The sequence below is a fragment of the Bacillus sp. PK3-067 genome (genome assembly GCF_056738645.1).
The window spans coordinates 4653240-4768582 of sequence record NZ_CP096490.1; the positions used below are offsets into that span (position 1 = coordinate 4653240).

The window sequence follows — 115343 nt, forward strand, 5'->3', positions numbered from 1 at the left end:
AAAAAATCGATGGCAGCTTCCACTTCACTCCTGGACAAGCTTACGACGATGCATGGAACGGTAACAACTCGAACATCCATTGGGACTTAGTATGTATCCAACGCCCTGAATACGGCGGCGGCGAAATTTACTTTGACGACGTACTAATCCGTAAAGACGGGCGCTTCGTTGTACCTGAATTAGAAGCTTTAAACCCAGAGAACTTAAAATAATAAAAAAAACGCTCGGGATTTTTCCGAGCGTTTTTTTTATTAATACTTTAATAACTCTTTCGCCACATCTTCTGGCACTTTAAAACTCATTTTCTTATTTTTCATTTCAACTTCGACATAAGGGACATCTTTATATACTGTCATCGTACCAATTTCATGTAACTCTTTTTTATCTTTACTCGAATCCAATAATTTCGGTGTATCCTCTTGATACATTGTAAATGTTTTCCCTTGCGGAGTATCTAAAGGAGCCGATTGCATTTTCCACTTATCCATTTTCATGACTTCAAACAGCTTTTCAATTTTTTTCTTATCGGTAATTACTTTTTTCTCACTTGAATCAGTAAGTGATTCAATTTCAACTTTTTGTGCCTTTTCTAAGTTCATATCAGCCTTTTCCTTCTTCGCACTACACCCTATTAAAAGAAAGGATGCAGTTAACAGAAGTAAAAATAACATAAGGGCTTTTTTCATTTCTAATCCCCCTAACTACATAGTGCTACTTTTCTCACTTTTTGTTTGCTGAAAATGAAAATAATATAAAAGTGCCACTGCAATAGTACTTATTAATATTGGTATATATAAGGGCAAATCCCATTTCATATATACTCTAGTGCAAATAGCAAGCACCAGTAATATTTCTAAGCAAAACAAAGCTTTTACATATTTCATTTCTTACCCACCATTTCTATTTTCACATGTGGATTTTCTTTTTCGATAAGCGCCAAAAATTCATTCATATCTTGCGGCATCGCAACCATATGTACTTTATATGCATTCGTCGTAATTTCAAGAGACTTTCCGACCTGACGTATAATTCTCACATCTTTTAATACAATATCATCATTTAAAATACCGTACTTTAATACGCCATTTTCTACTTTATGTTTTTTAATAAATACTTCCCAAACGAGTGGTACATTTACAATGAAGCATAAACCCATCCCAATCAACGCTGACATCCAATGCGCTTTATTAGTGAAAAGCATGACAATTGGATATATAAACATAAAAACTAACGTAAGGCAAACGAAAATGACTACTGACTTACTTCTTTGAATTGGAAAGTTCATACCTACACCCCCTAATCCAAATTATACCACTATTTCCATTTTAGTTCATAGAAAAAGGCCATTTCTAAATGACCTTTTACACAATGTACCTATAAAATTTCTTATCTACCTGTAGCACCGGAAAGTTTTTCGGCAACTCGTCTATACTCACACTTTGAAAACCATTCTTTTCATAAAAGCGATGCGCCGCTAAAAATTTCACTGTCGTTCCTAAGTAAATATCTTTCAGCTTTTTATTCTCAGCCCATGAAATTGCTGTTTGGAGCAACTTATGTGATGCACCCCACTCTTTTCCGCGAAATTCTTTTTTTACGAACATTTTTCTTAACGCTACTTGATGATTCCCAATATCTAATAAAGCTACTGTTCCAACTACTTTACCATCATAATTTGCTACCCAAAAGTTTCCATGATTCCTTTGATAAAATGTTTCTATTTCAAGCAGGTCTGGCTGCTCTTCTTTCGTAATGGGGACATTGTACTCTTTTTGCTGAATATGAACGATAAGATTTACTACTTCGTCTTGAAATTTACTTTCATACGGAACAATATGAATCTTCTCGTTCATCGAATCTCCTTCCACTCTGAAGCTAATAAACTATATACAGCGATATCGTGGAAGTGATCGTATAGCCATTCTTCATCTCTTAAAACACCGTCTAACTTAAATCCTAAACGTTCTGGGATCGCGCGGCTTTTCACATTTTCAACACCGCATCTAATTTCCATTTTATTTAATTTTAAATTCTCAAATGCATAGTGAAGTACAGCCTTTACGCTACGCGTCATAATGCCTTTCCCGCCAGCATCTTCTGCCAGATAATATCCAAGGCTCGCCACTTTCTTCCCCCAGCTCACTGGATGAATGCCTACCATCCCAACAAGCTTCCCTTTATAACGTATGCCACTTTCAAAACCGTCTCCCTCTGCAAACTTCTTTAACCACATCGGACAAATCTCATCATAAGCATCAGCAGATTTCGTCCCATCTACCCAAGGAAGCCATCTTCTTAAATGGTTACGGTTTTGATTTATTAATTGATATAGTTCCTCTTTATGATGTTTTTCTAGTAATTGTAGTTCGATTTCGTCATCTACTCGGAGTGTGAACATATTTTTTAGTCCCCTTTTTAGTTTTCTTATTATTCTAACATTTATATTTCAAAACGCGTACCAATATATCAACGATTTTTGAAACATATCGAACACAACTCCATATATATCGACGTTTCAACATTAATGCACAACCACGACAACATAAAAAAGACGCACAGCCAAGCTATGCGTCTTTTCTATTATTTCTCTGCAACTTGAACTTCTTTTACGTAAGCCGCTTCGAATTTTTGGATGTCACCTGCGCCCATGAAAATTAGAACGCCGTTTTTATGTTTCTTTAATACATCCGTTGTTGTATCTGTAATTAATTCTGCACCGTCAATACGCTTTTGCAGATCTTCGATTGTTAATTCACCTTTGTTTTCACGTGCTGATCCGAAAATATCACATAAGTATACTTGGTCAGCTTTGCTTAGGCTTTCTGCGAACTCATCTAAGAACTTTTCTGTACGTGAGAATGTATGTGGCTGGAATACAGCGACAATTTCACGCTCTGGATGTTTTTGACGAGCAGCTTCAATCGTTGCATTAATCTCTGTCGGATGGTGTGCGTAGTCATCGATGATTACTTGCTCTCCCATCGGCTTTTCATTAAAGCGACGTTTTACGCCTTCAAAAGTTGTTAATTGATGTTTTACTGCTTCTACATCAACATTTTCATAATGGCAAAGCGCGATTACTGCTAACGCATTTAATACGCTGTGATTGCCGTATCCTGTAATTTTGAACGTATCATAGTACGTGTTACGAACGAATACATCAAATATCGTACCATCTGTTCTCTTTTGAATGTTGCGTGCTTGGAAATCATTATCTTCTCCAAATCCATAGAAAATAACAGGTACTTTCGCTTGAATTTTTTGAAGTTCTTCATCATCTCCACATGCAATAATGCCTTTTTTCACTTGCAATGCCATCTCTTGGAATGCACTGAATACATCATTGATGTCTGCAAAATAATCTGGATGATCAAAATCAATATTCGTCATAATTGCATAGTCTGGATTATAAGACAAGAAATGACGACGATACTCACAAGCTTCAAATACAAAATACTTACTATTTTCTACCCCATGCCCTGTTCCATCTCCAATAAGGTAAGATGTTGGGTGTGCACCTTGCATTACATGGGCTAACAAACCTGTTGTTGATGTTTTTCCGTGTGCACCAGTTACAGCAACACTTGTGTATTGGCTCATCAGGTCACCTAAGAAATGATGGTAACGATGGACTGGGATGTTTAATTCTTTTGCTGCTACGATTTCTTCATGCGTATCAGGAAATGCATTTCCTGCAATAATCACTTGTCCTTCTTCTACATTATTCTTATCAAAAGGAAGGATCGAGATACTACGCTTTTCCAACGCTGTTTGTGTAAAGAAACGCTTTTCATAATCAGACCCTTGAACAGTATGCTTCATATCATGAAGAATTTGCGCTAATGAACTCATTCCTGTTCCTTTAATTCCTACAAAATGGTAAACTGTCATCTTAAAGAACCTCCAACATTTCGAACTAATACAACGGCCTATCTATAAGACAGTATATGAATCTTTTCTTATTTTGGTAATCATCATACATTTTTGATGTAGTGAAGTTATTCTTTCCCTTCACTTATCAGGATAAACTCGTACGTACTTCTTTATATGTCCATAATAAGTCCATTATAGCAAAAAAGAAGCCGCTATACTATGATAACAGAAAAACTGATAGGGTCAATCACCTATCAGTTTTTCTCTCTTTTACATCTCTTCTCTTTTTTCTAATTGAACACGCTCTAAACGTGGGTTTGGACGATATTTACGACCAGCTTTTGCTTCTGGTTTCCCATTTAGTTCTACATTATCACCAGTAAAGCCAATATTCATTTTTAATAAGCTACTTCCTACCCCGTATATGTCAACAGGTACGTTTTGAGCTTCAAATTCACGAATACGCTTCTCATCAAATCCACCAGTTACAACGATGTCTACATGCTGGAATCCTTCTTCATCAAGTGCTTTACGAAGTGCGAATACAAGCGATGGGTTTACACCACGTGGATCGAATGTTCCAAGTACTTCTGGGTGGCGAATAAAGTATTGATCAATCATCGTGCGGGACGTATCTACACGTACACCTTTTAATGTTGATCCAAATTCACGCGCTACGCGAAGTGCATCTGTAATGACATCATTGTTGTAATCAATTAATACAACTAATTCATCTTCTGGGAATTTCTTATGATATGCTTTTGCCGCTTCCACAACATCACCATTAAACATTTGAATTAATGCGTGAGGCATCGTCCCCATACCACTTTTGCCCCACCATTCATTCATCGCATGCGTCGCTTGTGCGCTCATACCTCCGATGTATGCTGCATAACCGTCACCAGCTTGTTGTGTATAATGATCATCACGATCTCCCATGAAAATAACTGGTTTTTCTTTATCTACGCTACGCGCAGCTTGGACAACGTTATATACGTTTGTCGCAACCGATGTACGACGAGCTAAAATCCCATCAATGACACCTTCTAAAAATCCGAAATTTTCATAAGGACCATGAATTGTTAACACTGTTTCAAATGGACTAATTTTATCGCCATCTTTTAAAGAGTTAATTTCAAGTTCCTCAGGATTTTTAGCGAATGTTTGTAGCAATGCAATTACTTCATCCGTTCCGCAAAGAACTGCATTTTCCTTTTGGAAAAATTGCATCGTTACAACACTTTTCGGGCGAAATTCTTCGATGATTTCTCTAGTCTTTAAAAAGTAAACGGCAGAGAACCAACCTTCTCCAACACGTTCGTCAAATTTAAATGTTTTATTTGTTAGTCTATTTATTTCACCTTTTAATTTTAATTCAATTTCTTTCATGTCGCTTTACTCCCTACTTTACTATCCAACATTTTCTCTTAGTATACAGCAAAACCGTTTACTATACATTTGTTTCCTGCATAGCGGCAAATTCATCCTCAGAAATAAGGACATCTCTCGGTTTCGTTCCTCTACCTTCAGAAATAATTCCTTGCGATTCCATCTCTTCAATGAGACGTGCCGCGCGATTATAACCGATGCGGAATTTTCGCTGTACAGAAGATGTGGACGCTCCCCCTTGTTCTACAACAAATTGACATGCATCAAGGAACAATTCGTCTTCCGACTCAGCTTGTTCTGTTTTCGCTAATAAATCCTCTTGCTTAAATAAGTAATTCGGCTTCATTTGCTTTTTCACATGATCAACTGTTTTTTCAATCTCATCATCCGATACGTATACACCTTGTACACGAACTGGTTTAGATGTACCGTTCCCTAAGAATAACATATCACCACGGCCAAGTAATTTCTCCGCGCCCCCAATATCAATAATCGTACGCGAATCAACTTGAGATGATACAGTAAACGCAATACGCGTTGGAATGTTTGACTTAATTAAACCTGTAATAACATCTACAGATGGACGCTGCGTCGCTACTAATAAATGAATACCACAAGCACGTGCTTTTTGCGCAATACGACAAATCGCTTCCTCAACATCACCAGGTGCTACCATCATTAAATCGGCTAACTCGTCAATGACAATAACGATATAAGGTAATGTCTCTCCTGGAATTTCTCGCTCACTTACAATCGTATTGTAGCGAGTTAAATCACGAGCACCTGCGTGTGCAAACAATTCATAACGGCGTTCCATTTCCTCAACTGCCCATTTTAATGCAGCTGTCGCTGCTTTTACATCCGTAATAACAGGTGCTACAAGATGCGGAACAGAATTGTATGGTGCAAGCTCAACCATCTTCGGATCAATTAACATTAACTTCACTTCATGTGGTTTCGCTTTATATAAAATACTCGTTAAAATGGCGTTAATACACACACTTTTACCTGAACCCGTTGCACCCGCAATAAGTCCGTGCGGCATTTTTCGAATATCCGTTACAATTGGGTCCCCTGAAATATCAAGTCCAAGCGCAACAGTAAGCGGTGATTCACTCTTTGTGAATACAGGACTTCTTAAAATTTCGCGAAGAAATACTGGCTTGCTTTCTTTATTTGGAACTTCAATTCCAATTGCACTCTTCCCTGGAATCGGCGCTTCAATACGAATATCTTTCGCAGCTAAACTTAACTTAATATCATCACTTAAGTTTGTAATTTTATTTACTTTCACACCTGGGTCTGGCTGTACTTCAAAACGAGTTACCGCTGGCCCTTGCGATACATTAATAACATGTGCGCCAACGTGAAAATTATTAAACGTTGTATCTAATAATTCTTTCTGCTCCTCTAACCATTCTGTATTATCTAACGCTGATTGCTGTGGAATCGACAACAGCGCTAATGGTGGAACAGTATATGTCGGTGGTGTATGCAATACATTTCGCATATCGTTCTCTCTTTGATTTACAACATATGCTTTCTCTTGTACTTCCGTACTTGAAATTGGCTTTTGTACTTGCTCTACCACTACTTGCTGCATTGGTTGCTCTTCCACTTGTGGTTCTGCTACTACTTGCTGCACTGGGCGTTCTTCCACTTGTGGTTCTGCTACTTGCTGCACTGGGCGCTCTTCCACTTGTGGTTCTACTACCACCTGCTGCACTGGGCGCTCTTCCACTTGTGGTTCTACTACCACCTGCTGCACTGGACGTTCTTCCACTTGTGGTTCTACTACCACCTGCTGCATTGGGTTTTCTTCCACTTGTGGTTCTGCTACTACTTGCTGCACTGGGCGTTCTTCCACTTGTGGTTCTGCTACCTCTTGTTGTACTGGCTTATTCTCTACTCGTACATTAGCAGAAGGCTGCATTGCATTTGCTCTAGCTGCATGTCTTTCCATTAATCGTGTTCTATCTTGTTTCAACATAACAACATTAAATGGTACATGGCGCTTTTTCTCACGTTTTGGTTCTTCTTTTTGTACAACTGGTTGCTCTTCTGCGATTGGTGTTTCTTCTACAACTCGTTGCTCTTCTACGACTGGCGCTTCTTCTACAACTCGTTGCTCTTCTGCGACCTGTGCTTCTTCTACAACTCGTCTATTTTCCTCTGTTTCTGCAATTAAAACATTCGCAAAGCTTTGAACATCTTTCTTCGTTTGTTCATCAGCCTCAGCAACATGTATGAATTCACTCTTTTGTTCAATTGCTTCATCTTCTTGCTGAATTTCCTCAAGTGCTACAAATGTCTCTACTACAGGCGCTTTTGTTTCTGCAATCACTTCTGTTTCTTCTGCTTCCGCAATTACTTCCACTTCTTCCGTTTCCGCAATTACTTCCACTTCTTCTGACTCTTTCGCTTCCGCAATTACTTCCACTTCTTCTAGCTCTTTCGCTTCCGCAATTACTTCCACTTCTTCTGACTCTTCTGTTTCTGCAATTACTTCCACTTCTTCTGACTCTTCTGTTTCTGCAATTACTTCCACTTCTTCTGACTCTTTCGCTTCCGCAATTACTTCCACTTCTTCTGACTCTTTCGCTTCCGCAATTACTTCCACTTCTTCTGACTCTTTCGCTTCCGCAATTACTTCCACTTCTTCTGACTCTTTCGCTTCCGCAATTACTTCCACTTCTTCTGACTCTTTCGCTTCCGCAATTACTTCCACTTCTTCTGACTCTTTCGCTTCCGCAATTACTTCCACTTCTTCTGACTCTTTCGCTTCCGCAATTACTTCCACTTCTTCTGACTCTTTCGCTTCCGCAATTACTTCCACTTCTTCTGACTCTTCTGTTTCTACAATCACTTCTACTTTTTCTGCTTCCGCAATTACTTCCACTTCTTCTGTTTCCATAACTACTTCTTCTGGCTCTTTCGTTTCTGCAATTACTTCCACTTCTTCTTCCACTTCTTCAGGTGCCTCTGTTTCCATAACTACTTCTTCAAGCTCTTCCGTTTCTGCAATTACTTCTACTTTTGACACTTCTTCTGGTATTTCCACAATGATTGTTTCTTCAAGTTTTTCTTCTGCTTTGACAATCACTGATTCTTCTGGAGCTTGCTTTTCTACTTCAATAGTAGGTTGTTTTATTTCTGTATTACGTTTAATTTCTTCTGATAATATTGTATCCTCGTGCTCTACTTTAGAAGCTACTAATTCTTCTTGTAGATTGTTTTCGTTTAACACCACTACATCTTTTTCTAGCTTAGCACTTTCCATCTGCTCAGCTACTGTTTTATGAAGTAATTCATCCGCTGAAACTTCCTGCGGTGTACTCATTTCTTTAATCACTTCTTTTTCTTCTACTAAAGGCACTTGGCGTTCAATTTCATAACCGTTTTTCTCTAGCCATTGATCAACTACTGACTTTTCTTCCTTTTTATTCTCTTCATATTGTTGCTCTCCTTGCTGGTTAGCAGCTCTATGACTAGAAGAAGTTGGTGCTTGTCCTTCTGAGAAATCAGATAATTTATATCCTTTTTTCTCTAACCATGCATCAACGACTGATTTACCCTCTACAGATATTTCAAGATCTTCTCTTTCTTTTACTTCCTCCTGCTTTTCAACCTTTTTCTCTACTGAAGGACGATTATATCCATAAATTGGCGAAATCATTTCTGTTGGACGAAATGGTCTACGGTTACTCTCTTGCGAAGGTGCAGATGCCTTTTTAACGACAGACTCCCGCACCGGTTCATATTGCACTTCCGGTTCTTCATATGTAGAAACAACCTTTTCCACATACGGTCGTCTGCTTCTTTCCACCTTTATTCCTCTTTGGGCAGTCGGTTCTTCATATGCTACTCCTTGAACAGGTTGTTCTTCAAAGCGATTTACTTCGCTTTCATCCTCTTCATCGAACCCATTATCCGGTACTAAAGGAAAACGGCATTTACCTGCATTCCTACTTGCCATTTGTGCTTCTCTTGCTTCAGTGTAGTGGTTTACACGAGGAATTTTCGGCTGACTTTCAATTTGCTTTGGTACTTCTTTATTCATCGCTGTTTGTTCTTCCTCTTTGTTAAACAGCTTTTTCATCCAATCTAACATGCTTACCACTCTTTCTACTAAATAGTAACATCCTTTATTGTATCAGCATTCGGCAAAAAGTGCAGGTAAAATTAAGCATGTCATATTTATCCACAATATTCTAATTTACGAGTGTTTTCATATGGAAAAACGCAGCCTTTCATGTAAGACTGCGTTTAAGCTTTACTCTTCCGATATGCATCTACACTATCCGTTACACTTTGCAATAAAGAATTTACATACTGCGGGTCAGATAATTTTTTGTCTTCTTCATAGTTTGACATAAACCCAAGTTCTAATAACACACCAGGAACCTTTGCCCAATTAAATCCAGAAAGATCATCCCGAAATTTAATTCCATTTACTTTTACTTGCTGGTTCTCCCTCATTTTATTTACAATCATTTGAGAGATTTGAAGACTTTCCGCATAAATCTCTTTCGTATACGGACTTCCTTCTGCCGGCGTCAATACAGCAAACCCACTTTCGTTTGGATTTTCAGAACCATCTGCATGAAGACGTAAAAATAAATTCGCCTTATGATTATTTGCGAATGTCGCCCGTTCTTTATTACTTATATCAACGTCTTGTGATGTTCTCGTCATTAATACTTGTATCCCTTTTGCTTCAAGCTTTTCTTTTAATAAAAAAGCCATTTCTAATACAAGTACAGCCTCTCTCTTTTTCGTCACAACACCTGTTGTACCGTCTGTCACTTTATATTTTTGCGTTGTTGCCCCTGGTCCAATTGGCTCTAAATTTAAATTCGCTTTTTGTTGATGTCCTGGATCAATAACGACGAGAAACTTCTCTTGTTTTTCATTACCCTCTACTTTTTGTTCATTATTTTGCACTGGTTGCTCAGTTGGCTGTACTGGCGTAGTTTCTTCTTTCTTTTCCTCAGATGATACTTCCTCTTGCTTATGTTCTACTTGCTCATTCGTTTGAATTGCTTGTGACTCTTCATTCTTTTCTTGTTCTTGCTGCTTTTCTACCGGTGCGTCTTCTTTGGTATCTTTGTTTTTCTCTTGTATAGAAGATGTAGTTTCTTTTTTCGGCTGCTCTTGTGAACAACCGGCCATATATATTCCAATGAATGCAATCATGCTCATTATTTTTATATACTTCATACTTCTCTCCCATCACTTTGCACCGGATTCAAAGTTTTTCTTATAATTGCCCTATAATCTCATCCATATTTCCAATATAAACTGGCTGCCATTTTTCTGTACCACGTTCTGCAGTATAAACCGGATAAGCGTCATCATCTATATTTACGAAAACTGGATCGCCCATATCCGTTTCATATCCAATTGTAATCCATCCTTCTTGCCACTTTCCGTTTTCTTCACTTATTAATGAATTTTTATGTTTATCGTATCGGTAACCGATTTGTCCTTTTTCTAATTCACTTTCACTAAACACATATATTTCATAAGTACCTAGCTCAATATCTTGCTGTTTTGAAGTTTCAATTCGTTTTAGAAGTTCTGCGATTTTTATTTGTTGTTTCATACGTCTATCCCCTTCTATTTTTCTAAATTTTAACTAGTTTGTTTATAAAATACAATATAGATTTTAAGAAAAAAGGTGACATCCTTATAATATGAATGATTTTTTGAATATATCTGTCAAAACTCTCAATATATCAACAATTTTTCAAATATATCTATCGTAACTCTACATATATCAACGATTTTTCAAATATATCTATCGTAACTCTACATATATCAACGATTCGACACGGAATATCGACTTACCAACAAAAAATGACAAAACAAAAAGAGAGGCTGCCCAAAAGGACAACCTCTCTTTTCTTATATCAATTAAAATTTAAACTCTTGTCCAACTTCAAAGCTATCTTCTAATACAAGAATACCTTTTTCTTGTGGAGCATCTGGAAGCTCTAATTCACGTGCAGAGCAGATCATTCCAGAAGAAGGAACACCGCGAAGTTCTGCTGGTTTAATTAACATACCACTTGGCATTACAGCACCAATTTTTGCAACGACAACTTTTTGTCCTGCATCAACGTTTGGTGCACCACATACGATTTGTAATGTTTCTGTACCGATTTCTACTTTACAGATGTTTAGCTTGTCAGCATTTGGATGCTTTTCTTTTTCAGCTACATAGCCTACAACAAATTTCGGAGAAAGATCTGCTTCTACTGTTTCTTCAAAGCCATTCTTCGCTAAAATTTCGTTGATTTTCTCTACAAGCTCTTTCGTTAATGTAAGGTTGCCTGTTTCTTTTACTTCTAAGTAAGAAGATGCATTAAAGATGTTGAATCCTGCTGTTACATTGCTTTCACGATCATATACGCGTGCAACATCTCCTTTGCGATCAAAAGTACGGTTCTCTAAAGTAATATCTTGTAAGGCAACAATTAAAGTGTCACCAATTCCTTCAAGGTTGTAAAAAACGTTCACTTCGTTCATCCTTTCTCTTTTCCATCTGTCTTCTTCCGATTTTTCGCTAAAATAAAGATTGGTTCAAATTCTCCATCTTCATATACGAATGAAAGTGATGTAATCGGAACATGCCCTTCGGCAAAAAATTTCATTGTCATTTGTGCAATAATATCATAACCGATTTCGTTGACGATATCAGCAATAATTAATACATCTTGGTGAGGAACAGCAACAACCATGTCACCAGAAATCTTTTCACGCATCGATTGTAGTAACGATTCGTTTAAAATACGAGTCGCGTCATACCCATCATTTGTGTTTAAAAAGTAGAATGTATTACCCGCTACTGTGTCTTGTTTAAATTCATAACCTAATGAGCGTGCGTTGAATAATGCCATTTCACGCACTTGCTGTTCTGTAAGTTCTAATTTTTGTAATAGACGCTCATCAATTAGTCGATACGTTTTATTCGAATCTAGCGCGTAGTAAATACGTGTTTCCGCCGTATGATCCGTCATAATAAACGGATTTCCTTCTTCTGCTTGTTTCGGGAAAGAAGTAGAGCGAATAACAGGTAAAATTTTCGCTCCGCTATTTTCTTCTTTATGCATCGCAATTAGCGCTTCTTGTACGTAATAAGCAACTTCTTCAATTGCCTTTTCCTTGTTCACTTCCCATTTTGCCACAACTCCTGGAAGCGATACGTTAATACCTTTTTTGGAGTCTGTTTGTTCAATACGTAAAACTTCTTTCTCACTATCATACTGAAAGTCCCATTCTGGGCGAGATAATTTCTTTATTAACTCATCTTTCATCTTTTTACTTGTCATCTTCATCTCTTTTTTCCTCCCTTCCAAAAAAATAACCTCCCCCGCGAAGGTAGAGGTTGTTTTACAATTCAATTGGCAAATTGCCTTATTTTAAACCTTCAATGAACTCTTCGATTTGTTCTTGTGTTTTACGATCTTTGTTTACATAGCGACCAGTTTCTTCACCTTTATTGTACGCTACAAAGCTCGGAATGCCAAATACGTCTAATTTTACACATAGATCAATAAACTCATCACGATCTACATAGTAAAATGAGAAATCACTATATTTCTCTTCTACTTCTGGCATAAATGGATCTACAAAGCGGCAGTCTGGGCACCATTCTGCTGAGAACATAAAGACTACATTCTCTTCATTTTTTAACTGTTGGAATTGCTCCATGCTTTCTAATGACTTCATCTATATTTCCTCCTCTAACGGGTGCATTTTTCATGTTATAATCTTTCTTTTATACTACCATACATCGCGTACGGTGCAAGGTTTATGCTTGCTTTTTGTCATACTTATATTGCCCAACTAACAACTTAACAACGTGTACAAATAATTCCGTGCGGTCGACATAATCATCTGTAAAAATACCGATAGCACCTTCGTGACTACGAATATCTTTTCGCTGCACAAACTCTTCCATCACTTCGCTTAATTCCTTACCATCTTCAAGAGGTGCTAAAAAATCGTCTGGTAACGTAATACGCGCTCCTCCGGCCACAAATACTTTCCCATCCATTGTTGCTAGCGCGCCCCAGTTACACATAAATAAACCGTGCTCCGTTTTCATTACGCCGCCTTCTAGCCCAATACCAATTGGAGCTTCTCCTTCCTCTAGCGCTCGCTTCGCTCTATTAATCGCTCCTTGCATCGTCTCTTCATCTGAGAAAGGCTGAGCTGATACTCCTGACGGAACAGAAAGAGATGTAATTTCAGCATCTTTCCAAACTTTCTCCACAGCGCCAACCTTCGTTTTATTCTTTGATCCTACTACTACTTTCATTTCGTTCACCTCTATAAAAATTCATCATTCTATTCTAATATCCCTATCAGATACGAATTAAGCATCAACCACTACCACATATCACCAAGTCATCTATTCAGCCTAAAAAAGAAGGTTTTTTCTAACAACATTACCGTCTTCAAAAACAAAAACAGCATTCCTCTCACTTCCTACTTGGAGTCTTCATACATCATTCGAACACCAATTAAGCACTGACCGCTCCCACTCATCGCTGGGTCATCTATTCAGCCTAAAAAAGAAGGTTTTTTCTAGCAACATTACCGTCTTCAAAAACAAAAACAGCCTTCCTCTCTTTTCCTATCTAGGGTCTTAATACACCATTCGAGCACCAATTAGGCACTGACCGCTCCCACTCATGGATGGGTCATCTATTCAAGCTAAAAAAAGAAAGGCTCTTCAGCCCTTCTTCCTCTCTACGCGTTATTCTTAATTGTCTCTAACGTCGTTTTATCTGTTGTTCTTACAAGCTTCGTAATTAATTCTTTCGCCGCTGCATAATCATCAACATGTAAAATTGAAGCATGTGTATGAACGTAGCGCGCACAAACACCAATTACTGCTGATGGGATACCAGAGTTACTTGTATGTACACGGCCCGCATCTGTACCACCTTGTGAAATAAAGTATTGGTACGGAATGTTGTTTGTTTCTGCTGTATCTAAAATGAATTCGCGTATTCCTCTATGTGTTACCATCGTGCGATCGTAAATACGAAGAAGAGCACCTTTTCCTAATTGACCGAACTGTGTTTTGTCACCAGATGCATCGTTTGCTGGACTTGCATCCAGCGCATAGAAAATGTCTGGTTGAATCATATTTGCAGCGGTTTGCGCTCCGCGAAGACCTACTTCTTCTTGTACAGTAGCACCAGAATATAATGTATTTGGTAATGTTTCGTCTTTTAATTCTTTTAACAATTCGATTGCAAGACCACATCCGTAACGGTTGTCCCAAGCTTTCGCCATAATTTTCTTCTCATTTGCCATCGGTGTAAACGGACAGATCGGCACGATTTGTTGTCCTGGTTTTACACCAATTTCAATCGCATCTTCATAACTATCTGCACCTATATCAATTAACATATTTTTTATATCCATCGGTTTTGCACGTTGCGCGTCACTTAATAAATGAGGAGGAATAGAACCAACAACCCCAATAACAGGACCATTCTTCGTCATAACTTGTACACGCTGTGCTAATAAAACTTGGCTCCACCAGCCGCCTAACGTTTGAAAACGAAGCATTCCGTTTTTCGTAATTTGCGTAACCATGAAACCTACTTCATCCATATGACCTGCTACAAGAACACGTGGGCCAGTTTCGTCCCCTTTTTTCAGACCAAATACGCTACCTAAACCGTCTTGTACAATTTCATCCGCATATTTGCTTAATTCTTGTTTCATAAAACGGCGTACATCATGTTCAAAACCTGATGCACCTTGTAATTCTGTTAACGTACGAAATAATTGTAATGTCTCTTTATTCACGAAGTCCCCTTCTTTCAAACCTTAGTAGAATACCTCTTTTATTGTAACGAAATTTTCGAAATGTTTCTAGTTTCTTCTTTTTTAGCTGTATTTGCTTTATAATTATTATCGGTACACTATTTTTATTTTATAGAATTGAGGTGAATATATGAGCTGGAAAGGTTTAGTAGCAGGTCTTGGCGTTGGGTTCGCAGCTGGTTATCTCGTTGCAAACAAAGTACAAGAACAATCCCATATTTCTTCAGAAAAAGCATTGAAAATGGTGAAACAAGCATTAAGTCATAAAGGTGAAATTACTGGCTCTTGGGTACATATGGTTCCAGAGACATTTGAAAAATATGATGTCGCATATGAAGTTTATCGCGGCGGTCTTACAACGATGTTAAATGATATACAAGAACGATTTGAATTTTTAGTTGATGCTAAAACAGGTACTGTTTTAGAGGTTATAGCAGCATAAAACGGAGGGTTCCCATTAGGTGAACCTCTTATTTTTTTGAAATTGCGGGTATTGATTAAAATTATATCAGCGATTTTTAAATATATCGACTTACCGACAAAACCCGACAATAAAAAAGAAGCTGCTCCAATAAATATGATGGAACAACCTCCTATTTTTATGCTTCTATACTCGTTTTCCGTTCTATTTTTTCTACGATATGACCTTCCTCATTCCACTTCACAGCTCGATAATATGCGTCATGGTAAAACGTAAACCATGCCTCTTTTTCAGCACCATACTTCATCCACTTTTGCTTATTTTCAATCGAGGTCATCGGATAATCATCGTATGCCATTACCCATAATACATTTTGATGCGCGTGCGTCGGCAAGAGATCTGCTAAATGTAGCATCGTTTCCCCTTGACTCTCCAAAATGATGACTGCATGTCCATCACTATGCCCACCCGTATGTGCCATCTTGATTTCATCTGTAATTTCTATTTCTTGCTGGAACGTAACAACTTGATCTACAATTGGCTCCCAATTTTCCTTCCAATATGTATTACGTGATCTAATATTTGGACTTCTCATTTCATTCCATTCTGTTTCACTTACGTAAACTTTCGCATTTGGAAATGCCGGTACAAGGTGATCATCTTCCCATTTTGTTAGACCAGATGCATGATCAAAATGAAGATGTGTCACCAAGACGTAGTCGATATCTTCAGGCTTTAATCCTAATTTTTCTAATGATTCATAAACCGATGATTCTTCTGTTACACCTTGATTGCGTTTCATCTTCTCATTCAACTTACCGTTTCCTATCCCGGAATCAATGAGCATATTTCCATCTTTTGTTTGCAAAAGTAACGGATCTGTTCGTAAATAAATATGATTTGTATCATTATGTTTATATTTACGTGACCAAAGTACTTTCGGCACGACTCCAAACATTGCTCCTCCATCTAAATGTGTATTCCCGCCTTTTAACCACGTTACTTTTATATCTCCAATTTGTAACTGTTCCATTACACATCCCCCTTTTTAATTAATCTTAGCATAAAATTCTGATTATTTTAGGTGTAAAAAAACCTACGCATTACTGCATAGGCTCTGTACGATATTTTGCTTCAACTCGGTAAATACGATGACCTTTACTAGAGAATTTCTCTTCGTATTCAGTCATGATGTTACCTTCAAAGTCGCTGTTATGAAGATCTAAGCTTAAGTACGTTAGTAACATACCATACTCAGCCATACTCATAAGAGAATATTCAAATAAACCTTGGTTATCTGTTTTGAAATGAATTTCTCCGCCTTCTACTAACACTTCTTCGTAATTACGTAAAAATGTTTTATACGTTAAACGACGCTTCGTATGACGTTTCTTTGGCCATGGATCTGAGAAGTTTAAATAAACGCGATCAATTTCACCTTTCGCAAAGAAAACTGTTAAATCTTCAGCATCTTTATTAATTAACTTTAAGTTTGGTAATTCTTCTTCAATTAATTTATCAAGTGCATCTACAACAACACTTGTGAATTTTTCAATTCCAATATAATTAATATGTGGATTCGCTTTCGCCATATCATACATGAAGCGGCCACGACCTGTACCTACTTCAATGTGAATTGGTTGTTCGTTTCCAAATACTTCTTTCCAGCTACCAGCGCGCTCCTCTGGGTTTCCGATTACGATATGTGAATATTCATTAATTCGATCCATTGCATACGGTTTATGTCTTAAACGCATAGATGTTTCCCTCTCTTTACATAGCTATTTTAAAGGAATAATTCCTTCTTTCTTTTCTAATCAATCTACCAAACAAAAAACCAAGTACGTACGAGCACTCGGTCCGTTTCTTTCAAGTATAAGATGTACCATTTTGATAAAAACTACATACAGCATTAAACATTCCATGACGAAACAGCTTTTTCTCTTACATTTGAAGAGAAAAACAATCGAAAGGATGATCCGTTCATGCCAATTAATCAACAACATCAATTAGAAGTGCTGAAAGATATTTTAGTCAACCACCAAAGTGATTGCTGCGGGACAGTTTCAGAATGCGAGCAATTAGAGCGCCTCATTCAATCGTTACTCGCAAACGATAATATAAGTAGTGACGCTAAAACAATGCTAAACGATGTATATTCTTATAGTCAATCGGGTAAATCTTCCTCTAATTTGGACAACCATATTTCCAATAATCAAGAACAACTTACTCAGTGGATTGCTGGAATGGACAATTTTTCTTAAGTATCATTCTGAAGCAAGTAGTTGCTGTAAATATTGATGCCAATATTCAGCTTCTGCTTGCTGTTTTTTTGTTGTATGCCATTGAATAGACAAAATCGTTTGTGCTATCACATACCATCTCATACGCCTAAGCAGCGATTCATCCATTTCAATATCATAGTAACCGAGCCACTCACTCCATTCCTGGCGCGGAATGTACCAATATAATAACATACCGAGGTCTAGAGCTGGGTCAGCAATTACAGCTCCATCCCAATCAATTAAAAACAATTCATCTTCATCCGACAATAGCCAGTTGTTATGATTTACATCACAATGGCATACAACGAATTCATTGTATTCAATAGCTTTTAATGAATCCATTAAATATTGAAGGCCTTGCTGAATTGTTTCATCATCCCTTATATCTCCTCTTAAAACGAGTTGCAGTTGTTGTAATAACTCTTGTGCGTGAAGCGGCTGCTTCCCAAGTCTTTGAATCATCTGTACAAGCGCTTTAGAGGAGTGTATTTTCTTCAAAAGTTTCGCAACACGTTCTAGTTTCATATCCTCTGGCTCTAGCTTCTGTCCCGGAAGCCATTTTTGAGCAGAAATTACATCACCATTCGTTACCCTTCTTGTCCAAAGTAATTTTGGAACAATTCCTTCTGCTGACAATACCGCTAAAAAGGGCGATGTATTCCGCTTTAAAAATAACTTCTGTTGTCCGTTTTGCGCAATATATGCATCGCCCGTTACTCCACCAGCCGGTACAAGACTCCACTCTTTTCCTAATAATTGTTCCAACCATTCCATATTCATTACCCGTTAACAAATCCTTATCTTTTATAGTTATGAAAAGAAAAACCGCAACATTTCTACACATGTTGTGGATTCATATATTTTACTGTAAATGAAAAGAAAAATTAGCCTAAGCCAAAAATCCTCTATTTTATTTTACAAAACCTGTCATAGAATGACAACTTATCAAAATCGTCACCTTTGTCAATTCTACATTTATTACATTCTCATCGTCAAGTAGCGATTTGTCACATTATCGTCAATATATACGTGCTAATTGGAGCGAGCTTAAGTTCCTTTCCTCTAAATGAAGAAATTGGCTCTATTTTCGCTTCGTTTTCGTTTACTAACACATGCCACGTTGCTTCTTTCGGAAGTTGCACAGTTTTAGCTTCTAAACCGCTATTAAATAAGACGATAATCTCTTTCCATGGCCCAAACGTTTCTACATGCTCTAGGTGATATGCAAGTACTTCTGTAGATGTTTGTAAAAAAGTCATATGTTTTTTTATAAGGTCTGCGCTTTGTAATCGGAATGCCCCATGCTCTTTACGAATCGCAATTAAACCTTTTATATAGTTAACAGTCTCTATCTCTTTCTCTTTTTGATCCCAATCTAATTGATTGATCTCATCATTTGCATTATAACTATTTTCATTTCCTTTCTTCGTACGATAAAACTCTTGCCCTGCGTGTAAGAAAGGGATGCCTTGTGAAAGAATAACCATTGCGCTCGCTAACAGGTGACGTTTTTTCAAAATCGTTTCTGATTCTTCATTACTGCGCACTAGTTTATCCCACATCGTCATATTATCATGACATTCTACATAGTTAATGCTTTGCGCTGGCTCTAGAAACAGCCCTGTTTCTTTCATACTTAAAAGACTTCCTGCTGCAATATACTGCAAATGATTACAGTCTACATGCCCACCAAATGCAAAACCACGCTTATTTATATGAAATGTACTCCCTTTTATCCCATCACGAAATTGATCATTAAACTGCGCGATATGTGGCATTTTCTTCGCATTATTTAACGTTGCTTTTTCTTTGGCAGGAAGCGGTGTTTGTAAATCCCATCCTTCTCCTAATAACAAAGCATCTCGTTTTATGTTTCGCACTTCTTTTTCTATCATATTCATTGTATCAACATCTAAAATTCCCATTAAGTCGAATCGGAATCCATCGACATTGTATTCAGTAAGCCAATATAAAATAGACTCTACAATGAATTTCCTCATCATTTTCCGTTCAGACGCTATATCATTTCCGACTCCCGTCCCATTAGAAGGCATACCATCTTCACCATGACGAAAATAGTATCCTGGAACAAGCTTTTCAAATGATGATAGCTCTCTTTCATAAACATGATTATAGACAACATCTATAATCACCCTAATACCTTGTTCATGAAATGTTTCAATTAGTTGTTTGCACTCAACTATCCTGTTATACGGATCAGAGGGGTTTGTAGCATAATATCCTGTTGGTGCATTGTAATATAATGGATTATATCCCCAATTATAGGCGGACGAAGGATTCGCCTCATCTACACCACCGAAACAATATAAAGGTAATAGTTCAACATGTGTAACACCTAAATCTTTTATATGAGACAACCCTGTTAATGTCCCATTCCGTCCTGTTGTTCCCTCTTCCATCAATCCTTTATATGTTCCCTTTTGAATTACTCCACTATTTGGATGTATAGTCGCATCACGAATATGCAGTTCATACAATATGGCATCTGTCATTGATTGTAATGTTGGTAATCCCTCTCGTCTTGTTACATTGGTTTTTTCTAAATTGATAACAACACCATGTTTTCCATTTACCGTCACCGACTTTGCATAAGGATCCACAGCTTCGTTCCATATTAAATTAATACAAACAAGAAATGTATAGCGTGCTCCGTCTAAATCACCTTGTAATGTTTGAATCCAAACTCCGTTTTCTCCCCTGTACATTTCATGATCGGTATATTCTTTATCGCTCTTATAAATTCTTACTTTCGCAAGCCTTGCAGTTGGGGCCCATACTTTAAATGTCGTTTCTTCTTTTTGATAAACAGCACCTAAATCTGTACCTTCGTAATAATACTTTTCATCGAAACTTTTTGTTCGAATAACAGCACCTATTTGTAAATCAGTTTCTTCATTCCGTTCATCTCGTACTGTATAATACTTCCCCACATCTAGCGGCTCTTCTATAAAGCACTCATACTTCGTTGCATCTGGAAGCGCAATAGTATGAGCAATCGGTAAATCTTTCACATTACTTCCTTCTTGCAAACGAAATGTCCGACTTGTTCCATACGCATGTGGGAGCAAAATTGTAATTTTATTCATTTCATCTAAATAGGCATCAAATGGACGTTTTACTTTCAACATAAAAAAATCACCATCATTCTCAAAGTTAAAATAAAGTGAAACTTTAATGAGCGAGAAAATTTCTCCATCCTCACTTATTATTAGCCTTCACCAATTAGGCGAGATAAAATGAGCTGCAAATGATAAGGCTTTTCTTATCAACAAGACTCTATACAGTAACTCCATTCTTCTCTATAGTATATTCACCTGCATAAAAAACGTTTTCAACATTCTATTTTTGTAATTTTATTTCAGCAATCGATTTATACTTCGGGGTTTCTTTCACGTGGGATTCGTATAAAGTAATTGTATCTGCTTGAAATGATATTTCAGGCACTTCTTTTATACTTTCTAAACGAAACTTTTCTTCTCCTATCCATTTACGAGCAACGGTAATATGCGGGTGATATGGGCGTGTTTCTAGAGAAAATCCATTTTCTTCACAAATGGCATGTATTTGCTTTTGCAACTGAAACAAATCGTGATTCTCACTTACCTTCGCCCAAAAAATACGAGGCTGATCTTCCCTACCAAACGTTGAAAAACCTTGTAATGTGAACGATAGTTCTTTTGTTTCTGCAATTGTTTTTAATCCATTCTTTATTCCCTCTAATTGTTCCCCCGTTGCACTCCCTAAAAATGAAAGGGTAATATGATAGTCTTCTTTATGTACCCATGAACGAAATTGTAATTCCTCTTGCATATCCTCTTTATAGTTAGACAGCATTTCTTTTATATGATTCGGTAACGTAATTGCGACAAAATAATGCAGTTCCATGTACATCTTCTCCTTCTTTTCTATTGTTGCTTTTCTTTCTTATCTCATTCAGGTAAAAAGAAGCCGCTCTCCAAAATAGAGAGCGGACATTATTTATATATCCATTACTTCGCTAATTCATGAATTGCTTGCGCGTAAATTGCTGTTGCTTTCAATAAGTCTTCAATTTCGATATACTCATCTTTTTGATGCGCAAGTTCTTCTTTTCCAGGGAATAGCGGGCCAAATGCCACACCAGCTTTTAATGAACGAGCATAAGTACCGCCGCCGATTGCTAATAGTTCTGCTTTTTCACCTGTTTGTTCTTCATACACACGTTGTAACGTACGGATTAATACGTGATCTTTATCGACGTGATGTGGGCGAGAATTAGAATAGTCAGCCACTTCAAAACCATGCGTACCAACATATTCTTTCAACTTCACAATTGTTTCTTCAAAGTTAGTTGTAACTGGGTAACGTACGTTTAGCCCTAAGTTACCACCGTTTTCTTTCGTATAAGAAATGCGACCGACATTCACTGTTAACGGACCGCTAATTTCATCTTTGTAAGCAATAGTAGCTTTTTCACCAAAAATATCACCAGTAAATGTTTCTGTTGCAAATGTCGCAAATGCAGTTGCTTTTCCATCAAGTGAAACTGTAGTTAAGAAGTTTGCTAATAATAAACCTGCATTTTCTCCTTTTTCAGGAGTAGATCCGTGCGCTGAAATTCCTTCTATTTGCAACGTCACTGTATTTCCTTCTATAGTCGATTTCCCTATTTTTTTAGCAGTTTGTAAATACTCTTCATATGCTACTGTAAGTGCATTTACATCTTCTCCTGTAATAACTGCTTCTGCAAAATCAGGAACCATATTTAAACGGCGCCCTGAATCAAATGAAACAAGTTCATATGTACCTTTTTTCTCTTCACTACCATTTTGCACAACTTGTATATCAGAAATTCCTTTTTCTGCATTAATAATTGGAAAGTCTGCATCCGGCGCAAAACCAATTGTTGGCATTTCTTCATTTTTAAAGTAGTGATCTACACATTTCCAATTGCTTTCCTCATCTGTTCCTATAATCATACGAACACGTTTTGAAAGAGGTAAGCCTAATTCTTTCACAATTTTCATTGCATAATATGCTGCCATCGTTGGGCCTTTATCGTCAATTGCACCACGTGCAAAAATCTTTCCATCGCGAATATCCGCACTATATGCGGGAGTCGTCCAGCCATCTCCTTCTGGTACAACGTCAACGTGACAAAGAATACCTACTAATTCTTCTCCTTGTCCCATTTCAAGATGACCTGCATATCCTTCTAAATTTTTAGAAGCAAAACCTTCAGCTTCTCCTTTATGTAACATGAAAGATAGAGCTTTTTCTACACCTTCACCGAATGGTGCGCCCTCTTTCGCAGATTCTTCTTCCCATACACTTTTAATTTGTAAAAATTGTTGTGTATCACGAATTAAATCATCTTTTCGTTTTGCAACTTCTTCTGTCCAATTAATCGCTGACATCACGCATCCATCCTTCACTATATTGTTTCTTTCATCATAACAAACAGAAATCTCTTATGCCATACACGAAAACTAAATACCGAACAATTGTAATATTTCAGATATTTCTTATTAGTTTTTCTTTTGTTTTTTCAAAAAAATTTGCAGGAATTTGGCGTTTTACGTAGAATTTTATGTGTTAGTTGACTGACCATATATACAATGTCAACTACCAATATTTTTCTATATGAATATTTGTTAAATTTCTGTAAAATTTAAGTAGATTAAAGCATGAATTTTATCATGTAGAGTACAATGGTAGTAACGACCTTCTTTCCTGAATGGGGTCAAAAAAACTAGTAGAGGAGTGGTTTTCTCTTGAAACCTACAACTACTCGTATGCTAACACGCATTAAATCAATTTATATGTACATCAATGAAAACGGAACGGTAACGACGAAAGACCTTGTAGATGAGTTCGGGATCACACCGCGAACGATACAACGTGATCTAAATGTGTTGCAGTTTAATGAACTCGTGTATAGCCCTTGCCGCGGTAAGTGGACAACAACAGGAAAGAAAGTGAGAATGACCTCATAACGAAAAATAATTGTATGGTAAATAAATACATACCCCTTTCTAATAATTAGAAAGGGGTCTTTTCTGCGCCTATAAAGGTACTACTTTTCAGTATCTACTTGATATGTTTTTAACATTTCTACTTCTTCATCTGTTAGCTCTCGGTATTGTCCAAGTTCTAGTTCTTCATCTAATACTAACGGACCCATCTCTGTTCTCTTTAGGTAGACTACTTTTTTTCCTACCGCTTCAAACATACGCTTCACTTGATGGAATTTCCCTTCCGTAATCACAAGCTCAATTTCAGAAATATCATCGCTTTTCAATATTGTAAGTGCACCTGGCTTTGTTTCATAGCCATCGTCTAAAATAACACCTTTAGCAAATTCTTTTACATCCTCTTCTGTTACTACTCCTGCAACGTGTGCATAATATTTTTTCGGCACATGCTTTTTCGGAGATAATAATTGATGTGATAACTTCCCATCATTTGTTATCAATAAGAAGCCTTCCGTATCGATATCAAGTCGTCCAACTGGGAACGGATCAAAGATTGCATCTTCTAATTCTAATAAATCTATTACTGTTTCATGATTATCATCTTCCGTCGCTGAAATAACACCTTGTGGTTTATGCATCATTAAGTAAACAAATTCTTTGTATTCCACAACTTCACCGTGAATCATAACTTCTTGCTCTTCTACATTTACATGAACTTTCGCATCTTTTACTGGCGTTCCATCAATTTTCACAACGCCATCTTTCAATAATTTCTTTACTTCTTTTCTACTTCCATATCCCATATTTGCTAATAATTTATCTAATCTCACGTTTTTCACCTTCTTTATTTATCATAGAAAAGGGGACGTAATTACGCCCCTCTTGATTTCAACTTTATTTTAAATCTACTACCAAGTTTACGTTGAATTTTATCTAATGCTTCTCCACCAAATACTCTTTCAAGTACTCCTGTGCGAATTGCTAACAATCCGTAAACAAGACCGCCAATACCTGCACAAATCGCAACTGTTATAAGAGCACCAATACGGCCATCAGGCGAAATCATGAAGGATAGAATCCATTGTGATAGTTTTACAGCAACGACCATTATAAGTGTCAGTACTGCAATTTGGAATGTTCTTTTATATACAACACCGAATGAATAGTGTGCGTATTTTTTAATTTGTTGATTTGTGTACCAAACAGAAGCTAAGAAACCAACTGCTGTCGCTAGAATTGCTCCTACTGTACCGAAATAACGAATAAAGATTACGTTACATACAAATTTCAAAATAACGCCCATTATAAGCGCAATAATCGCATGCTTCTGCTGGTTAATACCTTGCAGGATTGCTGCTGTTACTGTAAATAAAGCGAATAACAACGCAACTGGTGCATACCACATTAATACTTGTCCACCTAGTGGATCTGAATCGTAAAACGCAGTATAAATTGGATATGCAAGTGAAGAAATACCGACAACTGCTGGCAATGTTAAAAACATATTTGCCTGGAATGTTTGTGTAATTTGTAATTTCAAATAGCGGTATTGTTTTTCAGTAAATGATTTTGTGATTGCTGGTACAAGCGTTAAACTAAACGCTGTTGCAAGTGATACAGGAATCATAATTAACTTATGCGTCCACATTGTGAAAATACCGAGAGCTCGCTCTGCGATATCACCTTGACCAATCGCCTGCATAATTGAGTTAAATGTCAATGTATCAATTTGTTGATATAAAGGAATTGTTAACCCAATTACAACGTAAGGAATCGCATATGCAAATAACTCTTTAAACAATTGAACGGTGCTTACTGTTGATTCTGGTACAGTTTGTTCAATTAAATATTGATCCAAATATTTTTTACGTTTTAGCCAGTACCAAATTAACACACCGAGTGCTCCAACCGCTGAAACGAACGCAGCAAATGTCGCTACTCCAACTGCTGTTGCAACTGTACCGCCAAGTACTTTAATAACGATAAAACTACCTGCTAATAAAAAGACGATACGAATAATTTGTTCAATAATTTGTGAAACGGTAGTTGGTCCCATAGACTGGTGACCTTGGAAATAACCACGAATTAAACTCGCTGCTGGTACAACAATAAGCGCGAAACTTACAAGACGAATGATCGTCGTAACTTCTCCTACATTATTGTGTATACTTTGTTTACCAAGCATCGCTTCTGCAAACAATGGCGCCGTCATGTACAGTACTAGGAACGAAAGAACTCCTGTTACTATCATCATAACCATTCCCGAGCGGAACATTCTCCGGCTCGTTTTATAATCGCCAAGCGCATTATATTTGGAAACAAATTTTGAAACAGCAAGTGGCACACCTGCCGTTGCGATACTTAAAAAGATCGTATATGGAATGTATCCATATGTATAGAGCGTTCCGCCTTCTGTTCCTACTAATGCATGAAACGGAAAGACGTAAATCATGCCTAAGAACTTTACTAAAAATGTCCCTAGCGTAACAATAAGCGTTCCGCGCAGAAATTTCGAATCGGACATACAAAAATCCTCCTACATCTACATAAAGTGAAACTATAATTAGTTGGAGACTTCTCTCCTACTCCTTATTAGTTGAACCATTCGAGCATTTACAGGCTAACAGACTCCCTATTTACTTCTCCTAAATCTTGAGGTTTTAGTCTTATCGCCTACAAATGGCAGGATAGTGCTGAACTCTAACTTTTGTATTGTACCACAATTCTCTCATTAAGCAGTACTTCACTCTATTTTTCTTTTAAGGGAAAACATGCTATTCTTTTAGGCAGGAAATGTAGAAAATGAGGTCGATATATTATGCATTATGATGTTATTGTCATCGGCGGCGGTCCTTCTGGGCTAATGGCTGCAATTGGTGCTGCAGAAGAAGGCGCAAATGTCTTACTTCTTGATAAAGGAAATAAACTTGGGCGTAAACTTGCAATTTCTGGTGGCGGACGCTGTAACGTAACGAACCGTCTACCACTTGATGAAATTGTTAAACATATACCAGGAAACGGTCGCTTCTTATACAGCGCTTTTTCTATTTTTAATAATGAAGATATTATTACATTCTTCGAAAATCTCGGTGTTAAATTGAAAGAAGAAGACCACGGTCGCATGTTCCCTGTGTCAAACAAAGCACAATCTGTTGTAGACGCACTTTTAACACGATTAAAAGACTTAGGTGTAAAAATTCGTACAAATACGCCTGTTGAAACGATTGAATATGAAAATGGTCAAACAAAAGCAGTTATACTGCAAACAGGCGAAGTGTTAGAAACAAATCACGTCGTTATCGCTGTTGGCGGAAAATCAGTTCCTCAAACTGGATCTACTGGAGACGGATATGCTTGGGCTGAAAAAGCGGGTCATACAATCACAGAATTATTCCCAACAGAAGTACCTATCCTTTCAAACGAGCCGTTTATACGTGACCGCTCATTACAAGGTCTTGCTTTACGTGATATAAACTTAAGTGTATTAAACCCGAAAGGAAAAGCTATCATTTCTCACAAAATGGACATGCTCTTCACTCATTTCGGCCTATCTGGACCTGCTGCTCTTCGCTGTAGCCAATTCGTCGTGAAAGCACTGAAAAAGTTTAAAACGAATACAATACAAATGAGTATTGATGCATTGCCAGAGGAAAATAGTGAGCAACTATTTCAGCGCATGCTGAAACAAATGAAAGAAGATCCGAAAAAAGGAATTAAAAACGTTTTAAAAGGTTATGTCCCTGAACGTTACTTCCTATTCTTATTAGAAAAAAATGAAATTGACGGCAGCGAACAAGCTGGACAAGTTTCTCACGAAAAGATTCGTGCACTTGTGAAAGACTTTAAAGAGTTTACTGTGAATGTAAATGGTACGCAGTCAATTGAAAAAGCATTCGTTACTGGCGGCGGTGTATCCGTGAAAGAAATTAATCCGAAAGAAATGTCTTCTAAATTTACGAACGGCTTATATTTCTGCGGAGAAGTTCTTGATATTCATGGTTATACTGGTGGCTATAATATTACATCAGCCCTTGTTACTGGTAGAATTGCCGGAACGACAGCTGGAGAAAACGCGAAAATGCAGTATTAAAAAAAGAAACAGGGATTCCTGTTTCTTTTTTTATAGGCACATGAAATTATATGAGCGATTCCACAAATATATCAGCGATTCCGCAACTTATATCGGCTATTTTCCAAATTTATCAGCGATTCTGCAACTTATATCGACTTACCGACAAGAAACGACAAATATAGGCTCCACTTAACTTCCCATTGCTTTTTTGTTGCTTTATATACCTTAGTACCTTTATATTTTATATTGTTGAATATTTAAAAAAGGGTAAGGGGAAAACAAATGAGAAAAAAAGTCATGATGTCTTTAATGTTAATGACGTTTCTTTCTGCGGTAGAAGGAACGATTGTTAGTACAGCAATCCCTCGTATAACGAGTGATTTGTCAGGCGTCGAACTTGTTAGTTGGGTATATGCAATTTATATGCTTGCAACAGCTGTTTCGACTCCAATATACGGAAAGCTCGCTGATTTATTTGGCCGTAAAAAAGTTTTACTGATCGGAGCTACAATCTTTTTAGTCGGTTCTGCACTTTGCGGAGTCGTTACATCGATGGAACAATTAATCTTCTTCCGCGCGCTTCAAGGTATCGGTGCTGGTGCTGTTATGCCAATCACAATGACGATTATTGGAGACTTATATAGCGAAGCGAAAGACCGCGCGAAAGCACAAGGTTGGATGAGTGCCGTTTGGGGTGTATCCGGTGTTATCGGACCGTTAGTAGGTGGATTTTTAGTTGATTCCCTTTCTTGGCGTTATATTTTCTTCCTAAACGTTCCATTCGGAATTATCGCTTGCTTAATGATTGCAATTTACTACAAAGAATCTATTAAACCTGCTAAGCATCATATCGATTATCTTGGTGCAACAGTCTTCTCATTAAGTACAATCGCTCTACTATATGCATTATTAACAGGTAGCAGTAAGCAAAACTGGGGAGACATGACAATTATCGGCCTATTAATCTTTGCCGCTATTTCATTTATTATTTTCTTATTCATCGAGAAGAAATCTCCGGAACCATTAATTCCGCTAGCACTTTTCTCTAACCGTACATTATCTACGATAAATATATTAACTCTTATTGCTGGCGCAATGATTATTAGTATTACAATGTACCTTCCAATTTGGAGCCAAGGTGTATTAGGGAAAAACGCTACAGAAGCTGGACTTATTTTAATGCCAATTCCTGTTATGTGGACATTTGGCGCTATTTTCTCTGGTAACTTAGTAGGCAAATTAAAAACGAAACAAATCATTTTACTTGGAGCTAGCATTTTATCAGTCGCTACGTTCTTATTATTTACACTATCAACAAATTCACCATCGTTCCTTATTTATGTAGCAGTCGGATTATTCGGCTTAGGAATGGGGCTTGTGACACCGATTTACATGGTAACAATTCAAGCAGCTGTACCAGCTCATACACGCGGAACAGCTGTTGGTTTAAACACATTTATTAATACATTTAGTCAAACGTTAGGTGCTGCAATATTCGGTACAATCTTCAATACGATGATTCACGCACGTGGTATTAAAAACCTTGATCTTGTATCTGGCGGACACGGCGGTACTACAGCAAACGTAGTAACCGAATCGCAATCTGCATTAGCATCAAGCGTACACGTCATTTATATGAGCACTTTCGTATTAGCAGTATTTACATTAATTATCGCTTGGCTCTTATTAAAGCCAGCTACACAAACAAGTGAGCAACAATAAAAGGATGACCATTTTGGTCATCCTTTTTATTCTTCATTCTCCACAATATGTTTCAGCATGGATAATTTATTATCCCAAAAACGTTCATAATACGAGAGCCATTGTTGTAATTCTTCTAATGGTTCTGGATGCAAACGATATATCTTCTCTCTTCCGCTTTTTCTTCCACTTACTAAATTCGCTTCTGAAAGAATATGAAGGTGCTTTACAACCGCAGTACGACTCATCGGAAAATGATCCGTTATTTTGGAAATCGGTAACTCTTTGTCACTTAATAACCGTATTACTTCTCGGCGGGTTGGATCAGCAATTGCTTGAAATACATCATATTTCGCTGCTGACGAGGACACTTAGCCTTCGACAACCTTTTTCAGTTTTTCATTTACAATCGCTACCCAACCACCGCTCATTCTATCGCGAATAATAGAGCTCTTCGCATTTGCTTTCGGAAGAATTTCATCAGGATGTTTCCAGCCGCCGTGAATTAACGTAAATTCTGTTTTGTTATCTCCTAAGTCTTTCAAATCAAATGAAACAACCCAGCCATCTGTATCCCATGAGAAAGATAAATGGTTTGGTTCATCAATTTCTAATACTTTACATGGTGATGGCCCAAATGGTGATTGCACATGAAATTCATGTCCTACCTCTAATACAAAATCATTTGGCATAAACCATGACGCAATCCCTTCTGCAGTTGATACTACACTCCATACCTTTTGAATAGACGCGTTAAAAACGATTGTTTGTTTAATATCATTTAATGTATCTTGTTGTTCCATTTTCATTCTCCTTTACTCGGCGTTACAACATAACACCTTTTGGTTATACTTTGATAATATAACACCTTTTAGTTTCATGTCAACGCTAATTCTTTTACTGTTGAGAAATTCTCAACATTTTTTCAACAGGACAAACACCCTCTTAGCATTTCCTCATAATATACTCACAAAGGCAATACAAAATAAAAACTTCTCTCAACATGAAACTCCATCATTCATATTGAAAGAAGCGCCTTACTTATATCATGCGTACTTCGTCTCTCCTCCTTCCCTCAAGGGACAATACGCGAGATATGACAAATCAGAAGGAATATGCCCACCATTTGAGTAGGTAGTTATTTCTCTTCTCCTCAACATTTCCTTAGGAGCGAAATGACTACCGACTCACTTTTTTCAAACAAAATAAAAAGGGGTTGAACGCTATGTTCTATTGCATTAACTGCTCTGATATTCACCATGAAAAACATCCAAATGATAAAGTATTCAAAAACGGTTTTTATATTGATCCATTTTTAGGTGATCGTTATCACCTTGGTATGTGTAAAGATGCCCAAAACCATGAAACAGGGGAGCCTCTTTTAACGACAAAGAAATTAGGCACAACCCAATCTATTATGAACGTATTACCGACACATGTTGTCCCAACATAAAACATAAAAAAGAGCTGGGTGAGCCAGCTCTTTTTTATGCTTTATAAACGATCATTGCTGAAAAACAATAAATTTGGTTTTCATCGTCGTTAATAGAAACACCAACTTGATACTTAATATCTACAAAGTTGCTATCATCAATCTTTTTCAAAAACACATTCACAGCGTCTTCTAAGTCTTTTTCGTGACTTTCATCAAATACTTTCACACGAATCATGTTAACACCGTCCTAGATCGCAGCCCTCGGCCGCTTGATTATTGCCACGGTGCGTATCTATGATGCGATAAAACTTTCCATTCTCATATATATATCCGTCTTCTAACACATATTCTTTATCTTCAGTATAGACATAAAACTTACCTATCATAAATTTACTCGTATATAATTCCAAATAATTTTGTCTAAATTTAGCTACAACTTTATTTGTAATATCAATTTTTATTGTGCGCCCCACCTTCTCTCCCTCCTTTGCAAAGAACGGATTTAGGTATATTGTATTAGCGCTTTTACATTTTATGCTTAAAAATAAGTGGATATGCCTTCTTTCTTCACCTGTACTATTTTTCTAAAAAAATCACGATAAATAAGGTCCAAAAAAAACATAAAAAAGCACTTTATCTTATTGACTCGAATATAAATATTATGTTATTATATAAAATTTGACATTTTTACATACGTATGCTATCATTAAAAGTGGTTACCACATATGGAGGTGGATGATTTGTTTCAAATTGGTGATAAAATCGTTTATCCAATGCACGGTGCAGGAATCATCGAAGCAATTGAAGAGAAAGAAATATTAGGTACTTCACGTCAATATTGTGTGATACGCATCATTAGTAAAGATATGCAAGTAATGCTTCCGATGGATCAATTAAAAAAATCAGGTATTCGTTATATCGTTGATCGAGGTACGTTAGATGATATACTTCTTGAATTTCAAAACGGGGAGTCAGACCCATCACTCTCATGGAAACAAAGATATACAATGAATATGGAAAAAATGAAAAACGGCAATTTACAAGATAGCGCAGAAGTTGTTCGGGATTTACTTCGCCGCAATAAAGAGCGAACTTTAAATGCGAGTGAAAAACAAATGCTAGATAACGCCCGAAAAATGATGATCAGTGAAGTTGCACTCGTACAAAATGTTTCTGAACATCAAGCAACAGAATTTCTTCAAGATACAATTAATCACTAAATTTAAAATAGCTGGCCGCTATTTTTTTTTGTAAAAAAAGGACGAAGAGTTTTATCTCTTCGTCCTTTTTTATTACCCACGCCCAGCTTGAAACGATGGATATAACGTCATTCCACCATCTGCAAATAGCGTAATGCCCGTTACATAACTCGCCTCTGAAGAAGCGAGCCAAGTTGCTACTGCTGCAATTTCTTCAGGGTTTCCAATATAGCCCATCGGTATCATACTTTCTACGTCAGCACGTTTTTTAGGATCAGCAAACTTTTCTGCATTAATCGGCGTATTAATTGCACCTGGTCCAATATTATTTACTCGAATACCTTTTGGCGCATATTCTAGCGCTAACGTTTCTGTCATCAGTTTAATACCACCCTTACTCGCTGCATAGTGCACAAATAGTGGCCACGGAATTTTCTCATGAACACTAGACATATTAATGACAGAACCTTTAATATCATGTTCTACAAAATATTTAATCGCTTCACGACTTCCTAAAAAAGCACCTGTTAAATTTGTATTAATTACCCTATTCCAATCTTCAAGCGGCATTTCATGCGACGGTACCGCGTTTTCTATCCCTGCATTATTAATCATAACGTCAAGCGTACCAAACTCTTTCACAGCAGATTGAATGAGATTCACAACATCTGATTCGACGGTTACATCACCTTTTACAGCAATCGCTTCGCCGCCTACCTTTTTAATTTCTTCTAACACATCATTCGCTTCTGATTCTCGTGAGCGATAATTAATAACCACTTTCGCTTTTTCCTTAGCAAACCTCACTCCCATCGCTCTTCCAAGACCAGTTGCTGATCCTGTAATAACGACAACTTTCCCTGCTAAATCACTATACATTTCCATACCTCCTTTAACTTTTGGCTATACCTAACATAATTCCGGCTGCGATAATAAAAACGATACCGACAACGATACCCGTTAATTGACGTTTCGTTTTCTTTTCCCCTAATATAAGGATCCCACCAAGCGTGGAAATAATAATTCCCATTTGCGATAGCGAGAAACTTGTTGCGACTCCAACACGCGGCTGCGAAATGAATAAAAACATATTTCCAGCTGCCCAAATTAATCCTGGAATAATATTTCGGATTGCATATTTATTAAATGGATGATGTTTAAAGGTAAGCAAAATCCCACCTAACACCATACCAACTGCTTGTGGCAACAAAGCTGACCAACCATCTACGTTAAATAGTCTAATCACTACTACGTAAACTAAATAGCCGACTGTTGAAATTAATAAAATTACGATACCTCTTTTAAAGTTTGCTGCTTGCTCTGCATTCTTTTCTTCTTCACTTTGAAGCGATGTTAAAATAACACCGATAATAATACAAACGAGCGCTAAAATCCCAAGGACGACCGATATTGTCGTGGACCATTCATGAAATACGATAACGCCAAATAAAGTCGTCGCGACTAATTGAAGTCCTGTTGAAATTGGCATCGTCCTCGAAACACCCATTAAATCAATACTTTTCAATTGATTTGCCTGACCAAGCGCCCAAAATAAACCTGACACAACTCCAACTCCGATAACGGTAGGTGTTAATACTGGCTTCATAAAAATATAAACAACAATTGAGAAAATAAGTGCTCCAAACGTTGTTCCGAGCGTTTGACTATACGGTCCCCCGCCCAGTTTTACGTTAAATAGCACAATACTTCCCCAAAATATAGCTGGTAAAATCGCTAAAAATATATCCATCACTCATTACCTTTCTTTACTAAATGCATAGGTTATCACTCTAAGTCATTAGAGTGAGCTTTTATTTTTTCTTTTTCCCTTTGACAAACTTTTTCTGCAATAGCGTCAGAAACATTCTTTTCTCGCTCCACTTTCTTTATCTTTACGTGATCTAAATGGTCTTCCAAAGTAAGCGTAACTTTATCGTTCGGGGGATTATGCGCTCCTTGAAATGTAAGAAATTGTAGCTTCACTTCATACCTAGGAACAAATTCATCTTTCTTGCCGAGACGCTTTATATTTATAACTGAAGCACATTCATATTGATCTTCTGTCACTTGTCTAATAACTGAATAGTACCTATTTGATAATGCACTCTCTAAAAGCTGTTCTCTTGATTCTTTCGCGAAAGAATCACTTGGAGAAGAGAAAAAAGACGCACATAGCATTGTCATAACTACACATATTTTTTTCATAATTCCCTCCTTGTTCTATAGATTAGTGTTCTCAAAACTGCCATAAAAAAACGACTTTCCCTATATAGGAAAGTCGTTTTAATGAATCCAATATTAACCACCGCTCACTGGTGGGATTAGTGCAACAACATCACCAGATTGGACCCTGTCATCTTCATTTGCATATTCTTCATTAATCGCAACCATAATTGGCTCTGAAACTGGTACATTATATTCGTTCGCAACAACATCTTTTAACTGTGCAACCGTAATATTTTCTTTCTCTATTTGTAATTCACTTGTCCCTGCTTCTTCTTGCAAGTGCGCAAATAACAATACTCGAATCATACTTATAGCTCCTTCCCAGGCTCTCCCGCCGGATATGGTGTTTTTTCTAATTGATCACCAATCCATGAGTCACCATCTTCCCAAAACTCCTTTTTCCAAATCGGAACAATTTGTTTTATGCGTTCCATAATATATTCGTTCGCTTCATAAGCCGCTTTACGGTGTGGTGTTGAAACAGCAACAACAACCGCTATATCAGAAATTTGCAACGTACCGATGCGATGTGTAATCGCAACGTGTGTACCTGGCCATTTCTCTTTCACTTCTAATCCGATTTTCTCTAGCATCTTTTCTGCCATCGTTTTATAAGCGACATATTCTAAGTATAATGTACGACGCCCTTTCGTAAACTCTCTAACCGTTCCAATAAATGTTGTAACAGCACCGCATTCACGTCGAATTACTTTCTTCGTTACCTCTTCAATCGAGATTTCTGTATCAATTACTTCATAATATGTATTTGTCATTTCGCACTCCTAACCGTTTGTAAAAACCAGTCTATGTACAACTCTTCTTCTGTTATATGAAATACTTTATATTCTTCTCGTATATTTACTGGGACATCATACCACGTAATAACCGCCACTATATTTTCTACTTTATGTAAAAGCTCAGCATCTTCCGCAGAACGAAGTAACACTACTTTCGGGTAGTTCTCTTTTTTATAGCCCTCTATTAAAATTGTATCCACTTTAAAAAACTCATATAAGCAAATAATTTCTTGCAAGGACCATTTCTTTCTTAGTGAAGAAAGTGAAAGTAATCCAGCACCTTCTACACTACTTACGACAGCACCAGCTTTACGGTGTCTTTCGCTATCTTTTTGCGCTACTTCTGGAAAACCTCCGTGCCCGTGATGTTTAATTGTAGCAACTTTCATTTCGCTTTCGGCTAATGCATGCACAATTTTCTCTACAAGTGTCGTTTTTCCGCTATTTTGATACCCTACTATTTGTAAGATTGAAGGGGCTTCGCCCATGGCCACTCACATCCCTCAGAGTGCTCTAACAATAATACGGATACTTTCATTCCGGTCTCAAATCCTCTCGTTCCTCCGGGTAACACGATAAAAGCATTCGCATCTGCAAGTGAAGATACCGCACTCGATTTATCTAAACCAACCGGCATCGCTTGTAACGCCCCATCCACAATTGTTACGTTCGCTCTTACGAAACGAGTAAATGGATTTGGCTTCGGAAAATCTTTTTGTAAAATAGCATCCGCTCTATATACGTGAGGTTCCTTCGCATACAAATACGTTTTTATAATTGGATGCACAAATAATTCAAAGCCTACATAACAAGCAGACGGATTTCCTGATAAACCAAAGAGTAACTTTCCATCAACTTCAGCTACTGTCGTTACACTTCCGGGCCTCATGGCTATCTTATTAAAGAGTACATTTGCCTGTAATCTTTCATAAATAGCTGGTAAGTAGTCATAATCTCCTACTGATACACCGCCTGTTGTAATTAAAATGTCGACCTCATCCATCGCTGATTGAACAGCTGTAAAACATGCATCTAACTCATCCGCGAGTTGACCATAATAACGAACTTTCCCGCCAGCTTTCATAATTTGAGCTGCGATCATATACGAGTTACTATTTCTAATTTTCCCCGGTTCTAACGGCTCATGTACTTCTAATAATTCACTTCCTGTCGTTACAATACCGACAACAGGCTGTTTTACAACTTTCACCGTGCTATATCCAAACGTTGCTAGTAAGGCCGCAACACCTGGATTAATTGCAACACCTTTCTTAACGAGAACTTGATTTTGTTTTATATCTTCTCCTTTAAACGACACATTGTCACCGTTATTAAAAGGGCGTTTTAACTTCATATATGTTTTCCCGTTCTTCTCAAACCCTTCTGTCAGCTCTAGCATTACGACTGCATTGCAATCTTCTGGAATAGCTGCTCCTGTCATAATGCGAATTGCTTCAAAAGCTCCTACTTCCTCTAAAAAAACGGAACCCGCCCCGATTTCTCCTATTACTTCAAATTCAACTGGATTCTCTTGAGTTGCTTCTTTCGTATCTTCTGCTCGAATGGCGAAACCATCGTAAGGGGAACGATCAAAATGAGGAACGTCATGATCTGAGACAACATCTTCCCCGAGAATTCTCCCGTAACTTTCCGTAATAGAAATTTCTTCTACTTCACCATGCTTCGCATATTTCATTACCCGTTCTACTGCCTCAGCAACTTGAATTGGAATTCGTTTTTCTACCATCGTTTCTCACCTCATATTTGCAATTTTTTTTATCTCGATTAAACTTTATATATTCAATAGAAATTACTTCAAGGAGGAATTCCATGTCTTCATTTACACATTTCAATGACCAAGGACGCGCAAAAATGGTTGATATAAGCGAAAAAAAAGCAACCGTTCGAACAGCAATTGCGTGCTCTAGCATTGTCGTTACGAAAGAAATTTACGATAAAATCTCTCACAATGAAATTGGGAAAGGTGACGTATTAGCAGTTGCGCAAATCGCAGGCATTATGGCCGCGAAACGTACTTCTGATATTATCCCAATGTGCCACCCTTTATTATTAAAAGGTGTTGACGTTTCTTTCGATTGGAAACAATCAGAAGAACAATATCGTTTACTCATTGAAGTAAAAGTTAAAACAGAAGGTAGCACCGGTGTTGAAATGGAAGCTTTAACAGCTGCTTCCGCTACCGCTCTTACTGTGTATGATATGTGTAAAGCTGTCGATAAAGGTATGATTATCGGTGAAACGTACTTACTTGAAAAAACAGGTGGAAAAAGTGGAGATTATACGAGAAATTCATAATCCTCTCTCCGTTGAGCCTAAAGGGTTTCCTTTAGGTTCAACCTATATATCTTGCATATAAACTTTTCGCTACATTCATATCATTCGTCCCATGAATGAACGCCCTGCCATCTGTAAATAAAACAAAACGATATTCTTCTACCGGAAATGATAATAAATAAGGTGTCGCCTTTATCTCTACGCTTCTTTGTAAGCGTTTTTTAATTTCTTCTAAATTAAAATTCTTCCGCACACCCGGGCGAATTTGTACTGTATTCCGCCCACATAACACTTCTGTTTTCGTTTGTCCTTCAAATGTTAAACTCGGATATGTACGTAACCTTCCGCAAGATAAACAAGTATCTTTTTTCTGCCTATTCACTTTAAATGCCATCTGTTGATTATTCCAAAGATCAAACGATAACATCGTTTCACGAAGCGCACCAAAGTCTTCTACTAATATTTTCAGCGCTTCCGTAATTTGATGCGCAACTACTAATTGTACTGCCGGTTGTATAATACCAGCTGTGTCACATGTTGCACCGCTCGCTGGATGCTCCATTAAACAGCGAAAACACGGTGTTTTCCCTGGTAAAATTGTATACGTTACTCCGTAGCTTCCGACACACCCACCATATATCCACGGAATATTATACTTTTGTGAAATATCATTAATAAGAAGACGCGTTTCAAAATTATCTGTCGCATCTAATATTAAATCTACATCATTCACTAATTCTTCCATTTCTTGCACCGTTACATCCGTCACAACCGGATTTATTTCCACCTCAGAATTAATCGCTTTTAAATGTTCTGCAGCCGCTATCGCCTTCGGTTTATACTGCTTTGCATCTTCTTCTGTATATAGTTGTTGTCTTTGTAAATTACTCCATTCTACATAATCACGATCAGCAATCGTTACTTTTCCAACACCTGCTCTAACAATCGCTTCTGCATTTGCCGCACCGAGAGCACCAGCACCAATAATAAGCACATGCTTCTCTCTTATTTTTCTCTGTCCTTCTTCTCCAACACCAGAAAATAATATTTGTCTTGAATATCGCTCCTGCATGCGATAGCCCCCTTTCTTATCCTCCTATATAAGACATTTCGATTTTCGGACGATTTTTTGCACTTTCTTCTGTTCGTTCATCCGAATACCTATCTTTTCTATTCATCCATACATCTTGTATAACACTTAATAACTCCTCATCCGAAAGATTTCCTCTAAGAAGTTCTCTTACATCCAAACCCTCTGTCGCAAATAAGCACGTATAAAACTTTCCATCTGCCGAAATTCTCGCCCTCGTACAAGAGACACAAAATGACTCAGAAACAGATGTAATAAAACCAACTTCAACATTTGTTCCAACGTACCGATATCGCTTCGCAACTTCACCAAAGTAATGCGCTTCAGCTGGCTCAAGTGGATCCATCTTATGAATCATCTCAATCAATTCTCGTTTTGTAACGACTTGATCAAAATTCCACCCATTTGTACTACCAACATCCATAAACTCAATAAACCGAAGCGTGATTCCTTGCTCTTTAAAATACGCAGCCATCGGAAGTACTTGATGATCGTTCATCCCTTTTTTCACAACCATATTTACCTTTACTTCCAGCCCCGCCTCTTTAGCTGCTATAATTCCCTTAATTACCGGTTTCGTATTAATATTTCGACCATTAATATTCTTAAATATGTCGTCATCTATTGCATCTAAACTAACATTCACTCTATGTAATCCAGCTTCTTTTAATGCCTTCGCTTGTTTCGTTAAATGTACGGCATTTGTCGTTAACCCTATATCTATTAGCCCATCAATTTTCACAAGACGTGCAATAAGTTTTGTTAAATCTTTACGAAGTAGTGGCTCACCGCCAGTAATTCTAATTTTTCGTACACCAATGTTAACAAATAATTTTGCCAAACGCTCAATTTCATCAAAAGTTAGTAAAAACTCATCTTTCAAAAAAGCATAATCTGACCCAAATATTTCCGCTGGCATACAATATGTACATCTAAAATTGCAACGATCAATGACAGATATACGTAAATCTTGAAGTGGGCGTCCAAAAAAATCTTTAACCATCTCCTGCATCGCCACCCTCCCTTTCTGCCAAATTTCTTTCTTTTCATTCTATTATAATATATTTTCGAACTGCGATGTTTTTGCTCAAGAGAATAATGTGAAACTTTAAATAATTAGAGGGGATCCACTCCCCTGGTTAACGAGGTTTACTTACAAATACAAAGATAAAAAAACCTTGAAACATAAAATTTTCAAGGTTTTCTGCTTATTAACTTAATCTAATAATAGTTAGGGTAGCCCCTGGCGTTGCTGTAGATAATGTAGCTACTGCAACTACTCCAAATAACTGTAAGCTAACAGCGGCTCCAGCAGGCAAGTTAGCGATTATTGTTGCACTAAATGAACCAGTAGCCACTGTCGGGGCATTTATCGTTCCCGCAAGCGGACTGCCATTTACAGTTATACGAGAACTTACAAGTAAACCTGCCGTTAAATTAATTGTATAGGCTATATAATAGTTTCCTGCATTCGCAACTGTAAATACAGTATTTCCACCACTAACGGTTATTCCTGGGCCAATATTTTGATTGTTCGGTAACGGTACGTTCGTACCCCCTAATAAAACGGAAATAGCGGTTCCTGATGTATTATTCGCAAACGCATACGTTGCAGTTGTACTAACTCCAGTCGCCCCGGTCGCTCCAGTGGCTCCAGCTCCGGTTGGACCTGTATCTCCAGTTGGACCTTGTGAACCGGTTGCTCCTGTAGCCCCCGTTGGACCTTGGATTCCTTGCGGGCCTTGAATTCCTTGGGGACCTTGAATCCCTTGTGGACCTGTCGCTCCGGTTGCTCCTGTAGCTCCCGTTGGACCTTGAATTCCTTGCGGGCCTTGAATTCCTTGTGGGCCTTGAATTCCTTGTGGACCTGTCGCTCCGGTTGCTCCTGTAACTCCCGTTGGACCTTGAATTCCTTGCGGGCCTTGAATTCCTTGGGGACCTTGAATCCCTTGTGGACCTGTCGCTCCATTTGCTCCTGTAGCTCCCGTTGGACCTTGAATTCCTTGCGGGCCTTGAATTCCTTGTGGGCCTTGTGGGCCGGTCGGACCTATCTCTCCTTGCGGACCTTGGATTCCCTGTGGGCCTTGTGCCCCGGTTGCCCCTGTCGCTCCTTGGATTCCTTGAGGACCTTGTGGACCTTGAATTCCTTGGGAGCCGGTTGGACCTATGTCGCCTTGTGGGCCTTGAATTCCTTGGGGACCTTGTGCTCCGGTTGCCCCCGTTACTCCTTGGATTCCTTGGGGACCTTGAATACCCTGTGGACCGGTTGGACCTATCTCTCCTTGAACACCTTGGATTCCTTGCGGGCCCTGTAAACCCGTCACTCCGGTTGCTCCCGTTGCTCCTGTTGCTCCTGTCACTCCAGTTGAGCCTGTCGCCCCGGTATCTCCTGTTACTCCTGTCGCACCTGTTGCTCCTGTCGGGCCAGGTGGTCCACCTGATGGACCTGTCACTCCTGCCGGACCTGATGGCCCCGTTGGGCCGGTCGGTCCTGCTGGTCCTCCTGACGGGCCAGTCACCCCTGTTGGACCGGTTACTCCTGTTGGACCGGTAGTTCCTTCTCCCGTCGCTCCGGTTGCCCCCGTATCTCCTGTTGCTCCCGTCGGACCTTGCACTCCTTGAATTCCTTGTGGTCCTTGCACTCCTTGTGCACCTGTTGCTCCTTGAATCCCTTGTATTCCCTGCACTCCTTGTGCGCCCATCGGACCTGTTGGACCAATCGCCCCTTGTATTCCTTGCACTCCTTGGGGCCCCTCTGGACCGGTTGCTCCTATTTCCCCTTGTATCCCTTGAATTCCAGTTGCTCCTTGTGCTCCAGTTGCTCCCGTTATCCCTTGCACACCTTGTATTCCCTGTATTCCTTGTGGACCTTGTGGGCCGGTTGCTCCTTGCACTCCTTGAATGCCTTGTATTCCCTGAGGACCCTCTGGACCCGTTGCTCCAACTGGCCCTTGAACACCTTGTATTCCTTGCGGGCCCTGCAGTCCCTCTGGGCCTTCTGGGCCGGTTGGACCTATCTCTCCTTGTATCCCTTGGATTCCAGTTGGACCTTGTGACCCAGTCGGACCTATGTCACCTTGCGGACCTTGGATTCCCTGTGGGCCTTGTGCTCCTGTTCCCCCTGTCGCTCCTTGGATTCCTTGAGAACCTTGTGGGCCTTGAATTCCTTGTGGGCCAGTTGGACCTATGTCGCCTTGTGGGCCTTGAATCCCTTGCGGACCTTGATCTCCTGTGGCCCCCGTTACTCCTTGAATTCCTTGGGGACCTTGAACACCTTGTGGCCCTGTTGGACCTATCTCTCCCTGCACACCTTGGATTCCTTGCGGACCCTGTAAACCCGTCACTCCGGTTGCTCCCGTTTCTCCTGTCGCTCCTGTCACTCCAGTTGAGCCTGTCGCCCCAGTATCTCCTGTTACTCCTGTCGCACCTGTTGCTCCTGTCGGGCCAGGTGGTCCACCAGATGGACCAGTTACTCCCGCCGGACCTGATGGCCCCGTTGGGCCGGTCGGTCCTGCTGGTCCTCCAGACGGGCCTGTTACCCCTGTTGGACCAGTTACTCCTGTTGGGCCTGTAGTGCCTTCCCCTGTCGCACCTGTTGCCCCCGTCGGACCTTGGATTCCTTGAATTCCTTGTGGACCTTGCACTCCTTGTGCACCCGTCGCTCCTTGAATTCCTTGTACTCCTTGCACTCCTTGTGGCCCCATCGGACCGGTTGGACCAATCGCCCCTTGAGCACCTTGCACTCCTTGTGGCCCCTCTGGACCCGTTGCTCCTATTTCCCCTTGTATCCCTTGAATTCCAGTTGCTCCTTGTACTCCTGTTGCTCCCGTTATCCCTTGCACACCTTGTATTCCCTGAATTCCTTGTGGGCCTTGTGGGCCTGTTGCTCCTACCGGTCCTTGAATGCCTTGTATCCCCTGTGGACCCTCTGGACCCGTCGCTCCAACTGGCCCTGGCACACCTTGTATTCCTTGCGGGCCCTGCAGTCCCTCTGGGCCTTCTGGACCTGTTGGTCCTATATCACCCATCGGACCTTGTATCCCTTGAACTCCCTGTGGCCCTGTTTCTCCTGATGGCCCTGGTACTCCTTGTATACCTTGTGGACCTTGATCTCCTGTGGCCCCTGTTACCCCTTGTGGCCCTATAACCCCCTGTATACCTTGTGGACCTTGATCTCCTGTTGCTCCCGTTGCCCCTTGAATACCTTGAACTCCTTGTATTCCTTGTTCACCAGTTACTCCCGTCGGACCAGGAATACCTTGAATACCCTGCGAACCTTCTGGACCTGTTGGCCCAATTGGTCCTTGAATCCCTTGGATTCCTTGCAAGCCCTGTGCTCCCGTACTTCCAGTCGGACCTGTACTTCCCGTTGCTCCTGTTACCCCTGTACTTCCTGTAGCCCCAGTATTCCCCGTTGCTCCAGTCGCACCTGTACTTCCACTCGGTCCACCACCTGGACCTGTCGCACCAGTCGGCCCCGTCGGACCAGGAGGTCCTCCAGATGGTCCAGTTATTCCAGTTGGACCTGTTATTCCAGTCGGGCCTGTTATCCCCTGACCAGTTGCTCCAGTCGCTCCGGTTGCACCTGTATTTCCACTCGGTCCTGGTGTTCCTTGTATCCCTTGTGCTCCTTGTATTCCTTGTGGACCAGTTGCACCCGGTAACCCTTGGACGCCTTGAATTCCTTGAGATCCCTCAGGTCCCGTCGCTCCAATTGGCCCCTGTAATCCCTGTATCCCTTGTATACCTTGTGCCCCAGTCGCTCCCGTTGGACCAATCGGACCTTGTAGCCCTTGCACACCCCCCGGTCCTGTCGCTCCAGTTTCTCCTTGTGGTCCTCTCAATCCTTGTGGCCCCTGCTGTCCTTCTGGTCCAGTTGCACCTATTGGACCAACTGATCCTTGTATCCCTTGCACACCTTGAGGTCCTGTCGGGCCCCTCTCCCCCATCGGACCTTGTAATCCTCTTGGTCCTTGAGGTCCTGTTGGGCCTTGTGGACCGGTTGGACCAGTAATCCCTATACCTGTAAATCCAGTTGGAACAGGGGGGAAAGTAGGCCCAATAAGTTCTGGTGGAATTCTAAAATTAGAGCTTAACGAATTTTGCTTCCGATTATTATCACGATTCTTCACACTTTCACCACCTACAAACCGTCTTTTTCATAATAAATAAGCCTCTTCTTAATCTATTTACAAAAATAATTTCCAAGACTATTTTTATTTTAAATAATAAAAACTCCCTTAATTCCTTAAGGGAGTCCTGCAATTGAATCCATATTATCTGTATTAGGGACAGCTTGTGCTATACCCGATGTATTTACACTTTGCCCCATATTTGTTCCTGTTACAGTACCAGCAGGAGTGCCTCTTGTATATGTTGTCGTCACCGAATCACCTGGCTGTAAACAAAGCTTCGTCTCCGTCCCTATTACTGTAACAACATCAATCCAAGTGCACCCCATTGAACCACTATATGATTTCGAAGCAGTAAATGAAGTATCACTCAAATTATCACCGGTAAATATATTCCCAGTGTTATTCACAATAACAAATTCTTTTATATGAGCAGGCATAATTACACTCTACCTTTCCTCTATGAACCTAATGTACGTGTACTTGTTGCTAACGGCGGAAGAAACACTGATGTTCTAATGACTGCTTCTGGCTGTCTTTTCCCATTTAAAAAAATAGCCGCACTCGACCCTCCAGCACCTGCATATACTTTTGCTACAGCTAAAGGCGAGATATCATAACAGTCGCCGACATTAACAGCTCCTGTATTATTCATAATTTTTACTTTACGCAAATTAATCCCCATTTACCCCTCCTCCTTTTTATACTGTATGCAAAAGAAAAAAACTTGAAACAGACTCGTTTCAAGTTTTTAACTATTAACTATTTCGTTTCACCTTCATATTGAAGCATACCGCCAACCATATTCACTGTTTTAAATCCTTGCTCATTTAAATAATGACATACATTTTCACTGCGCATTCCTGAACGACAAATAAAGATATATTCATTCTCTTTATTAAAGAAATCTACTTTATGTGGGATATCGCCCATTTTAATATGTACAGCTTCTGGAATCTTTCCTGCCGCTACTTCTTCATCTTCTCTTACGTCTACTAAAAATAACGTTTCTCCATTTTCTAAACGCTCTTGTACCTCTTCTGTAGTAATTGTTTTAACTTCTGTCATATGTAGTTCCTCCTTATATACAATAAAACCTTTAGTTTCTTTTTCACAAACATTCTCTACCAATTTTAGCACGCAAAAGAAAGAACGCAAAGAATCGAAAAACTATTTCTCAATTTTCTCGCAAAACTTATTCTTTACAAACATAACTCTTGCATTGTATCCTCAATATACTTGTCTTATGAAAGGAGCCAATGAAAATGACACTTTCCCTTTTCATAATGGGCATCATTTTCTTAATCGCTGCAATTATTACTCTTAGTATGAAAAATACTAAAAAAATAAAATCACCCCAAGAAATGTCATTCTTATTTCTATTGCTTAGTATCGCATTCTTCGGTATAGCAATTGCCACATATATTTTCCGTCTACAAATCATGTAAAAAAAGGTGCCTACTACAAACATTGCACCTTTTCCCCATCATTTGTCTTCTAAACAAAACTAGATACTTTCCGATTTAAAAATTCATAAACTTTCTTTTCAAATAAATGAATATCAAATGCTCCCGCCATATGCCCATTTATACTTTCTATCTCATACACTTCCGCATACTTCCCTTGTTTTTGCAAAATATCTACCATTTTATAGTTGTAACGAGACGGCTGAAGCAAATCTTGTTTACATGGAATCATAAGTACATTCGCTTCTATGTTAGAAAGAGATTCTTCTAATGAAGAAAAACCATGTGCAATATCATGCAATAAAACTGCCTTTGCAGTATACATCCATGAATTTGCATCTACTAACTCTATACTTCTATATGTCGCTTTATTTATCTCTTTTTCAAATGATGTTAGTGTAGAAAACTTTTCATAAGGTTCTATCTCTATACTATTACGAGGAAATGCCATTTCATAAAAATGCTCATCAAACGCGTTCATAAACATCATTCTATTTGCTAAATGAAGCCCCTTTATCGGCTGCTCTTCTCCATATTTTCCACCTTTCCAACTTGGATCCAGTTGAATTGCTTCAATCGCATTTTGCGCTACGTTTACTGACGTAATAATTGGATTTTGTGGGTTCGTAATAACGCCAATCATCCGCTCTACCATATGTGGATAGTGAACCGCCCATTGTTGTGCAATCATTCCCCCTGCCGACGGTCCAATTACAGCGTGTAACCTTGAAATTCCCATACCTTTTATTAACTCATATTGCATACGAGCTACATCAAGAAATGTAAAAACCGGAAAATCCATAGCATATTCTTCTCCAGTTTCTGGATTAATCGATTTCGGTCCTGTTGTAATCACATATGGATTTCTCACCTGCACATTACAAAGATTATCTGTACATATAACAAAATACTTATTTGTATCAATTGCTTTTCCAGGTCCAATGAGCCCATCCCACCAACCAGACTCCTCATCATGCACTGTATATTTTCCTGCCGCATGACTTGTTGCACTAAAATAATGACAAACCAAAATCACATTTGACCTTTCTCTATTTAACGTACCATATGTCTCGTATCCCATTTGAACAGGAATTCCCCTGCCATTTTCAAACGTAAACCCTTTTAAAACAAACTTCTCCTTTTTTACAATTTGCACAGATTCTCCCTCTTCCCGTTATAGTATGAACTGCTTACTAAAGATTTTTTTCCATGCAAACTAATCTCCTTCTTCTTTTCATAAATAAATGAATAATATACAAAATTAGCCACAAAATAGCACTATATTACAAGATTAAAGAGGGTATACACATGATTTGGAATTGGTTACGTAAGAAAAAAAAATCAAATAAACCAGAAGCAAACGAAACAGATAATCAGGAGCAGCATTCTAACAATGAAGAGGATGATAACAAAGAACAGACTAGAAGTATGAAACATAATAAAGGTAAAAATCACGAACAAAAAGATTCTTCTCAGGATAAGCAACAAAGTACTAAACAAAAAGATTCTTCTCAGGATAAGCAACAAAGTACTAAACAAGAGGATTCCTCTCAGGATAAGCAACAAAGTACTAAACAAGAGGATTCCTCTCAGGATAAGCAACAAAGTACTAAACAAAAAGATTCTTCTCAGGATAAGCAACAAAGCGCTAAACAAGATGAACCTTCTCAGGATAAGCAACAAAACTCTAAACAGGATGATTCCTCTCAAGATAAGCAACAAAGTGCTAAACAAGAGGATTCCTCTCAGGATAAGCAACAAAACTCTAAACAAGATGACTCTTCTCAGGATAAGCAACAAAACTCTAAGCAGGATGATTCCTCTCAAGATAAGCAACAAAGTACTAAACAAGAGGATTCCTCTCAAGATAAACAACAAGGTGCTAAACAAGGTGATTCGTCTCAAGATAAACAACAAAACGCTAAGCAAGATGAACCTTCTCAAAGTAAGCAACAAAACTCTAAAGGTAATAGTATTTATGATTTTACGAAACCAGAAAAAGACCGTATCCATTCTTTACAAAATTTAATAGAGAAGCTGAAAAAATCTAGTGATTTTGTGAATTATCATACATCCGACGATGAAACGATGCCTTATTGGATTTCTTACTATCGTCCTTCGCTTGATGGAGAGAAATTACAAAAATATTTAATGCCTACTCTTTTGGAACGACCTAATGCTTCACTAGAAGAGCTGAAAGAACATATTCCAATGAGCGGCATTACAATTACGAACGACTTACAAAAAATTGAGGATATGGTTTTAAAGGGGCATGCGATTATTCAATTGAATCAGCAAGATCAAAAATGTATGCTTGCAAACATTGCAATTGATAATTATCGTGCACCAACCCCTCCTTTAAACGAATCAACTGTTATTGGTCCGCAAGAAGGTTTCGTAGAGGATATTGATACAAACATTAATTTAGTTCGAAAACGTCTTCCTGTTTTAGATTTACAAACAAAAGAAATGATTATTGGCGAGTTTTCAAAAACAAAAGTTGTCATGATGTATTTAGACAACCTTGCTGAAAAAGATAATGTAGATTTTCTAGAAGAGTCATTACGCGCTCTTGAATATGATCAAATTAATGATAGTGCTTATTTACAAGAATTAATGGGTGAAAAATCGATTTTCCCTCTCTATATCAATACAGAACGTACTGATAGAGTTACAAAAGCACTAATTGATGGAAAAATCGCTATTTTCGTTGATGGTTCTCCAAGTGTTTTACTAACACCTGTATCCTATTTCGATTTTTTCATTTCACCAGAAGACTATAACGTCTCCTGGATGTACGCTACATTTTCAAGGATTTTAAGATTAATTGCCGTTCTATTTTCAATTTGCGCTACACCGTTATACGTTGCAGTTTTAAATTATCATTATGAACTTATTCCAAGTGATTTACTTGAAACTTTGATTTTATCAAGGGCACAAGTACCATTCCCACCTTTAATTGAAGCGCTCTTTTTAGAACTTGCAATTGATTTATTAAGAGAAGCCGGCGCAAGGTTACCGATGAAAGTTGGGCAAACACTCGGTATTGTAGGCGGTATCGTAATCGGGCAAGCATCTGTACAAGCTGGGTTAACGAGTAACATTTTATTAATTATCGTTGCACTATCGGCACTCGCTTCCTTTATTACACCTATTTATAAAATGGGGAACGCTGTTCGATTACTACGCTTTCCTTTTCTTATGTTTGCAGAAATAGGCGGATTGTTCGGGATTTCTCTTGGATTTATCTTTTTATTTACTCATCTCTTTAGACTTACTTCCTTACGTAAGCCGTACGCTTTGTTTTATCCGACAAGGCAACAATCAGTTAAAGATTCTTGGATTCGTTTTCCATTAACAATGATTGATACGAGAGATGTGCAAGCAAGACCACAACATGTAAAAAAAGCAGTGAAAGGAATTTCAACAAAACATAGATCAGATTTTGATGATTGAGAAATGAGGTGCATTGATGAGTAAAGTTCAAGAAAAATATCAAATATCTCCTATCTTTGTTTTCTTCTTAATTCACGGTGCACAGTTTGGTGCTGGAGTTCTCGGATTCGCTCGAATCATCGCAAAGGCCGCTGGATACGACGGATGGATGGGAGTTATAATCACAGGAATTTTCATCCATATTCTTATATGGATGATGTATGTCTTATTAAAAGAAACAAATGGGAATTTAGTTGATTTACATCGGCAAACATTTGGAAAATGGCTAGGAAATGGCATTAGCATCATCTTTATGGCTTATTTTTTAATCGTTAGTATTTCGGTCATCCGAACATATGTTGAAATTATTCAAGTATGGATGTTTCCTACCGCTTCCACCTTTATGTTAACACTCTTTTTATGCTTAGTTAGCTATTACATTATCTCTTCTGGATTTCGTGTAATTACCGGTATTTGCGTCATCTCTGTTGGTGGTACATTAGGATACTTATTTCTAAGCTTATTCGTTTTGAAATATTCACATTGGGATAATTTACTACCTATATTCACACATTCTTTTTCAGACATTTTAAAATCCGCTCAACTGTCAATCTACAGTATGACCGGTTTTGAAATTTACCTCATGGTATATCCATTTGTGAAAAAGCCTATGCAATCTCATAAATACGCTCAGTTTGGAGCACTATTTTCAAATCTTCTATATTTATTTAGCACCCTTTTAGCCTTTGCATTTTTTAGTGAAAAACAATTGTTAAAAACGATATGGGCCCAACTTTCTATGACCCAAGTCATTCAATTACCATTTATAGAAAGACTCGAATATATTGCAATTTCAGGCTATGCACTCGTTATTATTTCAAGTTTCATCCTCCCTTTATGGGCGTCAATGAGAGGAACACATGAAATATTCCGTGTAAAACAAAGGGGTATTTTAATTGCTTTTATCTTTATCACTCTCATTGTTTCGCAACTTTTAACCAACAGACACGATATTAATAACTTTATTAGTAATGTATCAAAAGTTAGTTTTTGGCTCATTTATGTATACATCCCAATCCTATTTATTATTGTGTGGGTGAAAAGAAAATGGAAAAAATCAAAAGCACAAGCAAATTAATACTTATTTCTTGTATAACATTCTTCAGTCTAATTGGATGTTTACAAAAAAATATTATCGATGATGTACAACTTATTCAAGGAAGCGTTTTTGATGTCGCAAAAGATAATAAAGTAAAAGTGACATTCGTTTGTCCCATTCAGAAAAAAGGAAATAAAGTTCAAGTTTTTGAAGGCAGTGCAAATGCAGTAAAACAAGTAAAAGCAGACACATCTTTAGAGTCTTCTCAACCATTTGCTAGCGGACAAATGCGTGTCGCTCTATATACAATAAGGCTTGCCAAAACAGGAATGTCTACTTCATTCGATACATTACTTCGAGATGTGAATATAGGGAACGCTTTATATGCTGCTTTATTAGATGGGAATGGTACTGAACTTTTAAAGGGCAAATATTCGACTTCATACAACGTTGCAATTTATATAAAAAAATTGCTAGAACATAACATGGAGACCGGACCTTTACCAGCGGATAATCTACATATAGGAGCATTTCGCTATTATCAAGAAGGAAAAGACTACTATATTCCCATTCTAAAGAAGCATGGTGATAAAATAAAAATTACCGGAATTGGCCTTTTTAAAAAAGATAAATATATCGGTAAAATTGCGGAAAAAGATATGTTCATATTTAAAGGACTATTAGAGAAACATAAATTAGATTCACATGAATTTAAAACAGATTCTGCGTACGTAATGATTAATAATATTCGTTCTGTTCCAACTTACGATATAAAAATTAAAAATGGAAAGCCTTCTTTTTTCATTAACGTTCGTCTTGATGCACGTATTCAAGAACTATCAAAACAAATTAACTTAGAAAATAACAAGAACACAAAAAACATTGAAAAAGATGTCCAAAAACAATTAGATAAACAAGCTGCTAAGTTAATTAAGCAACTTAAATCTTTAGGCGTCGACCCTCTCGGGCTAGGTGCAAAGTATAAGCAACATTATCGCCCATTCAAATTAGAAGAATGGAGACAAATGTATAAAGATGTTCCGGTTCATATAAAATACACCGTAAATATTACAAATTCTGGTGTCATTGAATGAGAAATGATTGAACTCCTCTCTCCAGCATGATACAACGGAGAGAGGAGTTTTTTTATTATCAAATAGAGAGAGAAGATATTTATGGGGGAGCTTATGTCTAAAAAATTAGTAAGGCCTATTTTAAATGGTATTTTATTTCTCGGCGTCTTTTTATTTGCTCATACATACTTAAAAAATGTTTCCTTCACACGTTACTTGCTTGTCGTTATACCAATGTTACTGGTCGGTATTTTTGGCATCGATCTTATTTCATCCCTTTTAATAAAAAAAGAAGAATAACGAGCGAACATCTTATTTCGATAAGATGTTCTTTTCATTTCATAATCACCTTATGTTACAATAAACTTCGGCATAACGTAAGAAAGGATGAAACAACATGACAAACGAAAAAGGTTTAGATAAAGGATACGAACTTGTTGCGAAAATGCATGAAGTATTCGGACATCCTGTGACAAATACTCCAACAAAATTAACAGAAGAGCGTGCAAAAATCCGTGCAAGTTTTATGCAGGAAGAACTAGAAGAATTTCTAGAGGCAACGACTGTTGAAGATCAATACGATGCACTGATTGACCTTATTTACTTTGCATTCGGAACGTTTGCAGAAATGGGCGTACGTCCAGATAAAGGATTCGAAATTGTAAACAACGCCAACATGGCAAAACTATTCCCTGATGGGAAGCCTCGATTCCGTGAAGGCGACGGTAAGATTCTAAAGCCAGAAGGCTGGCAAGCACCGGAACCACAACTTCGTGCTGAAATTGAACGTCAGCGTCAAGAAGCTGAAAAAAACTGCTAGGATTTCCTAGCAGTTTTTTATTATGTCTTTTTTTCTGGCAATCATTAATGACCCACGTGTCCCGCATGTCCTGCAGCTCCACTAATGCTAGCCGCTCCTGCTGCTGCCCCCGCTCCTCCTGCTCCAATTCCACCTGTCCAAGGAGAAGATTGTTGTTGATACTGTTGGTATTGTTGGTGTTGTTGGTGTTGTTGGTGTTGTTGGCCTTGGTAACCTTGATGACCATGTTGACCTTGGTGACCGTGGTGGCCTTGATGGCCGTGGTGATGTACTTGTTGTTGATGATGTCCATGATGACCTTGGTGACCTTGGTGGTGATGGTGGCCATGATGACCATGGTGTCCTTGGTGGCCGTGGTGGCCATGGTGACCATGGTGATCTTGATGAATTTGATAAAGAACAGCCTGCGGATGTATATGATGGTGGCCGTGGTGATGTACTTGTTGTTGATGATGTCCATGATGGCCATGATGACCGTGGTGACCTTGGTGGTGATGGTGGCCATGATGGCCATGGTGTCCTTGGTGGTGATGGTGGCCATGATGGCCATGGTGTCCTTGGTGGTGATGGTGGCCATGATGGCCATGGTGTCCTTGGTGGTGATGATGTCCATGATGACCGTCGTGGTGGCCATGTTGACCGTAAAAACCTTGTGGATAACCACCTACTCCTCCAACGAAAGATGGGAATGTAGTTGGTACGCCTACTGGTACTCCTCCCGCTGCTCCGCCTACAAATGTTGGGATTCCTGTTTGCACTCCAGCTACTGATGATGGAAATCCTCCTGTTGATGTTGGAATTCCAGTTTGCGCTCCAGCTACTGATGTGGAAAATCCTCCAGGTGTTCCACCCATCCAGCTCGGAATTCCGCCATATCCTTGTTGTCCGCCTCCCATTAACATCATTTGTTCATAACTATCCGATCCACCTCCGAAAAAGCCATGTGGTGCATTATTGTCCATCCCTTTCATTCCTTTCACCTCTTCTACTCAATTTAGCCTACCTTTTTTATCATATTTCCTATAGAAAAATAGGTGTTTGTCTGTATTGGAATTCCGCTCTTTTATTTGTACGTATTGGAATAATTGAAAACTTAGACTAGGGTGATCCAGAGATTATTTTCTACACAAAAAAGCTCAGAGTATACATACTCTGAGCTTTTATTTAGAATAAATTAATTTGCAACAACATTAACAAGTTTTCCAGGAACAACAATTACTTTACGAACTGTTTTCCCTTCAATTTGGTCTTGAATTGCTTCAAGTGCAAGTTGTTCCATTTCTTCTTTTGATGCGTCTTTACTCATTGTTAGTTTTGCACGAACTTTACCCATAACTTGAACAACAATTTCAACTTCATCTTCTACAAGTTTAGACTCATCAAATGTTGGCCAGCTTGCATATGTGATTGTTTCATTGTATCCAAGTTTGCTCCATAGCTCTTCCCCGATATGAGGTGCAACTGGTGCAATCATTTTTACGAAACCTTCTACATATTCTCTCGGAAGTGTTTCAGCTTTGTATGCATCGTTGATGAATACCATCATTTGAGAAATCGCTGTGTTGAAGCGAAGCTCTGCATAGTCTTCTGTTACTTTCTTCACTGTTTGATGGTAAGCTTTTTCAAGCTCTTTATTTGGTGCGTCAGTAATTTTCTCACTTAATTCACCGTTATCTTGAACGAATAGACGCCATACGCGGTCTAGGAAACGACGAGCTCCGTCAAGACCATTTTCAGACCAAGCAATTGAAGCATCTAATGGTCCCATGAACATTTCGTATAGACGAAGTGTATCTGCACCGTGGCTTGCTACGATATCATCAGGATTTACAACGTTACCTTTTGATTTACTCATTTTCTCGTTGTTTTCACCTAGAATCATACCTTGGTTGAATAATTGTTGGAATGGCTCTTTCGTTGGAACTACACCGATATCGTATAATACTTTATGCCAGAAACGAGCATATAGTAAGTGAAGTACGGCATGTTCTGCACCACCGATATAAATATCAACTGGAAGCCATTGTTTTACTTTTTCAGGATCTACAAGTGCTTCGCTATTGTTTGGATCGATGTAACGTAGGTAGTACCAGCAGCTACCAGCCCATTGCGGCATTGTGTTCGTTTCACGACGACCTTTTTTACCAGTCTCAGGATCAACAACATTTACCCACTCGTCAATGTTAGCAAGTGGTGATTCACCTGTACCTGAAGGACGGATGTTTTCTGTTTTCGGAAGAACTAATGGTAATTCCTCTTCTTTCACAGCTGTCATTGTACCATCTTCCCAGTGAATTACTGGAATTGGTTCACCCCAGTAACGTTGACGGCTGAATAACCAGTCACGTAGACGGTACGTTACTTTTTGATTTCCTGCGCTCGTTGCTTCAAGCCATTCAATCATTTTTGCGATTGCTTCTTCTTTATTTAATCCATCAAGGAATGCTGAGTTTACGTGTGCACCATCACCTGTGTACACTTCTTTCGTAATATCTCCGCCTTTTACAACTTCCTTCATTGGAAGATTAAATACTGATGCGAATTCATAGTCACGCTCATCGTGAGCTGGAACTGCCATTACAGCACCTGTTCCGTAAGTTGCAAGAACATAGTCAGCGATCCAGATTGGTAATTTCTCACCGTTTACTGGGTTAACTGCGTAAGCACCAGTGAATACACCAGTTTTCTCTTTCGCAAGTTCTGTACGCTCTAGGTCACTCTTCATTTTTACAGCGTTAATGTAAGCTTCTACCGCTTCTTTTTGTTCTGCTGTTGTAATTTCTGCAACAAGTGCATGTTCTGGAGCTAGTACACAGTATGTTGCACCAAATAATGTATCAGGGCGCGTTGTGAAAACTGTGAATTTCTCGTCTGTACCATCGATGTTGAAGTGTACTTCTGCACCTTCAGAACGACCGATCCAGTTACGTTGCATATCTTTTAAGCTTTCAGGCCAATCAAGCTCATCTAGATCTTCTAATAGACGATCTCCGTAAGCTGTAATTTTTAACATCCACTGTCTCATCGGACGACGCTCAACTGGATGTCCACCACGCTCACTCTTACCGTCAATGATTTCTTCGTTTGCAAGTACTGTACCAAGTGCTGGGCACCAGTTTACAGGTACTTCATCAACGTAAGCTAAGCCTTTTTCAAATAGTTTTAGGAAGATCCATTGCGTCCACTTATAGTAGTTTGGATCTGTTGTATTTACTTCACGGTCCCAATCGTAAGAGAAACCTAATGATTTAATTTGGTTACGGAACGTATTAATATTATGCTCTGTAAATTCAGCTGGGCTGTTTCCAGTATCAAGTGCATATTGCTCTGCTGGAAGACCAAATGCATCCCATCCCATTGGATGCAGAACGTTATATCCTTGCATACGCTTCATACGAGATAAAATATCTGTCGCTGTATAACCTTCTGGATGTCCTACGTGTAAGCCTGCACCTGATGGATATGGGAACATATCTAGTGCATAAAATTTTGGTTTTTCTGTCTCATCTGGCGTACGGAATGTTTTATTCTCTTCCCAGTACCCTTGCCACTTCTTCTCAATTTCTTGATGATTAAAGCTCATGAGATACCCTCCTTGAAATTCTATTTATTTTCACCGCCCAAAATACAAAAAACCTCTCATCCCTAGAAAGGGACGAGAGGTTATAGATTCCCGCGGTACCACCCTAAATTAATGTACAAATATACATTCGCTTAGATCCGTAACGTGGATTAACGGCAATTGCTACTATTAGTTTCACAACTGCAACTCAAAGGCGAGTTCATAACGAAACGTGGATTGACTTGCACCGACCGTCAACTCTCTAAACCAGCTTCTATTACTACTACTCCTTCTCACTGTTATTACACATATAAGTTAAGTGAACTATCCTTCACCTAGTATCTCTTAAGAGCTTACTTAAAGCGAGGACTTCTCGGTTAATCGTTACTCTTAATAACTAACGAATTCATCTTAAGACAGCCGAGCTATCTCCCTTGTTCTAAAGGTTGTTTTATTTAAATATATTCTAAAACATGTTACATGTTCCGTCAAACTAAACTGCAATTTTTTCTTCAACTGTTTCTTCTACTTTTACTCGTTTATCATAAATGCTCGTTGCTATAAGCGCTACTACAAGCATTACCATGATTGCTATAAACAATACTTCCATATTGTATAAATCCACAATTGCTCCGCCAACGACCGGTCCGAACATTTTCCCTACAGTCGCCGCACTATTTACGACACCTTGATAAAATCCTAATTTATCTTTTGGTGCAAGTATATTTGCAATCGTTGGAACCGCAGGCCATACAAATAACTCACCAATTGTTAATGTTACCATCGCAACGAGGAACATCGTAAATTGCTGCGCTTGACTTAACACAATGAATGACGCCGCAAAAATGAAGATTCCAATCATAATTTGCTGTTTTAAAGAACGCTTCATCCAACGAATTAGCATACTAACAAGTGGTTGTGCACAAACAATCATCGCTCCGTTTATCGTCCATAGTAAACTATAGTGACGAAGGCTAATATTCAATTCTTGCATATGTGTTGCAATCGCTCCTTGCCACTGTACGTATGTAACCCAGCATAAAGCATATGCTACACACACGATAAGAAGTGCTTTAAATCCAGGTGTAAGTGACCACCCTTTTTTCGTTTCGACTTCTTTTTGCACTCCTGGCTCCTTCTTGTCTTCCATACCGCGGAATCCAATAAAAGCAATTAAAAAGAAAACAAAGTATAAAATAAAATTCGCTAAGAAAATATAATCAAAACGATACGATGCAACTAATCCACCACATGCTGTTCCGATCGCAATACCAACATTTTGTCCAACGTACATCGCATTAAATGCCCGTCTTCCGCCTTCTGGCCAAACCGTACCAACCATCGCATACATCGATGGGAAGACCATTCCAGAACCGAAGCCGATTAACGCTAGCCATACAACATATAACGGCCAACCGTGGAAGAACACAAGACCTAAAATCGATACAAGTGTAATCACAATCCCTACTAAAGTTGATTTATAACCGCCCCATTTATCAAATAAAACACCGCCGAGCAAGTTTCCGATTACACCAGTAAGCGAATTGATCATTAATACCATTCCGGCCACAGATAAAGATTTTCCTAGGTGATCATGCAAATAAATTGTATTAAAAGGCCATAAAAAAGAAGCACCCGTGACATTAATAATCATCCCAGCTACTAATAGCCATACTTTCCTTGGCATAGTTTCCCCTCCTATTCTATTTTTTTCGATCATATATATAACAGTAAAATTGTAGTCGTTTTTAAATAGGAAGGCAACTGATTAATAGTTGATGAAATTCAGATAATGGTTCAACGGTAAATGAAATTATATTGATTGCTTCTTGGATTATATCAGCGATTATTAAAATATATCGACTTACCGACAAAAAATGACAACAGTAACAATGTATAAAGAGGCTGCATGAACTTCATGCAGCCTCTTTATACTATCCAACTTCCTTTTCTCGCTTCGCACTTTCTTTAGCGCTCCATTTAAATATTTTATCTAATAAGGAATATATTCTCCCAGATTCTTTCGTTAACAAAGGTCCTAACGATGCTAATATTAAAACATACAAAGCTGAGAATGGTTTAATAGTTGCCATTAAGCCGCCCGCAATTCCAATATTCGCGACGATAATGGAAAATTCTCCGCGTGATACAAGTGTTAAACCGATATTCGTAGAAGCCTTATGCGATAACCCAGCTTTACGCCCCGCAACCATTCCAGCAGTAAAATTACCGATAAGAGTAATGAAAACTGCTCCTAATGCCAACCACACTGCTCCTCCAAGTGAAAATGGGTCTATACTTAAACCGAAGCTGAAAAAGAATATAGCTCCAAAGAAATCACGAAACGGAACAACGAGCTGTTCAATTCGATCACTATGCTCTGTTTCAGAAAAGACGAGCCCTAATAATAATGCTCCAATTGCCTCCGCGACATGAATCGTTTCTGAAAATCCTGCTACAAAGAATAAAATAGCGAATATTACGATAATAAAAATTTCATTGGACGAAATATCTAACATTTTATTTAAAAATCGTGTAGCTTTTCTAGCAACTACAAAGAATAGTAGCATATACCCTACTGCGATTAAAATAGATGTAAGAGCACCTACAAATGACGTTGCCCCTCCGAGTACTAATCCTGAAACGACCGATAAATATACGGCTAAAAAGATATCATCAAACATAATGATTCCTAAAATTAGCTCCGTCTCTTTATTACCAGATCTTCTTAAATCAACAATTACTTTCGCAACAATTGCACTCGATGAAATTGTTATGATCCCAGCAATAATTAATGTTTCTAATAAGGGGAAACCCATTATATATCCGTAAAGTAAACCTAATATAAAATTAAGCGATATATGAACAGTTCCCCCAAAAGCAATTGACTTTCCTGATTTAATTAATTTTTTAATTGAGAATTCTAAGCCTAAATAGAATAAGAGGAATATAACGCCAACACGGCCGAGGAAGGAAATAACTTCTCCGCTTTCAATAAATCTTAAATCGATAATCCCTAAATCTGGGGCATGGGGCCCCACTAGCATACCGAGTATAATGAGAAACGGAATAATCGAGAACTTTAACTTTGCAGCGAGAATAGCTGCAAAAGCGACTAATACTAACGCAGTCCCAACTTCAAAGATTAAAGTATCCATCGATTATGAATCCCCTCCTACTGAAAGCAACTCATTAATAATTCTTTTTACTTCATGTCTTTCACCTGATAGTACGAGCATATCGCCAGCTTCAATGATAGAATCTGGGCCTGGATTAAAGAACTTCTTCATATTCTTTTTCAAAATGGCAATAATCGTTACGTTATATGTGTTTCGGACATGTAAACTACCAATTGTTTTTTGTACGACTGGTGCATTATTTTCCACCTTAAACCACTCAATTGATAATCCTTCAAAGGCCATTTCAATCGTATCTAAAGCTTGTGGTCTATATACCATTCCGCCCAATATAGCTGCAATTTGTCTCGCTTCGGAATCACGAAGAGAGACGCTTGAAATACTCTCCTCATGATCAGCATCAAAATGGTACATTTCTCTTCGGCCATCATCATGAATAACGATAACCATCTTTTCATTACCTTTTGTAATCACTTCAAACTTACATCCAATACCCGGCAGTTCACTCTCTCTAATATTCATATTTTCCGCCTCCTAATTCTTTTAGTTACGGCTTTTATAAATCGACATCAATCTCCGTTTTAAAGGTCTCATCCTTTGAAATACCTAAATACTTTAGCGTCTCTGATGGAGTCGCGTGATGAAAATGTTTTTGCAACAGCGCAATCGCTATCCCTCTTTTGTACGCATGAAATCCGAATGTTTTTCGCATTGAATTCGTTCCGATCTTACCAACAACTCCAACTGCTTCTGCAGCATTATGAATTACACGATACGCTTGTTGGCGCGTAATTGAATTTGGCGTTTTATTAGATTGAAATACGTAATTTTCTCTTTTAACGCCAATAGATTGTACGTAATCTAAAAGCGCTTCTTTTACTTTTGTATTTAAATAAATATCTTGTTTGAATTTTTCATCTTTCACAGGAAGAGTATAAAACTCTTTAACAGTCCCATCTTCATTTAATACATCTTCAAATTTCATGCTAAGTAATTCTGTAATTTTTAATCCTGTGTTAATTCCAATAACAAATAAAAGATAATCTCGCTGGGAGTGCTCTTTTAAATATTTTTTCATAGCCTCAATTTGGCTTATATCTTTTAATGCCTCTACAACTTCCATACATGTATTCTCCTCATCTTATGAACGGTAATTTTCTCATTATGTTGTCCATTTTACCTTATCATGCTATGAGATTTCCATGTGTTATCCATTATTTTCACAATATACTCAGGTGGTTCTGAAAACTTTCAATGTGGAAACTTACGATTGTATAAATACGTTGCGGTAAAAAATGTGGGGATAAAAGCTTAGCTTCTTTCTACAGATTGGATTCCTCCTTTCCTTATACAGCTACAGCTACTTCTACTTTTATATTACGTTACTTACTTACATTATATTATACATTTCAGTAACATTAAAGCGTTTTTTCTGAAAATAATAAAAACCGAGCGTTTTTGCTCGGTTTTTATTATTAATCTTCTTTCGGAAGAACAATTCCTTTATACAATTGAACTGTAATAAGGTAATAAATCGTGTAAATAACTACGAAAATTACGATTGGTACCCAAATACGGAAGTACGGATCAAGTAAAATAAATCCGAAAATATTCATACCAACTAATACGTGAGCAATACCTACAATTGCTGGGAATAGGAATACTAAGAATAACTCTTTATAAATTGATTTTGTTAATAATTCACGGCGCACCCCGATTTTACGAAGCATTTGATAACGTGTAATATCTTTTGATGCACCAGAAAGAATTTTGAACATTAAACAACTTGCCATCATTGCTAAGAAAGCAATTCCAAGGAAGAAGCCCATAAACACTGTTCCGCTCGCAACACCATAGAACATGTCGTAAGATTGATATTTACTGTTCATTCTTTCAGCTGTTACATTTTTATATTTATCTAATTGCAACTCGTCAAGTTTTTTCCATTCTTTTGTATATGTTAAGAAATCATCTGCTTTTCCGATAAATGCTATACCTTCTTTACCACTTATCCCATCGTACATTTTTTGATCTACAATTTTAATTGCATGATCTTCGTATATATAATATGGATGAATTGTGCTAAAAGCATCTACCCATTCTTCTGGAAGTTCTTTAGCGTTCGCATCTTTTTCATTCATTTCTCTAGAAACTGCACCTACTGGTAATTCCTGTGAAGCCTTCTTCGTATTTACTAAATCCTTCATCGACTTCATATTTTCCATATCTTTTACTAAAGGACGATTTTTCTCTAAATCTTCTTTTACATAGTAAACGTATTTATCATCTACTTTGTAACGATATTCGCTTTTCTCTTTAAATGTAATACCGTTTAAAATTTTCTTTTCTTCAGCTGTCGGATTATGAACTACTGAATCATAGATTACTAAACCATCAACCATTTTTATAACGTTATTTTTAAACGCCATACCACCTGAAATTGCACCAGCTCCAAGAGCAACTAACATCGCTACTGTTGCAAGTACCTTTGTTAAGCTATTAATACGGAAATTTAATTGTGCAAATGTAAAAGCGTTAAGTCCTTTTTCACTACGCTTTTTATTACTTTTTAACTTTTTAATAATAACTGGAAGAAGTGATCCAAATAACATGTAAGTACCAGCTGTTGTTGTAATTAATGCAATAAGGATTCCCATCTCTCTTAGTTTTTCCATGTAAATCATTGATGCATAGCCAATTCCTAATAAAATAACCGCAAGGAATGCAACTAAGCCTGTCATTTTTCCTTTTACCGCAACACGTTCTGTTTGTGCATCTGCATGTACAAGTTGCAATACAGAAATACGTGATAATTTAATACTGTTCATAATTGCTGATAGTACAAATAGTGCAAAGAAGAAGATACAAGTAACAGTCATAGATGGCAGATAAAATGCTTTATAGCCTTCACCAGCAAATTCTAATTGTTTCATTAATAATTGACCGATACCTTCTGCAAGTCCTACACCAACTGCAATTCCAATTGCAAGAGACGCGGCGCCTAATACAATTGTCTCAATAAACATAAGTAATGTAACTTTATGCTTTTTTGCTCCTAACATCATATACATACCAAACTCTTTTTGACGAAGAGATAGTAAGAAAGAGTTCGCATATAAAATATAGAAGAACGTTATGATTGCTAATAAAAATGAACCTGCTTGGAATACAAATCCGATTGATTTAATCACTGAATTAGATTCAAGAAATGATTCATTTAGTGCTAACGTTTGAAACATATAAAAGATTGAAATCGACATGACAAGACCAACAAGTAAGACGATGTAATCTTTTAGCTTACTCTTTAGTCCTGACATGGAAAGTTTGAATAACATGCTCTAGAACCTCCTTTCTTACGCTTTTTGTGTTCCTAAGTCCGCAAGCACATCTAAAATTTCTTTATAAAACTCTTCACGTGTACCGCCGCGGTGAATTTCTTTATATAGCTCACCATCTTGAATGAATAAAATACGCTGACAGTAACTTGCACTGTATGGATCATGTGTAACCATCATAATAGATACGCCTTGATCTTTATTTAAGTTTGTCATCGCATCAAGTAAACTCGTTGCATTTTTAGAATCAAGCGCTCCTGTTGGCTCGTCCCCTAAAATAATTGCAGGCTCATGCACTAAAGCACGCGCTGCTGCCGAACGTTGCTTTTGCCCACCAGATACTTCAGATGGGTACTTTTGAAGTATTTCTGTAATTCCTAACATATCCGCTACTTTCTCGACTTTTGGTCCAATGTTACGTGATGGAACACCTTGCAAGGAAAGTGGAAGTGCAATGTTTTCATAAATAGATAAGTTTTCTAACAAATTAAAATCTTGGAAGATAAATCCTAACTTTTGTGAACGGAAATCTGAAAGCTCACCTTGCTTCATTTTTGTAATATCCGTTCCTGCAATTTCAACAACGCCGCCCGTTGCTTTATCTAACGTTGAAATTACATTTAATAATGTCGTTTTACCAGAACCAGATGGTCCCATAATTCCAACAAACTCGCCCTCTTGAATTGAGAATGACACACCTTTTAACGCGTGTGATTGGTTCTCACCTTTTTTACCGTACACTTTTTGAACGTTTTTTACGTCTACAACTGGTTTCGTCATATATATCCTCCTACGCTTGTTTTTCCATTACCTATTTTGCGCTTTTTAGAGGCGAACTGCTATTTGTTAACATTACATTTACCTTACACTTTTGTAATATAAAGAAGGTGGGCGTGTAAGTTTGGCTTTTACTACTTTGAATATTAGTGACATATTGAATCGGTAAATGAAATTATACCGGCGATTTTTCAAATATATCGGCGCAACTACAAAAGCTGAAAATAAAAATAGGCTGCTCCACAAAAAAGGAACAGCCCACTTCTCTCTTTATTTCTTTAAAGGTGTTACCGTCCAATACGTAACAACTCGCCAAATCCATTCTAATGGACCCATTTTAAAGATTTTCATCCAAATTACACTAAACACAATTTGAATTGCATAAATTGCGATACATACATATAACGTTTGCATGTATGTCAAGTTTCCTGCAAAGTTAAATACGCTACCGGCAATTAAAATCATTGCAGTTTGTCCAATATAATTCGTTAACGCCATACGACCGTAGTATTTCAGTGGCGCTAACAATGTTTGAACTGGTTTTAATTGAAGTAATAAAATTAATGCTCCGACATAGAAAGCTGAAATGACTGGTCCAACTGTAATACCAATTTTTAGAAACTGGCTTGCAGCATCCATTGTTCCGTCTTCATTCATCAATATCATATTTACAAATGGGCCAGCAGGCACGTGTCCATATTGATACCATACAGCTGCCACACTTAAAACAAACATAATGCCTGTAAAAATAGCGACTTGCTTTATGTTTTTTGAAAGATTTTCAAATACACGATATTGTCCTGCAGCAAGACCTAATAAAATTAAACCAAGTGGTAATAGTTCTTTAACACCCATTACACTACAGGCTATTGTCAAAATAAGACCAATTACTAAGTTCACTTGTTTTTTCGCTTTATAAAACGGTAAAACGATTAATCCGCAAATTGCATATAACGTTAACGCTTCTCCAGGCTGAAACATGTAATGAATCAAACCAAAAATAAATAATGCAACTACGCGGCGGAAAAATAGAACATATCCATTTTTCCCTTTCGCAATCGCTCTTGAAATAAAGATATAGAATCCCACTCCAAATAAGAATGAGAAGATTGAGAAGAAACGCCCTTCTACAAATAAGTATAAAAATCTTTGATAGCTAGCATCCACTGTGCTAGGATCTGGAATTTTAATGTTAAGTAGTGCGAGAATATTTACTAAAATAATCCCTAGTAGTGCAAAGCCACGAATGTAATCTAACTCATCAATTCGCTTGTTTATAATATTGTTCCCCATAAAGCAACTCCTTGTATAAAACTTAATCCTTTCTTACTCTACTGGAGAAAGCTGCTCACAACTATCGACAAACCTTACAGGAATCTTACATTATTGTCATATAGCAAAATAAAACCAGGTCATATTGCGACCTGGTCTACTCTGATTGTTTAGATTTTTGAGGTTGTCCTTTTTTACTATTACGCTGTTTTACTTGAACAATCGGATCAAGTTCATTCGAAAACTCAGCGTTATGTCCATTTTGCGTTTTTTGTTCTGGGTTATTTTGATCTGAACGTTTCGCCATTACATTCACTCCTTATTAGTGCGGTGTAATAATCATTTGATGTTGCAATTGGCGAATTGCCATACGTGCTCTATTTAATTGCTCACGTTGCTCATCATTTGCATGTTGTTGCATCGTTTGTAAATCGTTATACGCTTGTTCTAATTGTAACTGCGCATCCGAATACTCCATCGTATTATAATGCTCTTGTCTCATACCTTGGTCTAATTGTTCTTTCGCATATTCCACCGCTTGTTCCGCTTGTGTAATATACGATTCAAGTGATTGACGCTCTGCCATAATTGTCCCTCCTTGCTTCAATTCCCCTTTAGTGTGTCCCTTCCATCTGAACCTTATGAGTATGTTATAATGGATTTTGTTTCATTTTGACTCGGCTTAGGAGGGAAAGTAATGAAGGTTCAAAACCCTTTTCCATATACAAACGACAATAAACGTTATCATACATGGAATTATCATTTACGAAATGAATTTGGTGAAAAAATCTTTAAAGTTTCATTAGATGCTGGCTTTGATTGCCCGAACCGTGACGGTACAGTTGCTTATGGTGGTTGTACATTTTGCAGTGCTGCTGGATCTGGTGACTTCGCTGGCGATCGCCGCGATGATGTTATAACGCAATATCATGAAATGAAAGAAAAAATGCGCTCAAAGTGGAAAGATGGAAAATGTATCGCTTATTTCCAGGCGTACACAAATACACATGCACCACTTGAAGTGTTAAAAGAAAAATTCGAACCGCTTCTAGCAGAAAAAGACGTTGTCGGTCTTTCTATTGCGACTCGTCCAGATTGTTTACCGGACGATGTCGTTGAATATTTAGCGGACTTAAATAAACGCACTTACCTTTGGGTTGAACTCGGACTACAAACCGTCCATGAACGTACTGCAAATCTTATTAATCGTGCTCACGATTATCCTTCTTACGTTGAAGGTGTAAATAAATTACGTAAGCACGGCATTAAAGTTTGTTCTCATATTATTAACGGCCTTCCACTTGAAGATTACGACATGATGATGGAAACAGCTCGTGAAGTAGCGAAGCTTGATGTACAAGGAATTAAAATCCACTTACTTCACTTATTAAAAGGAACGCCAATGGTGAAGCAATATGAAAAAGGACAACTCGAGTTCCTTTCTCTTGAGGATTACGTAAGTCTCGTTGTTGACCAACTTGAAATGATTCCAGAAGACGTAATTGTGCACCGCATCACAGGTGACGGTCCGCCTGATTTAATGATTGGTCCAATGTGGAGCTTAAATAAATGGGAAGTATTAAATTCCATTGATGCAGAATTTGTACGCCGCGGAAGCTGGCAAGGAAAATATGCAAATGAGGAGAAACAAAAATGAAATTAGAACGTGTATTATCGTTTGCTCGCACTCTCTTGCAAACAGCAGTAAAAGAAGGCGATTACGCTGTAGATGCAACTTTAGGAAACGGCCATGACACTTGCTTCCTAGCTGAAATCGTTGGAGATAACGGAAAAGTATTTGGATTTGATATTCAAAAAGAGGCAATCGAAAGCTCAACAACTCGTCTAAAAGAAAAAGAACTTTTCGAACGTACTGTTTTAGTTCACGATAGTCACGATACACTTCTATCCATATTACCAGAAGATGCAAAAGGAAAAGTAACAGGCGCGATTTTCAACTTAGGTTACCTTCCAGGCGGAGACAAGCATATCGTCACAAAACCGAACTCAACAATCTCGGCGATTGAGCAATTATTAGACGTAATGGCGCCTGAAGGTATCATCGTCCTTGTTATTTACCACGGACACCCAGAAGGACAAGTAGAACGCGACGCTGTTCTCAAATTTGCCGAAGAATTAGACCAAAAACAAGCACACGTACTGCGCTACGGCTTTATTAACCAGCAAAATAACCCGCCATTTATTGTGGCGATTGAGAAGCGATAAAGTGAAACTTTAATCAGTGGGGGCATCCCCACTGATTATTAGTTGAACCAATCGGGCATTTATGGGCAGTTTATCTCCCACCTAACCTCTTTGCTCCAGGCGAATTTTAAGGTGGGAGTTTTACTGCCCGTTAATGCGGGGTAATATATCAACGATTTTTCAATTATATCTATCGTAACTCGGGATATATCAACGATTTTTTCGATATATCTATCATAACTTACAATATATCAACGATTTCTCGGATATATCGATTGTTCGACAAAACATAACAAAAAAAGACGTGTACTCACTGCACGTCTTTTTGTTATTCTCCTATATAATGGATGTAAACATTCTTAAAGGAGACGAAACAATGATCGGAATACTAGCAGGAATGGGACCAAAATCAACTGGGCCATTCGTCGATACAGTTGTAGCAAGGTGCCAAACAATATACGGAGCAAAGTATGATATGGACTTTCCTCATATGATGATCTATTCGTGCCCAACACCGTTTTACATGGATCGCCCTATTGATCACGAAGCGATGAAAAAGGCGATTATTGACGGAGCACAAAAACTTGAAAGTACTGGCGCAAGCTTTATCGCTATGCCGTGCAATACGGCGCATCTTTATTTTGAAGAATTACAGCGTTCGCTTTCTATCCCGATTTTAAATATAGTCGATGAAACGTTACAAGCAATTCCTGAAAATACAAAAAGAGTCGCTCTTCTCGCAACAGAAGCAACTGTTCAAGCTGGGATTTACCAAGATGGGATTGCAAAACGTAATATAGAGTACATTCATCATGAAAAATGGCAGGAAATGATTAATCAAATCATTACTTATATTAAATCTGGGGAGGTTGAAGAAGCTCGCGAATTGTGGAATGCGCTCGTTTTACAATTGAGAGAGGAAGTTGATACGGTAATTATCGCATGCACCGATTTGAATGTGGTGGCGAGTGAGGATTTTGTTGATTCCTCTCAATGTCTTGCTAATGCGGTTGTTAGGATGTATCTATCAAATACAAAGAAATCTTCATAAACATAGAAAACATCCCTTTTGAAATGTGTTTTATGTTTTATGAAAATCATCCTAAAAACTTTTAACTTTCTTCACAATTCTTTCAAAGTAATCACACTTAATCTCGCTATATTAAATAAGTAGTTATTCATATAGGGAAGGTTAGGGGAACTGAAAGTATGAAAGTAAATCGTTCGCTTCATTACATTTTTTGGCGTTGGCATTTTTATGCTGGGCTTTTTATTACGCCGCTTCTTATTACGTTGTCACTGAGCGGAATTGGGTATTTATTTCGGGAGGAAGTTGAAGATTTCATCTATAAAGATTTATATTTTGGGAAGAGTGCTCAAACAGAATCTATTTCGATGTCTGATTCTATTTCCTTAACAGAGAAAAAATATCCACATTATAGCGTGGCGAAAATTAGTGAGTTTAATGGGGATTATAATACGAGACTTACAATTGCAAATGAGTATACTGGGCAACAAAAATATGTGTATTTAGATAGTAATAATCAAATTGTTGGGGATCAAAACGCAAGTGAAACATTTGCCAATATAATGAGGGAATTACATAGTTCTCTTTTAGTTGGTGGCACTGTCGTAAACTATACTGTAGAACTCGCGGCATGCTGGACAATCTTTTTAATCGTAACCGGATTGTACATGAGTATACGACAATTCAAAAACACACCATCATCCAATAAGCGAGAAAAAGCAAAAAGACGTCATTCTATTATCGGTATTATATTTACAATTCCTCTCTTTCTGCTAGTCGCATCTGGATTGCCATGGTCAGGATTTATGGGGAACCAAATTTATAAAATCGCATCGTCAAATGAATCACTCGGATATCCAAAATTGTACATGGCTCCGCCTGAATCAAAGGTAAAAGAATTGCCGTGGGCAACAAGAAAAGAAGCTCCGCCTGAATCAAATTCAAATGAACCGAAAGCAATTTCTGTCGATGAATTACAAAAAGGAATTGAAATAAAGAAGCCATATGTTATTTCACTACCAGCTGATCCGAAAGGTGTATTCACTGTTTCGAAATCGAGCGGTTCTGGTATTACAGGTATGCATGTTGCACCAAATGAAGAGATAACAGCTTACTTTGACCAATATAGCGGGGAGCTCATTTCAAAAACGGACTATCGTGATTATGGATTACTTGCACAATGGTTCACTTACGGTATCCCGCTTCATGAAGGACATTTATTCGGATGGCCAAATAAAATATTATGCTTACTAACGACATTATCTCTACTACTTCTCATTTATTACGGAATAAAAATGTGGTTAGCAAGAAAGCCGAAAGGAAAATTAGCAGCACCTCCAAAACAAAGAGATAAGAAAAGTATATTCGTTTTCTTTATCATGATGGTGATACTAGGCGCTGTCATGCCTTTATTTGGACTATCTGTTTTAGTTATTTTTGCAATTGAACTTCTCATATATGTATTTTTAAAAATACGATCATAATGAAAAAGCATTTGTACCATCGTGTACAAATGCTTTTTATTTACTGTTCTCTTTTTTTCTACCACTTATTAAAAAAACAATATCTACTATAATAATCAATGCAATGATAATTTGAGCTACATAATCCATCGTTGTAGGACCGCCGGTTTTATTCATCATCATATACATTCCAGTTACAAATGAAATGGAAAGTAGCACAAGTAATGTTACTTCAATATTGTCATATAGCTTTTGAAACAATCGCTTCATTTCCACCACCACCTTTACCATATTATAACAAAAAACCACTCTACATGAGTGGTTTTCTTCATCACTGCGCTGTTTTCTTTCGGTACATCTTCCCGTTCCAATAGAAGAATCGTGAAGTGAGGCCTCCGTACTTTACAATGCGCCGTGCCATTTTGTGCATATTCTTTTGTGCTGATACTTTTTGATCTGATAAATAAATACCAAGTAACCCTCGGCTTATAAGGCGATGAAACTTCGCATGAGGCAAATCACCAATGCTCTTCTCTGCTTCTTCTACAAAGTGTTTCATACGATCTAATATTGCTTGCTCGTTTTCATAATAACTACAGAAATTCAAATCCCCGCCGGCGCGGTCTTCTTCTTGATCAATGAAATAATCAAGTAAGATATGAAGTCCTTGTACGTAAGGGAAGTACCCTTGTCTAATTTTCGCAATATCTTCATCATGTAATTCATCATGAAATGCATATGCTATAAGACAGAAAATTCCAAGTGTAGAACCGGCACATGCTGAAAATTCAAACCAACTCATCTCAGGTAAGTTTTCTTTATGTGCTTCAAACCAATTTTTCAGGCGCGGCTCTCTTTCTTCTAATTTCACGTGTTTATGAATTTGCAAATCACAATAATAACAAGCAAGTTCATGAAGAACAGGAGCAATTTTGTCATAGTGCTTCGTTTTCTTTAAAACATCTTGGCATGTTTCAACAAGTTCATCTAAATAACCACCATCATCTTGATCATCACGATAACGATAATAATTACCGCCACCTTCTACTTCAGGTGATAATGCCATTAACATCGATTCATGCAGTGCGGCAAAATCATTTGGATCAAGTGATGTACTGCGATCACATAAATTATCTAAATAGTCGCTGATCGTTTGATACGCTACGATAAAACGAATACATTCTTCTCGGTGTTCATTTGCTAGCAGAGCTAAAATGCCACCGCCCTCACAATGAAACGTTTTATGCTCAATACTTGCGATTGCCTGACTATGAAGCTCATCATTCGGAATATGGTAGGCACGCTCTTTCCACATCGCTAGCTCATGGTGTACAACCGGAAACACATCACGGTATACTTTCGCCATGAGCGTTATGGGATTACTCGGTACGTTCACTTCTTCCTTCATCTCCTCTATTAAATGTACAAATAATGATTTATTTGTTTGTTTTTACTATATTATTGACATGCATTTCAGTAAATGACTGAATATAACTCAAAATTTCATCACGCTCATACTCATTTAATAACTCGTGATAACAATTCGGCCATTCTTTAAAAGCCTTATCACTTATTTTAACATTATCAAACCAAGTGCGGACACGTGTTTTATCTACAAGTTTATCCTCACAAGCTTGCATTAGCAAGAGCGGAACATCTGGAAAATCATCTATTTTTTTATGAGCGATTTCGATAGACTTAATCAATTCACTATACCAACGTACTGATACTTTGCGCAAGAACAAAGAATCATTCTCCATTGCATCTCTCACTTCGTGGTTACGTGTTGACATTTCCACCGTAAGATTCGTTGCAAATTGCAATTTTGGAGCCACAACATTTAATATTTTTGAAGCAAATTGAAGCGGAGCAGAGGGTCCAGTCACTACCCCTAAACAAGGCGAACTCAAAATAATACCCTCTACATCTTCTCTCTTCGTTTCTTGCATCATACGAATGACAATAAGACCACCCATACTATGACCGAATAGAAAAATAGGTAACCTATACTTTCTTGCTTCTTTCACCCATAGTTTAACTTCCTCTATGTATTCATCAAATGAATCAATATGTCCTCTATTTCTTGAAGTCGTTCCATGTGACGGAAGATCCCCCATCACGACGTGGTAGCCGATATGATTCCACATTTCCGCAACGGCTTCGTAACGTCCGTGATATTCCATTGCGCCGTGCACAATAACAATGACAGCCTTTGCTTCCTCCGCTTCATAATTCCACATACGGCTCTCCTCCATTTCACTCTTTCTCATAATTTGATACACTAAAACTAGTCTCTAGGAAAGGAAGACTTTACATGATATATCCTTACAAAGAAAAAAAACCGAAAATTGCGAGTAGTGCTTTTATCGCTGACTATGTTACGATTACAGGCGATGTTTACGTTGGCGAGGAATCAAGTATTTGGTTTAATACAGTCATCCGTGGTGATGTGTCACCAACGATCATTGGAGACCGAGTAAATGTACAAGACCAATGTACACTCCACCAAAGCCCTCAGTATCCTCTTATCTTAGAAGATGATGTTACAGTTGGGCATCAAGTTATTTTACATAGTTGTCATATTAAAAAAGATGCTTTAATTGGAATGGGATCCATTATATTAGATGGTGCTGAAATTGGCGAAGGAGCTTTTATCGGCGCTGGAAGCCTCGTTTCACAAGGAAAGAAAATTCCACCAAACACGTTAGCTTTCGGTCGTCCCGCGAAAGTCATTCGTGAATTAACAGCAGAAGACCGTAAAGATATGGAGCGTATTCGCACGCAATACGTTGAAAAAGGTCAATATTATAAATCATTACAGAAGTAAATTTCCGCTGCCATAAGATTGGCAGCTTTTTTTATATAAAATCTAACTTTTTCTTTACAAAACATTATTACTCCCTCAACAAAATCTTATTAAAATAAAAGCTAATATCTCCATATATATGTAAACGAGGGAGGAGAATTTTCATGAAGGTCAGTGGATTATATAAAATAGAATGTTACATTTTCAAAGGAATTAATCGCTACTTTGATCAAAAAACATTAAATATCTTTTTCAGCAATATTACTCATATCGGTGGCGCGACTTTCTCCATCGCACTCACACTTTTCTTTTTAATTTTTGCAAAAGGTACTTTACATCAAGCAGCAATTGCAACTGCTATTTCTTTAGCAATAAGCCATATTCCTGTACAAATATTAAAAAGATGTTATCCACGAAAACGTCCTTATTTAACAATTCAGGATGCAAAATATCCAGTCCATCCATTAAAAGACCACTCTTTCCCGTCTGGTCATACAACAGCCGTTTTCTCTGTCTTCATTCCATTTATTTGCTATAATCCAAGCTTACTTGCTTTCCTATTACCGTTAGCATTATGCGTAGGTATTTCACGTATTTATTTAGGACTTCACTATCCGTCAGATGTATTCGTCGGTATGTGCCTTGGCACTTGCTCTGGCATCATCTCTTTTTATCAATTCATCCCACTTTTCACATAAAGGAGTGATATGATGAGAGTCGCCATTTTTACCGATACTTTTACGCCACAAGTTAACGGGGTTGCGAAAACGTTAGAGCGATTAACACGATATTTTCAGAAAGAACAGATCGCCTATTCTGTTTTCGCCCCTCAGCATACAGCTGAAGATAATTTTGTAGCGAATGTGAATAAGATGAGAAGTATCCCGTTAACAATATTATATCCAGAATGTCGTTTTTCTTTTCCTACTCCACGTATTAAACGGGAACTACTTTCCTTTAAACCTGACATTATTCACATTGCCACACCTTTCAACATGGGACTTTGTGGATTGTATTATGCAAAAAAGTTAAACATCCCAGTTGTCGGTTCTTATCATACTGATTTCGATGCCTATTTACGTTATTACAAAATCGAATTCCTCTCCAATATGCTTTGGAACTATTTAAAATGGTTTCATAGTCATATGCAAAAAAATTTTGTACCTTCCTTTGAAACATTACATCAATTAAAACATAAAGGCTTTCAGACCCTCTCTATATGGGGACGTGGTGTAGATTGCACACTCTTTCATCCAGCTTACAATACAGACCTATTCCGAAAAAAATATAATATTACAGCGAAGTACGTCCTTTCCTACGTTGGACGAATTGCTCCTGAGAAAGATATTGATACGTTGCAAAATCTTATCGTTAAATCAGCACATACTCGAAGCGACATTCATTGGCTTATAGCAGGAGACGGTCCTCTAGCAACAAGTTTACGTGAAGCTGTTCCGAAAACAAATATCACTTTTACTGGCTATTTACAAAGTGCAGATTTAGCTGAAGCATATGCTTGTTCTAACATAATGGTATTTCCATCAGCTACTGAAACATTCGGAAATGTCGTACTTGAATCACTCGCATGCGGTACACCTGTTATTGGTGCAAATAGTGGCGGGGTTAAAAATATTATTACAGATGGAAAAACGGGAGTTCTTTGTCCGCCTAAAAATGAAGATGCATTTCTATCATCCATTTATTTTTTATTACAAAATGAAGAAAAACTTGAGCAGATGGGAATAGCAGCTTCCTCTTTTGCGAAATCAAAGAGCTGGGATGAGATCTTTCGTGGCTTGCTTAACCAATATGAAGAAGTCCTTCAGCATAACGCATCAGAGTTGCTTGCTTAAATAGAAAAACTCCCTTCAAAAAAACGAAGGGAGTTTATTACATGGTCATAAATTTTAGTTTAATAAATGATACATAAGGTTAAGCATTGTTTTATTTCTATATTAATTATATCAAAAATAAACATAACTAAACAGACTTGTAATAAAAACCCATAAAAATTAATATATGGTTATACAGTATTTTAACTGTATAATGATTTTAAGAATTCCCCTTAAAATCAACTTACTCACATACCTTTATACAGCAATTGTTCCCCAATTCTGTATATCAAAAAAACCTTTCATTCATTTGAAAGGTCTTTTTGAGCCTGCACATATTCTTCTTTCGTATTTACATTTATAAACCAATCCGCATTCGCTTGTACATCTTCTCCAGAAACATACTTCACATTACATTGTGATAAAAGCTGCCCCATACTTCTTTTTTCTTCCTGAAGTAAAGCATAAATCTTTTCTTTCACGCGGTTATGATACGCCGCAAGTAGCGGTTGTTTTCTTCCATTAATAATAGGTACAACCGCATCATATTCATTGTTCGTTTGCTCTAGTAAAATGGTAAACCATTCATGCGACACGTTTGGTGCATCGCAAGGCATAATAGCGTACCAATCTGCTTCTATGTATTCCATTCCTGATACAATGCCGGCCAGCGGTCCATTCCCTTTATAGTGCGGAATGTCTTCTATAACAGGTACTTGTACGAATTGCTCTACTCGCTCTTTTATATCAGTATGGCTAATTACTACAATGTCTTGCAAAGTATTTCCCATCACTTTCACAATATGCTCAACAAAAGTAGTTCCCTTCCAAATTGCTAACGCTTTCGGCTCACCGAATCTACTCGACATACCACCTGCTAATACAATTCCAGCATACTTACTCATTGGCGATGCAGCTCAAATGTAATATGACCTAATTCCGGTAAAATTAATTTATTCATCGCAAGGCGAACCGCTCCGCTAGACCCTGGCATCGAGAAGACTACTTTGCGCCCAATTGTACCACCAATCGCTCTACTTAACATTGCGCTGCTTCCGATATCTTCTAAATAACTAATCATACGGAACAGCTCACCAAATCCAACAATTTCTTTATCTAATAACGCTGATACTGCTTCAATTGTGACATCGCGTTTCGTAATACCAGTACCGCCATTTGTTAATACAACATCTACATCTTCCTTATGATAACCAGCTAACACTGCTTGCTGAATACTTTCTTTATCATCTTTTACAATTTCATAAGAAGTTACTTTATGTCCCGCTTCTTTTAACAATTCATGTAATAGTTGTCCGCTCTTATCTGTTTCTTCCGTACGTGTATCGGAAATCGTCACGATCTTGCAACGCACTTCTTTTGGAGCTTGTTTTTTATGTTCAGTTACACTCATTTTTTATCTTTCCTTTCTTAAAGACTTTTCTTCATTTTATCATACATACCTTTACACAATTATGTATGAAGCCAATCATGCGCCATGATACAATATAAGTATACTAACCCACAAAAAGGAAAGTGCCCTTTCTTATACTCCTAGACTACATATCTTTAGCTACTCTTTATATTTTCTACATAATAGAATTCAATTTTAAAACTTGTACTAAAAAATAAATTGGAGGTCTACATAGTATGGAACTTTATAAAAAATTAACAACAACATTTATCCTCTTATTCATCGCTTCAATCACTGTCGGCTTTTCCTTAAAAGGCGCAATTCCATACGCTACATTAGTAAGCATTATATTCGCGACACTATTTTTACTAAGTAGTGCCTTTTGCGCAGGTAAAGCACGTCAAATGAAAGGTTGATTACATATGTTCCAGAAGAAATCAATCCTTTGTAAATCATGTGAAAAGGAAATACAAAAGGAGGACTTACATTGTTTGAATCAAACCGTATCCAGTTACGAAAGTTTTCCGAAGATGATATTCTAACATATTATAAATGGCATAATGATATAGACGTTATGAGTTCAACTACGCTCACTCTTGATAAATATTCCCTTCAAGACACAGAAAAACTTTGCCAGCAATTTATTCATTCTTCGGACTCTAAGAGCTATATCATTGAAGAAAAATCTACGCATCTTTCAATTGGTATTACTTCTTTAATTCATATTGATTCGTATAACCGAAACGCTGAATGTATTATTGATATTGGTAACAAGGATTACTGGGGGCAAGGTTATGGGAAGGAAGCTTTCACCTTATTATTGGATTATGCATTTTTAGAATTAAATTTACATCGCCTTTCTTTACGAGTATTTTCTTTTAACGATAGAGCAATTAAATTATATAAATCACTCGGTTTTCAACATGAAGGAACTTGTAAAGAAGCTATATTCCGCAATGGCAATTGGCATGACATTGAACTCTTCGCTTTATTCCAACGTAATTATAAATAAAAAAAGCTTTGCGCTCACCGCGCAAAGCTTTTTTTCATATATTATAGACCAGCTTGCTCTTTTAAAGCTGCTGCTTTGTCTGTACGTTCCCATGATAGATCTACATCAGTACGTCCGAAGTGGCCGTAAGCTGCTGTTTGTTTGTAAATTGGGCGACGTAAGTCTAGCATTTTAATAATACCAGCTGGGCGAAGATCGAAGTTGTTACGAACTAGCTCTACTAGTACGTCTTCAGATACTTTACCAGTGCCGAATGTATCAACTGAAATTGATACTGGTTGTGCTACACCGATTGCGTATGCAAGTTGTACTTCTGCTTTTTCAGCAAGACCAGCTGCTACGATGTTTTTCGCAACATAACGAGCTGCATATGCTGCAGAACGGTCAACTTTCGTTGCATCTTTACCAGAGAATGCACCGCCACCGTGGCGAGCGTATCCACCGTAAGTATCAACGATGATTTTACGTCCTGTTAAACCAGCATCACCTTGTGGTCCACCAATTACGAAGCGGCCAGTTGGATTAATGAAGAATTTCGTTTCTCCATCCATTAATTCTGCTGGTACTACAGCTTTAATTACGTGCTCTTTTAAGTCGCGATCGATTTCTTCCCATGTAACATCTGGGTGATGTTGTGTAGAAATTACGATAGTATCAACACGTACTGGTTTACCATTTTCATCATACTCAACTGTAACTTGCGTTTTTCCATCCGGACGTAAGTATGATAATGTATCATCTTTACGTACTTCAGTTAAACGGCGAGCTAATTTGTGAGCAAGCGAGATTGGAAGTGGCATTAACTCTTGTGTTTCATTACATGCGAAACCAAACATTAAACCTTGGTCTCCTGCACCAATTGCCTCAATCTCAGCGTCAGTCATTTGACCTTCGCGTGCTTCTAGCGCTTGGTCAACACCCATAGCGATGTCAGCAGATTGCTCATCGATAGATGTTAAAACTGCACAAGTTTCTGCATCGAATCCGTATTTTGCGCGTGTGTAACCAATGCCTTGAATTGTTTCACGAACGATTTTTGGAATATCTACGTAAGTAGAAGTCGTAATTTCCCCCGCTACCAATACTAAACCAGTTGTTACAGTTGTTTCACAAGCTACACGTGCATTTGCGTCTTTTGATAAGATCGCATCTAAAATTGAATCAGAAATTTGGTCACAAATTTTATCTGGATGTCCTTCAGTTACAGACTCAGATGTGAACAGATGACGTTTTTTTGTCATGTGGTAAACCTCCCTACAGTAATTGTATATATTGTACGGAACTCATCCTTAATTTGCCACAAACTGCGACATACATTTATTCTCCCACACAAGCATACAGAAAAACCTTTCCTACTTTACATAGAGGAAAGGTTTAATTTGCTACTTGCATACTGCTTTTTGCCCTTCGCTCTTATCGTTCGAGACCTGTAGCCTCGCACAGGTTTTAGCACCTATTCACCTGTATTTACCACTACAAGTGAGGTTGCTGGGCTTCATCGGGCCTGTCCCTCCGCCAGCTCGGGATAAGAGAGTATCCGTCCCAACCTATACTAAAGAAATGATATTCATTTGTCAATTAATATTCACATTTTCCTGAAAGTTTTTCTCAATACGCCTGAAATGAAATATTAATAGGGAAATAATGCATTCACACAAACAAAAAGAAATAAATAGTATACATTATTTATATAATTGTGTTATACTCTTGTTGGGGATTACGAGAAATATTTCATTAAATGAAAAGGATGGTATATAAATATGAGTACTGTGAATGTCCAAATTGGTTTACACGAATTATTGAACGGAAGCAATGCACAGATTCAACTAAGTGTTCCGCAATTAGTGGAAAAAGTATTAATGCGAAATGAAGGGAAATTAACTTCTACTGGTGCCGTTTCTGCTTCAACTGGAAAATATACAGGACGTTCTCCTAAAGATAAATTTATTGTGAAAGAAGCATCGGTTGCTGACAAAATTGCTTGGGGAGCTGTGAACCAACCGATTTCTGAAGAACATTTTAATAAATTATATACTAAAGTTTTAGAATACTTAAAAGAAAAAGAAGAGTTATTCGTCTTCAAAGGATTTGCAGGCGCTGACCGCAATTACCGCCTACCAATTCAAGTTATTAACGAATATGCATGGCACAATTTATTTGTACATCAATTATTCATTCGTCCAACTGAAGAAGAATTAACAACTCATGAATCAGAGTTCACAATTGTTTCTGCACCGAATTTCAAAGCTGATCCAGCTGTTGACGGTACAAACTCTGAAGCATTCATTATGGTTTCATTCGAAAAACGTATCGTACTAATTGGTGGTACAGAATACGCTGGAGAAATGAAAAAATCAATCTTCTCTATTATGAACTTCTTATTACCTGAACAAGATATTCTTTCTATGCATTGCTCTGCAAACGTAGGTGAAGAAGGCGACGTAGCACTATTCTTCGGTTTATCTGGAACAGGTAAAACAACATTATCTGCTGATCCAAACCGTAAACTAATCGGTGATGATGAGCACGGTTGGTCTGATAACGGTGTATTCAATATTGAAGGCGGTTGCTACGCGAAATGTGTAAACCTTTCTCACGAGAAAGAACCACAAATTTTCGATGCAATCACATTTGGATCTGTTTTAGAAAACGTTATCATTAATGACCAAACACGTATCGCCGACTACAACGATACTACTTTAACAGAAAATACTCGTGCTGCATACCCTATGCATGCGATCGACAATATCGTACTGCCAAGTGTTGCTGGACACCCAAATACAATTATTTTCTTAACTGCTGATGCATCTGGCGTATTGCCTCCAATCAGTAAGTTATCAAAAGAGCAAGCTATGTATCATTTCTTAAGTGGTTACACTAGTAAACTAGCAGGAACAGAGCGCGGCGTTACTTCTCCGCAAGCTACATTCTCAACTTGCTTCGGTTCACCATTCTTACCACTTGATGCATCTCGCTATGCTGAAATGCTTGGTGAAAAAATCGAGAAACACGATGCGAAAGTATTCTTAGTAAACACTGGCTGGACTGGTGGCGAATACGGCGTTGGTAAACGTATGAACTTAGGTTACACTCGTGCAATGATTCAAGCTGCATTAAACGGTGAACTTGCAAAAACTGAAACAGCTAAACATGATATCTTCGGTCTTGAAGTTCCACTTCACGTACCAGGTGTACCTGACGAAGTGTTAATGCCTGAACAAACTTGGGCTGATAAAGCTGCTTACAAAGCAAAAGCAATCGAACTTGCAAATGAATTCAAAGCTAACTTCAAAAAGTTCGACAGCGTATCTGAAGACATTATTAACTTAGGCGGTCCAATCGCTTAAATTAAAACTTTCTGTTGGAATAACCCTTTACTCATATGAATAAGTGTCGTGTAACCGTAAAGTTTCGCGTACTCACCGACAAAACCCAATGCGGCTTAACGGTTACACACACTTACATAAAAAAGAAGCTTACGTGAAAACGTAAGCTTCTTTCTATATCTTATATAAAGTGAAACGCTAATCTCTTCATCTGTGACCTAGATTATAAAATTACAGCTTCGAATATATACATTATATCCCTACTCACTACATCTCTCGGGTTTCACATCGTATGGGGCTAAAAAAGGCCCTGACCGCTTCTATTCGTGACTGGATCATCTATTCCATCTAAAAAGAAGTCTTTTATCTTTTTAGCTCTTTGTTAGTTCTTTCTCATCTTTCATGCTATAGTAACCTAAATTCACAACGATTAAGAAATACCCACCCATAATCCCTACTGCAAACGCCCACATAACCATGTGGTGCTCAATTTCGTACATAATAATAGCACCCAAAATGGCAGCTGCAAAACGGTTAAACATACCGAGTGTCGGTGCTTTCGTCTTCTTTACAATACTATCTCCAAGCTTCTCAATTCTTCTGCCTAAAAGCCAAACGCAATACATACTTACAATAAGCCCAATTCCAGCGCCTAAAAAGTGTGCTGAAAACGGTGTTAACATCCAACCTAGTAACAAAATACCTAGTATATAATACGATTGGATTTTAAATGATCTTAGTGACATACTAATCATGCTGTACCTCTCTTCATTAGTTCTTATCTATCCAACAAAAAATTTCTTTCAAATTCATATTCCTTACATTCATTTCATTCAAATTAAAAACAACATAAACAGTATGTTTATGTTGTTTAAATGTTTTTAGAAAATAATATTATACAAGATTTCAAACATCATATTCTCATATTTTGTGACGGTTTTTCAAACTTTTTTCGTCCATTTATGAAAAAAATGATATCAATCTATGAACATACGGATATGATGTAATAAGCACACAAATAAAGGGGGCGTCTAATGATTTATTTTTTAATGGCTCTCATTCACCTCATTATCCCTGCACTTATTGGACTTTCATTGTATTGGTACACGAAAAATCATAGCATTTTTTACGCTGTCCTCGGTGTTCTTCTTCCAGGTATTATTCTTATTACACTCTTCCGTATTCCATTTTTAAACTTAATTCCACTTATTACTGCTATCTTGTTTCTCATCTTCTTACCAAAAATAAAAAAATAGGAAAGCAGATCATAGGTGATCTGTTTTCCTATTTTGATATAGGTTCCCCTGCAATAGAATGAACTTTTACTTTCTCCGATTTCACAAACCATAGACCGACAAAAATGATAATTCCACCGATGATTTGTTGAAACGATACATATTCATTTGCCCAGACAGCTGCAAATAGAACCGCTACAAGCGGCGTTATATACATATATACCATCGTATGTGACGCCCCAATTTTTTGAACACCAACATACCACATTACTAGACCAAATACTGTTACAAAGAAAATAGAATATAGTAAAGCAAATAGTGTCATTCCGTGAGTAATGTGAAATGGCATGACAAACACATGTGGACCACTTAACAATAATAGCGGAATCGCACCCACTAATGCAGACCATGCAGTAACACGTAATGCTGAATATTTTTTAATTAATGGTCCTGCTAAAACAGGATAAAGCCCCCAGCATATTGATGTAATAAGTCCAATTCCATTGCCATAAAAAGAACTAGTAAGTGAATGTCCTGCTACTAAAACTAAGGCTGCACCAACAAAGGCAGTCATAGAACCGATTAACTTTCGAGAAGAAAACTTTTCTTGTTTCAAGAAAATCGCAAATGCAGTTGTAAAAATAGGTGAAATAGAAATGAGTAAAGAGGCATTTGTAGCGGATGTATATTTGACAGTTTCCATAAATAACGTTTGATACAGTACAATACCTACAACGCTAACGATAATTAATCTAGGTATATCCGTTCGCTCCATATAAACCGACTTTTCAATACAAAAGGTAAGGAGTAACAGAAGCGGTGCCGCCGCCATCATACGAAGTGCAGTAAACTCAATTGCTGTAAATTCTAAAAGTCCATACTTCGCAATTGTATAGTTAATCCCCCAAATAATAACAACACTTAAAATTAATAACTCAATTCCCCATCTTCTCATGCGTATCCCCTCCGCAAAGAAGATTATACAGAAAATTCAATCACATGTACATTTCATTATGTGAAAAAATCTTTTTATTATATGAAACGTTTTGGTAAATGAAATTATATCGGCGCAACTCCATTTATATCGGCGATTTCCCAAATATATCAGCGCAACTCCATTTATATCAGCGATTTTTTCAATATAGCGACTTATCGACAATAATAGCGACTTATAAAATAAAAAAAGTGAGTCCAAAATACATTTTGGACTCACCTTTACTATACTCGAACGTGTAATTTCATATTTGGATTATAAAACTGGCTTGGGCTCTTCAACTGAAAAGTTCCTCCACCTTCATGCCAATCAACCGTTAACTTATCGTCCATAAATACAAGCTTTGTACGATCAGCGATAAAATTCATTGTGCTTGATTCAATATCCACATCGCGCTCATCTTTCTCTGCTACAGCTACTAAATCGATGATTCCGCTCATAACACAACCGCAACCTTCATTATCATAAAATAACTTTATATATTTCGCTTCACTTGGAATCGTATCCATAATCTTTTTATATGCTGCTTCTGTTACAGTAACGTACATATGTTAATCTTCATCCTCTCTTCTCTTATCATTCATATATTGTATCATCATTTTTCTTAAAAGTTATATACAGAAAATTAAGACTAATATACAATGTATGTGATAAAGTTTCAGCAATCGAGCTTTTATGAGTAGTTCATGCAGGAGAAAGGATGTTTACTATCTGTGTTCAAACTACAACGATATCCCATGTTATTAGGTGTATTTAGTAGTTTCTTCATTTCTAGCGGAATGCTATTACAGCATGTACTTCCCTATTCTCCTTCTATTAGCTGGATTCTAGGTTTTATTTGTTTCCTATCCGCTTCTTATTTTGCTACGAAGAATCCAAACAACTCATAAAGCAAGAATCATCTTAAGGAGGATTATAAAACATGCCAGCCTTAAAAAAAATAGAGCAATCACTCGATCACTTATTCCAAATTGAAAAATACGGAAAAGATAGTGCCTTTAGTCGATTTATCCCAGCCGTATATGATCCTATCAAATTTCCTTGGCAACAATTTTTCGAAGCAAATTTTGTAGATTTATTTAACGGCCTTATGATGCACGGATCTGAAAATGTAAACAAAGTATTTTTAGCTGTATTCCCTACAGATGACGTTCTTGAAACATTCATTTCACAATCCACACCCGGTGATTTACTCTTTATGCATCATCCCCTTGTAATGGAGTGCGGTGATCCGCTTGGAAGATCAGGCCGCGGTTTCTTACCAATTCCTGAAAAATATTTGCAAGGAATAAAAGAAAAACAACTTTCTATATATATATGTCATGTACCAATGGATTTTCATCAAACACATGGAACGAGTATTTCAATTGCAAAAGCATTAAACGCTACTGTAGTGGACGACTTTGCATATGGAGGTCCAGAACAAGAACCAGTTGGCCTTATTTGTGAAATAGATGAAACATCAACAGAAGCACTCCAAAAACATCTAAAACAACTCTTCCAGATTCCTTACACAGACTTCGAAGGTAAACGACATGATTCCATCAAAAAAATCGCAATTATCGCTGGATGTGGCGATGTCGTATCTTTAATGAAGGAAGCAGAAGAAAAAGGTGCTGAAGCATATATTACAGGAGAAATCCATTGCCATATCGATAATGATTACGGCAGACATAAATACTCGCTCATTATGGATTATGTAAAAGAAACGAATATGTCTCTGATTGGTGTGTCACACTCTGCCTCTGAATATTTAGTGAAAGAGACATTGATGTATGATTGGTTTAAAGAGAATTTTGATGTGGATGTTATTTTACTTCCTCAGGAAAAATGGTGGCTCTAACACTACTTAATTCTCCTCCCGCTATCTTTTGAAATCTAGACACAAAAGACGATCTGCCACACAAAATTATAGAATTCATAATATATATATTAGTTCTATTTTAAAAACTAGATTTTGAAAATATAGAAAGGAGAACATATATGTACCCACGTAATTTTTTTAGTTGCGATGGCAGACGCAACAGCGGTTCTAACGGAAATACTGGACCCACGGGGAACACTGGACCCACGGGGAACACCGGACCCACGGGGAACACCGGACCTACGGGGAACACCGGACCTACGGGGAACACCGGACCCACGGGGAACACTGGACCCACGGGGAACACTGGACCCACGGGGAACACTGGACCCACGGGGAACACCGGACCTACGGGTAATGCTGGACCTTCCGGAGCTGGTTTCCAAAGTACTACCACCTTTAGTCTAGCAGCGGCTCCCAACTATAAAAAAGGACAAGTTGTCACTTATACGGGCAGTGGCTATGTTGTAAAAAAAGATGCACCTCAAGGGTTTCCTAATATATCTCCAGATTATATCGTATTAGTAGAAAGTGGACCTACCGGTAGTACCGGGCCTACCGGCATCACTGGGCCTACGGGGAACACTGGACCTACGGGGAACACCGGACCTACGGGATCTGCCGATAGTGCTTCAGCAAAAAGTATTGTTTTTCAAGGAACAAATGCTGGTTTTCAACGTATAGCGGGTTCTCCTGGAATTGACTCCAATGTTATTCCATATGTCACTGCTGGAGCCGGTAGTATTGTCGGCTTTTCTGCGTCTATAAATATAAATAATTTACCTGCTGCTATTTATACGATTAATATTTGCAGAAATGTCCCAACAAACCTCACAACCCCTTCTTCTAGCTACATCCTATCTACTATTACCTTAACTACTACTGACAAAATTACCGGAACTATGGTATTTTCCATTAAACCAACGGATAGCGGAGCAGGACAAATTCAAGTATTTAATCCTACTCCGGCAGTAGGTCCCGCTACTGTAACTTGGACTAGTATTACAACTGGAAACCCAGTTGCAAGAGGAGATGCTATATCCCTTTATATTACCCCTGGAATTACTGCAAGTGCTGTATATTCTATTTTTCTAATTACTGATATATAGCAATTCATTTCATAAAAAAAGACCCGAAATTCGGGTCAACAAATAGAAATATAAATGAACTACAACAAATAACAGACAAAGCCATTATATATTTTTCATAGTAAAACATCCATTATTTTCTTTTTACACTATCAATATATTATTTTTCGTTATCGTCCTCTTTTTAGAACGTCTACCTAAGAAGAACACAAGAACATCACTTCCAAATAAGTGATGTTTTTTGTAGTTAATGCAGTGGTAACATAACTTCAACCGTCGTTCCAACCCCAACTTCACTTTCAAAACTTATTTTACCGTTGTGGTCTTTAATAATTTTTTCTGTAACTACTAAACCTAGACCAGTTCCTGTTTCTTTCGTTGTATAAAAGGCTTCATTTAACTTTGGAATTTTATCTTTCGGAATGCCGCATCCCTCATCTTTCACTTGAACGATGATTCCATCTTTTACAGTAACTTTAATCGTAATTGTTCCGCCAACTGACATTGCTTCAATTGCATTTTTGATTAAATTAAAAAAGACCTGTTTTAATCGTTTTTCATCACATGTAATTGATGGTAAGTCTTTACTGTAAATACCTTGTATGTAAACTCCTTGTTTTAAAGCTGGCTTTTCCATAACTCGAATAACATAAGAAATAATTTCTTGTATGTTATGAGTTTCTGATTCTAGTGATTTAGATTTCTCAAATCCACTAAGTTCTGTAGCAATTATATGAATCCGATCTACTTCTTGTTTCATAATATCACTATAAATTTTATCCTCTGGATGCTTGTCTGCTTGTTTATTCACAAGTTTTTTTAAGTTTGCTAAAGGTCTTCTAATCTTATAACCAATAACCGTTGCCATCTTTCCAACAGCTGCTAGTTTTTCTGTCTGTTTTATTTCTTTGTCCATCATCTCAAGCGTACGAACGTAAGACTGAACCCTTAAAAATATAATCCAACATATGATAGTAAATACGCTATATAATGCCATTGGGATTAAAACGAGAGAAGATTGAATAATGATTCCTGTAAGAGCATACTTTCCGATAAGTATCGCTGGAACTAACCAGAAATATCTTTTATTCACAAAGATTGGTGCAAACAAAATAAAAAATCCTTCTACTATATTTCCACCGTCAAATTCTGCATCGCTACCATAATAAATCATAATGTTATGGATACAATCTAATACATTATAGCCAATTAGAATAATATACTTTACCGCAAAAGCATTCTTCCATTTCATAAAGTATATTCCAATGCAAAACAATACCACCATCAAAAAGTAAAGCCATAAACCTAAACCATCTTCAAACTCTCCTACACCTTCTTGCTCTCCACCGATTAACGGTACGATAAATTCATAGGCAAGATCATATACGAAAAATATAATAAAAAATAAACTTAAAAATGCTTTCAGCGCCTTTATTTCTTCATTTTTAAATATATAGCCTTTATTCATATGGTAACTCCTAGCTTTTCTTCCACTTGGATTTCAGTATTTCCACACTTCCTTGGGAGAATGATGTCTATTCTCGTTCCAGTATCTTTTTCACTTGAAATATGCAACTCACCAAGGTGCTCGGCGACAATTCGATTCGCTACCGTCAGTCCCAGACCAATTTTATCTTGTTTCGTTGTATAAAAGGCCTCTGTAACACGGGGTAAGTTTTCTTGCTTAATGCCATGACCATTATCGATCACACTGATCATTACATATTCTTTCCCTTTATTTTCTAATTGTAAATGTAATATACCACCTTGTCCCATTGCCTCTAAAGCATTTTTTATCGTATATAAAAAGACTCCTCTTATTTTTCGTTCATCACATTCAACTTCTATTGTTTTTTCTTCCACATTAGAAATAAACTGAATGTTTAATTCATCTATTTTTTCACGAAGACTTGTTATTACTTGTAATACAATTTTTCCTACATCATGTTTCTTATAAATAGAAGGTTTGCATGTAGCAACTTCCATTAACTCACTTATCATATTATTCATATTTTCTATTTCAAAAATCATACGTTTATAAATAGGATCCTCTTCATGCTTCTCTCGTTGTAATTGCGTAAATCCTTTTAATGAAGCAAGTGGATTTTTAATTTCATGTCCAACCGTCGCTGCCATTTTTCCGATTACTGCTAATTTCTGTGATTCACTAGCAATCGCAATACTTTCCTTTACAGCTGAAAGATATTGTAAAAATCGGTTTAAAATGATATATGCAGCTATTAACATAAGTGTATACATAATAAGGAACATAAATGCTTTTACTTCCTCTAATACAAATAAATAAATTAAATATTTTCCTACAATAGAGGAAAGTAAAAACACATAGAATTTTTTATTTAAAAATATAGGTACAAAGAAAATGAGAATAATTTCTATTATATTTGTCGCATCAAACGCCGCCTTATTATAAAAAACATACGAAAATATATTAGCGAGTTCTATCCCTATGTATGCAAATATCCATGCATATTTAACAAGGTTTGCCTTCTCTTTTTTCATTAAATATATATTCACGCACAGTATTGCTACTCCGCAAATAACTTGCCATATTATGTTGTATCCCTTATCCATTATTGATTTATCTTCTAATACGATTGCATAGAAAATTTGATATACAATAACAATGACATATAACACCCATAAAAGGATTTTTGCATTTCTTTCTTCTTCTTTATATGATAGAAAATTTTCTTTCACTTCAACACCCCTTCAAAATAATATCTCGAAGAATACCATTTATTATAATAAATGATTTTCATAGACAAACAAAGATAAATCGAACATTTGAGGAAAATCATGCCAACTATGCAATATCTTCATGCTATATACAAGCATAAAAAACATAAACAATAATACGTATATTATGGGAGATGTTTTTTATGGATGGCAAAAAAAATAAAAAGACCGAACAACTCCAATCTTTCATGCGTGAAAATGAAGGAAAGGAGATAACAACAAATACAGGTATTAAAATTTCAAACGATGAAAACTCTTTAACTGCCAGTGATCGTTTCAGAACGATTAGGCATAGTGCAGGGAACGCCAAATGGACAGTGGGAAGTAAATGATACTTTCTTAACAGGCTCACCACTCCTTTATGATGGATTACTTCTTATCGGCGGAAAGATGGATGATCATTTTCTTAACAACGCAAGTTCATTTGTCGTAGAATCATATAATCACTTTAAGCCGATTGGCTCCTTCCAAAATGGCTCTTCTATTATTCAATCTTTAAATATCGAAGGAAAGCCTGGTGTTTTAATAGAACAAGACTCTACGCGACTAGCAAATGAATTTATTAAAGCTATGACAAAACAACGCTTTTGGGATAGAGCATATTCATAAAATAGGGGGAAATTTATGTTTGTTACTGTCGAGAAAGATGTGCATATTTTTGTGCAAGACGTTAATCCTGGTCCAGGTAGTAAGACTGTTTTCTTCGTTCACGGATGGCCTTTAAATCATCAAATGTATCAATATCAACTCAATGTTTTACCAGAGCATGGCTTTCGCTGTATCGCCATGGATATACGAGGGAATGGGCAATCTGATAAGCCATGGACTGGTTACACGTATGATCGATTAGCCGATGATATCGCAATTGTTCTGGAAGCACTTCAAGTAGAGAACGCTACATTAGTCGGTTTCTCAGTTGGTGGTGCTCTTTCTATTCGCTATATGTCTCGCTATAATGGGCGCCGCATTTCTAAGCTCGCATTAATTGACGCTGTCTCCCCCTCTTTCGTTAAAAATCAAGAGTCCCCTTACGGTGTACCGAAAGAACAAGCAGATGCTCTCATTAATCAAATGTATGCTAATTTACCAAAATTTTTAAATGATGTATCTTTATCCTTTTTTAATAGAAACTTAGGGGCTGCAACCCTTGAATGGTTTTCTTATCTCGGTATGCAGTCCGCTTCTTATGCCCTTATAAAAATTTTACAAGCAGCTGCAAATGAAGATGTAACGAAAGATTTAAATAAAATTAACGTCCCAACAAAAATCTTCCACGGCGTTCACGACCAACTAATTCCTTACAAAAGTGCTGAGCTTACGCAACAACGAATTAAAAATTCTCAGTTACATGCTCTTACAAATAGTGGTCATGGTTCACCAATCGATCAAGCGGATGAATTAAATAAAGAACTGATAAAATTTTTACATGCATAACAACTGCAATACAAGAACGAAAGTTAATATAATCGATTTTTCATAAAACATAAAATTCACATATTTCTCACAAATACACAAATAAAACTATTACATTTCCATATATACTAAATGTACAGGTAATACTCCCTAAACCCAGCTTGTCTGGTTACCCCGTTAAATACTATGAAAAAAGAACTTGTATCGTTATACAAGTTCTTTTTGTTTCTTTTATTTAAAGAGGATATCTTTACTATATTGATTTCCGACGAGTAAATCATATTGGAGCATTTTATATTGCTCTAACATTTCTTTTTGTTTCTTTGTTAAATCATTGATTACTTCTCCATTTTTATCAACTTTTAATTCATCTCTAAGCACTGGTATTTCCTTGTAAAATTCCGATAAAAATTGATAAAATAAGGATTTATTTAATCCTGCATAATCAAAAATAAGATTAGAAAAATGAATTAGGCTTACTAAACCTAAATTATCATTTGGCATATCAAAGTTTGCATACATTAATAGCGGTGTTTGCGCCATGGCTAAACGTTCATTCGGTGTTTTTTCATTCGTTATATACCCATTTTCTTTATAAAAAGATTTATTTGTTCCTAATGATGGAAGATGATCTCCAAAGAATACTAATAATGTAGGTCTATCAAAATTATCTAGTTGCTCTATTAAATATTGAAGAGCCTCATCTGAACGTCTTAATCCTTCTGTATACGTCTCTAATTCTCCCTTTGAGTCTTCATTTTCTAGACCGCTAATTTCGATTAGGTTTTCACCAAATCGGCCCTCTGTAAATGGAAAATGATTTTGCATCGTAACTGCATGAATAAATGTAGGTTGTTTTTGTTTCTCTAACTCAGCAATTATCTCTTTACTCATCGCTAAATCACTAATATAATCTCCATCAATATCCACATTTTCCATCGTGTCCTCTGCATTAAACTTATCAAACCCTAACACCTTATATACATCATCACGTTTAAAGAATGTGCGACCAAATGAATGAATTGCACTTGTATAATAACCTTCTTTTTTCAACGCCGTAGGGATTGATGGAATTTCTTTCTTATTTGTAATAACCTGCTGATATGGTATAGAACCTGGCTTTAACAAACTCATTGAATAACTTGTTAATGCCTCAAATTCAACGTTCGCCGTATTTCCCCCAAATGTAGGAGAAATAGTTTGTCCACCAGGAAAGTTTTCTATATAATGATGTAAATTTGGTACAGGATCTTCACTAAAAGAAAGGTTAGTTACTTTCGTCGGATCCCAAAACGATTCACTCATTACAAAAATAATATTCGGTTTCTCTTTTTTCTTTTGGCTCCCTATATTTCCACTATATTGTTTTTTTATATTGTTTGCTATTTGAAGCATATTTTCTTTAGAATAATTTTTTGGTTTTTCCATAACTGTTGTATCTAAATTGCTAATAAACCCAAGTACAAAACCATTTGAAGCATAGTTCTCATTTTGATTCCACAAAACAAAATCTACACCTGATTTTTGAAATACTTTATTCATAAATGTATTCGCAAAATTACCGTACGCATATAGAACAAAAATAGATCCCACTACTAATAAGGCTCTTATTCCTAGATGAATCTTTACATTTTGAATATACCTTCTCATATATATCCCTGCTACAATACAAGCTACGATACTTAAGATAATGACAAAAATATAACTCCAACTAAAATAGTCCATCACCATCGGTATAACAGATTGCATATGCGTAATTTGTGTAAAATCAGAAGGATATAACGGATCACCTCTGAAAATAAGCTTCAAATAATTCACAATACATAAAATGACTAACGTACAGCTCGTTAAAACCATACTTAGAAAAACCTTACCTATTAAATTATATACAAGAATATATATTGCATAAATTACTACAAAACTTAATATAAACTGCATATTATAAAAGTAAATCCGATTCATTGCCTCTATGAAACTCATATTAACTTGCATGACAATATAAAATAACGCTACTGTATGAGCTAGCAAAAATAATATAAAATGCACTCGTAGGGATGCTCTAAGTATAGACATCTCTTTTTTATTGAAATGCGTAATATAAAACGTTATGCCCCATATGAAAATCATCATAACACTTAAAACAAGCTTTTGATTTAAATGATCTTTCATCATGTCTAAATTGAAAACCTTTAAAATCATAAACAGCATAGTTATTACTAATAAAGTCACCATACTACTTATAATGCTAGAAATTAATATATTTCTTTTTGGAAGATGAAAAAGTGTAGAACCATACTTCAATTCATTCCCTCTTTTCTATGTATTAATTTCACCTCGCATCGAAAAAACTATTTGTATTAAAATAACATATATCCTATATTTCGTCTGCAAACTTGCTTCTACTATAAATATATTTCCTTAATACTTCCTTAATCAATAGTTAAATTGTGGCATACAAATTACTCATTCTTGAAAAGCTTAATTTCAGCACTCCACTTTATGATATAATAACTATTTTTTAGAAATCCTTAATGCTATTAAAGATTCCACATGAAAATACGAAAGAATTAATAAACAAGCGTTGTACGTTTTTAACAACTATTACTATAACGAAAAGAACCCGCCACAAGACAGGTTCTTTTCGTTATTTTATGATAAAAGAGAAAATGATTAGTATGTGTATTATATAAAGGGAAGCAGCCATATTTTCCATACGATACATACGAGTACTATAATTACAAAATCAAAAAAATCTAATCTCGGACCTTTTTTCATATTCATATGTAGCCACTTTATTTTTGTATATTTATGGATGTTTTTCTTTGCAAATCGGTAAATAAGCATTTGCATGATAAAAAATCCGGCCACAAAAATAAATAATAAGATGAGAAATCCAATCACAAAATTCCTCCTATTTTTGTAGCGTTTTTTCTACTATCCGATTTTTCAAAACCCACTCTTCAAACTGGGCACTTCCAAATTCCCAACTAAGATCGCGAGCATGTACAGAAAAAACGTAATAACCGGCATATTCATCCATAAACCTACCTAACTCTACATCGTCTTTCTGAATACCGTATACTCCAAAATTAAAATACACATCCCATACGTCTTCATTCTTTCTCTTATAAGCAATCGATTCCATATCACATTCTGTCCCGAAATAATCAAGATGTAAATGTACGCTATCATCGTATTCGTACTCCATTTTATCACCCCTTATATTTGTACTTCTTTACCACCAAAAAAATTCCTGCTATCTACACTCACATATGGGCGATTACCTACATATCATGCTTGTAGAGTGACTTCTAGGAGGTGTTATATAGTGAAAAAATTAATCGCGATTTTTTGCATCATGTTACTAGCTGTTTTTACTTTTGCTGCTTGTAGTAGTAAAAAAGAAGGTACGAAAGAACAAACTCAAAACATTCGCGTCGGCGAAGTTACCCATTCTCTCTTCTATGCCCCATTATATGTTGGGATTGAAAAAGGATTTTTTAAAGATGAAGGACTAAATATTGACCTACAAACAACAGCTGGTGGCGATAAAACGATGACCGCCCTATTATCTGGCGGAATTGATATTGCTCTCGTCGGTTCTGAAACGTCTATTTACGTTCATCAACAAGGAGCGAAAGACCCTGTCATTAACTTTGCACAGCTTACACAAACAGATGGGACATTTTTAGTTTCACGTAAAAAACTAGACTCTTTTAATTGGAATGACGTAAAAGGTGTTACATTTTTAGGACAGCGTAAAGGCGGCATGCCGCAAATGGTTGGGGAATACGTTTTAAAGAAAAATGGCATTGATCCTCGTAAAGATACGAACTTAATTCAAAATATCGAATTTGCTAATATTGCAAATGCCTTCGCATCTGGTACTGGAGAGTTTGTCCAGCTCTTTGAACCGACTGCAAGCATATTCGAAAAAGAAGGTAAAGGTTATATCGTCGCTTCATTCGGAAATGAATCTGGTACTGTTCCTTATACAACATTCATGGCAAAAGAAAGTTTCTTAAAGAAAGATAAAGCTGCTGCTGAAAAGTTCACACGTGCGCTCTATAAAGCACAGCAATGGGTTGATACACATAGTCCAGAAGAGATTGCTGATGCTGTTTCCCCGCTATTTAAAGACACTTCAAAAGACATTACAGTAAAAGTAATTGAACGGTATAAAAAGCAACATTCTTATGCGACAAATCCACTACTAGATGCGGAAGAATGGAAACAGCTCCAAACGATTATGAAAGACGCTGGTGAATTACAAAAAGAAGTCCCACATGAAGCGCTCGTCAATACAAAAATTGCCGAAAGCGTTATTAAGAAATAGAGGCGAAGTGTATGAGTTTTTTACAAATACGTAACGTTTCTCACTGCTTTTTTGCAAAAGAGAATGCCAAACTTATTCTTGAAGATATGAGCTTACAAGTGGAAGAAGGCGAATTTATTTCTATACTCGGCCCAAGTGGTTGCGGTAAAACAACGCTCCTCTCAATCATTGCTGGACTACTTGATCCAATTGACGGTATCGTCTTTTTAGATGGTGAACCGATTACAACGAAAACATCATCTATGGGATATATGTTGCAGCAAGATTACTTATTCCCGTGGAAAACGATTGAAGAAAATATTATGCTTGGACTTCATATTCGAAGGATTTATGTTGAACAAATGAAAGAACATACTTTAAACCTTTTAAAGCAAGTCGGTCTACATGGGGTAGAAGGACAATATCCTCGTGAACTATCCGGCGGTATGCGTCAACGTGCCGCTCTCGTTCGAACGTTAGCAACTGATCCGAAAATTTTATTACTAGATGAACCATTCTCCGCACTCGATTATCAAACGAAATTAAAACTAGAAGAACTCGTTTTCAACTTACTAAATAAATATAAGAAAACATCACTACTTGTTACTCACGATATTGAAGAGGCGATTGCGATGAGTGATCGTATTTATTTACTTCAAGCGAATCCTGGAAAAATCGCGAAAATCTTTATCGTCCCGGAAAGTATCCGTTCTTTATCACCGTTAGAAGCACGCCATCACTACGATTTCCCAGCCCTCTTTCAAGATATATGGAAGGAGCTGGAACGACTTGGATAATATAAAACAACTACATGAACAATTTCGAAAGAAAGAACGCAGGCGTGCCTGGATTGCTCGCTCATTACAGCTTTTACTACTTATTCTTTTCTTTGCACTATGGGAAATAGCTAGCAAAAAAGAATGGATTGATCCTTTACTCTTTAGCTCTCCTTCGAGTATTTGGGATCTCTTCTTAACGAAATGGATCGACGGTTCACTTTGGGTCCACATATGGACGACATTGCTGGAAACAGGAGTAGGCTTCATTCTCGGAACGGTACTCGGTGCTATTATTGCCACGTTTCTTTGGTGGATGCCACTTCTAGCCCGCGTACTTGATCCTTACCTCGTCGTCCTAAATGCAATGCCAAAAGTTGCACTCGGTCCAATCATCATCGTTATTTTCGGTCCAAACATTTCATCTTCTATCGCAATGGGAGTAATCATTTCCATCATCATTACCATTCTCGTTATTTACAGTGCATTTCAAGAAGTCGATTCTAACTATATAAAAGTGATGGACACATTTGGCGCAAATAAATGGCAATGTTATAAGCAAGTCGTTCTCCCTGCATCCTTTCCAGCAATTATCTCAACGTTAAAAGTAAATGTTGGTTTATCCTGGGTTGGTGTTATTTTCGGAGAACTTCTCGTTTCCAAACAAGGACTTGGCTACTTAATTAGCTACGGATTCCAAGTCTTTAACTTCACACTCGTCTTACTTAGCGTACTACTCACATGTGTTCTTGCAACTCTTATGTATGTATTTGTTGAGGCATTTGAAAAAATTCTAATTGGAAAAAGAAAAAGAAGCTGACTCAAAACAGTGCGCTATAGTCAGCTTCTTTCTTTTACCTTTTATCACACATTTTCGTTTCATTTGTAATGTTTCCATCCGCAACCGTAACTGTATGGAAACAGTCTTTCACACGTACTGTAACGACATTATCTTTTCGATCTATCACATGATAATCATTAAACTTTTCATTCAAAGCACTACGAATTTGCTCCCCTTCAAAAATCGGAAAACCGTGAGACATTACCCAAATGAGACCAGCAACAGCAAGAATCGTTTTCATACGTTTCATTACCTCCTCGAGAGTAAACTTATAGTCCCTACAACACGCGCATTATAATTGTGTCTAAATTGTGACATTTTTATACTAATTCTCTTTTGTGCCTCCAGTTCCTTCTTCTTTTTGATAAAAATACAGAATTTTCAATTTTATCAACATAAAAAAACGCAAAGAATTAAAAATTCTTCACGCTTTTCTTTAACGAAACTATATCGAAAGCATAACTCACATTAGTCTCCACTTTGTTGTTCTATCGTTTTTGAAACATCATATAATCCCGACAGCACTTCCGCTCTCATTTTTACAAGCTCAGGGAACTGATAGAAGAAAGCAATTTTCTTATATTTTAACTCTGTTCCTTCTTTCACTTTTTTTGAATCTTGTAAAATGAACGCTGTAAATGTATCTGCGATATCTTCCGTTACATTTGTTGTTCCATATAGCGATACAAAATCATCATGCTTTTCTTTATAAAATTCAATTTGTGCCTCTTCACTTTCTTCTACTTTCTTTTCTGTCCACTCTTGCTCAATTCGTTTCCAAAATTCATTATAAAATTGGTTAATATACGAAGTTTTTCTCGCACATCCATTTTTCACGAACACCGTTTTACATTTATTTCGATACGATGAAATGTCTTTCTCTTCATCAAACGCCTCTAAATACTTTCTATCCACTGGTACTTGTTTATGTCCAATCGTTAATACGTGAGCCGTTTCATGAATTAATGTTTTCATCACTTCATCTATATTCACCCCAGAATCGAGCACGTCTAAACTAAGCAACCAATCTCTCGGGTCATCTATACTTGGCATGACATGGGCAACAACGCCATCATAACCATCCGTTATTAGATCAAATCCTGTTATATTCTCACGATATTTCACTGGGACGAGAGTGCGATACATGTCCCATAAGGTTTCATGATACTCTCTATCTTGTCGCTGACTTAACAAATCATCTTTTGCTACTTCGTCATCTGCAAAAACTTTATTCAATCTCTTACGATCCAATTTCTCAAAATAAGGATCTACAATTTCATCACCATCGATATAATAAGAAGCTAAAAAGAAATAATTGTCATCCTCTTCTTTTTTCTGTTCCGCCTCTTTCATATTCACACTTTCATACTCTTCTATGTCATAATCTTCTACTTTTTCAAGTTCTGAAAGTCCCTCTATCTTTTTATATACTTTTTGTAATGTTTTATCTCCTATTTGCGTACACTCTTCTTCTGTTTTACAAATTTCTTTTTCTTTCGTAACCTCGATAGCACTATCGCATCCTGCAACTAAACTGCTTGCTATAATACAACACACTAACTTGCCATACAATTTCTTCATACAATCCCCCATTATTCCATTCTACAAAATATCATAATCATTTTTTTACGAATATGCGATAATTAATTATAAAAACTGCAAGGAGGCTTCCCATGATTCGTGCAATCTTATTCGACTTAGATGGAACACTATTAGATCGGCGCCAATCTTTAGAACAATTTATTTGTGAGCAATATAATCGCTTCACCTCACATTTGAAGAGTATAGAGAAATCAAAGTATTGTTCTCGATTTCTTGAACTCGATAATAATGGCTATACGTGGAAGGATAAAGTATATGCTACTCTCCTTTCCGAATACAACATTACTACTTTAACGCAAGAACAACTACTACACGACTATATTACAAACTTCCAACATCATTGTATTCCTTTCAAAAACACGCATGAACTACTTCAACAATTAAAACAGCGAAACATTAAAATTGGTATTATTACAAATGGTTTTACTGAATTTCAGATGAGCAACCTTCGAGCACTACATATACATACGTATACAAACACCATTCTCGTTTCAGAAGCTGAAGGAATTAAAAAACCTCATCCTGAAATTTTCGAACGTGCTTTGCAAAGACTAGATGTGAAGGCAGAAGAATGTCTTTATGTTGGAGATCATCCAGAAAACGATGTGCTTGGTTCTGAACAAGTAGGGATTCTTGGTGTTTGGAAAAAAGATTCGTTTTGGGGTGATTTTAAGCATTCACGTATCGTAGATGATTTGTTGGAGGTGCTTTCGTTTTTAGAGGTGGAGATAAAAATACAATAATAGTAATTAAATTATATCAACAATTTTCACAATATATTGATTTACCGACAAAAAATAATAAGAGGAGGCAGTTGTTCAAAAACGCCTCCTCTTATTATTCATATACTGTAAACTGCGGTTTACTCGGATGATCTTTTACTAGCGCATCATCTGGAAACTTTGAAACTTTTTGATATACGGCAATGTCGCCGATACACCCTGCTGTTAGTAGAATTCCTAAAAATGAGAGTGGCTCCAGATTCATAGCTAATCCCAATACAATTGGCAAAATTCCAGTTGGTAAAAACGGAAGCATTAACACTTTCTTCATTTGCTTTACTGTAACCGCCTGTTTAGAATGAGCATATGCAACACCTAATTTCCAATTAACGCCCCATTTTAGTTCACTCCACGGAACACCTCCGATATAGCGAAAGCCAATTAAATGTATCGCTTCATGAATACAAACGAGAACAATCATTGCGATAATAAAAAGAAACATCGTTAATAATGTAACTTTGACTTGAACCCCACCTGAAAGAAATATATGCAAATAACCAATTCCAAACGACAAAGCAATTATTATAAAAAATAAAGAAAAGTTTAATTTAACCATCGAAACAGTAACAGTCGTTTCTTTTCTTTTATCCATTTTCCCCCTCCTAAAATGTAAATATATCTTTACAAAATTGTATAATATCCCCAAAATAATGTAAAGATATGTTTACATTTATTCTTACATACAAAAAAAGAAACCGGCTACTTTACTTCGTAAAACAGCCGATTTCTTCTATATGTTTCATCGTACGCGCTAATACGTCATCGCGCATTATAAAGCTAAATTTTCTATTCGTTTTAATGTTGTCAGGAATGTCTTTTAATAAAACAGACCCTTTCGTTTCTTCGTAATGCGTATGTTCTTCTACCGCACTAATTGTTGCAAAATAAATGTTTTTAATGATTATTTTGTCTTTTCCAGATACTTTGTATTGTCCTAAGTAAGTTAAATCAGAAACTATGCCGCCGGTTTCTTCATGAACCTCTCGAACTGCCGCTTCTTCCGGTGTTTCCCCTAGTTCTACTTTACCACCTGGAAATTCAAGACCGCGACGTAAATGATGCGTTAATAACCATTGATCCCCGTACCGGCATACAACCCAAACATGCTTTGGCTCAGGAGAAAATGGATAACGTTCAAACGATAATTGTACAGTGTTGTGGTAATAATCTTTAAATTTGTACATGCCATTACTCCCCTATTGATGGTTACAAGTTTTTCCTACCACAAATTGTAGCATATTCTCGCTTTTCTGCATAATATTATCCAATTACAATCCATTGATTATTCCCATTTGTGCGACTAATTCTTTCGTCTCATGATTTCCTAAATCGTAAATCATTTTATATGCTTTTTGTAGTTGTTCATCATATCGGTCATTATTTGAATCGTGATGATACTCAACAAATGGAACGTGGGAGCGTACAAATGACCCTAAATCTTCTACATATGCTTGATCAAAGTGCTCTCTTAATTCCGTAATTTCCTCATCATTTGCGGAAATCTCAAAATTATACGTATCCGCCGTCCTCACTTGTGAAATTTGACCGTTTCCTATTGATATATAATATGTTTTTTTCGTCTCCATGTAACACCCTTCTTTCATCCTTTTATTTTCTATTGTTTTCATCAATTACAAAATTATGTAAAATAAAGAAAAGGAGGGATTTTATGTTCAAAATATTAATTATCGGTATTATCATCGTCCTAATCATCCTCGTACTCTCCGTCATGACAATTAATAAAGGCTATGCTTATAAACATTCCGTCGATAAACTAGAAGACAATCCTTATACAAAAAAGAATAAGGAGAATTCCTAATATGCTTCGTATACTTCGCATCATAGTAGCACTCACTGTGATCGTTATGTCGGCAATTGGATTATATACAGGTCAAAATAATTCTTTACCTCTTTCACAATTTCTATTAGGGGCTTTAATGTTTCTCATCGCATTTGAACAAATAAAGAAAAGGGAATCAGCAACTGGACTTATTTGTATTATTGCCGGTGCTTTCATTTGGATTGTTCTCATTATTACCTACATAAAATAGAGGAGGTCTTTTATGCTAAAATGGGGACGGATTACTTTATCACTTATTGCCTTATCTATAGCAATCTATGGATTTTTTACTGGTAATAGAGAAATAATCCCTTATATGTTCATCTTTTTAGGAGGTATGGCCCTCACCATAAGTTTAGAGGAAATATTAAAACAGCAAACAGGAGGTAGTGTGCTCGCTCTACTAGCAGGAGCCGCTGCTTTATTTATTGGTTTCACAGAAATATTCTAGTAAATGGTCTAAAGGGGGCTATACGATGCTAACTCTAACTATATTACGGATTTTTTTAGCATTTTTCATGCTTCTCTTACTCACTCTAAGCACTTATGTCCATTTTACCGATAATTTTTCACTTCTCCCATACGTACAATTTATTCTCAGTTGTTCCTTTATTCTTCTAGGAATTAATGAGTATCCCGTATTTTTTCGTTTCTAGTCTCATATTCTTCTTTTTAATATCAAACTCTTTCGCTACATGTAGAATAAAATTTCGATCAATTTAGCATTTATAATTATTTTCTCTCAGTAACTATTTCTTTCTACTTAAGGGGGATTCCATGTTAAAAAACATTCAAATCATAATCGCCACTATCGCTCTTTCTCTCGCCCTATTTAGCTTCTTTGCAAACTTCACTATTCTTTTACCTTACGTGTTTATCCTTTTAAGTATTATGTTTATCCTTTTTGGAATTGATGAAATGAAGAAACGGGAAAAAGCAAAGGCATTTGTTTATTTTCTCGGTTCTGCCTTTGTTTTATATGTTGGAGTATCTAATATATTTTCATAAAAAAGAAGAGTATGTTCGCTCTTAGTACAATAAAAAAACTGCCCTTTCACAGGCAGTTTTCCTTTTTATCCAAACACTTTCTCAAGTTCATCTTTATCTTGGCTTAACCAGAAGTTCATTAAGCGTTGTGCTCCTTCTAAGTCGTGAAGCTTCGCTTGACCACATTGTGTTTCATTTGCAGCTGGAATTTCTGTAATTTGAACCGCATCTTTTAATGTTAGTTCTAATAAATCAATGATTTCTCGTACTGTCGGTGTTCCGCTTACTACAAGATAATATCCTGTTTGGCAGCCCATCGGTGAAATATCGATAATATCAAAATGCGGATAACGATCAATATATTTACGTAAATTAAATGCTAATAAATGCTCTAACGTATGAATAACATCTGGTTTCATTGCTTGTTTATTCGGTTGGCAGAAACGAATATCAAATTTATTTACAATACCGTCACTACCTACATTGTGAACTCCGCAATGTCTTACATAAGGTGCCTTTACAATCGTATGATCTAATTCAAAGCTTTCTACTGATGGCATACAACATCTCTCCCGCTTTTAATTTAATTCCGTTATATCCAATATGATATAACGGAAATGCACATTAGTAAAGTATTATGTACAGTCGTGCTATAATACTTTAAGAATATGCTGAAAAGGAGACCGTTATGAAACAGATTTTTATTGGGATTATACGCTTTTATCAAAAATTCATTTCTCCGATGACACCACCAACATGCCGTTTTTATCCGACTTGTTCTCATTACGGATTAGAGGCGTTTCAAAAACATGGTGCACTCAAAGGTTTTTGGCTTACTTGTAAGCGTATATTAAAATGTCACCCTTTCCACCCGGGAGGATTTGATCCTGTCCCAGATAAAAAGGATGACAAAGTAAATTCTTAATTGTCGTAACCATTCACAACTAAATCTAATTTTCCTGTTTCAGGATCGATAACAAGACCGTGAACAGGTACTTCTTCTGGAAGTAACGGATGGTTGCGAAGTATCGATACGCTATGTTCTACACTTTCTTCTACACTAGAGAACCCTTGTAGGAATCTTTCTAAATCGATTCCAGAATAACGGAGTGTATCTAATTTCTCATTTGTTATACCGCGCTCTTTCATCTTCTCAATTGTACTGCTTGCCTGAATTTTTGCCATACCGCAATCGTGGTGACCAACTACACAAACTTCATCAGCACCAAGTTCATATACAGCAACTAAAATACTACGCATAATACTTCCGAATGGATGTGAGATAACAGCTCCTGCTACCTTAATAATTTTCACATCACCGTTACGCATATTCATTGCTTTTGGTAATAATTCAACAAGACGAGTATCCATACAAGAGATAATTACCATTTTTTTATTCGGGAATTTTCCTGTTTCATACTCTTCGTATTTTTTCTCTTCAACAAATTTCTCATTGTACTGCAAAATCTCTTCTAATGACTTCATAGTAAAGGACCCTCTTTTCTCTCGTTTACACTACATAAATAGTGTACCAAAATATGAAAAACTCAAAAAGGATATCGCTTTATAGTAAAAATAAGATATTTTCAGATAATCGACATAATTCTTTCAAAATATACACACAGCTTTGTAACAAGTTTCACATACTTTAAACGTATTTTCACTATAAACTGATTGTAGATAATGTAAAAAAGGAGTGAATATTTATTATGTCCGACGTTCTGTTACTGAGTCGTTTTCAATTTGCAATTACTATTTTTTATCACTTTTTATTTGTACCTTTGACAATCGGACTTGTTATTTTGGTGGCATGTATGGAAACTCAATACGCCCGCACATTGAATCCAACATACCGCAAAATGGCAAATTTCTGGGGTAAATTATTTACAATTAACTTCGTAATGGGGATTATAACCGGGATTACAATGGAATTCCAATTTGGAACAAACTGGTCTGAGTACTCCAAATATATGGGAGACATTTTCGGATCACCTCTCGCAATCGAAGCACTTGTTGCCTTCTTCTTAGAATCTACTTTCATGGGAATATGGTTATTCGGTAAAGACAAAATTTCACCAAAGTTCCGTGCCTTCTGCATGTGGATGGTTGCACTTGGAACAAATATTTCCGCCCTTTGGATTATTACAGCAAACGGCTTTATGCAAAACCCTGTTGGCTACGTAGTACGTAACGGCCGCGCTGAATTAAATGATTTCTGGGCACTCGTTACGAATCCATACGCTTGGAATATGTTCTTCCATACTGTAGTTGGTTGTTATATTGTTGGTGCTTTCTTCGTTATGGCAATTAGTGCCTATCACTTATTACGTAAAAATGAAGTTGAATTCTTCAAAAAATCATTTAAGTTCGGCTTAATGTTAGGCTTATTCGCCGCAACAATTACACCGTTTATGGGACATCAATCTGGTGTATCAGCAGCTAAATATCAACCCGCAAAAGGAGCTGCGATGGAAGCAGTTTGGGAAACTGGAAAAGGACAAGGCTTCTCAATTGTTCAAATTCCTGATGTAAAAAATGAGAAGAACTTTGAATTCCTTACGATTCCAAAACTCGGAAGCTTCTTCTACACAAATTCATTTGATGGCGAAATTGTTGGTTTAAAAGATATTCCGAAAGATGAACGTCCAAATGTTAACCTCGTGTATTATAGCTTCCGCTTAATGGTTGCACTCGGTATGTTCTTTATGGCATTAACTTGGTATGGCTTCTATTTGAACCGAAAAGGAAAACTAGAAAACTCAAAACGTTATTTAAAAATTACAATATGGTCTGTCTTACTTCCTTATATTGCGATTAACGCAGGATGGATTGTCGCTGAAGTAGGTCGCCAACCATGGACAGTATATAAACTAATGCGTACAGCAGAATCTGTATCGCCTATATCTGTCCCGCAAATTTGGTTCTCATTAATTAGTTTAATTTTATTCTACACTTTACTTTTAATCGCAGACGTATACTTAATGCTGAAGTTCGCGAAAAAAGGACCTGCCGCATTAGAAGAACCTGCTACTGAGGGAGGTGTGGCTCATGTCTCATGATATGCTTGCAATCATCTGGTTCGGTTTATGGGGCGTGATTTGGACAGTTTACTTCATTCTTGACGGGTATGCACTTGGTAACGGAATGATTTTTCCTTTCGTTACGAAAGATCGACAAGAACGAAATCAATTACAAGAAGCAATTGGCCCGTTCTGGGGCGGTAATGAAGTATGGTTAATTACAGCTGGTGGCGCAACATTTGCTGCCTTCCCAGTCACATATGCTAATATGTTTAGTTATTTATATACACCGTTATTCTTAGTATTACTTGCACTATTTGCTCGTGCCGCTGGACTGGAATTCATGCATAAAGATGATTCACCAATTTGGCAAAAAACTTGTAAATGGGCATTTGCAATTGGCAGTTTCTTAATCGCCTTTTTATTCGGTGTTACATTTGCTAACTTGTATTACGGACTACAAATCGGAAAAAATGGCTATGAAGGAAATTTACTTAGCTTACTAAACCATTACGGTATATTAGGTGGTCTTTTCTTCACTGCTATATTTGTCGTATCCGGTGCCCTTTGGGTCATGATTAAAACGACTGGTGAAGTATCCGACCGTGCTTATAAAATCGCAAGACCGTTTTCAATGGCAGCTGCTATCATTTTAGCTATTTTCTATGTAGCGACTGCTAATCGAACAAACTTATTCCAAAACTTTACGGAATATCCGGTACTATTCATTCTTCCAGTACTTGCAATGCTAATGAGTGTACTCGCACTAATTATGGTGTACAAACATAAAATTGGCCTTGCATTCACATTCGTTTGCCTAACAATCGCAATGTTTATGACAACTGGCTTTGCAGGTATGTTCCCAAGAATGTTACCATCTCGTATTAACGATGCATACAGTACAACGTTATACAACGCAGCTGGTAGTCAATTAAACTTAAAAATTATGTTCTTCGTTGCAATGGTCATGGTACCAATCGTTATTGGATATCAGCTTTGGAGCTACAGTATATTTAAAAATAAAATTCATAAAGACTCTGCTAAAGGGTATCACTAAGGTAAAAAAAGACACTTCATTTGAAGTGTCTTTTTTATACGTATGATTTTCGATAAGATGTTATATTTCTAATCTAACAACTATACTACAGAAGAATCATTAACAGCTCACAGCTAGATTGTATCATAGGGCAACTTCATCATTTTATGCAATTTTACATACTGTACTATAAAGTAAACTGTATCCCCTGATCATTCGCATCATTATCCCATACATCAGCTGTACTAATCCCGCTAAACGTTTGTACTTTCATTCCTGTATTTGATGATCCCGATCCATTATAAGCCTTCGTCTTTTCAATCGGCTGTACGTTATATTTGTCACCTACATTAATTGTTCCATTGCAGTTTTCAATAATAACACCTTCCACAACTGCCGGCATTTTGTCACCCACTTTCATTTCTTTACTTTTATTTTATGAAAATCGCCTAGAAAAATAGCATGTTTCAATAAGAAAAAGCACTCAATTTGAGTGCTTTTTCTTTAAGCATAAAGACAAGTTTGGAGACAGTTGACTTCTTCAAAATTTTATTAGGGGTAATATTTTGAAAAAGAAAGCCTTTCATATGTAGGTTAACACCACTGGAATATATAGTAAATTGATAATATTTATACGGAAGATTGCTAATGTTTAGTATAGATAGTTTACACTATGCTAACAGTGTAAACTATCTATACTAATAAAAAAAGGTGCCTTCAAAAAAGACACCTTTCAAAAACAGACACTATAAAACAGAATTATTTATTGTTATACGATTGTTAGATACAAAAAGTAGAGGGAAATGTTTGTATGAAATTCTGCTTTATAAAGTCTGTCTACAACTTATATTGTAATCCTCTTCATTTGAAAAAAAATATAATATGCACAATTGCATACAAAAAGAAAAAGCACTCTACTGAGTGCCTTTTCAACCATTTTACTTTTAATATATCGCTTTGAATATATTGTAACATACGTATCTATATATTTTATTGAGAAAATTCAAAATCCTTTTTCTTTCATTTTCACTTATAAAATCATGTAATATAAAAGGTATGTCAAATTCTTATACAAGTTGAGGTGTACTATATTTATGATGTATTTCGGAATTATTCCTCTTATATTATTTATTATTTTTCTTATCTCATATTTAAAAGATCCGCGAAAAATAATAAACGGCTTTTTATTTAATGCCTTTATCTGTTTTTTCCTTCTTTTTTGTGTGATTGTATCATTGAACTCAGATAGTGATGTCCTACGCTACATTATATTTTTACCTTTTTTAGCACTTCTCATTATGCTTCCTTTCGGTATTGTTGCTTTAATGTTTGGGCTATTTCTTAATGCTAGAATTTTAATGAAGCGAGAAGGACGACGGTTCACTAACTGTTTAACACTCCTTGCTGCTTTAGGGATGTTATTCTTTATGTTACTCCCTATTATAAATCCAGCAAGTTTGGTTTCATCGCATTTAGAGCCTATTTTTGCAGCTATTTCTCTTATAAGCATATATTTCTTTATACACTTATCTAACTTCTTAAGTGCATATTTTTTATACCAATTCAACAGACCAAGACGTAATCAAGATTTCATCATCGTTCTTGGTAGCGGCTTAATTAATGATAAAGTACCACCTTTACTTGCAAGCCGCATTAATAAAGCGATTGACTTCTATTGGAAACAAGCCGCTGTTAATACACCACCAACAATTATTTTTTCTGGTGGACAAGGTCCAGATGAAGGTCTTCCAGAAGCGGAAGCGATGCAAAGTTACGCTGTTGAAAAAGGAATTCCTCTTGAACATACAGTCCAGGAAAATCGCTCTGTAAACACATATCAAAATATGCTGTTCTCTAAAGAAATTATGGATTCTTTAAAACCAGAAGGTAAATATAAAAGTATTTTTACAACGAATAATTTCCACCTTTTCCGTGCTGGTATATATGCAAGACAAGCCGGTCTTAATAGCCAAGGTATTGGATCAAAAACTGCATTTTATTACTGGCCTAACGCAATGATCCGTGAATATGTTGCGATTGTCGTAATGGGACGCAAGCGCCATATGAAAATATGTGGAACTATTTTAGGTTTCGCTTTATTCGTATCAGTACTTAGTTTTATATTTTCTTAATAGCATCCCATCCTTTGAAAGGATGGGATTTCTTATACTGATTTCAAAAATATTTTAAAGATAATATGGTGATAATATTCCCTGCATACATCCATTAAAGGAGAATTTTTTCAAATTAAATGTTAAAATAAAATTTAGGTGTGAATTACGTAACAAATAAGAAACTAGTTTGAAACGAGGAAATTACATGGAGAAAATTATCAAAAACAAGCCCAATAAGCTAAGAATTGCTTCAAAAGCTTTGATGATTATTATTGGGGCATTTATCACAGCGTACGGATTAGAAGCAGTATTAATTCCAAATAACGTATCAGACGGTGGTGTAACTGGTTTAAGTATCGTTAGTTCAAGATTATTTGGATTGCCATTAGGAGCTCTAATCGCAGTTATTAACATTCCTTTCGTTTGGTTAGGGTATAAGCAAATCGGTAAAAGCTTTGCGATTTATTCTATTATCGGAATTGCTTCATTAGCAGTAGGTACCGTTGTCATGCACGGAATACCAGCTATTATTGAAGGCGATACATTATTAGTTACAGTTGTTGGTGGTATTATCATCGGTTTTGGTATGGGACTAGCATTACGTAACGGTGGGGCATTAGATGGAATCGATATGCTTGCTGTATTGCTTTCTCGTAAGTTACCATTTGGAACGAGTGACCTTATTTTATTCTTAAACATGTTCGTATTTATTTTCGTATCAACGGTATTCGGCCTGCAAGGAGCTATCCTTTCGGCAATTGCTTACTTTATCGCTTCGAAAGTGATTCATATCGTTGAAGTTGGTTTAAGTGGTTCAAAAGCATTTAAAATTATTACAAAAGAGCCTGAATTAATGGTAGAAACAATTCGCGATCGTTTAGGCCGAAGTGCAACATATAACGAAGTATACGGTGGTTATTCAAGAGAGAAGTTTAAAGAAATTTCATGTGTAATTAACCGTTTAGAAGAAAGTAAAATGAAAGAACTTATTAATGAAATCGATCCACACGCCTTTATTACAGTTTATGACGTAGCAGAAGTAAAAGGCGGTAACTTTAAGAAACGTGATATTCATTAATCGTTATGAAAAAGAGGGTGTGCCAAAATTTTGGCACACCCTCTTTTTATTATTAAGTTGCTATCGTTGTCAGTTTTTGTCGGTAAGTCGATATATTTCAATAATCGCTGATATATTTTTATTTCCTCCCTTATGCCTAAATCGTACCACCTGAGAGGAATTAATTCCCATAACAAAAAAAGACCAAAAAGCAAATTCCACTTTTCGGTCTCTACACTATCTTCTCTTCGTAATTTTTCCTGAACCACCGACCCTCGTTTTCGGAGGAGATGTATTCCTTGGCGGCGTTTTAATAGATGATTTCGGCTTCACATCTGATCCGCTTGAACCGCCTGGTGTTTTTGTAATTTTACCCTTGCTTCCAGTAGAAGGTGGGGGCGTCGTATTACTTCCTTTTTCAGTAATACTTCCCTTATCACCTACTGATGGTTTCGAATCTACATTATCGCCTCGCTTAATGATAGACCCTTTCCCTTCCTTCGTAATTGGAGGTGGGGTTTTCTTTTCTTCTTTTGTAGGTGGTCTCTCTGGAATAACTGGTTTATGATTTTGTCTATCGTTATATCCTCGATAATCACCGTATGATGATTTTCGTGAACCGAATATATCGTTTAATATGCTACCCATAATATATCCTTGCAAGAAGGACGGTTGGTAATTTTGACGGACAAATTCTTTATTACTTATTTCAATTAACGTATCAGATGGTTTCTCTTTATCCTTTTGCAGGTTATAAATCTTATCAGAATAAACGAGGAACATTTGATTTTCGTCTTCTTTAGACGCTTGCTGCGGTTCTCTTTCATTAATGAGTTCCTTTGCGACTTCAGGAACTGACCGATTGGCGGCCCTATACACGTAAGATTCTTGTTTACCTTCCTTGGCAACAGATTCAAGTGGATAACGGTCTTGAATCGACTTTGTCTGCCCGCCTTGACAACCTGATAAGGCATAACCAGCAACAACAAGTAATATAACGATAGCAAGTATAGGGATCACAAACGATTTAATCATGGTAAACAATCGGTTTGACATGATTACGCCCCCTTACGTTGCTCTTATAATTTGTACATCAGCAGGAATGATTGCTTCTCCCTCATACATCATTGTGCGACCATTTTGCCATTCAATACGCAATAATTTCCGATTATCTGATTGGAATTCCCATATATACTGTTCTTCTGAAGCTGAGAATGGAGTTTTTCCCATCACAACAACACGTCCGTTATATTGTTCTTCCATATGATACTCGGTATTATCCATTTCAATTGTCGTCGGAATTTCATCAATTGAATCTAAGCGACCATCAATTGGAGTATATAATTTGTAATACGTATTTTCTCGGTCTTCAATTTTTAAATAACGAATATCTTTTCCATCTTGCAATGTCAAAACAATTTCCTTACGCGAATGCATACTCGTTTTCCCAATTAATTCATACATAACTAATGAAACTTCAATCATATCGCCAGGAGCTAACGTTAAAAGACTCTTTTCCGGCTTCGGTGGCTCTGGGCTTTTCATTATATTTTTAATTCGTTTAAATAAACTCATGATCTACCCCTCCTTTTCTCTTTATAAACAAGCACCTAAAATTAGTGCACCAACAATATGTAATGATCCGGCTAACATCGCATGTGCAACGCTACCTTCTTTCGTACCTTCTTCTAAATCAAGACCAGACATTTTCTTTAATACGAATTCGATAAACATTTCTACCACTAATAAAATAACGAAAGAAACTGCTGATGCAAGAAGTGCTTGCCATAAATCATTTGCTTTCGTTATCGATTGAGATAAAATGTACCCTTGTGCAAATAATTTCATAATAAAACGAGTTGTTACAGCTGTATTTCCATTTTTGATTTCTTTTAAATCATTGTATTTTGTAAAAATTGAATCAACCCACATAATTGCAAATAAAAGTACTGCACTCGCTCCAGTCCATACAAGCATGGCAACTACATTCATCCATGTCATTGCAAAACCTCCTCTAAAATATAATAGAAAACCGACATGAATATATTTAGACATGTCGGTTCATTTGTCTTTATTCTATATTATTTCTCATACTGCTTCATAATACGAGCTAATTCATCGTCAACAGCAGAATTTTTGTTTAAGCTTGCGAATTCATCATCTAATGATTTTTCTTTCTTATAAACTTCACCGCTTGCTTCCGCTTCAGCCTCTAATTGAAGGGCTTTCTCTTCCATACGGCTTAAACCAGCTTTTGCTGAGTTTGAATCAAATCCAGACATCGCCTGATTAATATTCTTTTGTGCTTTCGCCGCATTTACACGCGCTACAAGTGTTTCACGTTTATTTTTCAGCTCATTTAATTGCTTACGCATTTCTTCTAGCTTTAGGCGCAGGTTATCAGCAGCAGCTTTATTTTGCTCGTAGCTTGCTTTATACTCATTCATTTTTTGCTCTGCATTTTGTTTTTCTTCTAATGCACGACGCGCAAGATCTAAGTTATTAGCTTGAACAGCCGTATGAGCCTGCTCTTCACGTTTTTTCACAAGTGCTTCTTGCTCTTCAAATAATATTTTGAATTTCTTCTCAAGTGCGATTTGAGCTGCTACACTTTTCTCAGCCTCTTGTACATCGGCTTGCATATCGCGTAAATATTGATCAGTCATCTTAACTGGATCTTCCGCTTTTTCAATTAACGAATACACATTTGACATTGTTAAATCTCTTAATCGTTTAAATACAGACATCTAAATTCCTCCTATGATATACCTCATATTTCAAATTCACTACTTGGAAAACTGAAAAATCTCCCTTTACAGTAAAGAATATTCATTTTACAGCCTATGTGTTTATTATAACAAAACTAATATGTCCTTACATGTTATTTCCAAAATACATCCATTATAATATGACATTCTATATACAATATTGTATTTCTAATATATTCTCATTATCCCTCTTTGAAATTAACTTACTTTTGTGCAATTTCACTAAATTACATAAGTGTAATGTTACTGTAAGCTAACTCGATAGTTGCATTCCGATATTTCTTATACACTAATACCAGAAGCAACAAACAAGCTTCTTCACATGTAAGCACTAATACAAAAATTGTATTTACTATAAAACATATAAAAGGAGAAATCATCATGAAAAAATTAGTAGGAATCGGATTAGCAGCAGCAATTTCACTTGGAGCATTATCAGGTTGTTCTTTATTAGGAGAGAAAGCGAACGGCTTTGTACTGTACGGATCAGAAGAACAAGTTCAGCAAATTACAGATAAAAACAAAAAAGAAGTGAAAGAAAAAGACTTCTATAAAATGAAAATGACAACATTAGATGGTAAAAAAGTTCTTGTAATGGATAAGAAAACTGGTGAAGAACTAGTGAAAAAAGAGTTACTTAGCAAAGTTGATGAAAAAGACAACACGAAACCACTTGATAAATTACCAGCTGTAACAACAGAACAAGGTGTATTATTTGCAAAAGAAAAAGTAGAAAATGCTGCACTTGATGGGGCAAAATTAAAATATGAAGGCAACACAATTATCGGAAGTGGTCGTGCATATACAGATATGTATGCGATTGTCGATGACGCAACTTACAGCAATGTAAAAGGTGATGAAAAATCTGTAGGTGTATTAAAATTTGATAAAGACCCAAGTAAAGAATTCCCTGGTTACAAAGGCGTAGAAGCTTCTCAACTTGTAAAAATTAAAAAGTAAAACAAAAAAGCTTTGCGAAATTCGCAAAGCTTTTTTCTATTTATTATGAGCAATTTGCTCCATATCCGGGCTACAAGTTTGCGACTGACATGACTTATTTAAAGAACATGCCGCGCATTTTCCTTTTTTACTTCTCTTTACAAAATTAACTAACGTATATGCTGCATAACCAAAAATGATAGCTCCAATTATAATATTGACCATCATCACAATACATCTCCTTCTAGAATCCGAGTAAGGATCCAACTTGGTATATAATGAGCGTTAATACATAAGCAACTACGAGTGGATAAACGACTGAGAAAATCGTCCACTTCGCTGATCCTGTTTCACGTTTAATAACAGCTACCGTCGCTAAACACGGAACATATAATAAAATAAAGAACATAAATGCATAAGCTGATAATGCTGTATAATGTGCTCCCATTACATTTCCAAGCACATCTTCTTTAACTGCATAAATAATTGCCATTGTAGAAACGACAACTTCCTTCGCTAAAAATCCTGTTAAAAGGGATGCTGCAGCTTGCCACGTTCCGAAGCCGAGCGGTGCAAATAATGGTGCGATAAATCCACCAATCATCGCTAAGTAGCTATCTCCCATATCAACGCCGAATCCTGATGGACCTGCATAGTTTAATAACCAAATAACAACCGAACCACCAAAGATGAATGTACCAGCTTTACGAACAAATCCCTTTCCTTTCTCCCACGTGCTTAGCCATAATGTTTTTGCTTGTGGCACACGGTAAGGCGGTAATTCAATTACGAAAATAGACTTTTCCGCTTTCAAAATTGTAAGAGACATAATTTTTGTAACTAATAACGCAAGAACAATCCCTGCAACATATAAAGAAAATACAACAGTCGCCTGACTATGCGGGAAAAATACGCCCGCAAATAATGCATATACAGGTAATCGTGCTGAACAAGACATAAATGGTGTTACTAAAATGGTAAGTAAACGTTCTTTTTCCTGTTCAATCGTTCTCGCAGCCATGATACCTGGAACGTTACATCCAAAACCGATAATCATCGGAATAAAAGCTTTTCCGTTTAAGCCGAAAAACTCCATAATTCTATCCATAACAACTGCAATTCGCGCCATATACCCTGAGTCTTCTAATAATGAAATAAAAAAGAATAGTGCAAAGATTTGTGGTACGAATACTAATACAGCACCAACACCGGCAATAATACCTTCTGTAACTAGTGCTTGAATAAAATCAGAAGCTCCAATACTTGTAAGTCCAGCCGTCACCCAATCCGTAAGCTGGCCACCAAAAAACTCATCTAACATATCCGATAAAGGTGTACCAATCCACGTAAACGTAACCTGAAAAATAAAAAACATAACTGCTAAAAAGATTGGAAGTCCTAAAATTTTATGTGTAATTAATCTATCAATTTTTTCTGAAAAAGGAATTTTTCCTTCTTTCTCATGCTTCATAACATTTGTTTTTAACTTTTCAATATACGCTTCACGAGTTTTGTAAATGTGCTCTTCTAACGTACAATCAAGTCTTCCTTCTAAGCGAGATCGAATGGCTATGAGTTCCTTATAAATTGGTAATGCTTTCATTTCTTTTTCTACTACTTCGTTATTGCTTAAAAATTGAAGTGCTAACCATCTCGGATGCTCGTAATTCGCTGTCTCTAAAAGAGCAATTACTTCTCCAATTCCTTCATCCATTTGTACACCATATGAAATAAGGAATGGCTTTTTCTCTTTTTTGTCATTTTCTTTAAGAGTCGTAAGCAGTTCTTCACAGCCTTTTCCACTTCTTGCAACAACAGGAACGACTGTTACACCTAATAGCTCTGATAATCGTTTTACATCAATGACAATTCCTCTTTGCTTCGCCACATCAACCATGTTTAAACCAATTGAGACTGGCTTACCAAATTCAAGTAACTGCAACGTTAAATGCATATTTCTTTCAAACTGCGAGGAATCTACGATATTTAACATATGATTAAATTCTTCTGTTAATAGAAAGTTTGTTACAACACCTTCATCACGTGAAACTGGATTTAAATCATAAACACCTGGTAAATCAATTAATGTTCCTTGTCTATCTTTTAATTTACCAACCTTTTTTTCTACTGTTACACCGCTCCAGTTTCCTACGTATTCATAAGAACCAGTAAGTGCATTAAATAATGATGTCTTCCCTGTATTCGGATTCCCTAGCAAAGCTACCTTATTCACGCTAATTCCACCTTTATCATTTTCGCGTCACAATGACGAATACTAATTAACTGTCCACGACACTCCAATGTACAAGGACCTTTGAACATCGCTTTCTGTTTCAGGCGAAGTTCGCTTCCTTCAGCAAGACCGAAAGCAGCTAGTCTACGCTTTAATAGCTGATCTAAAGACTGAATACTTTTTACTAACACTTTCTCTCCAATTTTAATATCTACTAAGCTCATAACCTTCCCCCTCAGAAGAGAATGATAATTATTTTCAAAAAAATTATACCACACCCAATTTCTCTTGTACTATACCCTTTTGCTTCATATTTATTAACATTTCGCTACAATTCTATTTCAATTATTGTCATACTGTATTCGTTTGCCATTCTCATCCATTTCGCTTACAATAAACAATAACAAATAAAGAATTTCGTTATCACTGGGGGAGCCATGCCGCTGAGAGGGAACACTTCGTTCCGACCCTTCGAACCTGTTAGTTAATGCTAACGCAGGGATTGTGCAAACGTCCGAAATACATACCTCATTTTTATTTACGTATTTCGTATCCTCCTATGATATCTATTCTTTTTTGTACAACTTGGATTTAGGGGGAGACAACATGCGTAACACCAATTTACAAGCGATGATCGAATCTGCTATTCTTGCAGCCTTCGCCATGATTATCGATATTTTACCATTATCACTTAAACTTCCAACAGGCGGTTCTATCTCATTCGCTATGATTCCTATTTTTATTATTGCTTACCGCTGGGGCTTTAAATCAGCTTTCTTAGGCGGTTTAGTTTGGGGACTATTACAAATTGTCGTGGGAGATGCTTATATTTTAACACCTGTTCAAGCATTCATTGAGTACTTCATTGCCTTTGCTTTTATCGGATTTGCTGGCTTATTCTATCGTCCAATTCAAAAAGCACTTTTAACATCCAATGAAAATAGCTTAGAACAATCAAATTTAGGTAACCGTAAAGACAAACCTTCATCAAAACAAAATCAGGGTAAGAAAGTCCTTGCTTATATTATCCTTGCTACATTTATCGGTAGCTTTGCTCGCTATTTCTGCCACTTTATTGCCGGCATTATTTTCTGGGGACAATATGCGCCGAAAGGTCAATCGGCTGTGTTATATTCATTAATCGTAAATGGAAGTACAATGCTTGGTTCTTTTATTTTATGTACCGTTTTACTTATATTTTTATTTATCACTTCACCACGCTTATTCAAGAGCATCAGTGCTTATCAAATGAATACACAAAAAAAGGGCGCTTAATGAGCGCTCTTTTTTCATATCGTAATATCAATTAAAAATACAATAAATGCGCAAAAGAAAATAAATACCATTATACTTAGCCAATTGCTATGCACGGTTCATCGACTCCTTACATAACCTCATTTTCTAAACAAATTATACTGATTAAAAATAAAGATTAGGTAAAGATAATATGAAAATAAATTAAAAAAGCATAGATCATATTGTCTACGCTTTTTTCGGTAAATAGAAATAAAATAATACACCATCTTCTGTATTTTCTGCCCCATATTCAGCATCATGTAGTTCTAAAATATTCTTTGAAATAGCAAGCCCAAGCCCCGTCCCACCTTGTGAACGCTGACGAGCTGTATCCACGCGATAAAAACGATCCCAAATTTTATCTAATTGCTCTTCTTCAATATGAGTACCTTTATTTTCAATGCACACTTTTATACGATTCTTCTCATCTATTGTAGAAATAATAATATCCTCTTTATTTGGTGTATATCGTATAGCATTCGTAATGAAGTTCACGATGACTTGTTCAATCCGGCCTTGATTTGCAATCACTTCAAATGAACTTATATTTTTATGAATATGAAGTTCTTTTTTCTCTATTTCCACAGATAGATGTTCACATATACCTTCAATTACTGTATCAATATAAAACGAAGCTTTTTTCATTTTATATGTACCAGATTCAAATTTAGCTAACTCAAGCATATCCAAAATTAACGTATCCATTTTGTCTACTTCTCTCTCCATTGCCTGAAAATAATACTCTTTTTTATGTTCAGCTACCCCGTCTTTTAAAATAGAAATACAGCTTTTCATAATACTTAGCGGTGTTTTTAATTCATGTGAAACACCAGAAATGAATTCTTTTCGCGTCTTTTCTAACTTTCTTTCCTTTTCAATATCTTCTTCTAACTGTCCAATATGCGAATGGAGTTTATTTGATAGCACATTAATATTTTTCGATAAATCTCCAATTTCATCTTTCGAAGTAATCGGTATTTTTTCTGTGAAGTCTAAATGCGCTATTTTCTTTGTTGTATCATTTATTTTCAATAATGGCTTTGCAATTTGTTTTGAGTAATAGAACGAAGCTAAAAAAATAAGAACGACTACAAATGCAATGATATAGATATAATAATCTTGCACCATTTGTACAGCTTCATCTACCGGCTGTAAAGAAGCCATCGCATAAATATATGTTACCGATCCGTCTTTTTCTTTTATTGGTTTCATTAATAATTTATATTTTATATCATTCTTTTCGTAGTCCATTGTCTTTGTTGAATACTCTATTTGATTACTCTCTTTTAGTAACACATCCGTTTGAAATTCTTTTATACTATCCAAAAATAAAGTGTTTTTATAAATTGGATTTACGGGGCCTTTTACATCTGGAAACTGTACTTTCGTAACACGCCCTCCTATGTAAACATCTGGTTCTTGAGCAACTTGCTCCCGAACAGCCGGCTTCTTTTCCTTACCAACTTGTTCCACAGCTGCTTTCTTTTTCTCCTCATTTAATTTACTCATTTTCTCATTAAATGCTTTTTCTAACGGTTTATTAGATCCGCTTAAATTCTGCTTAGATAAAGAAAAAGAGAATGGAA

General features: G+C 36.9%; 128 protein-coding genes, 1 pseudogene, 2 riboswitches and 1 other annotated feature (2 of these 132 cut by a window edge). Of the genes and pseudogenes, 47 read left to right on the top strand and 82 right to left on the bottom strand.

Features of this window, described 5'->3' with window-relative positions; genetic code table 11:
* Positions 1 to 212, top strand: the 3' portion of a protein-coding gene (locus M1D73_RS23970; protein WP_000654729.1) for an aminopeptidase. Its footprint begins 904 nt before the window's first position; 212 of the gene's 1116 nt are visible here — the last part of the coding sequence; the start codon falls outside the window, past its left edge; the stop codon is at positions 210 to 212.
* A 39-nt stretch (positions 213 to 251) separates the two neighbouring features.
* Here the strand turns inward: M1D73_RS23970 and M1D73_RS23975 are convergent, their stop codons facing one another.
* The 15 genes from M1D73_RS23975 to M1D73_RS24045 form a co-directional block, all read right to left on the bottom strand.
* Positions 252 to 686 (bottom strand): hypothetical protein, encoded by a 435-nt coding sequence (locus M1D73_RS23975; protein ID WP_000709855.1) that lies wholly within the window; start codon positions 684 to 686, stop codon positions 252 to 254.
* Positions 687 to 701: 15 nt separating this feature from the next.
* Entirely contained in the window at positions 702 to 884 is a 183-nt protein-coding gene (locus tag M1D73_RS23980; RefSeq protein ID WP_000878324.1) for a hypothetical protein, read from the bottom strand.
* Entirely contained in the window at positions 881 to 1285 is a 405-nt protein-coding gene (locus tag M1D73_RS23985; protein ID WP_001010641.1) for a PH domain-containing protein, read from the bottom strand. The genes M1D73_RS23980 and M1D73_RS23985 overlap by 4 nt, the downstream gene beginning before the upstream one ends.
* Positions 1286 to 1361: 76 nt before the next feature.
* A complete protein-coding gene (locus M1D73_RS23990) occupies positions 1362 to 1853 on the bottom strand; it encodes a GNAT family N-acetyltransferase (RefSeq protein ID WP_001003091.1) in 492 nt (163 codons plus the stop codon).
* Positions 1850 to 2398 (bottom strand): GNAT family N-acetyltransferase, encoded by a 549-nt coding sequence (locus tag M1D73_RS23995; RefSeq protein ID WP_000494663.1) that lies wholly within the window; start codon positions 2396 to 2398, stop codon positions 1850 to 1852. Before M1D73_RS23995 ends, M1D73_RS23990 begins: the two co-directional genes overlap by 4 nt.
* 182 nt (positions 2399 to 2580) lie before the next feature.
* On the bottom strand, positions 2581 to 3891 hold the full coding sequence (murC, locus tag M1D73_RS24000; protein WP_000219468.1) for a UDP-N-acetylmuramate--L-alanine ligase: 1311 nt from the start codon (positions 3889 to 3891) through the stop codon (positions 2581 to 2583).
* A 252-nt stretch (positions 3892 to 4143) separates the two neighbouring features.
* On the bottom strand, positions 4144 to 5262 hold the full coding sequence (locus tag M1D73_RS24005) for a nicotinate phosphoribosyltransferase (RefSeq protein ID WP_000658370.1): 1119 nt from the start codon (positions 5260 to 5262) through the stop codon (positions 4144 to 4146).
* Positions 5263 to 5323: 61 nt separating this feature from the next.
* Positions 5324 to 9373 (bottom strand): DNA translocase FtsK, encoded by a 4050-nt coding sequence (locus M1D73_RS24010; RefSeq protein ID WP_481157971.1) that lies wholly within the window; start codon positions 9371 to 9373, stop codon positions 5324 to 5326.
* 155 nt (positions 9374 to 9528) lie between these two features.
* Positions 9529 to 10482, bottom strand: a complete 954-nt coding sequence (locus tag M1D73_RS24015; protein WP_000874046.1) for an N-acetylmuramoyl-L-alanine amidase — start codon at positions 10480 to 10482, stop codon at positions 9529 to 9531.
* Positions 10483 to 10522: 40 nt separating this feature from the next.
* Entirely contained in the window at positions 10523 to 10867 is a 345-nt protein-coding gene (locus M1D73_RS24020; RefSeq protein WP_000813166.1) for a hypothetical protein, read from the bottom strand.
* Positions 10868 to 11178: 311 nt separating this feature from the next.
* Entirely contained in the window at positions 11179 to 11793 is a 615-nt protein-coding gene (gene ytpR / locus M1D73_RS24025) for a YtpR family tRNA-binding protein (protein WP_001006770.1), read from the bottom strand.
* Positions 11790 to 12602: a DUF1444 domain-containing protein gene (locus M1D73_RS24030; protein ID WP_002180003.1), complete on the bottom strand. Its 813-nt coding sequence runs from the start codon at positions 12600 to 12602 to the stop codon at positions 11790 to 11792. The genes ytpR and M1D73_RS24030 overlap by 4 nt, the downstream gene beginning before the upstream one ends.
* Positions 12603 to 12681: 79 nt before the next feature.
* Positions 12682 to 12996, bottom strand: a complete 315-nt coding sequence (locus M1D73_RS24035) for a thioredoxin family protein (RefSeq protein ID WP_000838193.1) — start codon at positions 12994 to 12996, stop codon at positions 12682 to 12684.
* An 82-nt stretch (positions 12997 to 13078) separates the two neighbouring features.
* On the bottom strand, positions 13079 to 13588 hold the full coding sequence (locus M1D73_RS24040; RefSeq protein WP_000869940.1) for a DUF84 family protein: 510 nt from the start codon (positions 13586 to 13588) through the stop codon (positions 13079 to 13081).
* 434 nt (positions 13589 to 14022) lie between these two features.
* The gene (locus M1D73_RS24045) at positions 14023 to 15096 is read right to left on the bottom strand and encodes a M42 family metallopeptidase (protein WP_001031514.1); all 1074 of its coding nucleotides are present in this window, start codon (positions 15094 to 15096) and stop codon (positions 14023 to 14025) included.
* A gap of 148 nt (positions 15097 to 15244) precedes the next feature.
* Here M1D73_RS24045 and M1D73_RS24050 point away from each other — a divergent pair, with 148 nt between their 5' ends.
* Positions 15245 to 15556 (top strand): PepSY domain-containing protein, encoded by a 312-nt coding sequence (locus M1D73_RS24050; RefSeq protein WP_000118543.1) that lies wholly within the window; start codon positions 15245 to 15247, stop codon positions 15554 to 15556.
* Between the two features lie 157 nt (positions 15557 to 15713).
* On the opposite strand, the gene M1D73_RS24055 is transcribed toward M1D73_RS24050, so the two are convergent.
* Both M1D73_RS24055 and trmB read right to left on the bottom strand, forming a co-directional pair.
* A complete protein-coding gene (locus M1D73_RS24055; RefSeq protein ID WP_481157972.1) occupies positions 15714 to 16568 on the bottom strand; it encodes a YtnP family quorum-quenching lactonase in 855 nt (284 codons plus the stop codon).
* A gap of 70 nt (positions 16569 to 16638) precedes the next feature.
* Entirely contained in the window at positions 16639 to 17292 is a 654-nt protein-coding gene (trmB, locus tag M1D73_RS24060) for a tRNA (guanosine(46)-N7)-methyltransferase TrmB (RefSeq protein WP_001239385.1), read from the bottom strand.
* Between the two features lie 228 nt (positions 17293 to 17520).
* Between trmB and M1D73_RS24065 the strand changes: the two genes are divergently transcribed.
* Entirely contained in the window at positions 17521 to 17799 is a 279-nt protein-coding gene (locus M1D73_RS24065) for a YtzH-like family protein (RefSeq protein WP_001122235.1), read from the top strand.
* A gap of 3 nt (positions 17800 to 17802) precedes the next feature.
* Here M1D73_RS24065 and M1D73_RS24070 read toward each other — a convergent pair whose 3' ends face one another.
* The 4 genes from M1D73_RS24070 to pepV all read right to left on the bottom strand — a co-directional run bounded on the left by M1D73_RS24070 (position 17803) and on the right by pepV (position 23237).
* Positions 17803 to 18600: a phosphotransferase family protein gene (locus tag M1D73_RS24070; RefSeq protein ID WP_001986674.1), complete on the bottom strand. Its 798-nt coding sequence runs from the start codon at positions 18598 to 18600 to the stop codon at positions 17803 to 17805.
* A gap of 227 nt (positions 18601 to 18827) precedes the next feature.
* Positions 18828 to 20969, bottom strand: coding sequence for a type I pullulanase (pulA, locus tag M1D73_RS24075; protein ID WP_000921751.1), 2142 nt, complete (start codon positions 20967 to 20969; stop codon positions 18828 to 18830).
* 211 nt (positions 20970 to 21180) lie between these two features.
* Positions 21181 to 21726, bottom strand: coding sequence for an RNA 2',3'-cyclic phosphodiesterase (gene thpR, locus M1D73_RS24080; protein ID WP_000418986.1), 546 nt, complete (start codon positions 21724 to 21726; stop codon positions 21181 to 21183).
* Positions 21727 to 21830: 104 nt separating this feature from the next.
* Entirely contained in the window at positions 21831 to 23237 is a 1407-nt protein-coding gene (gene pepV / locus M1D73_RS24085) for a dipeptidase PepV (RefSeq protein ID WP_001274236.1), read from the bottom strand.
* Positions 23238 to 23594: 357 nt separating this feature from the next.
* Here pepV and M1D73_RS24090 point away from each other — a divergent pair, with 357 nt between their 5' ends.
* A complete protein-coding gene (locus tag M1D73_RS24090) occupies positions 23595 to 23816 on the top strand; it encodes a DeoR family transcriptional regulator (protein WP_000805512.1) in 222 nt (73 codons plus the stop codon).
* Between the two features lie 80 nt (positions 23817 to 23896).
* On the opposite strand, the gene M1D73_RS24095 is transcribed toward M1D73_RS24090, so the two are convergent.
* Positions 23897 to 24625 (bottom strand): pseudouridine synthase, encoded by a 729-nt coding sequence (locus M1D73_RS24095; RefSeq protein WP_001234947.1) that lies wholly within the window; start codon positions 24623 to 24625, stop codon positions 23897 to 23899.
* Positions 24626 to 24666: 41 nt separating this feature from the next.
* Complete coding sequence (locus M1D73_RS24100; protein WP_001284028.1) at positions 24667 to 26319, bottom strand: putative polysaccharide biosynthesis protein; 1653 nt, start codon at positions 26317 to 26319, stop codon at positions 24667 to 24669.
* 294 nt (positions 26320 to 26613) lie between these two features.
* Between M1D73_RS24100 and M1D73_RS24105 the strand changes: the two genes are divergently transcribed.
* A complete protein-coding gene (locus tag M1D73_RS24105) occupies positions 26614 to 27885 on the top strand; it encodes a BaiN/RdsA family NAD(P)/FAD-dependent oxidoreductase (RefSeq protein ID WP_000558859.1) in 1272 nt (423 codons plus the stop codon).
* Positions 27886 to 28149: 264 nt separating this feature from the next.
* Positions 28150 to 29589, top strand: coding sequence for an MDR family MFS transporter (locus M1D73_RS24110; RefSeq protein WP_001228021.1), 1440 nt, complete (start codon positions 28150 to 28152; stop codon positions 29587 to 29589).
* Between the two features lie 26 nt (positions 29590 to 29615).
* On the opposite strand, the gene M1D73_RS24115 is transcribed toward M1D73_RS24110, so the two are convergent.
* Together M1D73_RS24115 and M1D73_RS24120 are read right to left on the bottom strand one after the other, a co-directional pair.
* Complete coding sequence (locus M1D73_RS24115; RefSeq protein WP_000098837.1) at positions 29616 to 29939, bottom strand: ArsR/SmtB family transcription factor; 324 nt, start codon at positions 29937 to 29939, stop codon at positions 29616 to 29618.
* On the bottom strand, positions 29940 to 30371 hold the full coding sequence (locus M1D73_RS24120) for an SRPBCC family protein (protein ID WP_000437627.1): 432 nt from the start codon (positions 30369 to 30371) through the stop codon (positions 29940 to 29942).
* Positions 30372 to 30793: 422 nt separating this feature from the next.
* On the opposite strand from M1D73_RS24120, the gene M1D73_RS24125 reads away from it, so the two are divergent.
* Complete coding sequence (locus tag M1D73_RS24125; RefSeq protein ID WP_000498989.1) at positions 30794 to 31021, top strand: DUF3973 domain-containing protein; 228 nt, start codon at positions 30794 to 30796, stop codon at positions 31019 to 31021.
* Between the two features lie 34 nt (positions 31022 to 31055).
* On the opposite strand, the gene M1D73_RS24130 is transcribed toward M1D73_RS24125, so the two are convergent.
* Together M1D73_RS24130 and M1D73_RS24135 are read right to left on the bottom strand one after the other, a co-directional pair.
* Positions 31056 to 31238: a sporulation protein Cse60 gene (locus tag M1D73_RS24130; RefSeq protein ID WP_000621751.1), complete on the bottom strand. Its 183-nt coding sequence runs from the start codon at positions 31236 to 31238 to the stop codon at positions 31056 to 31058.
* Between the two features lies 1 nt (position 31239).
* A complete protein-coding gene (locus tag M1D73_RS24135) occupies positions 31240 to 31476 on the bottom strand; it encodes a DUF2553 family protein (RefSeq protein WP_000533806.1) in 237 nt (78 codons plus the stop codon).
* Positions 31477 to 31728: 252 nt separating this feature from the next.
* On the opposite strand from M1D73_RS24135, the gene M1D73_RS24140 reads away from it, so the two are divergent.
* Positions 31729 to 32223 carry a CarD family transcriptional regulator gene (locus M1D73_RS24140; protein ID WP_000451443.1) on the top strand — a complete coding sequence of 165 codons (495 nt, stop codon included), beginning with the start codon at positions 31729 to 31731 and terminating at the stop codon, positions 32221 to 32223.
* Between the two features lie 72 nt (positions 32224 to 32295).
* Here the strand turns inward: M1D73_RS24140 and M1D73_RS24145 are convergent, their stop codons facing one another.
* The 7 genes from M1D73_RS24145 to moeA form a co-directional block, all read right to left on the bottom strand.
* Positions 32296 to 33081 carry a glucose 1-dehydrogenase gene (locus M1D73_RS24145; RefSeq protein WP_000286674.1) on the bottom strand — a complete coding sequence of 262 codons (786 nt, stop codon included), beginning with the start codon at positions 33079 to 33081 and terminating at the stop codon, positions 32296 to 32298.
* A 13-nt stretch (positions 33082 to 33094) separates the two neighbouring features.
* Positions 33095 to 33952, bottom strand: a complete 858-nt coding sequence (gene glcU / locus M1D73_RS24150) for a glucose uptake protein GlcU (RefSeq protein ID WP_000350861.1) — start codon at positions 33950 to 33952, stop codon at positions 33095 to 33097.
* Positions 33953 to 33987: 35 nt separating this feature from the next.
* Positions 33988 to 34407 (bottom strand): DUF3888 domain-containing protein, encoded by a 420-nt coding sequence (locus tag M1D73_RS24155; protein ID WP_000717685.1) that lies wholly within the window; start codon positions 34405 to 34407, stop codon positions 33988 to 33990.
* A gap of 93 nt (positions 34408 to 34500) precedes the next feature.
* The gene (gene moaD, locus M1D73_RS24160) at positions 34501 to 34734 is read right to left on the bottom strand and encodes a molybdopterin converting factor subunit 1 (protein WP_000621778.1); all 234 of its coding nucleotides are present in this window, start codon (positions 34732 to 34734) and stop codon (positions 34501 to 34503) included.
* A 2-nt stretch (positions 34735 to 34736) separates the two neighbouring features.
* Positions 34737 to 35201, bottom strand: a complete 465-nt coding sequence (gene moaE, locus M1D73_RS24165; RefSeq protein ID WP_000185942.1) for a molybdopterin synthase catalytic subunit MoaE — start codon at positions 35199 to 35201, stop codon at positions 34737 to 34739.
* Positions 35198 to 35713, bottom strand: a complete 516-nt coding sequence (gene mobB, locus M1D73_RS24170; RefSeq protein ID WP_000503323.1) for a molybdopterin-guanine dinucleotide biosynthesis protein B — start codon at positions 35711 to 35713, stop codon at positions 35198 to 35200. The genes moaE and mobB overlap by 4 nt, the downstream gene beginning before the upstream one ends.
* Positions 35683 to 36972, bottom strand: coding sequence for a molybdopterin molybdotransferase MoeA (gene moeA / locus M1D73_RS24175; protein ID WP_000229690.1), 1290 nt, complete (start codon positions 36970 to 36972; stop codon positions 35683 to 35685). Before moeA ends, mobB begins: the two co-directional genes overlap by 31 nt.
* 83 nt (positions 36973 to 37055) lie before the next feature.
* Here moeA and moaC point away from each other — a divergent pair, with 83 nt between their 5' ends.
* Positions 37056 to 37541 (top strand): cyclic pyranopterin monophosphate synthase MoaC, encoded by a 486-nt coding sequence (moaC, locus tag M1D73_RS24180; protein ID WP_000094159.1) that lies wholly within the window; start codon positions 37056 to 37058, stop codon positions 37539 to 37541.
* 37 nt (positions 37542 to 37578) lie between these two features.
* Here the strand turns inward: moaC and M1D73_RS24185 are convergent, their stop codons facing one another.
* The 6 genes from M1D73_RS24185 to M1D73_RS24210 form a co-directional block, all read right to left on the bottom strand.
* Complete coding sequence (locus tag M1D73_RS24185) at positions 37579 to 38592, bottom strand: molybdopterin-synthase adenylyltransferase MoeB (protein WP_001158098.1); 1014 nt, start codon at positions 38590 to 38592, stop codon at positions 37579 to 37581.
* Between the two features lie 16 nt (positions 38593 to 38608).
* Complete coding sequence (gene moaA / locus M1D73_RS24190) at positions 38609 to 39622, bottom strand: GTP 3',8-cyclase MoaA (RefSeq protein WP_001157119.1); 1014 nt, start codon at positions 39620 to 39622, stop codon at positions 38609 to 38611.
* A 199-nt stretch (positions 39623 to 39821) separates the two neighbouring features.
* Positions 39822 to 43742 (bottom strand): BclA-related collagen-like exosporium protein, encoded by a 3921-nt coding sequence (locus M1D73_RS24195; RefSeq protein ID WP_481157973.1) that lies wholly within the window; start codon positions 43740 to 43742, stop codon positions 39822 to 39824.
* 116 nt (positions 43743 to 43858) lie between these two features.
* On the bottom strand, positions 43859 to 44182 hold the full coding sequence (locus tag M1D73_RS24200) for a hypothetical protein (protein WP_001110855.1): 324 nt from the start codon (positions 44180 to 44182) through the stop codon (positions 43859 to 43861).
* A 20-nt stretch (positions 44183 to 44202) separates the two neighbouring features.
* Positions 44203 to 44427: a spore germination protein gene (locus M1D73_RS24205; RefSeq protein ID WP_000512468.1), complete on the bottom strand. Its 225-nt coding sequence runs from the start codon at positions 44425 to 44427 to the stop codon at positions 44203 to 44205.
* Positions 44428 to 44504: 77 nt separating this feature from the next.
* Positions 44505 to 44810: a rhodanese-like domain-containing protein gene (locus tag M1D73_RS24210; protein WP_000141207.1), complete on the bottom strand. Its 306-nt coding sequence runs from the start codon at positions 44808 to 44810 to the stop codon at positions 44505 to 44507.
* Positions 44811 to 45007: 197 nt separating this feature from the next.
* On the opposite strand from M1D73_RS24210, the gene M1D73_RS24215 reads away from it, so the two are divergent.
* On the top strand, positions 45008 to 45190 hold the full coding sequence (locus M1D73_RS24215) for a hypothetical protein (protein WP_000175905.1): 183 nt from the start codon (positions 45008 to 45010) through the stop codon (positions 45188 to 45190).
* Positions 45191 to 45239: 49 nt separating this feature from the next.
* Here M1D73_RS24215 and M1D73_RS24220 read toward each other — a convergent pair whose 3' ends face one another.
* Positions 45240 to 46364, bottom strand: a complete 1125-nt coding sequence (locus M1D73_RS24220) for a homoserine O-acetyltransferase family protein (protein ID WP_121868482.1) — start codon at positions 46362 to 46364, stop codon at positions 45240 to 45242.
* Positions 46365 to 46516: 152 nt separating this feature from the next.
* Between M1D73_RS24220 and M1D73_RS24225 the strand changes: the two genes are divergently transcribed.
* The 5 genes from M1D73_RS24225 (at position 46517) to M1D73_RS24245 (ending at position 51635) form a co-directional block, all read left to right on the top strand.
* Positions 46517 to 48664: a spore germination protein gene (locus M1D73_RS24225; protein ID WP_481157974.1), complete on the top strand. Its 2148-nt coding sequence runs from the start codon at positions 46517 to 46519 to the stop codon at positions 48662 to 48664.
* Between the two features lie 16 nt (positions 48665 to 48680).
* On the top strand, positions 48681 to 49781 hold the full coding sequence (locus M1D73_RS24230; RefSeq protein ID WP_000049053.1) for a spore germination protein: 1101 nt from the start codon (positions 48681 to 48683) through the stop codon (positions 49779 to 49781).
* Positions 49751 to 50836: a spore germination protein GerHC gene (gerHC, locus tag M1D73_RS24235; protein WP_000411389.1), complete on the top strand. Its 1086-nt coding sequence runs from the start codon at positions 49751 to 49753 to the stop codon at positions 50834 to 50836. Before M1D73_RS24230 ends, gerHC begins: the two co-directional genes overlap by 31 nt.
* Before the next feature lie 93 nt (positions 50837 to 50929).
* On the top strand, positions 50930 to 51115 hold the full coding sequence (locus M1D73_RS24240; protein ID WP_141558418.1) for a hypothetical protein: 186 nt from the start codon (positions 50930 to 50932) through the stop codon (positions 51113 to 51115).
* Positions 51116 to 51212: 97 nt separating this feature from the next.
* Positions 51213 to 51635 (top strand): pyrophosphohydrolase domain-containing protein, encoded by a 423-nt coding sequence (locus M1D73_RS24245; RefSeq protein ID WP_000180554.1) that lies wholly within the window; start codon positions 51213 to 51215, stop codon positions 51633 to 51635.
* 44 nt (positions 51636 to 51679) lie between these two features.
* Here M1D73_RS24245 and M1D73_RS24250 read toward each other — a convergent pair whose 3' ends face one another.
* The 11 genes from M1D73_RS24250 to M1D73_RS24300 form a co-directional block, all read right to left on the bottom strand.
* Positions 51680 to 52606 carry a hypothetical protein gene (locus M1D73_RS24250; protein ID WP_121868481.1) on the bottom strand — a complete coding sequence of 309 codons (927 nt, stop codon included), beginning with the start codon at positions 52604 to 52606 and terminating at the stop codon, positions 51680 to 51682.
* A gap of 203 nt (positions 52607 to 52809) precedes the next feature.
* A complete protein-coding gene (gene leuS, locus M1D73_RS24255; protein ID WP_000009461.1) occupies positions 52810 to 55218 on the bottom strand; it encodes a leucine--tRNA ligase in 2409 nt (802 codons plus the stop codon).
* A 65-nt stretch (positions 55219 to 55283) separates the two neighbouring features.
* Positions 55284 to 55503: a binding site (T-box leader), on the bottom strand.
* Positions 55504 to 55690: 187 nt separating this feature from the next.
* The gene (locus M1D73_RS24260) at positions 55691 to 56884 is read right to left on the bottom strand and encodes an MDR family MFS transporter (protein ID WP_001137561.1); all 1194 of its coding nucleotides are present in this window, start codon (positions 56882 to 56884) and stop codon (positions 55691 to 55693) included.
* 247 nt (positions 56885 to 57131) lie between these two features.
* A complete protein-coding gene (locus tag M1D73_RS24265; protein WP_000380163.1) occupies positions 57132 to 58355 on the bottom strand; it encodes a cation:proton antiporter in 1224 nt (407 codons plus the stop codon).
* Between the two features lie 3 nt (positions 58356 to 58358).
* The gene (locus tag M1D73_RS24270; protein WP_001026053.1) at positions 58359 to 58856 is read right to left on the bottom strand and encodes a cation:proton antiporter regulatory subunit; all 498 of its coding nucleotides are present in this window, start codon (positions 58854 to 58856) and stop codon (positions 58359 to 58361) included.
* Positions 58857 to 58890: 34 nt separating this feature from the next.
* Positions 58891 to 59457 (bottom strand): tyrosine-type recombinase/integrase, encoded by a 567-nt coding sequence (locus tag M1D73_RS24275; protein WP_000454210.1) that lies wholly within the window; start codon positions 59455 to 59457, stop codon positions 58891 to 58893.
* Positions 59458 to 59809: 352 nt separating this feature from the next.
* Complete coding sequence (locus M1D73_RS24280; RefSeq protein ID WP_000897761.1) at positions 59810 to 61669, bottom strand: FtsX-like permease family protein; 1860 nt, start codon at positions 61667 to 61669, stop codon at positions 59810 to 59812.
* A gap of 18 nt (positions 61670 to 61687) precedes the next feature.
* A complete protein-coding gene (locus tag M1D73_RS24285) occupies positions 61688 to 62449 on the bottom strand; it encodes an ABC transporter ATP-binding protein (RefSeq protein ID WP_000165844.1) in 762 nt (253 codons plus the stop codon).
* Positions 62450 to 62716: 267 nt separating this feature from the next.
* Entirely contained in the window at positions 62717 to 63739 is a 1023-nt protein-coding gene (locus M1D73_RS24290) for a DUF418 domain-containing protein (protein ID WP_098212825.1), read from the bottom strand.
* Between the two features lie 136 nt (positions 63740 to 63875).
* Complete coding sequence (locus M1D73_RS24295) at positions 63876 to 64025, bottom strand: hypothetical protein (protein WP_001129340.1); 150 nt, start codon at positions 64023 to 64025, stop codon at positions 63876 to 63878.
* Between the two features lie 15 nt (positions 64026 to 64040).
* The gene (locus M1D73_RS24300; protein WP_000840869.1) at positions 64041 to 64304 is read right to left on the bottom strand and encodes a YtzC family protein; all 264 of its coding nucleotides are present in this window, start codon (positions 64302 to 64304) and stop codon (positions 64041 to 64043) included.
* Between the two features lie 111 nt (positions 64305 to 64415).
* On the opposite strand from M1D73_RS24300, the gene mnmL reads away from it, so the two are divergent.
* From mnmL to M1D73_RS24320, 4 genes are all read left to right on the top strand, one after another.
* Positions 64416 to 65375, top strand: a complete 960-nt coding sequence (gene mnmL, locus M1D73_RS24305; RefSeq protein ID WP_000868031.1) for a tRNA modification radical SAM protein MnmL/YtqA — start codon at positions 64416 to 64418, stop codon at positions 65373 to 65375.
* On the top strand, positions 65372 to 65944 hold the full coding sequence (gene mnmM, locus M1D73_RS24310) for a tRNA 5-(aminomethyl)-2-thiouridylate-methyltransferase MnmM (protein WP_098212824.1): 573 nt from the start codon (positions 65372 to 65374) through the stop codon (positions 65942 to 65944). The genes mnmL and mnmM overlap by 4 nt, the downstream gene beginning before the upstream one ends.
* A gap of 355 nt (positions 65945 to 66299) precedes the next feature.
* On the top strand, positions 66300 to 66974 hold the full coding sequence (locus tag M1D73_RS24315; protein WP_071740521.1) for an aspartate/glutamate racemase family protein: 675 nt from the start codon (positions 66300 to 66302) through the stop codon (positions 66972 to 66974).
* Positions 66975 to 67132: 158 nt separating this feature from the next.
* Positions 67133 to 68434, top strand: coding sequence for a PepSY-associated TM helix domain-containing protein (locus M1D73_RS24320; RefSeq protein WP_048538442.1), 1302 nt, complete (start codon positions 67133 to 67135; stop codon positions 68432 to 68434).
* A 36-nt stretch (positions 68435 to 68470) separates the two neighbouring features.
* Here the strand turns inward: M1D73_RS24320 and M1D73_RS24325 are convergent, their stop codons facing one another.
* The 3 genes from M1D73_RS24325 to M1D73_RS24335 are packed head-to-tail and all read right to left on the bottom strand — an operon-like array spanning position 68471 to position 70653.
* Positions 68471 to 68704 (bottom strand): hypothetical protein, encoded by a 234-nt coding sequence (locus M1D73_RS24325; RefSeq protein WP_118961730.1) that lies wholly within the window; start codon positions 68702 to 68704, stop codon positions 68471 to 68473.
* Between the two features lie 40 nt (positions 68705 to 68744).
* A complete protein-coding gene (locus M1D73_RS24330) occupies positions 68745 to 69809 on the bottom strand; it encodes a tetraprenyl-beta-curcumene synthase family protein (RefSeq protein ID WP_121868480.1) in 1065 nt (354 codons plus the stop codon).
* Positions 69810 to 69849: 40 nt separating this feature from the next.
* Complete coding sequence (locus M1D73_RS24335; protein WP_000267421.1) at positions 69850 to 70653, bottom strand: alpha/beta hydrolase; 804 nt, start codon at positions 70651 to 70653, stop codon at positions 69850 to 69852.
* Between the two features lie 74 nt (positions 70654 to 70727).
* Between M1D73_RS24335 and M1D73_RS24340 the strand changes: the two genes are divergently transcribed.
* The 3 genes from M1D73_RS24340 (at position 70728) to M1D73_RS24350 (ending at position 73072) form a co-directional block, all read left to right on the top strand.
* The gene (locus M1D73_RS24340) at positions 70728 to 71240 is read left to right on the top strand and encodes a gamma carbonic anhydrase (protein ID WP_000640188.1); all 513 of its coding nucleotides are present in this window, start codon (positions 70728 to 70730) and stop codon (positions 71238 to 71240) included.
* 143 nt (positions 71241 to 71383) lie between these two features.
* Entirely contained in the window at positions 71384 to 71917 is a 534-nt protein-coding gene (locus M1D73_RS24345) for a phosphatase PAP2 family protein (RefSeq protein WP_000868579.1), read from the top strand.
* 12 nt (positions 71918 to 71929) lie between these two features.
* A complete protein-coding gene (locus M1D73_RS24350) occupies positions 71930 to 73072 on the top strand; it encodes a glycosyltransferase family 4 protein (protein ID WP_001261641.1) in 1143 nt (380 codons plus the stop codon).
* A gap of 281 nt (positions 73073 to 73353) precedes the next feature.
* Here M1D73_RS24350 and M1D73_RS24355 read toward each other — a convergent pair whose 3' ends face one another.
* Entirely contained in the window at positions 73354 to 73956 is a 603-nt protein-coding gene (locus tag M1D73_RS24355; RefSeq protein ID WP_000049596.1) for a molybdenum cofactor guanylyltransferase, read from the bottom strand.
* Positions 73953 to 74462 (bottom strand): MogA/MoaB family molybdenum cofactor biosynthesis protein, encoded by a 510-nt coding sequence (locus tag M1D73_RS24360; protein WP_000117124.1) that lies wholly within the window; start codon positions 74460 to 74462, stop codon positions 73953 to 73955. The genes M1D73_RS24355 and M1D73_RS24360 overlap by 4 nt, the downstream gene beginning before the upstream one ends.
* A gap of 236 nt (positions 74463 to 74698) precedes the next feature.
* On the opposite strand from M1D73_RS24360, the gene M1D73_RS24365 reads away from it, so the two are divergent.
* Together M1D73_RS24365 and M1D73_RS24370 are read left to right on the top strand one after the other, a co-directional pair.
* Positions 74699 to 74878, top strand: a complete 180-nt coding sequence (locus tag M1D73_RS24365; RefSeq protein ID WP_000424797.1) for a hypothetical protein — start codon at positions 74699 to 74701, stop codon at positions 74876 to 74878.
* A gap of 71 nt (positions 74879 to 74949) precedes the next feature.
* Positions 74950 to 75474, top strand: a complete 525-nt coding sequence (locus M1D73_RS24370) for a GNAT family N-acetyltransferase (RefSeq protein ID WP_000464126.1) — start codon at positions 74950 to 74952, stop codon at positions 75472 to 75474.
* 41 nt (positions 75475 to 75515) lie between these two features.
* On the opposite strand, the gene metK is transcribed toward M1D73_RS24370, so the two are convergent.
* Complete coding sequence (gene metK, locus M1D73_RS24375) at positions 75516 to 76715, bottom strand: methionine adenosyltransferase (RefSeq protein ID WP_000163123.1); 1200 nt, start codon at positions 76713 to 76715, stop codon at positions 75516 to 75518.
* A 169-nt stretch (positions 76716 to 76884) separates the two neighbouring features.
* Positions 76885 to 77006, bottom strand: a riboswitch (SAM riboswitch).
* A 228-nt stretch (positions 77007 to 77234) separates the two neighbouring features.
* Here metK and pckA point away from each other — a divergent pair.
* Positions 77235 to 78821 carry a phosphoenolpyruvate carboxykinase (ATP) gene (gene pckA / locus M1D73_RS24380; protein ID WP_000108802.1) on the top strand — a complete coding sequence of 529 codons (1587 nt, stop codon included), beginning with the start codon at positions 77235 to 77237 and terminating at the stop codon, positions 78819 to 78821.
* Between the two features lie 350 nt (positions 78822 to 79171).
* On the opposite strand, the gene M1D73_RS24385 is transcribed toward pckA, so the two are convergent.
* Positions 79172 to 79555, bottom strand: coding sequence for an ATP synthase subunit I (locus M1D73_RS24385; protein WP_000624926.1), 384 nt, complete (start codon positions 79553 to 79555; stop codon positions 79172 to 79174).
* Between the two features lie 279 nt (positions 79556 to 79834).
* Between M1D73_RS24385 and M1D73_RS24390 the strand changes: the two genes are divergently transcribed.
* The gene (locus tag M1D73_RS24390) at positions 79835 to 80056 is read left to right on the top strand and encodes a hypothetical protein (RefSeq protein ID WP_000639042.1); all 222 of its coding nucleotides are present in this window, start codon (positions 79835 to 79837) and stop codon (positions 80054 to 80056) included.
* Between the two features lie 28 nt (positions 80057 to 80084).
* Here M1D73_RS24390 and M1D73_RS24395 read toward each other — a convergent pair whose 3' ends face one another.
* On the bottom strand, positions 80085 to 80990 hold the full coding sequence (locus M1D73_RS24395) for a DMT family transporter (protein ID WP_001255411.1): 906 nt from the start codon (positions 80988 to 80990) through the stop codon (positions 80085 to 80087).
* 263 nt (positions 80991 to 81253) lie between these two features.
* Positions 81254 to 81577, bottom strand: a complete 324-nt coding sequence (locus tag M1D73_RS24400; protein ID WP_000289570.1) for an iron-sulfur cluster biosynthesis family protein — start codon at positions 81575 to 81577, stop codon at positions 81254 to 81256.
* A 165-nt stretch (positions 81578 to 81742) separates the two neighbouring features.
* Here M1D73_RS24400 and M1D73_RS24405 point away from each other — a divergent pair, with 165 nt between their 5' ends.
* The 3 genes from M1D73_RS24405 to M1D73_RS24415 all read left to right on the top strand — a co-directional run bounded on the left by M1D73_RS24405 (position 81743) and on the right by M1D73_RS24415 (position 84002).
* Positions 81743 to 81919: a hypothetical protein gene (locus M1D73_RS24405; RefSeq protein ID WP_168732375.1), complete on the top strand. Its 177-nt coding sequence runs from the start codon at positions 81743 to 81745 to the stop codon at positions 81917 to 81919.
* Between the two features lie 32 nt (positions 81920 to 81951).
* A complete protein-coding gene (locus tag M1D73_RS24410) occupies positions 81952 to 82872 on the top strand; it encodes a Nif3-like dinuclear metal center hexameric protein (protein WP_208755755.1) in 921 nt (306 codons plus the stop codon).
* Between the two features lie 140 nt (positions 82873 to 83012).
* The gene (locus tag M1D73_RS24415) at positions 83013 to 84002 is read left to right on the top strand and encodes a collagen-like domain-containing protein (RefSeq protein WP_121868478.1); all 990 of its coding nucleotides are present in this window, start codon (positions 83013 to 83015) and stop codon (positions 84000 to 84002) included.
* 226 nt (positions 84003 to 84228) lie between these two features.
* On the opposite strand, the gene M1D73_RS24420 is transcribed toward M1D73_RS24415, so the two are convergent.
* Together M1D73_RS24420 and M1D73_RS24425 are read right to left on the bottom strand one after the other, a co-directional pair.
* Positions 84229 to 85449 (bottom strand): ATP-binding protein, encoded by a 1221-nt coding sequence (locus M1D73_RS24420; RefSeq protein ID WP_001032628.1) that lies wholly within the window; start codon positions 85447 to 85449, stop codon positions 84229 to 84231.
* Entirely contained in the window at positions 85446 to 86699 is a 1254-nt protein-coding gene (locus M1D73_RS24425; protein WP_000662015.1) for an ATP-binding protein, read from the bottom strand. The genes M1D73_RS24420 and M1D73_RS24425 overlap by 4 nt, the downstream gene beginning before the upstream one ends.
* Positions 86700 to 86881: 182 nt before the next feature.
* Between M1D73_RS24425 and M1D73_RS24430 the strand changes: the two genes are divergently transcribed.
* The 3 genes and pseudogenes from M1D73_RS24430 to M1D73_RS24440 all read left to right on the top strand — a co-directional run bounded on the left by M1D73_RS24430 (position 86882) and on the right by M1D73_RS24440 (position 88172).
* Positions 86882 to 87070, top strand: coding sequence for a hypothetical protein (locus tag M1D73_RS24430; RefSeq protein ID WP_000348758.1), 189 nt, complete (start codon positions 86882 to 86884; stop codon positions 87068 to 87070).
* Positions 87003 to 87347, top strand: a pseudogene (locus tag M1D73_RS24435) (catalase); the annotation flags it as partial. The gene M1D73_RS24430 and the pseudogene M1D73_RS24435, both read left to right, overlap by 68 nt.
* A 15-nt stretch (positions 87348 to 87362) precedes the next feature.
* Positions 87363 to 88172 (top strand): alpha/beta fold hydrolase, encoded by an 810-nt coding sequence (locus tag M1D73_RS24440; protein ID WP_000498278.1) that lies wholly within the window; start codon positions 87363 to 87365, stop codon positions 88170 to 88172.
* Positions 88173 to 88382: 210 nt separating this feature from the next.
* On the opposite strand, the gene M1D73_RS24445 is transcribed toward M1D73_RS24440, so the two are convergent.
* From M1D73_RS24445 to M1D73_RS24455, 3 genes are all read right to left on the bottom strand, one after another.
* Positions 88383 to 90452, bottom strand: a complete 2070-nt coding sequence (locus M1D73_RS24445; protein ID WP_000873626.1) for an LTA synthase family protein — start codon at positions 90450 to 90452, stop codon at positions 88383 to 88385.
* Between the two features lie 381 nt (positions 90453 to 90833).
* Complete coding sequence (locus tag M1D73_RS24450) at positions 90834 to 91052, bottom strand: hypothetical protein (RefSeq protein WP_000578983.1); 219 nt, start codon at positions 91050 to 91052, stop codon at positions 90834 to 90836.
* A 10-nt stretch (positions 91053 to 91062) separates the two neighbouring features.
* Positions 91063 to 91359, bottom strand: coding sequence for a DUF3986 family protein (locus M1D73_RS24455; RefSeq protein ID WP_000455580.1), 297 nt, complete (start codon positions 91357 to 91359; stop codon positions 91063 to 91065).
* 120 nt (positions 91360 to 91479) lie between these two features.
* On the opposite strand from M1D73_RS24455, the gene M1D73_RS24460 reads away from it, so the two are divergent.
* Genes M1D73_RS24460 through M1D73_RS24470 form a run of 3 tightly spaced genes read left to right on the top strand, consistent with a single transcriptional unit; the run spans position 91480 to position 94062 of the window.
* Positions 91480 to 92487, top strand: a complete 1008-nt coding sequence (locus M1D73_RS24460) for an ABC transporter substrate-binding protein (RefSeq protein ID WP_000733143.1) — start codon at positions 91480 to 91482, stop codon at positions 92485 to 92487.
* An 11-nt stretch (positions 92488 to 92498) separates the two neighbouring features.
* Complete coding sequence (locus tag M1D73_RS24465; protein ID WP_440046515.1) at positions 92499 to 93263, top strand: ABC transporter ATP-binding protein; 765 nt, start codon at positions 92499 to 92501, stop codon at positions 93261 to 93263.
* Positions 93256 to 94062: an ABC transporter permease gene (locus M1D73_RS24470; protein WP_000368771.1), complete on the top strand. Its 807-nt coding sequence runs from the start codon at positions 93256 to 93258 to the stop codon at positions 94060 to 94062. The genes M1D73_RS24465 and M1D73_RS24470 overlap by 8 nt, the downstream gene beginning before the upstream one ends.
* A gap of 34 nt (positions 94063 to 94096) precedes the next feature.
* On the opposite strand, the gene M1D73_RS24475 is transcribed toward M1D73_RS24470, so the two are convergent.
* Positions 94097 to 94324, bottom strand: a complete 228-nt coding sequence (locus tag M1D73_RS24475; RefSeq protein WP_000849112.1) for a hypothetical protein — start codon at positions 94322 to 94324, stop codon at positions 94097 to 94099.
* A 227-nt stretch (positions 94325 to 94551) separates the two neighbouring features.
* Positions 94552 to 95664 (bottom strand): recombinase family protein, encoded by a 1113-nt coding sequence (locus tag M1D73_RS24480; RefSeq protein WP_121868477.1) that lies wholly within the window; start codon positions 95662 to 95664, stop codon positions 94552 to 94554.
* Positions 95665 to 95756: 92 nt separating this feature from the next.
* On the opposite strand from M1D73_RS24480, the gene M1D73_RS24485 reads away from it, so the two are divergent.
* Positions 95757 to 96428 (top strand): HAD family hydrolase, encoded by a 672-nt coding sequence (locus M1D73_RS24485; RefSeq protein ID WP_481157975.1) that lies wholly within the window; start codon positions 95757 to 95759, stop codon positions 96426 to 96428.
* A 94-nt stretch (positions 96429 to 96522) separates the two neighbouring features.
* Here M1D73_RS24485 and M1D73_RS24490 read toward each other — a convergent pair whose 3' ends face one another.
* The 3 genes from M1D73_RS24490 to M1D73_RS24500 form a co-directional block, all read right to left on the bottom strand.
* The gene (locus tag M1D73_RS24490; RefSeq protein ID WP_481157976.1) at positions 96523 to 97059 is read right to left on the bottom strand and encodes a DUF3267 domain-containing protein; all 537 of its coding nucleotides are present in this window, start codon (positions 97057 to 97059) and stop codon (positions 96523 to 96525) included.
* Positions 97060 to 97171: 112 nt separating this feature from the next.
* Positions 97172 to 97651, bottom strand: a complete 480-nt coding sequence (gene mutTA, locus M1D73_RS24495; RefSeq protein ID WP_000276385.1) for an antimutator 8-oxo-(dGTP/GTP)ase — start codon at positions 97649 to 97651, stop codon at positions 97172 to 97174.
* 84 nt (positions 97652 to 97735) lie between these two features.
* Positions 97736 to 98053 (bottom strand): hypothetical protein, encoded by a 318-nt coding sequence (locus M1D73_RS24500; protein ID WP_000448413.1) that lies wholly within the window; start codon positions 98051 to 98053, stop codon positions 97736 to 97738.
* A gap of 83 nt (positions 98054 to 98136) precedes the next feature.
* On the opposite strand from M1D73_RS24500, the gene ytzI reads away from it, so the two are divergent.
* The 4 genes from ytzI (at position 98137) to M1D73_RS24520 (ending at position 99315) form a co-directional block, all read left to right on the top strand.
* Entirely contained in the window at positions 98137 to 98286 is a 150-nt protein-coding gene (ytzI, locus tag M1D73_RS24505; RefSeq protein WP_000472794.1) for a YtzI protein, read from the top strand.
* Between the two features lies 1 nt (position 98287).
* Complete coding sequence (locus M1D73_RS24510; protein ID WP_000944458.1) at positions 98288 to 98518, top strand: DUF3953 domain-containing protein; 231 nt, start codon at positions 98288 to 98290, stop codon at positions 98516 to 98518.
* Positions 98519 to 98530: 12 nt separating this feature from the next.
* A complete protein-coding gene (locus M1D73_RS24515) occupies positions 98531 to 98758 on the top strand; it encodes a DUF3953 domain-containing protein (RefSeq protein WP_000922253.1) in 228 nt (75 codons plus the stop codon).
* A 326-nt stretch (positions 98759 to 99084) separates the two neighbouring features.
* Positions 99085 to 99315, top strand: coding sequence for a YczI family protein (locus M1D73_RS24520; protein WP_000916668.1), 231 nt, complete (start codon positions 99085 to 99087; stop codon positions 99313 to 99315).
* 65 nt (positions 99316 to 99380) lie between these two features.
* On the opposite strand, the gene luxS is transcribed toward M1D73_RS24520, so the two are convergent.
* On the bottom strand, positions 99381 to 99854 hold the full coding sequence (luxS, locus tag M1D73_RS24525) for an S-ribosylhomocysteine lyase LuxS (RefSeq protein WP_001141371.1): 474 nt from the start codon (positions 99852 to 99854) through the stop codon (positions 99381 to 99383).
* Between the two features lie 128 nt (positions 99855 to 99982).
* Here luxS and yidD point away from each other — a divergent pair, with 128 nt between their 5' ends.
* Complete coding sequence (gene yidD, locus M1D73_RS24530; RefSeq protein WP_000809334.1) at positions 99983 to 100219, top strand: membrane protein insertion efficiency factor YidD; 237 nt, start codon at positions 99983 to 99985, stop codon at positions 100217 to 100219.
* Here yidD and M1D73_RS24535 read toward each other — a convergent pair.
* Positions 100216 to 100779, bottom strand: a complete 564-nt coding sequence (locus M1D73_RS24535) for a beta-class carbonic anhydrase (protein WP_000838169.1) — start codon at positions 100777 to 100779, stop codon at positions 100216 to 100218. The two genes, yidD and M1D73_RS24535, sit on opposite strands and share 4 nt — an antisense overlap.
* Before the next feature lie 224 nt (positions 100780 to 101003).
* Here M1D73_RS24535 and cydA point away from each other — a divergent pair, with 224 nt between their 5' ends.
* On the top strand, positions 101004 to 102353 hold the full coding sequence (gene cydA, locus M1D73_RS24540; RefSeq protein WP_001286188.1) for a cytochrome ubiquinol oxidase subunit I: 1350 nt from the start codon (positions 101004 to 101006) through the stop codon (positions 102351 to 102353).
* The gene (gene cydB, locus M1D73_RS24545; protein WP_000017662.1) at positions 102343 to 103371 is read left to right on the top strand and encodes a cytochrome d ubiquinol oxidase subunit II; all 1029 of its coding nucleotides are present in this window, start codon (positions 102343 to 102345) and stop codon (positions 103369 to 103371) included. Before cydA ends, cydB begins: the two co-directional genes overlap by 11 nt.
* Positions 103372 to 103537: 166 nt before the next feature.
* On the opposite strand, the gene M1D73_RS24550 is transcribed toward cydB, so the two are convergent.
* Positions 103538 to 103771 (bottom strand): spore germination protein, encoded by a 234-nt coding sequence (locus M1D73_RS24550; RefSeq protein ID WP_002001299.1) that lies wholly within the window; start codon positions 103769 to 103771, stop codon positions 103538 to 103540.
* A 673-nt stretch (positions 103772 to 104444) separates the two neighbouring features.
* Between M1D73_RS24550 and M1D73_RS24555 the strand changes: the two genes are divergently transcribed.
* Both M1D73_RS24555 and M1D73_RS24560 read left to right on the top strand, forming a co-directional pair.
* Entirely contained in the window at positions 104445 to 105482 is a 1038-nt protein-coding gene (locus tag M1D73_RS24555) for a YdcF family protein (RefSeq protein WP_000990094.1), read from the top strand.
* A gap of 187 nt (positions 105483 to 105669) precedes the next feature.
* On the top strand, positions 105670 to 106542 hold the full coding sequence (locus tag M1D73_RS24560) for a YitT family protein (protein WP_000411246.1): 873 nt from the start codon (positions 105670 to 105672) through the stop codon (positions 106540 to 106542).
* Positions 106543 to 106758: 216 nt separating this feature from the next.
* On the opposite strand, the gene M1D73_RS24565 is transcribed toward M1D73_RS24560, so the two are convergent.
* The 4 genes from M1D73_RS24565 to M1D73_RS24580 all read right to left on the bottom strand — a co-directional run bounded on the left by M1D73_RS24565 (position 106759) and on the right by M1D73_RS24580 (position 109268).
* Entirely contained in the window at positions 106759 to 107577 is an 819-nt protein-coding gene (locus tag M1D73_RS24565; protein WP_000071199.1) for a DUF4247 domain-containing protein, read from the bottom strand.
* 12 nt (positions 107578 to 107589) lie between these two features.
* Positions 107590 to 108096, bottom strand: a complete 507-nt coding sequence (locus M1D73_RS24570; RefSeq protein WP_071740505.1) for a DUF4178 domain-containing protein — start codon at positions 108094 to 108096, stop codon at positions 107590 to 107592.
* Positions 108097 to 108117: 21 nt separating this feature from the next.
* Complete coding sequence (locus tag M1D73_RS24575) at positions 108118 to 108522, bottom strand: DUF350 domain-containing protein (protein WP_000220087.1); 405 nt, start codon at positions 108520 to 108522, stop codon at positions 108118 to 108120.
* A gap of 80 nt (positions 108523 to 108602) precedes the next feature.
* Positions 108603 to 109268 carry a PspA/IM30 family protein gene (locus tag M1D73_RS24580; protein ID WP_000110290.1) on the bottom strand — a complete coding sequence of 222 codons (666 nt, stop codon included), beginning with the start codon at positions 109266 to 109268 and terminating at the stop codon, positions 108603 to 108605.
* Positions 109269 to 109670: 402 nt separating this feature from the next.
* Here M1D73_RS24580 and M1D73_RS24585 point away from each other — a divergent pair, with 402 nt between their 5' ends.
* Complete coding sequence (locus M1D73_RS24585) at positions 109671 to 110249, top strand: lipoprotein BA_5634 family protein (RefSeq protein ID WP_000737501.1); 579 nt, start codon at positions 109671 to 109673, stop codon at positions 110247 to 110249.
* 36 nt (positions 110250 to 110285) lie between these two features.
* Here M1D73_RS24585 and M1D73_RS24590 read toward each other — a convergent pair whose 3' ends face one another.
* The 3 genes from M1D73_RS24590 to M1D73_RS24600 are packed head-to-tail and all read right to left on the bottom strand — an operon-like array spanning position 110286 to position 112685.
* Positions 110286 to 110456 carry a FeoB-associated Cys-rich membrane protein gene (locus tag M1D73_RS24590; protein WP_000989598.1) on the bottom strand — a complete coding sequence of 57 codons (171 nt, stop codon included), beginning with the start codon at positions 110454 to 110456 and terminating at the stop codon, positions 110286 to 110288.
* A 16-nt stretch (positions 110457 to 110472) separates the two neighbouring features.
* A complete protein-coding gene (gene feoB / locus M1D73_RS24595) occupies positions 110473 to 112461 on the bottom strand; it encodes a ferrous iron transport protein B (RefSeq protein ID WP_001044840.1) in 1989 nt (662 codons plus the stop codon).
* Positions 112458 to 112685 carry a FeoA family protein gene (locus M1D73_RS24600; protein WP_000060512.1) on the bottom strand — a complete coding sequence of 76 codons (228 nt, stop codon included), beginning with the start codon at positions 112683 to 112685 and terminating at the stop codon, positions 112458 to 112460. Before M1D73_RS24600 ends, feoB begins: the two co-directional genes overlap by 4 nt.
* A 194-nt stretch (positions 112686 to 112879) precedes the next feature.
* Positions 112880 to 112981, top strand: a riboswitch (TPP riboswitch).
* Between the two features lie 86 nt (positions 112982 to 113067).
* On the opposite strand from M1D73_RS24600, the gene thiT reads away from it, so the two are divergent.
* Positions 113068 to 113736 (top strand): energy-coupled thiamine transporter ThiT, encoded by a 669-nt coding sequence (thiT, locus tag M1D73_RS24605; protein WP_001246588.1) that lies wholly within the window; start codon positions 113068 to 113070, stop codon positions 113734 to 113736.
* 207 nt (positions 113737 to 113943) lie between these two features.
* On the opposite strand, the gene M1D73_RS24610 is transcribed toward thiT, so the two are convergent.
* A protein-coding gene (locus M1D73_RS24610; RefSeq protein ID WP_098212820.1) for a sensor histidine kinase crosses the window boundary here: on the bottom strand, positions 113944 to 115343 show its 3' portion. Its footprint extends 454 nt past the window's final position; 1400 of the gene's 1854 nt are visible here — the last part of the coding sequence; its start codon lies off the right edge, out of view; it ends in the stop codon at positions 113944 to 113946.

Bases quoted from the DNA above. Each gene is read 5' to 3' on its own strand.
- M1D73_RS24010 (WP_481157971.1), bottom strand. From the start codon at position 9,373: ATGTTAGATTGGATGAAAAAGCTGTTTAACAAAGAGGAAGAACAAACA.
- M1D73_RS24270 (WP_001026053.1), bottom strand. From the start codon at position 58,856: ATGAATATTAGAGAGAGTGAACTGCCGGGTATTGGATGTAAGTTTGAA.
- M1D73_RS24200 (WP_001110855.1), bottom strand. From the start codon at position 44,182: ATGCCTGCTCATATAAAAGAATTTGTTATTGTGAATAACACTGGGAAT.
- mnmM (WP_098212824.1), top strand. From the start codon at position 65,372: ATGAAATTAGAACGTGTATTATCGTTTGCTCGCACTCTCTTGCAAACA.
- M1D73_RS24035 (WP_000838193.1), bottom strand. From the start codon at position 12,996: ATGAAGTCATTAGAAAGCATGGAGCAATTCCAACAGTTAAAAAATGAA.
- M1D73_RS24500 (WP_000448413.1), bottom strand. From the start codon at position 98,053: ATGGAGACGAAAAAAACATATTATATATCAATAGGAAACGGTCAAATT.
- trmB (WP_001239385.1), bottom strand. From the start codon at position 17,292: ATGCGTTTAAGACATAAACCGTATGCAATGGATCGAATTAATGAATAT.
- thpR (WP_000418986.1), bottom strand. From the start codon at position 21,726: ATGGAACTGCATTATTTTGTCGCAATTACGTTACCGAATCATATAAAA.
- ytzI (WP_000472794.1), top strand. From the start codon at position 98,137: ATGTTCAAAATATTAATTATCGGTATTATCATCGTCCTAATCATCCTC.
- M1D73_RS24290 (WP_098212825.1), bottom strand. From the start codon at position 63,739: ATGGGGAACAATATTATAAACAAGCGAATTGATGAGTTAGATTACATT.
- M1D73_RS23995 (WP_000494663.1), bottom strand. From the start codon at position 2,398: ATGTTCACACTCCGAGTAGATGACGAAATCGAACTACAATTACTAGAA.
- M1D73_RS24215 (WP_000175905.1), top strand. From the start codon at position 45,008: ATGACACTTTCCCTTTTCATAATGGGCATCATTTTCTTAATCGCTGCA.
- M1D73_RS24585 (WP_000737501.1), top strand. From the start codon at position 109,671: ATGAAAAAATTAGTAGGAATCGGATTAGCAGCAGCAATTTCACTTGGA.
- thiT (WP_001246588.1), top strand. From the start codon at position 113,068: ATGCGTAACACCAATTTACAAGCGATGATCGAATCTGCTATTCTTGCA.
- M1D73_RS24275 (WP_000454210.1), bottom strand. From the start codon at position 59,457: ATGGAAGTTGTAGAGGCATTAAAAGATATAAGCCAAATTGAGGCTATG.
- M1D73_RS24155 (WP_000717685.1), bottom strand. From the start codon at position 34,407: ATGAAAAAAATATGTGTAGTTATGACAATGCTATGTGCGTCTTTTTTC.
- M1D73_RS24260 (WP_001137561.1), bottom strand. From the start codon at position 56,884: ATGCCAAGGAAAGTATGGCTATTAGTAGCTGGGATGATTATTAATGTC.
- M1D73_RS24030 (WP_002180003.1), bottom strand. From the start codon at position 12,602: ATGAAGATGACAAGTAAAAAGATGAAAGATGAGTTAATAAAGAAATTA.
- M1D73_RS24510 (WP_000944458.1), top strand. From the start codon at position 98,288: ATGCTTCGTATACTTCGCATCATAGTAGCACTCACTGTGATCGTTATG.
- M1D73_RS24550 (WP_002001299.1), bottom strand. From the start codon at position 103,771: ATGAAAGTGGGTGACAAAATGCCGGCAGTTGTGGAAGGTGTTATTATT.
- M1D73_RS24100 (WP_001284028.1), bottom strand. From the start codon at position 26,319: ATGTCCGATTCGAAATTTCTGCGCGGAACGCTTATTGTTACGCTAGGG.
- M1D73_RS23985 (WP_001010641.1), bottom strand. From the start codon at position 1,285: ATGAACTTTCCAATTCAAAGAAGTAAGTCAGTAGTCATTTTCGTTTGC.
- M1D73_RS24355 (WP_000049596.1), bottom strand. From the start codon at position 73,956: ATGAGTAAGTATGCTGGAATTGTATTAGCAGGTGGTATGTCGAGTAGA.
- M1D73_RS24400 (WP_000289570.1), bottom strand. From the start codon at position 81,577: ATGTACGTTACTGTAACAGAAGCAGCATATAAAAAGATTATGGATACG.
- murC (WP_000219468.1), bottom strand. From the start codon at position 3,891: ATGACAGTTTACCATTTTGTAGGAATTAAAGGAACAGGAATGAGTTCA.
- M1D73_RS24050 (WP_000118543.1), top strand. From the start codon at position 15,245: ATGAGCTGGAAAGGTTTAGTAGCAGGTCTTGGCGTTGGGTTCGCAGCT.
- M1D73_RS24280 (WP_000897761.1), bottom strand. From the start codon at position 61,669: ATGTTATTCAAACTTTCCATGTCAGGACTAAAGAGTAAGCTAAAAGAT.
- M1D73_RS24560 (WP_000411246.1), top strand. From the start codon at position 105,670: ATGGAGAAAATTATCAAAAACAAGCCCAATAAGCTAAGAATTGCTTCA.
- cydB (WP_000017662.1), top strand. From the start codon at position 102,343: ATGTCTCATGATATGCTTGCAATCATCTGGTTCGGTTTATGGGGCGTG.
- moaA (WP_001157119.1), bottom strand. From the start codon at position 39,622: ATGCAGGAGATGGTTAAAGATTTTTTTGGACGCCCACTTCAAGATTTA.
- M1D73_RS24145 (WP_000286674.1), bottom strand. From the start codon at position 33,081: ATGTATAGTGATTTAGCAGGGAAAGTTGTCGTTATTACAGGATCAGCA.
- M1D73_RS24205 (WP_000512468.1), bottom strand. From the start codon at position 44,427: ATGGGGATTAATTTGCGTAAAGTAAAAATTATGAATAATACAGGAGCT.
- M1D73_RS24210 (WP_000141207.1), bottom strand. From the start codon at position 44,810: ATGACAGAAGTTAAAACAATTACTACAGAAGAGGTACAAGAGCGTTTA.
- M1D73_RS24065 (WP_001122235.1), top strand. From the start codon at position 17,521: ATGCCAATTAATCAACAACATCAATTAGAAGTGCTGAAAGATATTTTA.
- M1D73_RS24535 (WP_000838169.1), bottom strand. From the start codon at position 100,779: ATGAAGTCATTAGAAGAGATTTTGCAGTACAATGAGAAATTTGTTGAA.
- M1D73_RS24225 (WP_481157974.1), top strand. From the start codon at position 46,517: ATGATTTGGAATTGGTTACGTAAGAAAAAAAAATCAAATAAACCAGAA.
- M1D73_RS24320 (WP_048538442.1), top strand. From the start codon at position 67,133: ATGAAAGTAAATCGTTCGCTTCATTACATTTTTTGGCGTTGGCATTTT.
- mobB (WP_000503323.1), bottom strand. From the start codon at position 35,713: ATGGGCGAAGCCCCTTCAATCTTACAAATAGTAGGGTATCAAAATAGC.
- M1D73_RS24020 (WP_000813166.1), bottom strand. From the start codon at position 10,867: ATGAAACAACAAATAAAAATCGCAGAACTTCTAAAACGAATTGAAACT.
- moaD (WP_000621778.1), bottom strand. From the start codon at position 34,734: ATGATTCGAGTATTGTTATTTGCGCACTTGCAAGAAGAAGCAGGGACA.
- M1D73_RS24440 (WP_000498278.1), top strand. From the start codon at position 87,363: ATGTTTGTTACTGTCGAGAAAGATGTGCATATTTTTGTGCAAGACGTT.
- M1D73_RS24570 (WP_071740505.1), bottom strand. From the start codon at position 108,096: ATGAGTTTATTTAAACGAATTAAAAATATAATGAAAAGCCCAGAGCCA.
- moeA (WP_000229690.1), bottom strand. From the start codon at position 36,972: ATGGTAGAAAAACGAATTCCAATTCAAGTTGCTGAGGCAGTAGAACGG.
- M1D73_RS24600 (WP_000060512.1), bottom strand. From the start codon at position 112,685: ATGAGCTTAGTAGATATTAAAATTGGAGAGAAAGTGTTAGTAAAAAGT.
- M1D73_RS24240 (WP_141558418.1), top strand. From the start codon at position 50,930: ATGTCTAAAAAATTAGTAAGGCCTATTTTAAATGGTATTTTATTTCTC.
- M1D73_RS24015 (WP_000874046.1), bottom strand. From the start codon at position 10,482: ATGAAGTATATAAAAATAATGAGCATGATTGCATTCATTGGAATATAT.
- mnmL (WP_000868031.1), top strand. From the start codon at position 64,416: ATGAAGGTTCAAAACCCTTTTCCATATACAAACGACAATAAACGTTAT.
- moaE (WP_000185942.1), bottom strand. From the start codon at position 35,201: ATGACAAATACATATTATGAAGTAATTGATACAGAAATCTCGATTGAA.
- M1D73_RS24265 (WP_000380163.1), bottom strand. From the start codon at position 58,355: ATGGATACTTTAATCTTTGAAGTTGGGACTGCGTTAGTATTAGTCGCT.
- M1D73_RS24230 (WP_000049053.1), top strand. From the start codon at position 48,681: ATGAGTAAAGTTCAAGAAAAATATCAAATATCTCCTATCTTTGTTTTC.
- M1D73_RS24005 (WP_000658370.1), bottom strand. From the start codon at position 5,262: ATGAAAGAAATTGAATTAAAATTAAAAGGTGAAATAAATAGACTAACA.
- metK (WP_000163123.1), bottom strand. From the start codon at position 76,715: ATGACAAAAAAACGTCATCTGTTCACATCTGAGTCTGTAACTGAAGGA.
- cydA (WP_001286188.1), top strand. From the start codon at position 101,004: ATGTCCGACGTTCTGTTACTGAGTCGTTTTCAATTTGCAATTACTATT.
- M1D73_RS24390 (WP_000639042.1), top strand. From the start codon at position 79,835: ATGATTTATTTTTTAATGGCTCTCATTCACCTCATTATCCCTGCACTT.
- M1D73_RS24565 (WP_000071199.1), bottom strand. From the start codon at position 107,577: ATGTCAAACCGATTGTTTACCATGATTAAATCGTTTGTGATCCCTATA.
- M1D73_RS24335 (WP_000267421.1), bottom strand. From the start codon at position 70,653: ATGTGGAATTATGAAGCGGAGGAAGCAAAGGCTGTCATTGTTATTGTG.
- M1D73_RS24325 (WP_118961730.1), bottom strand. From the start codon at position 68,704: ATGGTAAAGGTGGTGGTGGAAATGAAGCGATTGTTTCAAAAGCTATAT.
- pepV (WP_001274236.1), bottom strand. From the start codon at position 23,237: ATGTCAGCGATTAATTGGACAGAAGAAGTTGCAAAACGAAAAGATGAT.
- M1D73_RS24350 (WP_001261641.1), top strand. From the start codon at position 71,930: ATGAGAGTCGCCATTTTTACCGATACTTTTACGCCACAAGTTAACGGG.
- M1D73_RS24345 (WP_000868579.1), top strand. From the start codon at position 71,384: ATGAAGGTCAGTGGATTATATAAAATAGAATGTTACATTTTCAAAGGA.
- M1D73_RS24295 (WP_001129340.1), bottom strand. From the start codon at position 64,025: ATGGCGAAACGTTCAGATCAAAATAACCCAGAACAAAAAACGCAAAAT.
- M1D73_RS24130 (WP_000621751.1), bottom strand. From the start codon at position 31,238: ATGATTCGTGTGAAAGTATTTGATGAAAGTCACGAAAAAGACTTAGAA.
- pulA (WP_000921751.1), bottom strand. From the start codon at position 20,969: ATGTTGAAAGTAAAACGTCCATTTGATGCCTATTTAGATGAAATGAAT.
- moaC (WP_000094159.1), top strand. From the start codon at position 37,056: ATGTCTTCATTTACACATTTCAATGACCAAGGACGCGCAAAAATGGTT.
- M1D73_RS24430 (WP_000348758.1), top strand. From the start codon at position 86,882: ATGGATGGCAAAAAAAATAAAAAGACCGAACAACTCCAATCTTTCATG.
- M1D73_RS24515 (WP_000922253.1), top strand. From the start codon at position 98,531: ATGCTAAAATGGGGACGGATTACTTTATCACTTATTGCCTTATCTATA.
- M1D73_RS24590 (WP_000989598.1), bottom strand. From the start codon at position 110,456: ATGATGGTCAATATTATAATTGGAGCTATCATTTTTGGTTATGCAGCA.
- M1D73_RS24555 (WP_000990094.1), top strand. From the start codon at position 104,445: ATGATGTATTTCGGAATTATTCCTCTTATATTATTTATTATTTTTCTT.
- M1D73_RS24415 (WP_121868478.1), top strand. From the start codon at position 83,013: ATGTACCCACGTAATTTTTTTAGTTGCGATGGCAGACGCAACAGCGGT.
- pckA (WP_000108802.1), top strand. From the start codon at position 77,235: ATGAGTACTGTGAATGTCCAAATTGGTTTACACGAATTATTGAACGGA.
- M1D73_RS24520 (WP_000916668.1), top strand. From the start codon at position 99,085: ATGTTAAAAAACATTCAAATCATAATCGCCACTATCGCTCTTTCTCTC.
- ytpR (WP_001006770.1), bottom strand. From the start codon at position 11,793: ATGAACGAAGTGAACGTTTTTTACAACCTTGAAGGAATTGGTGACACT.
- yidD (WP_000809334.1), top strand. From the start codon at position 99,983: ATGAAACAGATTTTTATTGGGATTATACGCTTTTATCAAAAATTCATT.
- M1D73_RS24480 (WP_121868477.1), bottom strand. From the start codon at position 95,664: ATGAAGAAATTGTATGGCAAGTTAGTGTGTTGTATTATAGCAAGCAGT.
- M1D73_RS24250 (WP_121868481.1), bottom strand. From the start codon at position 52,606: ATGAAAGGGATGGACAATAATGCACCACATGGCTTTTTCGGAGGTGGA.
- M1D73_RS24465 (WP_440046515.1), top strand. From the start codon at position 92,499: ATGAGTTTTTTACAAATACGTAACGTTTCTCACTGCTTTTTTGCAAAA.
- M1D73_RS24385 (WP_000624926.1), bottom strand. From the start codon at position 79,555: ATGATTAGTATGTCACTAAGATCATTTAAAATCCAATCGTATTATATA.
- M1D73_RS24105 (WP_000558859.1), top strand. From the start codon at position 26,614: ATGCATTATGATGTTATTGTCATCGGCGGCGGTCCTTCTGGGCTAATG.
- M1D73_RS24120 (WP_000437627.1), bottom strand. From the start codon at position 30,371: ATGGAACAACAAGATACATTAAATGATATTAAACAAACAATCGTTTTT.
- M1D73_RS24365 (WP_000424797.1), top strand. From the start codon at position 74,699: ATGGAACTTTATAAAAAATTAACAACAACATTTATCCTCTTATTCATC.
- M1D73_RS24485 (WP_481157975.1), top strand. From the start codon at position 95,757: ATGATTCGTGCAATCTTATTCGACTTAGATGGAACACTATTAGATCGG.
- M1D73_RS24340 (WP_000640188.1), top strand. From the start codon at position 70,728: ATGATATATCCTTACAAAGAAAAAAAACCGAAAATTGCGAGTAGTGCT.
- M1D73_RS24125 (WP_000498989.1), top strand. From the start codon at position 30,794: ATGTTCTATTGCATTAACTGCTCTGATATTCACCATGAAAAACATCCA.
- M1D73_RS23980 (WP_000878324.1), bottom strand. From the start codon at position 884: ATGAAATATGTAAAAGCTTTGTTTTGCTTAGAAATATTACTGGTGCTT.
- M1D73_RS24410 (WP_208755755.1), top strand. From the start codon at position 81,952: ATGCCAGCCTTAAAAAAAATAGAGCAATCACTCGATCACTTATTCCAA.
- M1D73_RS24140 (WP_000451443.1), top strand. From the start codon at position 31,729: ATGGAGGTGGATGATTTGTTTCAAATTGGTGATAAAATCGTTTATCCA.
- M1D73_RS24475 (WP_000849112.1), bottom strand. From the start codon at position 94,324: ATGAAAACGATTCTTGCTGTTGCTGGTCTCATTTGGGTAATGTCTCAC.
- M1D73_RS24420 (WP_001032628.1), bottom strand. From the start codon at position 85,449: ATGAATAAAGGCTATATATTTAAAAATGAAGAAATAAAGGCGCTGAAA.
- M1D73_RS24245 (WP_000180554.1), top strand. From the start codon at position 51,213: ATGACAAACGAAAAAGGTTTAGATAAAGGATACGAACTTGTTGCGAAA.
- M1D73_RS24300 (WP_000840869.1), bottom strand. From the start codon at position 64,304: ATGGCAGAGCGTCAATCACTTGAATCGTATATTACACAAGCGGAACAA.
- M1D73_RS24185 (WP_001158098.1), bottom strand. From the start codon at position 38,592: ATGCAGGAGCGATATTCAAGACAAATATTATTTTCTGGTGTTGGAGAA.
- M1D73_RS24040 (WP_000869940.1), bottom strand. From the start codon at position 13,588: ATGAAAGTAGTAGTAGGATCAAAGAATAAAACGAAGGTTGGCGCTGTG.
- M1D73_RS24315 (WP_071740521.1), top strand. From the start codon at position 66,300: ATGATCGGAATACTAGCAGGAATGGGACCAAAATCAACTGGGCCATTC.
- M1D73_RS23975 (WP_000709855.1), bottom strand. From the start codon at position 686: ATGAAAAAAGCCCTTATGTTATTTTTACTTCTGTTAACTGCATCCTTT.
- luxS (WP_001141371.1), bottom strand. From the start codon at position 99,854: ATGCCATCAGTAGAAAGCTTTGAATTAGATCATACGATTGTAAAGGCA.
- M1D73_RS24055 (WP_481157972.1), bottom strand. From the start codon at position 16,568: ATGGAACAGTTACAAATTGGAGATATAAAAGTAACGTGGTTAAAAGGC.
- glcU (WP_000350861.1), bottom strand. From the start codon at position 33,952: ATGGATATATTTTTAGCGATTTTACCAGCTATATTTTGGGGAAGTATT.
- mutTA (WP_000276385.1), bottom strand. From the start codon at position 97,651: ATGTACAAATTTAAAGATTATTACCACAACACTGTACAATTATCGTTT.
- M1D73_RS24575 (WP_000220087.1), bottom strand. From the start codon at position 108,522: ATGACATGGATGAATGTAGTTGCCATGCTTGTATGGACTGGAGCGAGT.
- M1D73_RS24580 (WP_000110290.1), bottom strand. From the start codon at position 109,268: ATGTCTGTATTTAAACGATTAAGAGATTTAACAATGTCAAATGTGTAT.
- M1D73_RS24395 (WP_001255411.1), bottom strand. From the start codon at position 80,990: ATGAGAAGATGGGGAATTGAGTTATTAATTTTAAGTGTTGTTATTATT.
- M1D73_RS24360 (WP_000117124.1), bottom strand. From the start codon at position 74,462: ATGAGTGTAACTGAACATAAAAAACAAGCTCCAAAAGAAGTGCGTTGC.
- M1D73_RS24285 (WP_000165844.1), bottom strand. From the start codon at position 62,449: ATGACGAAACCAGTTGTAGACGTAAAAAACGTTCAAAAAGTGTACGGT.
- M1D73_RS24070 (WP_001986674.1), bottom strand. From the start codon at position 18,600: ATGAATATGGAATGGTTGGAACAATTATTAGGAAAAGAGTGGAGTCTT.
- M1D73_RS24490 (WP_481157976.1), bottom strand. From the start codon at position 97,059: ATGGATAAAAGAAAAGAAACGACTGTTACTGTTTCGATGGTTAAATTA.
- leuS (WP_000009461.1), bottom strand. From the start codon at position 55,218: ATGAGCTTTAATCATCAAGAAATTGAGAAGAAGTGGCAAGGGTACTGG.
- M1D73_RS24110 (WP_001228021.1), top strand. From the start codon at position 28,150: ATGAGAAAAAAAGTCATGATGTCTTTAATGTTAATGACGTTTCTTTCT.
- M1D73_RS23990 (WP_001003091.1), bottom strand. From the start codon at position 1,853: ATGAACGAGAAGATTCATATTGTTCCGTATGAAAGTAAATTTCAAGAC.
- M1D73_RS24455 (WP_000455580.1), bottom strand. From the start codon at position 91,359: ATGGAGTACGAATACGATGATAGCGTACATTTACATCTTGATTATTTC.
- gerHC (WP_000411389.1), top strand. From the start codon at position 49,751: ATGGAAAAAATCAAAAGCACAAGCAAATTAATACTTATTTCTTGTATA.